This window comes from Kribbella sp. CCNWLW201, assembly GCF_037203805.1.
Taxonomy (GTDB): domain Bacteria; phylum Actinomycetota; class Actinomycetes; order Propionibacteriales; family Kribbellaceae; genus Kribbella.
Window position 1 is genome coordinate 1 of the sequence record NZ_JBBCBQ010000004.1, and the last position, 114658, is coordinate 114658.

General features: G+C 68.5%; 107 protein-coding genes and 1 riboswitch (1 of these 108 cut by a window edge). Of the genes, 76 read left to right on the forward strand and 31 right to left on the reverse strand.

The window, feature by feature from the left end:
* Positions 1 to 170 precede the first annotated feature (170 nt).
* Complete coding sequence (locus V9K99_RS18545; protein WP_337009029.1) at positions 171 to 1034, reverse strand: phytanoyl-CoA dioxygenase family protein; 864 nt, start codon at positions 1032 to 1034, stop codon at positions 171 to 173.
* Positions 1035 to 1157: 123 nt separating this feature from the next.
* On the opposite strand from V9K99_RS18545, the gene V9K99_RS18550 reads away from it, so the two are divergent.
* Together V9K99_RS18550 and V9K99_RS18555 are read left to right on the forward strand one after the other, a co-directional pair.
* Complete coding sequence (locus tag V9K99_RS18550; RefSeq protein WP_337009032.1) at positions 1158 to 2036, forward strand: AraC family transcriptional regulator; 879 nt, start codon at positions 1158 to 1160, stop codon at positions 2034 to 2036.
* A gap of 116 nt (positions 2037 to 2152) precedes the next feature.
* Positions 2153 to 3088 (forward strand): hypothetical protein, encoded by a 936-nt coding sequence (locus tag V9K99_RS18555; protein ID WP_337009034.1) that lies wholly within the window; start codon positions 2153 to 2155, stop codon positions 3086 to 3088.
* Between the two features lie 59 nt (positions 3089 to 3147).
* Here V9K99_RS18555 and V9K99_RS18560 read toward each other — a convergent pair whose 3' ends face one another.
* Positions 3148 to 4260, reverse strand: coding sequence for a citrate synthase 2 (locus V9K99_RS18560; RefSeq protein WP_337009036.1), 1113 nt, complete (start codon positions 4258 to 4260; stop codon positions 3148 to 3150).
* Between the two features lie 216 nt (positions 4261 to 4476).
* Here V9K99_RS18560 and V9K99_RS18565 point away from each other — a divergent pair, with 216 nt between their 5' ends.
* Genes V9K99_RS18565 through pdxH form a run of 3 tightly spaced genes read left to right on the forward strand, consistent with a single transcriptional unit; the run spans position 4477 to position 7900 of the window.
* A complete protein-coding gene (locus V9K99_RS18565; RefSeq protein ID WP_337009038.1) occupies positions 4477 to 5199 on the forward strand; it encodes a hypothetical protein in 723 nt (240 codons plus the stop codon).
* Positions 5200 to 5230: 31 nt separating this feature from the next.
* Positions 5231 to 7240 (forward strand): hypothetical protein, encoded by a 2010-nt coding sequence (locus V9K99_RS18570; RefSeq protein WP_337009040.1) that lies wholly within the window; start codon positions 5231 to 5233, stop codon positions 7238 to 7240.
* 24 nt (positions 7241 to 7264) lie between these two features.
* The gene (pdxH, locus tag V9K99_RS18575; protein WP_337009042.1) at positions 7265 to 7900 is read left to right on the forward strand and encodes a pyridoxamine 5'-phosphate oxidase; all 636 of its coding nucleotides are present in this window, start codon (positions 7265 to 7267) and stop codon (positions 7898 to 7900) included.
* Here the strand turns inward: pdxH and V9K99_RS18580 are convergent.
* Positions 7840 to 10029, reverse strand: coding sequence for an MMPL family transporter (locus tag V9K99_RS18580; RefSeq protein WP_337009044.1), 2190 nt, complete (start codon positions 10027 to 10029; stop codon positions 7840 to 7842). The two genes, pdxH and V9K99_RS18580, sit on opposite strands and share 61 nt — an antisense overlap.
* 110 nt (positions 10030 to 10139) lie before the next feature.
* Between V9K99_RS18580 and V9K99_RS18585 the strand changes: the two genes are divergently transcribed.
* The 4 genes from V9K99_RS18585 to V9K99_RS18600 all read left to right on the forward strand — a co-directional run bounded on the left by V9K99_RS18585 (position 10140) and on the right by V9K99_RS18600 (position 13039).
* The gene (locus V9K99_RS18585; RefSeq protein WP_337009046.1) at positions 10140 to 10850 is read left to right on the forward strand and encodes a TetR/AcrR family transcriptional regulator; all 711 of its coding nucleotides are present in this window, start codon (positions 10140 to 10142) and stop codon (positions 10848 to 10850) included.
* 276 nt (positions 10851 to 11126) lie between these two features.
* The gene (locus tag V9K99_RS18590) at positions 11127 to 11417 is read left to right on the forward strand and encodes a hypothetical protein (RefSeq protein WP_337009048.1); all 291 of its coding nucleotides are present in this window, start codon (positions 11127 to 11129) and stop codon (positions 11415 to 11417) included.
* A complete protein-coding gene (locus V9K99_RS18595) occupies positions 11417 to 12412 on the forward strand; it encodes an SPFH domain-containing protein (protein ID WP_337009050.1) in 996 nt (331 codons plus the stop codon). The genes V9K99_RS18590 and V9K99_RS18595 overlap by 1 nt, the downstream gene beginning before the upstream one ends.
* A gap of 15 nt (positions 12413 to 12427) precedes the next feature.
* Positions 12428 to 13039: a CGNR zinc finger domain-containing protein gene (locus V9K99_RS18600; protein WP_337009052.1), complete on the forward strand. Its 612-nt coding sequence runs from the start codon at positions 12428 to 12430 to the stop codon at positions 13037 to 13039.
* Here the strand turns inward: V9K99_RS18600 and V9K99_RS18605 are convergent.
* On the reverse strand, positions 13036 to 13773 hold the full coding sequence (locus V9K99_RS18605; protein WP_337009054.1) for a hypothetical protein: 738 nt from the start codon (positions 13771 to 13773) through the stop codon (positions 13036 to 13038). The genes V9K99_RS18600 and V9K99_RS18605 overlap by 4 nt on opposite strands.
* A 303-nt stretch (positions 13774 to 14076) precedes the next feature.
* On the opposite strand from V9K99_RS18605, the gene V9K99_RS18610 reads away from it, so the two are divergent.
* The 5 genes from V9K99_RS18610 (at position 14077) to V9K99_RS18630 (ending at position 18673) form a co-directional block, all read left to right on the forward strand.
* Positions 14077 to 14703 carry a TetR/AcrR family transcriptional regulator gene (locus V9K99_RS18610; protein ID WP_337009056.1) on the forward strand — a complete coding sequence of 209 codons (627 nt, stop codon included), beginning with the start codon at positions 14077 to 14079 and terminating at the stop codon, positions 14701 to 14703.
* A gap of 145 nt (positions 14704 to 14848) precedes the next feature.
* Entirely contained in the window at positions 14849 to 15796 is a 948-nt protein-coding gene (locus V9K99_RS18615; protein WP_337009059.1) for an ROK family protein, read from the forward strand.
* Entirely contained in the window at positions 15793 to 16923 is a 1131-nt protein-coding gene (nagA, locus tag V9K99_RS18620; protein WP_337009061.1) for an N-acetylglucosamine-6-phosphate deacetylase, read from the forward strand. The genes V9K99_RS18615 and nagA overlap by 4 nt, the downstream gene beginning before the upstream one ends.
* The gene (locus V9K99_RS18625; protein WP_337009063.1) at positions 16911 to 17825 is read left to right on the forward strand and encodes a 1-phosphofructokinase family hexose kinase; all 915 of its coding nucleotides are present in this window, start codon (positions 16911 to 16913) and stop codon (positions 17823 to 17825) included. Before nagA ends, V9K99_RS18625 begins: the two co-directional genes overlap by 13 nt.
* Before the next feature lie 11 nt (positions 17826 to 17836).
* Complete coding sequence (locus V9K99_RS18630; RefSeq protein ID WP_337009065.1) at positions 17837 to 18673, forward strand: class II fructose-bisphosphate aldolase; 837 nt, start codon at positions 17837 to 17839, stop codon at positions 18671 to 18673.
* A gap of 16 nt (positions 18674 to 18689) precedes the next feature.
* Here the strand turns inward: V9K99_RS18630 and V9K99_RS18635 are convergent, their stop codons facing one another.
* Complete coding sequence (locus V9K99_RS18635) at positions 18690 to 18944, reverse strand: hypothetical protein (RefSeq protein WP_337009067.1); 255 nt, start codon at positions 18942 to 18944, stop codon at positions 18690 to 18692.
* Between the two features lie 80 nt (positions 18945 to 19024).
* On the opposite strand from V9K99_RS18635, the gene V9K99_RS18640 reads away from it, so the two are divergent.
* The 3 genes from V9K99_RS18640 to V9K99_RS18650 all read left to right on the forward strand — a co-directional run bounded on the left by V9K99_RS18640 (position 19025) and on the right by V9K99_RS18650 (position 21437).
* Positions 19025 to 19576 (forward strand): TetR/AcrR family transcriptional regulator, encoded by a 552-nt coding sequence (locus tag V9K99_RS18640; RefSeq protein ID WP_337009069.1) that lies wholly within the window; start codon positions 19025 to 19027, stop codon positions 19574 to 19576.
* Between the two features lie 72 nt (positions 19577 to 19648).
* Positions 19649 to 20173, forward strand: coding sequence for a hypothetical protein (locus V9K99_RS18645; RefSeq protein WP_337009071.1), 525 nt, complete (start codon positions 19649 to 19651; stop codon positions 20171 to 20173).
* Position 20174: 1 nt separating this feature from the next.
* Positions 20175 to 21437, forward strand: a complete 1263-nt coding sequence (locus V9K99_RS18650; protein ID WP_337009073.1) for an APC family permease — start codon at positions 20175 to 20177, stop codon at positions 21435 to 21437.
* Here V9K99_RS18650 and V9K99_RS18655 read toward each other — a convergent pair.
* Positions 21403 to 22446: an ABC transporter permease subunit gene (locus tag V9K99_RS18655; protein ID WP_337009075.1), complete on the reverse strand. Its 1044-nt coding sequence runs from the start codon at positions 22444 to 22446 to the stop codon at positions 21403 to 21405. The two genes, V9K99_RS18650 and V9K99_RS18655, sit on opposite strands and share 35 nt — an antisense overlap.
* On the reverse strand, positions 22443 to 23327 hold the full coding sequence (locus V9K99_RS18660) for an ABC transporter ATP-binding protein (RefSeq protein ID WP_337009077.1): 885 nt from the start codon (positions 23325 to 23327) through the stop codon (positions 22443 to 22445). The genes V9K99_RS18655 and V9K99_RS18660 overlap by 4 nt, the downstream gene beginning before the upstream one ends.
* Positions 23328 to 23425: 98 nt before the next feature.
* Here V9K99_RS18660 and V9K99_RS18665 point away from each other — a divergent pair, with 98 nt between their 5' ends.
* Positions 23426 to 24607, forward strand: a complete 1182-nt coding sequence (locus V9K99_RS18665; protein WP_337009078.1) for an RNA-guided endonuclease InsQ/TnpB family protein — start codon at positions 23426 to 23428, stop codon at positions 24605 to 24607.
* A gap of 37 nt (positions 24608 to 24644) precedes the next feature.
* On the opposite strand, the gene V9K99_RS18670 is transcribed toward V9K99_RS18665, so the two are convergent.
* A complete protein-coding gene (locus V9K99_RS18670; RefSeq protein ID WP_337009080.1) occupies positions 24645 to 25034 on the reverse strand; it encodes a GntR family transcriptional regulator in 390 nt (129 codons plus the stop codon).
* A 104-nt stretch (positions 25035 to 25138) separates the two neighbouring features.
* Here V9K99_RS18670 and V9K99_RS18675 point away from each other — a divergent pair, with 104 nt between their 5' ends.
* From V9K99_RS18675 to V9K99_RS18720, 10 genes are all read left to right on the forward strand, one after another.
* Positions 25139 to 25852 (forward strand): metal-dependent transcriptional regulator, encoded by a 714-nt coding sequence (locus tag V9K99_RS18675; RefSeq protein ID WP_442914761.1) that lies wholly within the window; start codon positions 25139 to 25141, stop codon positions 25850 to 25852.
* 90 nt (positions 25853 to 25942) lie between these two features.
* Positions 25943 to 26722, forward strand: a complete 780-nt coding sequence (locus V9K99_RS18680) for a class I SAM-dependent methyltransferase (protein ID WP_337009084.1) — start codon at positions 25943 to 25945, stop codon at positions 26720 to 26722.
* A 42-nt stretch (positions 26723 to 26764) separates the two neighbouring features.
* Positions 26765 to 28141, forward strand: coding sequence for an aminodeoxychorismate synthase component I (pabB, locus tag V9K99_RS18685; protein ID WP_337009087.1), 1377 nt, complete (start codon positions 26765 to 26767; stop codon positions 28139 to 28141).
* On the forward strand, positions 28138 to 28830 hold the full coding sequence (locus tag V9K99_RS18690; RefSeq protein WP_337009089.1) for an aminotransferase class IV: 693 nt from the start codon (positions 28138 to 28140) through the stop codon (positions 28828 to 28830). The genes pabB and V9K99_RS18690 overlap by 4 nt, the downstream gene beginning before the upstream one ends.
* 90 nt (positions 28831 to 28920) lie before the next feature.
* The gene (locus tag V9K99_RS18695; protein WP_337009091.1) at positions 28921 to 29832 is read left to right on the forward strand and encodes an SPFH domain-containing protein; all 912 of its coding nucleotides are present in this window, start codon (positions 28921 to 28923) and stop codon (positions 29830 to 29832) included.
* A 9-nt stretch (positions 29833 to 29841) separates the two neighbouring features.
* On the forward strand, positions 29842 to 30051 hold the full coding sequence (locus tag V9K99_RS18700; protein WP_337009093.1) for a hypothetical protein: 210 nt from the start codon (positions 29842 to 29844) through the stop codon (positions 30049 to 30051).
* On the forward strand, positions 30044 to 30799 hold the full coding sequence (locus tag V9K99_RS18705) for a GOLPH3/VPS74 family protein (protein ID WP_337009095.1): 756 nt from the start codon (positions 30044 to 30046) through the stop codon (positions 30797 to 30799). Before V9K99_RS18700 ends, V9K99_RS18705 begins: the two co-directional genes overlap by 8 nt.
* A gap of 88 nt (positions 30800 to 30887) precedes the next feature.
* A complete protein-coding gene (locus tag V9K99_RS18710; protein WP_337009097.1) occupies positions 30888 to 31313 on the forward strand; it encodes a GntR family transcriptional regulator in 426 nt (141 codons plus the stop codon).
* A 100-nt stretch (positions 31314 to 31413) separates the two neighbouring features.
* Positions 31414 to 32373, forward strand: coding sequence for an ABC transporter ATP-binding protein (locus tag V9K99_RS18715; protein WP_337009099.1), 960 nt, complete (start codon positions 31414 to 31416; stop codon positions 32371 to 32373).
* Positions 32370 to 33131, forward strand: a complete 762-nt coding sequence (locus V9K99_RS18720) for a hypothetical protein (RefSeq protein WP_337009101.1) — start codon at positions 32370 to 32372, stop codon at positions 33129 to 33131. Before V9K99_RS18715 ends, V9K99_RS18720 begins: the two co-directional genes overlap by 4 nt.
* A 451-nt stretch (positions 33132 to 33582) precedes the next feature.
* Here V9K99_RS18720 and V9K99_RS18725 read toward each other — a convergent pair whose 3' ends face one another.
* The 5 genes from V9K99_RS18725 to V9K99_RS18745 all read right to left on the reverse strand — a co-directional run bounded on the left by V9K99_RS18725 (position 33583) and on the right by V9K99_RS18745 (position 40837).
* Positions 33583 to 36225, reverse strand: coding sequence for a glycogen debranching protein (locus V9K99_RS18725; protein ID WP_337009103.1), 2643 nt, complete (start codon positions 36223 to 36225; stop codon positions 33583 to 33585).
* 37 nt (positions 36226 to 36262) lie between these two features.
* Complete coding sequence (locus tag V9K99_RS18730; protein WP_337009105.1) at positions 36263 to 37267, reverse strand: LacI family DNA-binding transcriptional regulator; 1005 nt, start codon at positions 37265 to 37267, stop codon at positions 36263 to 36265.
* A gap of 65 nt (positions 37268 to 37332) precedes the next feature.
* Positions 37333 to 38103, reverse strand: a complete 771-nt coding sequence (locus V9K99_RS18735; protein WP_337009107.1) for an LLM class flavin-dependent oxidoreductase — start codon at positions 38101 to 38103, stop codon at positions 37333 to 37335.
* A gap of 31 nt (positions 38104 to 38134) precedes the next feature.
* Positions 38135 to 39667: an L-piperidine-6-carboxylate dehydrogenase gene (amaB, locus tag V9K99_RS18740; protein ID WP_337009109.1), complete on the reverse strand. Its 1533-nt coding sequence runs from the start codon at positions 39665 to 39667 to the stop codon at positions 38135 to 38137.
* Positions 39668 to 39679: 12 nt separating this feature from the next.
* Positions 39680 to 40837 carry an NAD(P)/FAD-dependent oxidoreductase gene (locus tag V9K99_RS18745; RefSeq protein WP_337009112.1) on the reverse strand — a complete coding sequence of 386 codons (1158 nt, stop codon included), beginning with the start codon at positions 40835 to 40837 and terminating at the stop codon, positions 39680 to 39682.
* A gap of 126 nt (positions 40838 to 40963) precedes the next feature.
* On the opposite strand from V9K99_RS18745, the gene V9K99_RS18750 reads away from it, so the two are divergent.
* A complete protein-coding gene (locus V9K99_RS18750) occupies positions 40964 to 41872 on the forward strand; it encodes a LysR family transcriptional regulator (protein ID WP_337009114.1) in 909 nt (302 codons plus the stop codon).
* Positions 41873 to 41879: 7 nt separating this feature from the next.
* Here V9K99_RS18750 and V9K99_RS18755 read toward each other — a convergent pair whose 3' ends face one another.
* Positions 41880 to 42620 (reverse strand): SDR family NAD(P)-dependent oxidoreductase, encoded by a 741-nt coding sequence (locus V9K99_RS18755; RefSeq protein WP_337009116.1) that lies wholly within the window; start codon positions 42618 to 42620, stop codon positions 41880 to 41882.
* A 135-nt stretch (positions 42621 to 42755) separates the two neighbouring features.
* On the opposite strand from V9K99_RS18755, the gene V9K99_RS18760 reads away from it, so the two are divergent.
* The 4 genes from V9K99_RS18760 to V9K99_RS18775 are packed head-to-tail and all read left to right on the forward strand — an operon-like array spanning position 42756 to position 45876.
* Entirely contained in the window at positions 42756 to 44228 is a 1473-nt protein-coding gene (locus V9K99_RS18760; protein ID WP_337009118.1) for an AlkA N-terminal domain-containing protein, read from the forward strand.
* A gap of 2 nt (positions 44229 to 44230) precedes the next feature.
* The gene (locus tag V9K99_RS18765; protein ID WP_337009120.1) at positions 44231 to 44785 is read left to right on the forward strand and encodes a GNAT family N-acetyltransferase; all 555 of its coding nucleotides are present in this window, start codon (positions 44231 to 44233) and stop codon (positions 44783 to 44785) included.
* A complete protein-coding gene (locus V9K99_RS18770; protein WP_337009122.1) occupies positions 44782 to 45264 on the forward strand; it encodes a methylated-DNA--[protein]-cysteine S-methyltransferase in 483 nt (160 codons plus the stop codon). The genes V9K99_RS18765 and V9K99_RS18770 overlap by 4 nt, the downstream gene beginning before the upstream one ends.
* A gap of 45 nt (positions 45265 to 45309) precedes the next feature.
* Entirely contained in the window at positions 45310 to 45876 is a 567-nt protein-coding gene (locus V9K99_RS18775) for a YdeI/OmpD-associated family protein (protein ID WP_337009124.1), read from the forward strand.
* A 123-nt stretch (positions 45877 to 45999) separates the two neighbouring features.
* Here V9K99_RS18775 and V9K99_RS18780 read toward each other — a convergent pair whose 3' ends face one another.
* Both V9K99_RS18780 and V9K99_RS18785 read right to left on the reverse strand, forming a co-directional pair.
* Entirely contained in the window at positions 46000 to 47217 is a 1218-nt protein-coding gene (locus V9K99_RS18780) for a cation:proton antiporter (protein WP_337009126.1), read from the reverse strand.
* Position 47218: 1 nt separating this feature from the next.
* A complete protein-coding gene (locus tag V9K99_RS18785; RefSeq protein ID WP_337009127.1) occupies positions 47219 to 47704 on the reverse strand; it encodes a cation:proton antiporter regulatory subunit in 486 nt (161 codons plus the stop codon).
* A gap of 123 nt (positions 47705 to 47827) precedes the next feature.
* Between V9K99_RS18785 and V9K99_RS18790 the strand changes: the two genes are divergently transcribed.
* The 5 genes from V9K99_RS18790 to V9K99_RS18810 all read left to right on the forward strand — a co-directional run bounded on the left by V9K99_RS18790 (position 47828) and on the right by V9K99_RS18810 (position 54340).
* Positions 47828 to 48370 (forward strand): PadR family transcriptional regulator, encoded by a 543-nt coding sequence (locus V9K99_RS18790; protein ID WP_337009128.1) that lies wholly within the window; start codon positions 47828 to 47830, stop codon positions 48368 to 48370.
* A complete protein-coding gene (locus V9K99_RS18795; protein WP_337009130.1) occupies positions 48367 to 50388 on the forward strand; it encodes an NADPH-dependent 2,4-dienoyl-CoA reductase in 2022 nt (673 codons plus the stop codon). Before V9K99_RS18790 ends, V9K99_RS18795 begins: the two co-directional genes overlap by 4 nt.
* A 62-nt stretch (positions 50389 to 50450) precedes the next feature.
* Positions 50451 to 51266 carry an ABC transporter ATP-binding protein gene (locus V9K99_RS18800; RefSeq protein WP_337009132.1) on the forward strand — a complete coding sequence of 272 codons (816 nt, stop codon included), beginning with the start codon at positions 50451 to 50453 and terminating at the stop codon, positions 51264 to 51266.
* 9 nt (positions 51267 to 51275) lie between these two features.
* A complete protein-coding gene (locus V9K99_RS18805; protein ID WP_337009134.1) occupies positions 51276 to 52247 on the forward strand; it encodes an ABC transporter substrate-binding protein in 972 nt (323 codons plus the stop codon).
* A 5-nt stretch (positions 52248 to 52252) separates the two neighbouring features.
* Positions 52253 to 54340 carry an iron ABC transporter permease gene (locus V9K99_RS18810; RefSeq protein WP_337009323.1) on the forward strand — a complete coding sequence of 696 codons (2088 nt, stop codon included), beginning with the start codon at positions 52253 to 52255 and terminating at the stop codon, positions 54338 to 54340.
* Here V9K99_RS18810 and V9K99_RS18815 read toward each other — a convergent pair whose 3' ends face one another.
* Positions 54341 to 54907, reverse strand: coding sequence for an HhH-GPD-type base excision DNA repair protein (locus V9K99_RS18815; RefSeq protein WP_337009136.1), 567 nt, complete (start codon positions 54905 to 54907; stop codon positions 54341 to 54343).
* 120 nt (positions 54908 to 55027) lie between these two features.
* Here V9K99_RS18815 and V9K99_RS18820 point away from each other — a divergent pair, with 120 nt between their 5' ends.
* Complete coding sequence (locus V9K99_RS18820) at positions 55028 to 55618, forward strand: TIGR03086 family metal-binding protein (RefSeq protein WP_337009138.1); 591 nt, start codon at positions 55028 to 55030, stop codon at positions 55616 to 55618.
* Here the strand turns inward: V9K99_RS18820 and V9K99_RS18825 are convergent.
* Positions 55568 to 56806, reverse strand: a complete 1239-nt coding sequence (locus tag V9K99_RS18825; protein ID WP_337009140.1) for an FAD-dependent monooxygenase — start codon at positions 56804 to 56806, stop codon at positions 55568 to 55570. The genes V9K99_RS18820 and V9K99_RS18825 overlap by 51 nt on opposite strands.
* 111 nt (positions 56807 to 56917) lie before the next feature.
* Here V9K99_RS18825 and V9K99_RS18830 point away from each other — a divergent pair, with 111 nt between their 5' ends.
* Both V9K99_RS18830 and V9K99_RS18835 read left to right on the forward strand, forming a co-directional pair.
* Positions 56918 to 57820, forward strand: coding sequence for a GntR family transcriptional regulator (locus V9K99_RS18830; RefSeq protein WP_337009142.1), 903 nt, complete (start codon positions 56918 to 56920; stop codon positions 57818 to 57820).
* Positions 57821 to 57852: 32 nt separating this feature from the next.
* Positions 57853 to 58728 (forward strand): hypothetical protein, encoded by an 876-nt coding sequence (locus tag V9K99_RS18835; RefSeq protein ID WP_337009144.1) that lies wholly within the window; start codon positions 57853 to 57855, stop codon positions 58726 to 58728.
* Here V9K99_RS18835 and V9K99_RS18840 read toward each other — a convergent pair.
* Positions 58711 to 59658 carry an NAD-dependent epimerase/dehydratase family protein gene (locus V9K99_RS18840; RefSeq protein ID WP_337009146.1) on the reverse strand — a complete coding sequence of 316 codons (948 nt, stop codon included), beginning with the start codon at positions 59656 to 59658 and terminating at the stop codon, positions 58711 to 58713. The two genes, V9K99_RS18835 and V9K99_RS18840, sit on opposite strands and share 18 nt — an antisense overlap.
* Positions 59659 to 59713: 55 nt before the next feature.
* Here V9K99_RS18840 and V9K99_RS18845 point away from each other — a divergent pair, with 55 nt between their 5' ends.
* The 5 genes from V9K99_RS18845 (at position 59714) to V9K99_RS18865 (ending at position 64486) form a co-directional block, all read left to right on the forward strand.
* Positions 59714 to 60388 (forward strand): SDR family NAD(P)-dependent oxidoreductase, encoded by a 675-nt coding sequence (locus V9K99_RS18845; protein ID WP_337009148.1) that lies wholly within the window; start codon positions 59714 to 59716, stop codon positions 60386 to 60388.
* A gap of 133 nt (positions 60389 to 60521) precedes the next feature.
* A complete protein-coding gene (locus V9K99_RS18850) occupies positions 60522 to 62021 on the forward strand; it encodes an LCP family protein (RefSeq protein WP_337009150.1) in 1500 nt (499 codons plus the stop codon).
* Between the two features lie 199 nt (positions 62022 to 62220).
* On the forward strand, positions 62221 to 62598 hold the full coding sequence (locus tag V9K99_RS18855) for a YciI family protein (protein WP_337009152.1): 378 nt from the start codon (positions 62221 to 62223) through the stop codon (positions 62596 to 62598).
* Between the two features lie 219 nt (positions 62599 to 62817).
* Positions 62818 to 63630 (forward strand): alpha/beta fold hydrolase, encoded by an 813-nt coding sequence (locus V9K99_RS18860; protein ID WP_337009154.1) that lies wholly within the window; start codon positions 62818 to 62820, stop codon positions 63628 to 63630.
* Positions 63631 to 63862: 232 nt separating this feature from the next.
* Positions 63863 to 64486 (forward strand): superoxide dismutase, encoded by a 624-nt coding sequence (locus tag V9K99_RS18865; protein ID WP_337009156.1) that lies wholly within the window; start codon positions 63863 to 63865, stop codon positions 64484 to 64486.
* 57 nt (positions 64487 to 64543) lie between these two features.
* Here the strand turns inward: V9K99_RS18865 and V9K99_RS18870 are convergent, their stop codons facing one another.
* Both V9K99_RS18870 and V9K99_RS18875 read right to left on the reverse strand, forming a co-directional pair.
* Positions 64544 to 65329: an alpha/beta fold hydrolase gene (locus tag V9K99_RS18870; protein WP_337009158.1), complete on the reverse strand. Its 786-nt coding sequence runs from the start codon at positions 65327 to 65329 to the stop codon at positions 64544 to 64546.
* A 92-nt stretch (positions 65330 to 65421) separates the two neighbouring features.
* A complete protein-coding gene (locus V9K99_RS18875) occupies positions 65422 to 66681 on the reverse strand; it encodes an RNA polymerase sigma factor (protein WP_337009160.1) in 1260 nt (419 codons plus the stop codon).
* Positions 66682 to 66834: 153 nt separating this feature from the next.
* Between V9K99_RS18875 and V9K99_RS18880 the strand changes: the two genes are divergently transcribed.
* Entirely contained in the window at positions 66835 to 69822 is a 2988-nt protein-coding gene (locus V9K99_RS18880) for a glycine--tRNA ligase (RefSeq protein ID WP_337009326.1), read from the forward strand.
* 40 nt (positions 69823 to 69862) lie between these two features.
* On the opposite strand, the gene V9K99_RS18885 is transcribed toward V9K99_RS18880, so the two are convergent.
* Together V9K99_RS18885 and V9K99_RS18890 are read right to left on the reverse strand one after the other, a co-directional pair.
* Complete coding sequence (locus V9K99_RS18885; protein WP_337009162.1) at positions 69863 to 70858, reverse strand: GDSL-type esterase/lipase family protein; 996 nt, start codon at positions 70856 to 70858, stop codon at positions 69863 to 69865.
* Positions 70855 to 71568, reverse strand: a complete 714-nt coding sequence (locus tag V9K99_RS18890; protein WP_337009163.1) for a GntR family transcriptional regulator — start codon at positions 71566 to 71568, stop codon at positions 70855 to 70857. Before V9K99_RS18890 ends, V9K99_RS18885 begins: the two co-directional genes overlap by 4 nt.
* Before the next feature lie 115 nt (positions 71569 to 71683).
* Between V9K99_RS18890 and V9K99_RS18895 the strand changes: the two genes are divergently transcribed.
* The 5 genes from V9K99_RS18895 (at position 71684) to V9K99_RS18915 (ending at position 78465) form a co-directional block, all read left to right on the forward strand.
* On the forward strand, positions 71684 to 72754 hold the full coding sequence (locus V9K99_RS18895; RefSeq protein ID WP_337009166.1) for an isocitrate/isopropylmalate dehydrogenase family protein: 1071 nt from the start codon (positions 71684 to 71686) through the stop codon (positions 72752 to 72754).
* Positions 72751 to 75258, forward strand: a complete 2508-nt coding sequence (acnA, locus tag V9K99_RS18900; protein ID WP_337009168.1) for an aconitate hydratase AcnA — start codon at positions 72751 to 72753, stop codon at positions 75256 to 75258. The genes V9K99_RS18895 and acnA overlap by 4 nt, the downstream gene beginning before the upstream one ends.
* 75 nt (positions 75259 to 75333) lie before the next feature.
* Positions 75334 to 76056: a VIT1/CCC1 transporter family protein gene (locus V9K99_RS18905; RefSeq protein ID WP_337009171.1), complete on the forward strand. Its 723-nt coding sequence runs from the start codon at positions 75334 to 75336 to the stop codon at positions 76054 to 76056.
* Positions 76053 to 77870 (forward strand): FAD-binding protein, encoded by a 1818-nt coding sequence (locus V9K99_RS18910; protein WP_337009172.1) that lies wholly within the window; start codon positions 76053 to 76055, stop codon positions 77868 to 77870. The genes V9K99_RS18905 and V9K99_RS18910 overlap by 4 nt, the downstream gene beginning before the upstream one ends.
* A gap of 10 nt (positions 77871 to 77880) precedes the next feature.
* Positions 77881 to 78465, forward strand: coding sequence for a Chromate resistance protein ChrB (locus V9K99_RS18915; protein ID WP_337009174.1), 585 nt, complete (start codon positions 77881 to 77883; stop codon positions 78463 to 78465).
* Here V9K99_RS18915 and V9K99_RS18920 read toward each other — a convergent pair.
* A complete protein-coding gene (locus V9K99_RS18920; protein ID WP_337009175.1) occupies positions 78462 to 79388 on the reverse strand; it encodes a MurR/RpiR family transcriptional regulator in 927 nt (308 codons plus the stop codon). The two genes, V9K99_RS18915 and V9K99_RS18920, sit on opposite strands and share 4 nt — an antisense overlap.
* A gap of 126 nt (positions 79389 to 79514) precedes the next feature.
* Here V9K99_RS18920 and V9K99_RS18925 point away from each other — a divergent pair, with 126 nt between their 5' ends.
* From V9K99_RS18925 to V9K99_RS18985, 13 genes are all read left to right on the forward strand, one after another.
* Complete coding sequence (locus tag V9K99_RS18925) at positions 79515 to 80678, forward strand: C45 family peptidase (protein WP_337009177.1); 1164 nt, start codon at positions 79515 to 79517, stop codon at positions 80676 to 80678.
* Between the two features lie 28 nt (positions 80679 to 80706).
* Complete coding sequence (locus V9K99_RS18930) at positions 80707 to 81729, forward strand: ABC transporter substrate-binding protein (protein WP_337009179.1); 1023 nt, start codon at positions 80707 to 80709, stop codon at positions 81727 to 81729.
* 1 nt (position 81730) lies between these two features.
* Complete coding sequence (locus V9K99_RS18935) at positions 81731 to 82792, forward strand: FecCD family ABC transporter permease (RefSeq protein WP_337322862.1); 1062 nt, start codon at positions 81731 to 81733, stop codon at positions 82790 to 82792.
* Positions 82789 to 83817 (forward strand): FecCD family ABC transporter permease, encoded by a 1029-nt coding sequence (locus tag V9K99_RS18940; protein WP_337009184.1) that lies wholly within the window; start codon positions 82789 to 82791, stop codon positions 83815 to 83817. The genes V9K99_RS18935 and V9K99_RS18940 overlap by 4 nt, the downstream gene beginning before the upstream one ends.
* Before the next feature lie 10 nt (positions 83818 to 83827).
* The gene (locus tag V9K99_RS18945) at positions 83828 to 84637 is read left to right on the forward strand and encodes an ABC transporter ATP-binding protein (protein ID WP_337009186.1); all 810 of its coding nucleotides are present in this window, start codon (positions 83828 to 83830) and stop codon (positions 84635 to 84637) included.
* A gap of 9 nt (positions 84638 to 84646) precedes the next feature.
* Positions 84647 to 85621, forward strand: coding sequence for a threonine/serine dehydratase (locus V9K99_RS18950; protein WP_337009188.1), 975 nt, complete (start codon positions 84647 to 84649; stop codon positions 85619 to 85621).
* 146 nt (positions 85622 to 85767) lie between these two features.
* Entirely contained in the window at positions 85768 to 86568 is an 801-nt protein-coding gene (locus V9K99_RS18955; protein WP_337009190.1) for a COG4280 domain-containing protein, read from the forward strand.
* Positions 86565 to 86783 (forward strand): hypothetical protein, encoded by a 219-nt coding sequence (locus V9K99_RS18960; protein WP_337009192.1) that lies wholly within the window; start codon positions 86565 to 86567, stop codon positions 86781 to 86783. The genes V9K99_RS18955 and V9K99_RS18960 overlap by 4 nt, the downstream gene beginning before the upstream one ends.
* Positions 86784 to 86942: 159 nt before the next feature.
* Positions 86943 to 88412, forward strand: a complete 1470-nt coding sequence (locus V9K99_RS18965; protein ID WP_337009194.1) for a TldD/PmbA family protein — start codon at positions 86943 to 86945, stop codon at positions 88410 to 88412.
* A complete protein-coding gene (locus V9K99_RS18970; protein WP_337009196.1) occupies positions 88409 to 89740 on the forward strand; it encodes a TldD/PmbA family protein in 1332 nt (443 codons plus the stop codon). The genes V9K99_RS18965 and V9K99_RS18970 overlap by 4 nt, the downstream gene beginning before the upstream one ends.
* Positions 89741 to 89813: 73 nt before the next feature.
* Positions 89814 to 90056, forward strand: coding sequence for a hypothetical protein (locus V9K99_RS18975; protein ID WP_337009197.1), 243 nt, complete (start codon positions 89814 to 89816; stop codon positions 90054 to 90056).
* Between the two features lie 23 nt (positions 90057 to 90079).
* Positions 90080 to 92320: an aminotransferase class III-fold pyridoxal phosphate-dependent enzyme gene (locus V9K99_RS18980; RefSeq protein ID WP_337009328.1), complete on the forward strand. Its 2241-nt coding sequence runs from the start codon at positions 90080 to 90082 to the stop codon at positions 92318 to 92320.
* Between the two features lie 13 nt (positions 92321 to 92333).
* On the forward strand, positions 92334 to 93242 hold the full coding sequence (locus V9K99_RS18985; RefSeq protein WP_337009199.1) for a ribonuclease Z: 909 nt from the start codon (positions 92334 to 92336) through the stop codon (positions 93240 to 93242).
* Between the two features lie 111 nt (positions 93243 to 93353).
* On the opposite strand, the gene V9K99_RS18990 is transcribed toward V9K99_RS18985, so the two are convergent.
* Positions 93354 to 94496: an epoxide hydrolase family protein gene (locus tag V9K99_RS18990; protein ID WP_337009201.1), complete on the reverse strand. Its 1143-nt coding sequence runs from the start codon at positions 94494 to 94496 to the stop codon at positions 93354 to 93356.
* Between the two features lie 61 nt (positions 94497 to 94557).
* On the opposite strand from V9K99_RS18990, the gene V9K99_RS18995 reads away from it, so the two are divergent.
* Both V9K99_RS18995 and V9K99_RS19000 read left to right on the forward strand, forming a co-directional pair.
* Positions 94558 to 95505: a helix-turn-helix transcriptional regulator gene (locus V9K99_RS18995; protein WP_337009203.1), complete on the forward strand. Its 948-nt coding sequence runs from the start codon at positions 94558 to 94560 to the stop codon at positions 95503 to 95505.
* A gap of 9 nt (positions 95506 to 95514) precedes the next feature.
* Positions 95515 to 96351, forward strand: coding sequence for an alpha/beta fold hydrolase (locus V9K99_RS19000; RefSeq protein WP_337009205.1), 837 nt, complete (start codon positions 95515 to 95517; stop codon positions 96349 to 96351).
* On the opposite strand, the gene V9K99_RS19005 is transcribed toward V9K99_RS19000, so the two are convergent.
* Entirely contained in the window at positions 96339 to 97172 is an 834-nt protein-coding gene (locus V9K99_RS19005; protein WP_337009207.1) for an oxidoreductase, read from the reverse strand. The genes V9K99_RS19000 and V9K99_RS19005 overlap by 13 nt on opposite strands.
* 84 nt (positions 97173 to 97256) lie before the next feature.
* Between V9K99_RS19005 and V9K99_RS19010 the strand changes: the two genes are divergently transcribed.
* The 3 genes from V9K99_RS19010 to V9K99_RS19020 all read left to right on the forward strand — a co-directional run bounded on the left by V9K99_RS19010 (position 97257) and on the right by V9K99_RS19020 (position 100930).
* The gene (locus tag V9K99_RS19010; protein ID WP_337009209.1) at positions 97257 to 97814 is read left to right on the forward strand and encodes a TetR family transcriptional regulator; all 558 of its coding nucleotides are present in this window, start codon (positions 97257 to 97259) and stop codon (positions 97812 to 97814) included.
* Positions 97815 to 97931: 117 nt separating this feature from the next.
* On the forward strand, positions 97932 to 99524 hold the full coding sequence (locus V9K99_RS19015) for a S1C family serine protease (RefSeq protein WP_337009211.1): 1593 nt from the start codon (positions 97932 to 97934) through the stop codon (positions 99522 to 99524).
* 152 nt (positions 99525 to 99676) lie between these two features.
* On the forward strand, positions 99677 to 100930 hold the full coding sequence (locus V9K99_RS19020; protein WP_337009213.1) for an MFS transporter: 1254 nt from the start codon (positions 99677 to 99679) through the stop codon (positions 100928 to 100930).
* A 349-nt stretch (positions 100931 to 101279) separates the two neighbouring features.
* Here V9K99_RS19020 and V9K99_RS19025 read toward each other — a convergent pair whose 3' ends face one another.
* From V9K99_RS19025 to V9K99_RS19035, 3 genes are all read right to left on the reverse strand, one after another.
* Positions 101280 to 103502, reverse strand: a complete 2223-nt coding sequence (locus V9K99_RS19025; protein WP_337009215.1) for an HNH endonuclease signature motif containing protein — start codon at positions 103500 to 103502, stop codon at positions 101280 to 101282.
* A gap of 153 nt (positions 103503 to 103655) precedes the next feature.
* Positions 103656 to 104588 carry a hypothetical protein gene (locus V9K99_RS19030; protein WP_337009217.1) on the reverse strand — a complete coding sequence of 311 codons (933 nt, stop codon included), beginning with the start codon at positions 104586 to 104588 and terminating at the stop codon, positions 103656 to 103658.
* Positions 104589 to 104718: 130 nt separating this feature from the next.
* The gene (locus tag V9K99_RS19035; RefSeq protein WP_337009219.1) at positions 104719 to 105591 is read right to left on the reverse strand and encodes an NAD-dependent epimerase/dehydratase family protein; all 873 of its coding nucleotides are present in this window, start codon (positions 105589 to 105591) and stop codon (positions 104719 to 104721) included.
* 132 nt (positions 105592 to 105723) lie between these two features.
* On the opposite strand from V9K99_RS19035, the gene V9K99_RS19040 reads away from it, so the two are divergent.
* The 4 genes from V9K99_RS19040 to V9K99_RS19055 all read left to right on the forward strand — a co-directional run bounded on the left by V9K99_RS19040 (position 105724) and on the right by V9K99_RS19055 (position 111962).
* Positions 105724 to 107151, forward strand: coding sequence for an MFS transporter (locus tag V9K99_RS19040; protein ID WP_337009221.1), 1428 nt, complete (start codon positions 105724 to 105726; stop codon positions 107149 to 107151).
* Positions 107148 to 107681, forward strand: coding sequence for a TetR/AcrR family transcriptional regulator (locus V9K99_RS19045; protein WP_337009223.1), 534 nt, complete (start codon positions 107148 to 107150; stop codon positions 107679 to 107681). The genes V9K99_RS19040 and V9K99_RS19045 overlap by 4 nt, the downstream gene beginning before the upstream one ends.
* Positions 107682 to 107751: 70 nt before the next feature.
* Positions 107752 to 107831: riboswitch (S-adenosyl-L-homocysteine riboswitch) on the forward strand.
* Positions 107832 to 107851: 20 nt separating this feature from the next.
* Complete coding sequence (gene metH, locus V9K99_RS19050) at positions 107852 to 111469, forward strand: methionine synthase (RefSeq protein WP_337009225.1); 3618 nt, start codon at positions 107852 to 107854, stop codon at positions 111467 to 111469.
* Between the two features lie 16 nt (positions 111470 to 111485).
* A complete protein-coding gene (locus V9K99_RS19055; RefSeq protein ID WP_337009227.1) occupies positions 111486 to 111962 on the forward strand; it encodes a GNAT family N-acetyltransferase in 477 nt (158 codons plus the stop codon).
* A 6-nt stretch (positions 111963 to 111968) separates the two neighbouring features.
* Here V9K99_RS19055 and V9K99_RS19060 read toward each other — a convergent pair whose 3' ends face one another.
* Together V9K99_RS19060 and V9K99_RS19065 are read right to left on the reverse strand one after the other, a co-directional pair.
* Positions 111969 to 112808 (reverse strand): HAD family acid phosphatase, encoded by an 840-nt coding sequence (locus V9K99_RS19060; protein ID WP_337009229.1) that lies wholly within the window; start codon positions 112806 to 112808, stop codon positions 111969 to 111971.
* A gap of 99 nt (positions 112809 to 112907) precedes the next feature.
* Positions 112908 to 113567 carry a TetR/AcrR family transcriptional regulator gene (locus tag V9K99_RS19065; protein WP_337009231.1) on the reverse strand — a complete coding sequence of 220 codons (660 nt, stop codon included), beginning with the start codon at positions 113565 to 113567 and terminating at the stop codon, positions 112908 to 112910.
* Between the two features lie 94 nt (positions 113568 to 113661).
* On the opposite strand from V9K99_RS19065, the gene V9K99_RS19070 reads away from it, so the two are divergent.
* Both V9K99_RS19070 and V9K99_RS19075 read left to right on the forward strand, forming a co-directional pair.
* Entirely contained in the window at positions 113662 to 114597 is a 936-nt protein-coding gene (locus V9K99_RS19070; protein WP_337009330.1) for an SDR family oxidoreductase, read from the forward strand.
* Positions 114598 to 114612: 15 nt separating this feature from the next.
* A protein-coding gene (locus V9K99_RS19075) for a class I SAM-dependent methyltransferase (RefSeq protein ID WP_337009233.1) crosses the window boundary here: on the forward strand, positions 114613 to 114658 show its beginning. It continues 722 nt past the right edge of the window; the window shows 46 of its 768 coding nt (coding positions 1-46); the start codon lies at positions 114613 to 114615; its stop codon lies off the right edge, out of view.

The window sequence follows — 114658 nt, forward strand, 5'->3', positions numbered from 1 at the left end:
CCGGCAAAACCCAACTCCGCCTAGGCACCGACGGCCTCTGGTATCGCTTCGACCAACACTTCAACGACTGGACCCTGGGCCCCCCCCCCCCCCCCCCCCCCCCCCCCCCCCCCCCCCCCCCGCGGGGGGGGGGGGGGGGGGGGGCCCCCCCCACGGCGCGCTTCAGGTGGCTACTCGTGTTTGCGGGTGATGGTTTGGGTGCCGGTCAGCAGGGCGACCGGGCCGTCCGGGGTGTCGGTCCATTCGCCGCAGGCGCCGCCGCCCTCGGCGACCTCCAGCTCCAGCGGGCTGCCGTCCATCCGCAGGGCTGGGTGGTAGTACTGGGCGACCCGCTCCGCCTCGCCCTCGATGTAGTGGCCGATCAGCGCCCGGCGGAACCGGTCGGTGGTCACGTTCGGCGCACTGCCGTGGACGAGAGCGCCGTGGAAGAACAGCACGTCCCCGGGTTCCATCTCGATCGGTACGGCGGCATCCGGCTCCGGCAGCGGGACGGTCACGTCGGTGAAGCTGACCTTGGTGTCCGCCTTCTCGGTGCACAGGATCGGCCAGCGGTGACTGCCGGGGACGACTTCCAGGCAGCCGTTCGCCTGGTCGACGCGGTCGAGCGCCATCCAGGCGGCGATGCAGGTCCCCGGCTCGGCCTTCAGGTAGAAGTTGTCCTGGTGCAGCGCCTGCCCGCGGGAGCCGGGCGGCTTGAAGTACAGCATCGTTTGGACCGCGTACGGCGACCTGCCGAGCAGCGCGATCATCACCTCGTCGATGCGCGCGTCGATCAGCCAGCGCAGCGAGACGTCGTCCCAGCGGTGCATCTGCGCCATCCGCGGGTACCGGCGCAGGGGATCTCGGCTGTCGGTCTTGAGGCCGGCGAAATCGTGTGGGTCCGCTCCACGCTGCCGCAGTTCCATGTAGTGGTCCCGCAGCCGATCGACCTCGTCCGCGCCGAACAGCCCGCGCACCAGCGTGTACCCGCTGCTGTCGAACTCTTCCTTGTACGCCGCGGCCTGCCGCTCCTCGACCTTGTACGAAACGCTCATCCACAACTCCCGCAGTAGATTCGGCTCCAGTGTCTGGAAGCGCCTACTCTTGTTCCTGACACAGCAATTCTCCGATCCGTGGCGAGCCAGAACTACAGACGATTCACGCAAGGACTTGCACTATTGACGCATCCTCTGGCCACTGGCCGACCGTTGACCCTGCGGCTGCTGTCCGCGCCCACCTTCTGGCGCTGCGAAGCGAGCTGGTCCTGGGTGTCCCGGCCGTTGCCGGATCACCTGTTGTGGTGCGTGTTGGACGGGCGCGGCAGGTTGGAGCTGGACGGGGCCGAGCAGGAGTTGCATCCGGGCGTTTGTGCGGTCTTCGCGCCAGGGGACGCGCCGACGGCAGGCCATGATCCGAAGCGGCGGTTGCTGGTCTTCGGCATGCATTTCGACGTCAAAGGAGCAAGCGTCGAAGGATCAGGCGTCGAAAGATCCGACGTCGAAAGATCCGACGTCGAAGGATCCGAGGTCGAAGGCATCGAGGGCGGTGATGGCGAGGGAACTGGCATAGTGCCGGAACCCCGCTGGGGCGAGGTGATGGATCGAGAGACTCTCGGCGTTCTGGCCCGCGCCAGCGATGTGTCGTATCGCAAAGGAGATCCACTCGGCCTCCGGCAGGCCGAGCTCTGCCTGGAGCATCTGCTCGGTCTGATCTGGGACGCCGTACACAATCCTGGCCGCAGTGCGACCGACAGTGCCGTCGACGACGTCGCGCGGCTGATCCGGCAGGATCCAGGGCGGGAGTGGGGCGTCGCCGAGCTGGCTGCGCAGGCGACGCTGTCCCGAGCCCAGTTCACCCGGCGGTTCGTGGCACGGCTCGGTATGTCACCGGCGCAGTACGTGATCCAGGCACGGGTCGACCGCGCCCACCAGTTGCTCACCGAGACCGGCATGACCGTCACCCAGATCGCGGCCGCTCTGGGCTACACCGACGTCGCGTACTTCAGCCGCCAGTACAAGCAACGCACCGGACAGTCACCTCGCACGACCCGGCTCTGATCGGCGCGATTCTCCAGCCCAGGCAGGCGATTCCACGGCCCTGCGCGGGGTACCGAGGGCGGAGTCGATGCTCCTGGGGGTTCCCGCACCGACGGCCTTTCGAGTGAGGAGTCGTCATGAAGCGATGGGTCGTTGCCGCTGGACTCGTCTCCGCAGTGCTGCTCGCAACGCTCGGCGTGGTGGCGCCGGCACAGGCAGCACAAGCGGCGCCCGGCGAGGCGAACGCGACGTACACCAAGACCGTCCGATACGGTCCCTTCAACATCCCTGGTGGTACGGCGACCGACCCCGAGATGATCCACAATCGCTTGCTGCTCTTCGTCCAGAAGGTGTGCACGGACTGCTACATCACGTCGTTCCGGCCGGATCTGGTCTATGCCGACGGCAGCAAGGCGACGCTGGCCACCGGGCCGATGCTGCATCACGCCGTCTGGTCGAGCCAGTTCCAATCCGATGCGACGTGTTCGGGCACCTGGCTCGGACTGGCCGGGGAGAGGTTCTTCGCGTCCGGCAACGAGCGGACCGCGATCGGGTTCCCGGCCGGATACGGGTACCGCGTGCGCTGGTACGACTCGTGGAATCTGCTCGTGGATCTGATGAACCACAGCACCACGGCGAAGACGGTCTATGTCCAGCTCACCGTGACCTACCGACCCTCCTGGGAGTCGGTGCAGCGCCTGAAGCCGCTCTGGTTGGACATCGACCAGTGCGGTGACTCGGAGTACCCGATCCCGGCCGGCTACTCCGACACCCATCGCGACTGGCGTGTCACGCTGCCAGGCAAGGTGATTGCGATGCTCGGGCACGTCCACGGACACGGCATCGCGGTGGAGGTGACCAACCAGAGCCGCGGCGGGGCGTCCATCTGCCGGTCGCTCTCGACCTTGGACCCGAACGACGTGCACAGCGTGCTGGAGATGTCGACGTGCACGGGTAATCCGCTCGCGACGATCGCGTACGGCGACATCCTGCGGCTGCACAGTGAGTACAACAGCACCCACGCCGCGAGCGACGTCATGGGCATCATGCTCGGCTACGTCAGGCCCGCGTAGGGGCCGGAGCCGGCTGGTGCGGAACAGTCGGATGGTTCCGCACCAGCCGAGCGGGCAGGTCAGGCCCAGGCCGGGTTCCAGCCTTCGATCGAGGTGGCGGCGCGGGTGCCGGGTCCCGAGTAGATCGCGGACGGGCGGATCAGCCGGCCGGTGCGCTTCTGCTCCAGCACGTGCGCGCTCCACCCTGCCGTCCGGGCACAGGTGAACATGGAGGTGAACATCGGCGGCGGGACCTCGGCGAAGTCCAGCACGATCGCTGCCCAGAACTCCACGTTCGTCTCCAGCACCCGGTCCGGGCGGCGCTCGCGCAGTTCGGTGAGTGCGGCTTGCTCCAGTGCTTCCGCTACCTCGTAACGCGGTGCGGCGAGTTCACGCGCCGTACGACGAAGCACGCGGGCGCGTGGGTCTTCCGCCCGGTAGACGCGGTGTCCGAAGCCCATCAGCCGCTCGCCCGCGTCCAGTAGACCTTTGACGTAGGCACGGGCGTCACCACTGCGTTCGACGCCCTCGATCATCGTCAGGACACGTGCGGGCGCTCCGCCGTGCAGCGGGCCGGACATGGCGCCGACCGCACCGGACAGTGCTGCGGCGACGTCGGCGCCGGTGGAGGCGATCACGCGGGCGGTGAACGTGGACGCGTTCATGCCGTGCTCGGCTGCGGAGGTCCAGTACGCGTCGACAGCCTTCACGTGCTTCGGGTCGGGCTCGCCGCGCCAGCGGATCATGAACCGCTCGGTGATCGTCTTCGCCTTGTCCACCTCGCGTTGCGGCACCATCGGTTGCCCTATGCCACGAGCGGCCTGGGCGACGTACGAAAGCGCCATCACCGCGGCGCGGGAGAGGTCCTCACGAGCCTGTACGTCGTCGACGTCGTAGAGCGGTCGCAGACCCCAGGCGGGTGCGAGCATCGCCAGTGCGGACTGTACGTCGACCCGCACGTCACCGGTGTGGACCGGCAGTGGGAACGGCTCGGCCGGCGGCAGACCGGGAGTGAAGGCACCGTCGACCAGGAGGCCCCAGACGTTCTCGAACGGGACCCGGCCGACCAGGTCCTCGATGTCCACGCCGCGATAGCGCAGCGCCGAACCTTCCTTGTCCGGCTCGGCGATCTGCGTGTCGAAGGCGACCACGCCTTCCAGGCCGTGCTGCACCTCGGTCCTCGGATCTGACATGCGACTCCCTCGTCCTCGTCGTCAGCACACCAGCCCACCAGTGGCGGGCGCACTGCTAGGCGCCCAGGCAGCATAGTTCTCCCCGCCGACCCCCGGACAGATCTGTGACGCGCTCGGCACGTCGCCCCCGGTCGGCCAAAGCGTCTTGTGACCGGCTGGCGAGATGCGAGGATGGAAGAGCGGGTGGCTGACCGGTTGGAGGTCTAGTCTCTCGGCATGCCCGCCAAGCCCATTCCTGGCCTCGGACTCGTTCTTGGGGTCATCGTCGGATACATCGGTATCGTCGGCGCCTCGTACGCCACGACCAAGCTCGCCATGGGGCGCACCGTCGCGCTCGACGGCAGCCTCGGCCGGAGCGTGCCGTGGGTCGCTCTGCTGCTGGTCGTTGCCCTTGTGCTCGGTGTCCTGATGATGATCCCGGCGATCGGTGCCGGCGTCATGACCGGTACTGGCGCACTGCTGACGATCGTCGGACTCGTCTTCCTGCTCGCGCCGCTGCGGCAGGTGTTCGACCTGAGCAAGGTCTTCTCGGTGCCTGGAAACCGGCTGCCACCGTCCTACATGCTCTTCGACGGATCCTTCGTCCTGCTCGGGATCATCCTGCTCCTCGTCGGTGCACGGCGCTGGGCCTCGGATGCGAAGGTCTATCGGTTGCTGTCTGCCCAGGGGCAGGCGCAGGACAGGGCGTATCGTCCGACCTTCCCGGCGCAGGCAGGTCAGCAGCCGCAGCAGTGGGGCGGCTACCCGGGCCAGCAGCCTCAGCACGGTCAGCAGCCGCACCCCGGCCAGCAGCCGCAGCAGCCGCAGCAGCCGCAGTACGGCGGGTACCCGGGGCAGCAGCAGAGCCACCCCGGCCAGCAGCCGGGCGGGTATCCGGGCCAACAGCAACAACAGGACTACCCTCAGCAACACCCGGGTCAGCAGCAGCCGCCGCGATAACTTTCCCCGCAGGGCCTGCATCTGGCTCTGCATGGAGACACTGGTCGCCTACGCCTTCCACCGTGACGGCGTGGCAAGAGCTGCCGCGGGTACGGCGCGCGTCGAGGCGTACTACGGCCGCCTGTGGGACCAGAAGGCCAAGCACAAGGGCTACGACGGCACCACGGTCGGGCTGCACGTCTGGGACAGGGACGACACCAGTTGCGTCTGGCCGTCCTGGCACGACACCGGTGAACTGCGGGTGGCCAGTCTCCACGCAGCCCTCGGCTACCAGCGTGTCATCGGCGATGTCCCGCCGTACGACGCTCCTGGTCGGTTGGCACACGCGGTACGACGTACTCCGGTCAGCTTCCTGGAGTTGGCGCCACCGTTCACGATGGTGGTGCTCGAGCCGCAACAGGAGCGTTTAGACCTCTTCACCGACTCCATCGGGGTCGGCAGGCTCTTCCAGTTGCGGCTGGCCGATGGCTGGGTGTGGAGCAATCGACCGGTCGCGGCGTTGCTGTTCGCGGGGGTGGCAGCCGCGGCGGCTCCACGGGGCTGGAGCTTTGCCGCGGCGTGCGGGTGGTTCATGGACGACAGCACGCCGTACGACGGTGTGCTTGCCGTACCCGGGGCTACACACATCGTTGCCGACGGCAGTCACAGGAGGCAGACGGTCAGTCGCATCGAGACCACCAGTGTCTGGTCGACCGATAGTTCGGACACTGTGGAGGAGACTGCCGAGGCACTGCAGGATGTCGCCAAGTCGGTGGCCCGCTTGTGGCCTGGCAGGCCTACTGTCGACCTCAGTGGTGGTCGTGACTCCAGAGTGGTGGCGGCTGCGTTCCTCAAAGCCGGTGTGGATCTGAAGCTCAACAGCTACGACGCTGTGCCGGGTGAGCTGGAGGTGGCTGAGTCACTCGTCGAGGCCCTGCCCTTCGAGGTCGAACACGCCACCACCGGTCGTAAGTCACCAGCGCAGCCGACCAGGCCCGCGGCGAATCCACAGCCGGTCACACCGCCCCCGCTCGTCGATCGTGCGCTTCGCTGGCACAGGTACGCGGAAGGGCTTCGCCCGGCCAGCTACCTCTTCCACGCCCCGCCGGCCACGCTCGCGAACGTTGTCCACCTGGCTATCGGTGGCGCCGGTGGAGAGGTTGCCCACGGCCACTTCTATCCGGCCGACGTACTGCAGCTCGACGCGCTTCCCTTGCACGACAAGCTGAATGCGTTCGGCAGCCGTCTGCAGGCCAGGTTGACGCCGACCGCGGGTCCGGCCGGGCCGGCGCGTGCCGCGGTCGCGGAGCAGATCGATCGCGTCCTGCGGACTGCGGTGCACGGCGGGATCGAGGACGCGACCATGCTCGATTACTTCTACGTCGTCGAACGGCTCCGCCGCTGGGGTACGACGGGGGAGCGCGGTGGGGTCGTGTCGCCGCTGCTGATCCCTTCGTTCGTCCGGGCCGCGTTCGCGCTCAGCCCTGCGCAGCGTGTCGGCAACACCCTCCACCGTGAGCTTGTCCGCCGGCTGATCCCGGAGTGGGCCGACATCCCGTTCTTCACACCGCCCCGGCCGGCTCCACGCAGTACCCCGACCCGGATCCGCTGCCTCGCCGACGCCCCCGACCGCGACCTGATCCGGGAACTGCTCCAAGGCATTCACGGCTTCGACCCGCAGGCACTCCAAACCCTCTGGGCAGCCTCCGCCGCCGGCGCCAGTTCAGCCGCCGCCGAGGCCACCCTCAACCAGGCACTCTGGCGGGCGACGTTCGACCAGCACCTCGCCGAGGTCAATCACCACCTCCCGCAAGCCACTCGAGTGGCGGGAGGAGGGAGCGAAGCAGGTGTGCCCAAGGCGGGCGCACCAGCGGCCGCGGCGGAGGGGCACGAGGCGGGTGGGTTGAAGGCGGCGGGCGACGCGACAGGGCGAAGGGCCGAGTCGAAGAAGGTACGGCGGGTTGTTCGGTGGCCGGTTGTTCGGTGGTTGGCGGGCAATCGCCTGTGGAAGGCGTTCCGTCGGACCCGCCTCGGTCGGTCTTGGAGGAGTCTGAGTCAGTAGGCTCGGAGCGTGGATCTTGCGGAGATGCGACGTATCTATGGGCTCGGCGAGCTGCTCGAGACCCAGGTCGACAAGGACCCGATCGTCCAGTTCGGCATCTGGCTGAAGCAGGCGACCGAAGCCGGCCTGCCGGAGCCGAACGCGATGGTGCTCGCCACCGCCGACACCGACGGCCGCCCGTCCGCGCGGACGGTACTCCTCAAAGGCCTGGACGCCCGAGGCTTCGTCTTCTACACCAACCAGCAGTCCCGCAAAGCCGACGACCTCGCCGCGAACCCGCACTGCGCGCTCGTCTTCCCGTGGCACGCGATGGAGCGGCAGGTCCGCGTCGAAGGCATCGTGAGCAAGCTCCCCACCGACGAGGTCGACGCGTACTTCGCCAGCCGTCCGCGCGAGTCACAACTCGGCGCCTGGGCCTCGCAGCAGAGCCAGCCGGTCGAGTCGCGCGAGGAGCTCGACCTGCAGTACGCGTCGTACGAGCGCCAATGGCCGGAGGGCACCGAGATCGCCACGCCGTACTTCTGGGGCGGCTACCTCGTTCAACCGCACGCGTTCGAGTTCTGGCAGGGCCGCGTCGGTCGCCTCCACGACCGCCTGGCCTACCGCCGAACCAGCTCCGGCGAAGGTGAATCCTGGGAGCTGGTCCGGCTCCAACCCTGAGGCTCCTCGCGGAACCCATGCCGCTCCCACCACCGCACCAGCGGTTTCGGCGCCCACCAGTTCACCCGGCCGAGCAGCCGCATCGTCGCCGGCACCAGCAACGCCCGCACGATCGTCGCGTCCAGCGCGATCGCGATCACCAGCCCGACCCCGATCATCTTCACGAACACGATGCCCGAGGTGGAGAACGCGGCCACCACGATGATCAGCAGCAACGCCGCGCTGGTGATGATCCCGCCGGTCCGCTGCAGCCCGAGCGCGACCGCCTGCGTGTTGTCCCCGGTCCGGTCGTACTCCTCCCGGATCCGGCTCAGCAGGAACACCTCGTAGTCCATCGACAGCCCGAACAGTACGGCGAACAGCAGCACCGGGTTGGTCGCGTCGAGGAACCCGGCCGGGGTGAAGTCGAGCAGCCCGGACAGGTTGCCGTCCTGGAAGATCCACACCATCGCCCCGAACGCGGCCGACAGCGACAGCACGTTCATCAGCAGCGCCTTGGCCGGCAGCACGAAGGAGCCGAAGGCAACGAACAGCAGGACGAACGTGACCAGCACGATGAACCCGGCCATCCACGGCGCCCGCTCGGCCAGGACGTCGAGCAGATCGATCACGGACGCTGTCTCCCCACCGACCTCGACGGAAGTCCCGTCCGGCGGAGCCACTGCCCGCACATCGTGTACGACGTCACGCGCGGGCAACTCCTGCCCGGTGAAGTGCGTGCGCACGACGACCGAGGCGACACCGTCCTTGTAGCCGCCGAGCCGCACGCCATCCACATCGTCAATCTGCCCCAAGGTGCCCACATACCCAGCCAATGCCGCAGACGGATCGGCGGGTGGCGAGTTGAACCGCACCGCCACGAAGATGTCCGAACCTCCGGCACCGGCGAAGTCCCGCTGCAGGGTCTCCGTCACCGTCCGGGATGTCGCACCCGAAGGCAACGCCCGGTGATCCACCCCACCCAACTGCGCTTGCAGGAAAGGAATCCCCAGCACCAGCAGCAGCGGAATCAGCACGACCACATACCGCACCGGCCGCTTCATCACGCTGTGCGCCAGCCGATACCAGGCGCCGTGCTCCACGGCTCCAGCCTTGCGCCCTCGCCCAAAAGGTAGCCGCAGATTGTTCACCCGGTGCCCCAGTACGGCGAGCAACGCGGGCAGCGCCGTCAACGCCGCCACCATCGCGACCGCCACCGCCGCGGCGCCGCCGTACGCCATCGAGCGCAGGAACATGACCGGGAACAGCACCAGACTGCTGATCGCGACGCCCACGGTGATCCCGGAGAACGCGACCGTCCGGCCGGCCGTCGACATCGTCGCCGCCAGCGCCGTCTCCACGTCATTGCCCTTGGCAAGCTCTTCGCGGAACCGGGTGACGATGAACAGCGCGTAGTCGATCGCCAGCCCGAGTCCGATCATGGTGACGATGTTGATCGAGAAGATCGACACGTCGGTCACCGCGGACAAGCCTCTGAGCAGCACGAACGCGCCCAGGATCGCCAGCGCGCCGACGAACAGCGGCAGACTGGCCGCGACCAGGCCGCCGAACACCACCACCAGGAGCACCAGCACGATCGGCATCGAGATGGTCTCCGCCCGCACGATGTCGTGCTCGGTCTGGGTGTTCACCTCGTCGAAGACCGCGACCTCGCCGCCGACCTTCACGTCCAGCCCGGCCGGTGCCGCACGCAACTGATCGGCGATCTTGTGGAACGTCTCCAGCCGTGCTTCCGGATCCGCGCCGGCCAGCGTCAGTACGGCGTACGTGCTGTGCTGATCCTTGGACACGAACGCGGGGGAGCGGGTGCTCCAGTACGTCTGCGTGCCGGTCACATCCGCCCGCGGCAGCCCGGACAAATGGCTCTCCACGGACTGCCGGAAGGCCGGATCGGCGACCGTGTCCGACGAGCGGTACAGCACGATGACGTCCGTCCCGGTCCGGCCGACGGTCTTCTCGATCGTTGCGACCGCGCTGGCCGCCTCGGTGTTCGGTGCGTCGAAGCCGCCGTTGGCCAGCGAGCCGAACACACCGGTTCCCCACGCGAGGCCGACGGCGACGAAGACTCCGGTCAGGGCGAGCACCAGGCGGCGGCGCCGGTACGTGAAACGGCCGAGCGTCTCGAACACGAAACTCTCCCCAGGGCGTAGATTTGAGCGGATGCCGCAGAGTGAACAGCGTTAACTGTTAACGGTGTTAACTCTAGACACCGGGTACGCACGCATGTCAAGGGAGAACTGTGGAACCGAGCCGACGGGACAGGCGGGCCGCGACGCTGGCCGAGATCAAGTCGGCCGCTCGGCGGCTGCTGGTCGGCGGTGGCGTGGCCGCGGTCGGCCTGCGCGCGGTCGCCCGCGAACTCGGCCTCACCCCGCCCGCGCTGTACCGGTACTTCCCCAGCCACGAGGCGCTCATCGGCGCCCTGATCGTGGACCTGTACGACGAATTGACCGCGGCGCTACTCGCGTTGCAGGACAACGACGCCGACCCGGATCTGGGTGCGCGGCTGTACCTGCTCGCGAACGGCCTCCGCGACTGGGCGCTGGCGCATCCGGCCGAGTTCAGCCTGTTGTTCGGTACGCCGATCCCGGACCCGGACGCGGACGGGCACGAGGACCTGCCCGGCCATCAGGCGGCGATGCGGTTCGCGGCGGTGTTCAAGGCGCTGGTCGCCCAGGTCTGGCACCAGAAGCCGTTCCCGCACCCGTCCGAGGACGACCTCGGCCCGGTGCTGGTGGCTCAGCTGGCCCGGAAGTCGGAGTACTTCGACGGGATGCCGCCTGGTGCGATCTACCTGGCGCTGAACTACTGGACCAGGTTGTACGGCCTGATCTGCATGGAGGTGTTCGGCCAACTGCACTGGGCGCTCGAGGACGCCGGCGCCTACTTCGAGGCGCAGCTGTTCGAGATCGGCGAAGCGTTGGGCCTGGACTGCCCGGTACCTGAGTGAATGAAGAAGCCCGCGGACGCTTCCAGGCGGACGACCGGGTGGCCGAACTCTGGGTCAGGCGGACTGACCTGACTGCCCGCGGGCCCGGTGGCGGCGTTGGATTGGCCGACCACTTGTCCCACTAACTAGTGGTTGGCGGTCAACCCGCCGCCACCTCACGAGTCCGATAGCAATTCATGCGTTGGACCACCTCCCTTCGCGTGTACTGCGAACCTACGCCGCCATTGGTCCCCCGTTCAACCGTTTTTCGACCGAAGCCGTGATCCCATAGACGCCATGAGATTCGGACTCCCGGTGTTCATCGTCCTGCTGGTCGGAACCGCCTGGTTCGCGTGGGCGTCGTACCGCCGGGCCGCCCAGGCTGAGCGGGCGCTGGCCGAGCTGCACGCCGAGAACAGGGCGCTGCTGCACGAGGCCAGGGCGCTGGAACGGGCGGTCGCGGCTGCCGAGCAGGGCTTGCGTACGCTCAGCTCGCATCCGTCGGTGCCGCGCGATGTAGCGCTCACCGCAGACCTGACCCTCGCCGACGTACGGCGACTGGTAGAACGCAAGGAGCTCGACGACTGATGGCAAAGCTGGGGAACGCTGCCGCGGCGGTGAAGGTCAAGGGGAGCGGTGGCGTCAAGGCGAAGGTGATCGGCGGCATCGTGGCGGGCGTGATCGCCCTCATCGTGCTGTTCAACATCTTCAACTTCGCCGACACCGACGCGAACAAGATCGGTCTGCACTACGGCGGCGGTGTGGTCGAGGACAAGACCTTCAAGTCGATCATCCCGCCGGGCTCGACGAACAAGCTGATCGGCCCGGGTGACACGGTCTACGCCTACCCGATCGACCAGCGCTCGTACATCATCGGCGGCGAGGGCGCGGACAGCGGCAACGCCGACGAGGTCACCGTGGTCAGCAAGGACAACGTCCGGCTCGGCGTCCGCGTGCAGGTCTACTTCACCCTGAACCGGACCGAGGAGACGCTGAAGTCGTTCCACGAGCGGATCGGCCTGAAGACCGACGCGTACGAGGAGACCGGCTGGAGCGACATGTTGCAGAGCTACTTCCGGCCGCAGATCGACCGGGCGCTGTCCGCCGTCGCGACCAACTACAACTGGGCCGAGCTCTACAACAACGAGAAGAAGAAGTCCGAGTTCCAGACCGCCGCGGCCAAGGAGTTCACCCGGCTGCTGCCGGCCGCCGTCGGCGGTGACTACTTCTGCGGCCCGTCGTACACCGGGAACAACGCGTGTGGCGAGCTGTCGTTCACCATCCAGAAGCCGACGCCGCTGGACAAGGGCATCATCGACGGCCTCGAGGCCAAGCAGCGGGCCGAGCTGGCCAAGGCCACGCAGGAGCAGAAGAACCAGCAGGTCAACGTCGAGCTGCAGTCGGTCAAGCAGCAGGTGGCGATGCTCGGGGCGCAGGGCTACCTGCTGAAGACGGCGATCGAGTCGGGCAAGATCCAGTTCATGGTGATCCCGCAGAACGGCAACGTCAGCATCCCGGTGCCGACCACCGCCCAGACCACCCAGCCGAACCAGCCCAGCCAGCAGGCCCAGCCGAACCGCTGAACGAGAAGAGCATCTGTGTCCGCGCTGCCGTCTCACCTCGAGCTTGTGCAGGGTGTCGTCCTGCCCAAGCCGGTCGGCGCGGACCCGGTGCTCGACTTCGTCAACACCCGGTCCGACTGGACCACCCCCGGCCCGGCCCGGACCGAGTGGCTGACGTCGTACGAGGCCTTCCTGATCTGGAACTCGTACGTCGGCCTGTTGCCGCCGGCGACCGTGTTCCGCCTGATCGAGCAGGCCAGCGGCAAGCCCACCGAGGCGGCCCGCCGGCTGCACACGGCACTGGAGTTCAGAGCCGACCTGTACGACGTCCTGACCGGCCAAGCGACCGGTGGATCGTTCGAGGCGGCCGCCCGGGTGATCGAGAAGGCATCCGGGCGGCGGCAGCTCGTGCGGACGGACGACGGCGCGTCCTGGGAGCTGCCGGAGGACCTGGCTCAGCCGCTCGACCAGGTCGCGCTGCTCGCGGGTGAGCTGCTGACCGGGCCGTCACGCGCACACGTCCGGATCTGCCCGGGGGAGTCGTGCGGCTGGCTGTTTCTCGATCAGCGCGGCCGCCGCCGTTGGTGCTCGATGGCGACCTGCGGCAACCGCGCGAAGGTCCGGGCCCACGCCGCCCGCACGCGTTAGTTGAACAAGGCCGGATCGACGGTGATCCACGTGTGCCGGGCGCGGGCGAGCACCCGGCCGTCGGCGTCGTACAGGGTGCTGGCGGTGAACGTCTTCCGGCCGTCCTCACCGAGGTAGCGGCCGAGCGCCACGCAGGCCTCACCGACCTGTGGTCGCGCGTCGATGCAGGCCGTGAGCTGGCCGAGCACCGATGGCCGTCCCTCCAGGTCGATCGCCCACCCACCCGGGCAGTCGAGCGCCGCCCAGAGGAACACTGCGTCAACCAGTCCGTCGTCGCCGGACGCGAGGTCGGCGGCCGGCTTCCAGGTGCACGCCGTACGTCCGTCACCCAGCGGACCGGGCTTGAGTCCCAGCCCGCCTTCGTTGGCCGGCCCGCACACGAAGCACGTCGGGAACGGGTGGTTCGTCAGCCCGCGGTACGACGCCTCGGCCGCGCGAGCCTCCTCCGGCAACACCGGATCGACAGTCGCATCAGCCAGGAAGCCGGAGTCGACCGGTACGGCGCTCGCGACCAAGGACTCACCGTCGAGCACTCGCGCACCCTTTGGGTCGGCGACGAGCTCCAGCTCCCGCTCCAGCGGCGGCGGCATCCGCAAGGTCACCTGCGGCACCAGCCCGTCGTCGATCACCCCGGCCAGGGCGGTCCCCAGCAGGCCGGCGACGTACCCACCGTTACCGGATCGCTCCGGTCCCTGGAATCGCCGGGCGATCCACACCGCTTCCCGATCACTCATGGACCTCGACCCTAGTCGTTCACGTACGGTGCCTCGCTTTGCCACACACAGTGATCATTTCCGCGCCTCGGACAGCCCCGGAGCACCTGACAGGGGGATCGGGGCAACGAGTCAAATAACAGAGGTGTGAGTAGTGATCTCGGCGGGAAAGAAGGAGGTTCAGAGAAATCTGAGGAATTCTCGGAGATAACTGAGCTGAGTACTCCTGTTCAAACGACCGTTTGAACTATGCTGACTGCAGGCTACGGCGAGTGAGCAGGTGGGGTGCCTGAGCAAGCGGTGGCCGGGGGGAAGGAGAACTCTGTGGAAACGCCGGTCGAGTCGACCCGGGAGAGGCTGCTCAACGTTGCTGAGCAACGGTTTGGCGAGGGGGGTTACGAAGGAACATCGCTGCGGGCCATCACGGTCGCGGCAGCCGCGAACATCGCGGCGGTCAACTATCACTTCGGCTCGAAGGAAGCGCTGCTGCGTGCCGCGGTGGCGCGGGCCATGGCGCCGGTCAACGCCGAGCGCCGGCGCCGGCTGGACCAGTTGGAGGCCTCCGGTCAGCCGGAGCCGGAACAACTGATCCGGGCGTTCATCGAGCCCGGACTGGACCTGGTACTGCGCCGTGGTGAACGCGGTGCCGTGGTCGCACGGTTCATCGGCCGGATCGCGTTCGATCCGAGCCAGCGGATCCGGGAGCTGTACGCGGCCGAGTCCGATCCGATCGAGGCGCGGTACCTGTCCGCGCTGCAGACCGCACTGCCACAGGCGACGCCGGATTCGGTCGCCTTCGGCTACGTCAACATGCTCGGTCTGCTCGCCCTGCATCAGTCGCAGGCGCTGTCGAGGGCACCAGGGCTGGGGGACGAGGAGGATCCCGGCAAACTGGCCGAGAACCTGATCGCGTTCCTGGTGGCCGCGTTCGACCGGGGCCTGCGCTCCTGATCCGGTGGCGGCCGAATACCCGCGGCGCCCTGCCCGCGGATCTTCGGACGCAACTGAACCAGCGTCGCAGGTGGTCTGGTCGGTGTTGTCCAAAGACTGCTCACGGATGTTCGGACTGCCGGGTAACGCTGCATAATGGCGCTCCGTGGACCCCTGTGAAGTCGTGGTTGCCGTCGATCTCGGTGGAACCCGGATGAAGTGCGGCCTGGTCGCCGCCGACGGTGCTGTGCTGCACCGCGAGACCAGGCCTACTCCCCGGGACGCTGGGGGCCGCGCCGTACTCGACGCCCTGCTGGAAACCGTCGTCGAACTCGGCCAGAAGGCGACCGCTGACGGCCACCGGGTGCGTGCCATCGGCGTGGTCGTCCCCGGCGTCATCGATGCCGCGACCGGCACCGTCAGCGCCGAGAACCTGGCCTGGGTCGGTACGCCTGTGCTCGCCGAGCTGACCGCCGCGGTCGGCGAGGGCGTACCGGTCGTGCTCGCCCACGACGTCCGGGCAGGTGGGTACGCCGAGCTTCGCCATGGCGCCCTGGTCGGCACGACGAACTCGATGTTCCTCCCGCTCGGCACCGGGATCGCCGCCGCGATGGTGGTCGACGGCTCACTGGTCAGCGGCGACGGGTACGCCGGCGAACTCGGCCACACCCGCTTCGTCCACGGCGACGCCGCCGAGCAGTGTGCTTGCGGTCAGTGGGGCTGCCTGGAGACCGTCGCCTCCGCCGCGGCCCTGGCCCGGAGGTACGGCGCTCGCACCGGGCGGACCGTGGACGGCGCCCGCGAGGTGCTCGAGCTGCTCGCGGCTGGTGACCCCGACGCCGCTCAGGTCTGGGACGACGCCCTGACCGTCCTGGTCGACGCACTCGTCCTCTACACCACCCTGGTCGCGCCGACGCGGATCGCGATCGGTGGTGGACTGGTGGGAGCGGGCGAGACGCTGCTGCAGCCGCTCCGCGACGGCATCCACGCGCGGCTGACGTTCCAGCGCGAGCCGGAGATCGTCGCCGCCGTCCTGGGTGAGGAGGCGGGCTGCCTCGGCGCCGCGCTGATGGCCTGGGACCGGATCACGGAGGAGAGTGAAGGGGCGGAATGACGACCTATCGGGTGGGCCGGCTCGTCACGCCGGACGACGTCCTGGAGAACGCCTGGATCCAGGTGGTCGACGAGGACATCCTCGCCTTCGGCCGCCGGTCCGAGGGGATGCCGGCCGACGGCAAGCGGCCGGAGGAGCTCGGCGACGTCACGGTCGTGCCGGGCTTCGTCGACATCCACACCCATGGCGGCGGCGGATCGACGTACTCGACCACCGACCCGGAAGAGGCGCGCAAGGTCGCGGCCTTCCATGCCAAGCACGGTACGACGACCACGCTGGCCAGCCTGGTCACGTCACCGCTCGACGACCTGGTCTCGCAGACCGCCTGTCTCGCGGATCTCGTCGCCGACGGTGTGATCGCGGGCGTCCACCTGGAAGGACCGTTCCTGTCCGAGGCGCGGTGTGGTGCGCACGAGCCGTCGCTGCTGCGTGACCCGGTCGCGGACGATGTGGCGAAGGTGCTGAGTGATGTCGTCCGGATGGTGACGATCGCGCCGGAGCTCGAGCACGGGCTGGACGCGATCCGGCAGGTGGTCGACGCCGGTGCCGTCGCCGCGCTCGGGCACACGGACGCGACGTACGAGCAGATGATCGCCGGCGCCGACGCCGGGGCGACGGTGGCGACGCACCTGTTCAACGGGATGCGGCCGTTCCACCACCGCGACCCCGGTCCGGTCGGTGCCGCGATCAACGACGAACGGCTGCTGCTCGAGGTGATCAACGACGGGCTGCACGTGGATCCGCAGGTCGTCCGGGTCGCCCTGGCGGCCGCGGGCGTGAACCGGATTGCGCTGATCACCGACGCGATGGAGGCGACCGGGATGCCGGAGGGCCGGTACAAGCTCGGCAACCTCGAGGTCGACGTGAAGGACGGGCTGGTGACCCTGGCCCACGGCACGCATTCGATCGCCGGCAGCACCCTGACGATGGATGTCGCCTACGCGAACGCGGTCAAGGCCGGGGTGTCCCTGGTCGACGCGTCCCGGATGGCGTCGACCACGCCGGCGCAGACCTTCGGCTGGTACGACGTCGGCGCGATCGAGACCGGTAAGCGGGCCGACCTGGTGCTCCTGGACGCGGAGTACGCCGTCCAGAAGGTGATGCGGGCCGGGTCGTGGCTGGACTGATCGGAACCGTCACTCTCAACCTCGCGCTGGACGTCACCTACGAGGTCGACGAGCTCGTCGTCGGTGGCAGTCACCGTGTCGGTGCGGTCCGGCAGCGGGCCGGCGGCAAGGGCGTGAACGTCGCGCGGGTGGCGTCGACACTCGGTCACCAGGTGCTCGTGCTCGGGTTCGTCGGTGGTGTCACCGGTGAGCTCGTCGCCGAGGAACTCTTCGACGCCGGGTTGACCGCGCTGCTCACCCCGATCGCCGGCGAGACCCGCCGTACCGTGGCCATCGTCAACGGGGTCGACGGGGACGCGACGATCTTCAACGAGGCCGGTCCGTCGGTGAGCGCCGACGAATGGCGAGCGTTCCTCGACCGGATGCCATGGGGGCGTTTGGGGGTGCTGGCATGCTCGGGCAGCCTGCCGCCGGGGTTGCCGGCCGACGCGTACGCCGAACTCGCGGTCCGGGCCCGGCATCACGACGTACTGACGGTGATCGACGCCGGTGGTGACGCGTTGACCGCGGCCGCGAAGGCCGGTGCGGTAGTGCGGTCGAACGCGGCCGAGTTGCGGGATGCGCTCGGCGACACGACGGTCGAAGAGGGCGCTCGGCAACTGGTTCAGCTCGGTGCGACCGCGGCCGTGATCACCGACGGTTCGCGCGGGATGGTTGCCGCCAGCCACAAAGATGTCTGGCGGGCGCTGCCGGTCGAGAAAGTGTCCGGGAACCCAACGGGTGCGGGCGATGCGTGTACGGCGGTCGTCGCCGCGGCCGTCGCGGAGTCGCCCCAGCCGGACTGGTCCGTCGTACTGAAGTCTGCCGTCGCCGCATCCGCTGCTGCCGTACTCACGCCGGTTGCCGGGGACATCGATCTGGGCGCGTACCGGCGTTGGCAACCTCAGGTTGCCGTCAACTAGGAGGAGTTTTCATGCCGTTGGTTTCCGGGGCCGAGGTCGTACTGGCCGCTGCCAAGGCCGGTCGCGGGGTCGGCGCGTTCAACGTGATCCAGCTGGAGCACGCGACCGCACTGATCGCCGGTGCCGAGCAGGCCGGCGCGCCGGTCATCCTGCAGATCAGTGAGAACGCGGTGAAGTACCACGGCGCGCTCAAGCCGATCGGTGTCGCCACCCTGGCTGCCGCGGCCGCCGCGTCGGTCCCGGTCGTCGTCCACCTCGATCACGCGATGGACCGCGACCTCGTCACCGAGGCGGTCTCCCTCGGCTTCGCCTCGGTCATGTACGACGCCTCGAAGCTGGAGTACGCCGACAACGTCGCGGCGACCAGCGAGGTGACGAAGTTCTGCCACGACCACGGCGTCTTCGTCGAGGCCGAGATCGGTGAGGTCGGCGGCAAGGACGGCGTCCACGCGCCCGGCGCCCGCACCCGTCCCGACGAGGCCGTCGCCTTCGCCGAGGCCACCGGCGTCGACGCCCTCGCGGTCGCCGTCGGCTCTTCCCACGCGATGACCGAGCGCACCGCCACCCTCGACTTCGACCTGATCACCGAGCTGCACGCCGCGGTCGCCGTACCGCTCGTCCTGCACGGCTCCTCGGGTGTCGCCGACCCGGACCTCACCCGCGCCGTCGAGGCCGGCATGACCAAGGTCAACATCGCCACCCACCTCAACAACGTCTTCACCGGAGCCGTTCGCCAGGTGCTGGCCGACAACCCGGCAATGGTCGACACCCGGAAGTACCTCGGCCCGGCCCGCGACGCGGTCGCCGCCGAGGTGGCCCGGCTGCTCGGCGTGCTGAAGGCGGTCTAGGGGTTCTGCAAGAGGTCTAGAGGGTGGCGCTGCCGCGGACCCAGTGAGCGCGCAACTCGTCACGCGCGACCTGCACCTCCTGGCGGGCCTTCGGATCCGGTACCTCGAAGTCCTCGATCAACCGGGTCAGAGCCAACTCCAGGGCCGCAACGACGGCGTCCTCCTCGGAGAGCTCGGACTCGGCCACGCCGCGAAGGCCGGCGGCGAGGGCGGTCACCCCGGCCCGTTCGTGCTCGGTCAGCCGGAGCGTGACCTCGGTTCTGCTGTCCACGTGTCTCCTCCTGGGCTTGGTACAGTCATGGTGCCGTGCAACGACCATGTTGCACAACACTCTCGGGTGAGGAGCCCATCGTGGGAATCGATGAGACCTTGCGGGAGGCGACCATCGCCGTGCTCGCCGAGCACGGCTGGTCCGGGGTGACGCTGGAGCGGGTGGCCGAGAAGGTCGGTCGTTCGCGGGTCACCCTGTGGCGCCAGGGTCTGACCGTCGAGGTGCTGCTGAACTCGTTGCTCGACGCGCTGGCCGAGGACTACCGGGACACGATGTGGCCGGTGCTGGCCGGCTCCGGGACCGGCCGGGAAGGCCTGATCAGGACGCTGGAAGCGCTGTTCGACGTGATCGACCGGCATCTTCCGCTGCTGTTGTCGTCGGATCTGGTCTTCCATCAGGAGCAGGCGCGCAGCGGGCCGGTGTCGTTCATCGACCCCTTCGAGCGGTTCCTGCGCGAGGGTGAGGCGGACGGCACGCTGCATCCGCACGGCCGGATCAGTGACGTGGCCGAGGTGCTGATGGTGTCCGCGACCTTCACCTACGTGCACATGCGCGGTCGCCACCACTGGTCCCGCGCCCGGGTCCGCCGGCTGACCCTTGATCTGGTGCTGCGCGGCGTCGTCGCCTTCTGATGCAACATAGTTGTTGCATTTCCTGCAACAGTCATGTTTCACTGGCGGAAATCACGTTCGAGGAGGACCGCCATGACCCTTCCCTACGCCGAACCGCTGACCCGGCTCGAGCCGCAGCCGCGAGTGATCCCCGAGCCGCCACGAGTCGGTGAGCCCGGCGGCGACCCGTGCGGCCTGTGCGACTGGCTGGCGAACTACGAGCAGTCCGAGCACCAGCCGCCGCTCTGGGTGAACGAGGACTGGGCGCTGATCCGCGCGACCGGGGTCACCATCCCCGGGGTGGTCTGGCTGGCCAGCCGGGGTCATCACGACTCCTTCGCCGACCTGCCTGACCGAGTCGCGGCGAGCTACGGGCCGGTCGTCGCCCGGGTCGAGCGAGCGATCCTAGGGCTGGGCGACATCGCCCGGGTGCATGTCTATCGTTGGGGCGACGGTTCGGCCCACTTCCACGTGTGGTTCTTCCCCCGGCCGCTCGGCATGCTCGAGGCCCGGCGGGAGATGCTGCCGCTGTGGGCGGACCTACTGCCCGAAGCACCCAAGGAGGTCGTGGCCGATGCCGAGCGAAAGATCGCAGCGGCGATGGCGGCGGGAGATTGACGTGACCTCGACCCAGCCCGGTCTGGCGCGGCGGCTCGGCCTTGCCGACGCCGTCGTCATCGGTGTCGGGTCGATGGTCGGGGCCGGGGTGTTCGCGGTCTGGGCGCCGGCCGCTCAGGCGGCCGGGTCCGGGTTGCTGATCGGGCTGGTCATCGCCGCGGTGGTTGCCTATTGCAACGCGGCGTCGTCGGCCCAGCTCGCGGCGGTCTATCCGGTGTCGGGCGGCACCTATGTCTATGGGCGTGAGCGGCTAGGGGAGTGGTGGGGCTTCGCGGCCGGCTGGTGCTTCGTCATCGGCAAGACCGCCTCGTGTGCGGCGATGGCGTTGACGTTCGCGACGTACGCCGTACCAGAAGGTGGGTGGGCGCGGAGACTGGTGGCGTTGGCGGCGGTTGTCATGCTTGCCGCGGTCAACTATCGCGGCGTGACCAGGACGGCGCGACTGACGCGGATCCTGGTCGGCTGCACTCTGCTCGTGCTGTGCACGGTGCTGATCATCCTGTTCGCCGGTTCCCCGCACCGCAACCTTACGTCCGTCACCGGCACCTCGCTGTACGGCGTTCTGCAGGCCGCCGGACTGCTGTTCTTCGCGTTCGCCGGCTATGCGCGGATCGCGACCATGGGCGAGGAGGTCCGGGAACCCGCCCGGACCATCCCGCGCGCCATCACCATCGCACTGCTCATTGCCATTGGCATCTACTTGCTCGTCGGCGTCGCACTCTTGCGGACGATCGATCCGGCGATCACCACCGCTCCACTGGCCGCAGCGGTCGACGCGGCCGGTGCGGCCTGGGCAGTTCCGGTCGTCCGGATCGGCGCTGCCCTGGCCAGTCTCGGTGCGCTGCTCGCATTGATCGCCGGCGTCGGCCGGACCTCCCTGGCGATGGCTCGCAACCACGATCTGCCGACCTGGCTGGCCGCCGTCCATCCGCGGTTCAAGGTCCCGCACCACGCCGAGATCGCGCTCGCCGTGGTCGTCGGCATCCTGGTCCTCACGACCGATCTGCGTGGCGTGATCGGGTTCTCGTCGTTCGGCGTACTGCTGTACTACGCGATCGCCAACGCCTCGGCGTTCACCCAACCGGCCGATCAGCGTCGATGGCCTCGCGCCGTCAACGTGATCGGCCTGGTCGGCTGCGTCGTACTCGCCGTCACCCTGCCGTGGACCTCGGCAGTGGTGGCCGCCGCACTGCTCGGTCTTGCCCTGCTCGTACGGCGGCTGCGAACACCTAGGACAGATCCCGGCGGATCCGCCAGAAGCTGAACCCGGTCAACCCCAGAGCGAGCAGCATGAACAGTCCGAACTCCCGCCACTGCAGACTCCAGAAGGCGTCCGCGGTGAAGTACCGGACGTGCTGCCGATAGCCCTCGTCGGCCAGCCGCTCGAAGCAGGCCGCGCGCTCCGGCTGGCGGTTGCTCGGGCCTTCGGTCACTCCCGGCGGGACCGGGGCGCACTTCATCACCCAGTCGGGCAGTGTGCTCAGCGTTTTCCCGGACTTGTCGACCGTGTCATCGGACAGCTTCCACGCACCGACGGCGCCGGTGGCGACCTCGATCTCTTTGACGTGGCCTCCTGGACCGCTGAGCATGAAGCCGCGGATGTTGTCGTCGGTGGCGATGATGCTCCGATCCGTCGGCGCCATCAGATGCGGCCGGACGAACGTCGGCGTCAGGATCTGCACCAGGATCACCACGGCGAGCGTGACCGCCAGGGCGACGAGAGTACGGCGGACGACGAGACCGATCGCGACCCCGAAGGCGAACGCGAAGGCGGCATACCCGATCGGGACCAGGCCGCGGGCGCCGAAGACCGGCGGGAACATCCGGGGCAGGTAGGTGTTCGACTCCTGGCCCGCGTTGATCGCGTCGTCGATCGGGTCGGACCACCAGGTGACGGCGAGGCTGAGCAGGCCGGTGATCGCGATCGCACTCAGGCCGGTGACTCCGACCTTGGTCGCGAGCCAGCGCCGCCGGCCGATGCTCTGGCTCCAGGCCAGCCGGTGTGTCCCGGTTTCCAACTCGCGCGAGATCAGCGGTGCGCCCCAGAACGCTCCGATCACCGGCGGTACGGCGTACAGGAGCACCTGACCGACCACATACAGAGTCGGGTTGAGGCGCTGGAATCCGAGGTTCTGGATGAACGCGGTGGTGAGCCGCTGATAGTCGTCCGCGAGCCCTGGTCCGGTGACGGCCAGGAAGATCGCCGCCGCGACGATCACCGAGGTGACCACCAGGAACTGGACGCGAAACTGCCGCCAGGTCAGCCAGATCATCGCTGCACCTCCAGCAGTGGGCGTTCCGGTTGGGTCGGGGCGGTGCGGCCCATGTAGGCCAGCACCAGGTCTTCGAGGGTGAGCTGACTGACGTTCCAGGCCGGGTCGAGGATCGGCTGCTCGGTGCGGATCAGGAACGTCGACTGCCGGTCGGTGTGGCTCTCGGTCACCACGTGCTGGTTCTGTGGCAGGTCCTTGGCGTCACGCCGCGGCCCGGTCAACCGGAAGTGCGTCGCGAGCAGGGTGTCGATCTCCCCACTCACCTGGACGCGCGAGTCGACCAGCACGATCAGGAAGTCGCAGGCGCGCTCCACATCGGAGACGAGGTGCGAGGACAGGACGACGCTCAACTCCTGCTCGGCGACCGCCTCCATCAGATCCTGCAGGAACTCACGCCGGGCCAGCGGATCGAGCGCGGCGACGGGCTCGTCGAGGATCAGCAGCTCGGGCCGCTTCGCCAGGCCGAGGGTCAATGCGAGCTGGGCCCGCTGGCCGCCGGACAGCTTGCCGGCCCGCTGCTTCGGGTCGAGGCGGAGGTGCTGGATCCGTTGCTGGGCAAGGGAATCGTCCCACCCGGGGTTGAGCCGGGCGCCGAGTTTCAGGTGATCGGCGATGCTCAGGCGGCTGTAGGTCGGGGTGTCCTGAGCGACGTACCCGACCTTGGCCTGCTGCGCGCCGGCCGCCGTACCGAGAACCTCGACGGTCCCGGCGGTCGGGGTGAGCATGCCGACGGCCAGGTTCAGCAGCGTGCTCTTGCCCGCCCCGTTCGGCCCGACGAGCCCAACCACATGCCCAGCCGGAACCTCGAGATCGCAATCGGTCAGCGCCCAGCGGCGGCCGTATCTCTTGCCCAACCCATGGGCCTGAAGAACTGCGGTCATCGGAATGATGGCGTATACGCTCCGTCGCTCACGGCGGGGAGGACACGCCATCTCCCTCCCTTCGGGAAGTGTCGGTGTGGGCTGGTTGGATTCTGTGTGTGTCCCGCTACCGTCTTGTTCCGACGCCTGCTCAGGATGCGGCGTTGCTGCAGCAGTGTGCGCACGCCAGGTTCGTTTGGAACCTGGCGCTTGAGCAGTGGTCGATGTGGCGACCAGGTCGCCGCTCGTCCGCGCCGCGGTTCGTGGAGCAGGCACGCCAACTCACCGAGGCTCGTGCCGACAACGGTTGGTTGCGCGCGGGATCGCAGATGGTGCAGCAGCAGGCGTTGCGGGACTTCAACCAGGCTGTGACCCAGTTCTTCGCCGGCACCCATCGACGCGCGACCTGGCGTAAGGCCGGTCAGCACGAGGGCTTCCGAGTCGTCGGCCCACAAGCATCCCGAACGGAGAAGTTGTCGCGGAAATGGGGACGAGTCCTCGTGCCGAAGGTCGGCTGGATCAAGTTCCGGCTGTCCCGCCGGTTGCCGGAGGCGAAGTCGTACCGGGTGACCCGCGACGCCGCCGGTAGGTGGCACATCGCGTTCGCGGTGGCCCCGGAGCCGATCCCGGCACCCGGCACCGGGGACGTTGTCGGCGTGGACCGCGGCGTGATCGTATCGGCAGCGCTGTCGACCGGGGAACTCCTGTCCTGCCCCGGACTCACGCGGGGCGAGAAGACCCGGCTCCTTCGGTTGCAGCGCCGTTTCGCGCGTGCTCACCGTGGGTCGAACCGGCGCGCCAAGACCAAGACGGCGATCGCCAGGCTGAAGGCTCGAGAAACGGATCGGCGGAAGAATTGGATCGAGCAGACTTCCACCGACCTGGCGCGTCGCTTCGACGTCATCCGAGTAGAAAACCTGCGCATCCGGAACATGACCCGCTCGGCCAAAGGAACGGTCGCCGTGCCGGGCAAGAATGTTCGGCAGAAGGCCGCCCTCAACCGTGGCATCCTCGCCAACGGTTGGGGACAACTTGTCGAGCGACTCGAAAACAAAGCCGCCGGTCGGGTCGAGAAGGTCGCGGCCGCCGCTACGTCGCAGACGTGTTCGCGCTGCGGGACTACGGACAAGAAGGCGCGCGAGAGCCAAGCCGCCTTCCGGTGCCGGTCCTGCGGCTACGCCGCGAACGCCGATGTGAACGCAGCTATCAACATCGCGGCAGGACGTGCCGTGACAGCGCGTGGAGCCGATGCAGTTCTGTCGGCTATGAAGCGTGAACCTCAACTCGCTACCTCCGCGTAGATGAGTGGAATCCCCGTCCTTCAAGGCGGGGAGGACGTCAAGCTATGTCCTCGTGAGCGGTCCGAAAGGTTGTCAGGAACAACGCCTCGATGCTCTCGTCGTCGAGGCCGGCCTTGCGCGCCTTCGCCAGCCAGCGGCGCAGGTCCTGCCGGAGCGGGCCGTGGGCGGCGAGGGTGTTGTCGGTCAGGGTGCGGGTCACGAAGGTGCCGCGTCCGGGCCGGGCCTGGACCAGGCCTTCGTGCTCGAGTTCGCGGTAGGCCTTGAGCACCGTGTTCGGGTTGATCGCCAGCGTCGCGACCACGTCCTTGACGGTCGGCAACTGGTCTCCCTCCCGCAGCAGTCCGAGGCGCAGCGCGTTCCGGACCTGCTGAACGATCTGCTGGTACGGCGAGACCCCCGACCGGCCGTCCAGATGGAACTCGATCATCTACAACCCCATTCATCTAGGTAACTAGCACTATAGGGGTATGGCTCAAGCAGGCGTCAAGTGCACACCACCAGATTGGGTAAGGGTTGCCTGCATAGGCGAGAATGGTTTTCGTGAGCGAGCTGATCGATACCACCGAGATGTACCTGCGGACCGTCTACGAGCTGGAAGAAGAGGGCATCCTGCCGCTGCGCGCGCGGATCGCCGAGCGACTGCACCAGTCCGGTCCGACGGTCAGCCAGACGGTGGCGCGGATGGAGCGCGACGGCCTCGTCACGGTCGAGGGCGATCGCCACCTCGAGCTCACCGACGTCGGCCGGAAGCAGGCGGTCCGGGTGATGCGCAAGCACCGCCTGGCCGAGCGGCTGCTGGTCGACGTGATCGGGCTGGAGTGGGAGGACGTGCACGCGGAGGCCTGCCGCTGGGAGCACGTGATGAGCGACGCGGTCGAGCTGCGGCTGCTCAAGATCCTGAACAACCCGACCGAGTCGCCGTACGGCAACCCGATCCCGGGTCTGGAAGAGCTGATGAAGGACGGCCAGGCGAGCGGGATCGAGGAGTTCCGGATCGGCGTGGAGCCGCTGGACAAGGTGCTCGACCAGGCCACCGGTGACAGCGTCCGGGTGCTGGTCCGCCGGATCGCCGAGCCGGTCCAGACCGACGACGGCGCGATGGCGGTGCTGCGCAAGGCGGGTGCGCTGCCCGGCCGCGAGGTCGACTCCACTCTCGACGCCGAGGGTGTCCTCGTCGGCAGCCGGGAAGCCGGTGGCGTGATCAGCGACGAGACGGCCGGGCACATCTTCGTCAGCCGGGTCTGAGAGTTCGGTACTTCAACAATGCATTAAGACCATCCACGCTGAGCGCTCGATGCTGTACAGCGGGTGGTCACGAGGTAGCCTCTGTCCGCGATGCCTGAGAACGAGATCGACTGGCCGGAGTATCTGCGGGAGTTCCACACCGCGGCTCCAGGCAGCACCGAAGCCCTGCTGTCCCGGGCGGTAGCAGGCGACCACACGCCGTACCGCTGGCTGGTTCGTGCTGTCTCCGGCGAGGCGCGCCGGGTGCTCGACCTCGCGTGCGGGAACGGCCCGGTCGCGCGCGAGCTGTACGGGCGGTGGGTCGTCGGTGTCGACAACAACCCGGCCCAGCTCGCCGGTGCGCCGGGTCCGAAGGTTCAGGCGGACGCGGTGCACCTGCCGTTCGCGAACGAGGTCTTCGACGTGGTCACGTGTTCGATGGGCCTGGCGGTCCTGCAGCCGCTGCCCGCCGTACTGGCCGAGGCGGCCCGGGTACTGCGGCGTGGCGGCGTACTGGCCGCGATCGTGCCGGCTGTGCGACCGCTCCGGCGTGGTGACATCCGGACGCTGAGCGGGTTGACCACGCGGCTGCGGTCGACCCCGCAGTTCCCGGCCGGTGGTGAGATCACCGAGCTCAAGGACAAGTTGCATCACGCCGGGTTCGACGTGATGGAGAGCCAGCGCGAGCGGTACGTGTACATGATCCGCACCCGCGACGACGCCCAGCGCCTCGTCAACGCGCTCTACCTTCCCGGTACGCCGGACGTCCGCCGCGACACCGCGGCGGGCTGGCTCGCCGACCGCGCCGAGTCGAAGGACGGCCTCGAGGTAGCGATCCCGATCCGCCGCATCACCGCGATGCGCACCAAGCTGGCACTGACCGGGTCCTGAGCGCGGCAACTCGGAGAGTCCCGCTGTAGGTACCGTGTCCGTGTGAGTGCGTTGCGCTGGGCGGTCCGGACGGTCGACCGGGCGCTCGACGGTGAGACGGTCTACCGCGAGCTGCTGGCCGGTGGACCCGTCGCGTTCTGGCTCGACGGGAGTCTGACCGACCGGGCGGTACGACGCGTCTCGGTGCTCGGTACGACGCTCGGCGCCGAGGCGGAGGTCGTCGTACGGGATGTTGCCGACGGTGACGTGTTCGCCGAGTTGCAGGGGCTGATCGCGGCCAAGGGTGCGCGGCTGGACGACGTACCGGATGAGCTGACCGGGCTGTTCAACGGTGGGTACGTCGGGTACTTCGGGTACGAGCTGAAGGCATTGACCGGGGGAGCGGCGGCACACGAGTCGCCGACGCCGGACGCGCTGTGGATCTGGGCGAACCGGTTCGTGGTGATCGACCACGACCGCGAGGTCAGCTACCTGGTCAGTGTGGACGAATCCGACGACGGCTGGCTGGATCGGGCCTTGCGGAAGGCGGCCTATTGGTCGATGTCGGAGGTCGACGCGCCGGCGATCGCGCGACTCGATCTCGAGGCGCATCTGGAGCAGGACCGGGCGACGTACCTGGCCGGGATCGGCAAGTGCATGGCCGCGCTCGAGGCGGGCGAGACGTACGAGGTCTGCCTGACGAACCGCGTCCGGCTGCCGGCCGTGCCGGATCCGTTCGAGTTCTTCCTCTGGCAGCGGGCGCAGAATCCGGCGCCGTACGCCGCCTTCCTCCGGTACGGCGATCTCGCGGTGGCCAGCTCGTCGCCCGAACGGTTCCTGACCGTGGACGCGGACGGGTGGGCCGAGTGCCGGCCGATCAAGGGGACCTCGCCGCGCGACCCGGACCCGGCGCAGGACGAGCTGGCCGCCAAGGCGCTCGCCGAGGACGAGAAAACCCGGGCCGAGAACCTGATGATCGTCGACCTGATCCGCAACGACCTCGGCCGGGTCAGCGAACCGGGCACGGTGCACGTACCGCAGCTGATGCAGGTCGAGAGCTACCGGACTGTCCACCAGCTCGTCACCACCGTGCGCGGCCGGCTCCGGTCCGGGGTGTCCGCGGTCGATGCCGTCCGGGCGTGCTTCCCGCCGGGGTCGATGACCGGGGCGCCGAAGATCCGGACGATGGAGATCCTCGACGAGCTCGAGTCGAGTGCTCGCGGGGTGTATTCGGGGGTGCTCGGCTACCTGACCGTGGACGGGCGGGTGGACCTGAGCGTGGTGATCCGGACGGCGGTGCTGACGCCGTCCGGGACCGTGGTCGGTGCGGGCGGGGCGATCGTGCTCGACTCGGACCCGGTCGCGGAGTACGACGAAATGGTGCTGAAGGCAACGGCAGCCGTGGGTGGGAACGCCGCGGCCGAAGGGTGGGGGAGATGACCGAGTTGCAGGTGGCGGATTCGTTTCTGGTGGCCAATGGCAAGGTCCGGGGGATCGAGCTGCACCGGGAACGGTTCGTCGGGTCGTGTGCGGCGGCCGGTGTCGAGGCTTCGGCCTTCTGGAACGAGCAGATCGGCCGGCTGCCGGGATTCGGTCGCTGGTTCCCTCGGTTCGAGCTCCGCGCGTCGGGTGAGCTGGCGGTCCAGCTCCGGCCAGCGCCACCGATCGGGGGTCGCGTCCGGGTCGTCGTACACGAAGGTCCGGACCCGCGTACGGCGCCGCGGGTGAAAGGGCCCGATCTGGAGCTCCTCGGGAAACTCAAGGAGGCCGCGTCGCACAAGGCCGACGAGATCCTGCTGCTGGATCAGGACGGCACGGTCCTGGAGGCGGCGTACTCCGCCATCGCCTGGTGGGACGACGACACCCTCTGCTTCCCGCCGTCCGACCGACCGCTGCTCCCCTCGGTCACCGCCGCGCTCCTCCGCCAGCTCGCGACCGCTCAAGGCACCGAGGTTGTCGAACGAGCCTGCGCACCGGCCGACCTCCAGTCCTACGAGGTCTGGCTGCTCAACGCACTCCACGGCATCCGCCCCGTCCACGCCTGGGCCGACTCCGCCATCGACCCCCTCCCCAACTCCCAGTCCACCAGCTGGCAAGACCGCCTGACCGCCCTCGCCCGCCCCCTCTGAAGCCGCAGTGACCCGGCCTCTGAGCGATCCCCGTTGCAAAAAGTGATATCACAATGCTATCTTCTAGATATTCGAGACGAGGAGCTTGTGATGGCGGAGCTGGATGTCGCGGTGGAGATGCCGACGCCGAAGGTGACCGAGCGCGGGGCCCGGGAGATCAACGGGTGGCCGATGGCCGGGCTGGCGTTCGTGCTGGTGGTGCTCGGGGTGGTGCTGTTCGTCGTGGGCCTTGCGAACGAGCAGGGCGCGGTGGTCGTGATCTCGATCCTGGTGTTCCTGGCCGGGGTGATCGTGGCCGGCGGGTTGACGCCGGTGGCGCCGGGCCGGGCCCGGGTGCTGCAGATCCTGGGGCGGTACAGCGGGACGATCCGCACCGACGGGCTGCGCTGGGTGAATCCGATCGCCACCCGCAAGCAGGTCTCCACCCGGATCCGCAACCACGAGACGGCCGTTGCCAAGGTCAACGATGCCGACGGCAACCCGATCGAGATCGCCGCGGTGGTGGTCTGGCAGGTCGAGGACACCGCGCAGGCGACGTTCGAGGTGGACGACTTTGTCGAGTTCGTCGCGATCCAGACCGAGACCGCGGTCCGGCACATCGCGAACAGCTATCCGTACGACGTGCACACCGAGGACGGCGGCTTGTCGCTGCGGGACAGCACCGACGAGATCACCGAGAAGCTGTCGACCGAGATCGGCGCCCGGGTGCAGGCCGCCGGGGTCAGGGTGATCGAGTCGCGTATCACCCACCTCGCGTATGCGCCGGAGATCGCCCAGGCGATGCTGCGACGCCAGCAGGCCAGTGCGATCGTGGCCGCCCGGCAGCGGATCGTCGAGGGAGCTGTCGGCATGGTCGAGCTCGCCCTGGCTCGGCTGTCCGAGCATGAAGTCGTCGAGCTGGACGAGGAACGCAAGGCCACCATGGTCAGCAACCTGCTGGTGGTGCTCTGTGGCGACCGGGATGCCCAGCCGGTGGTCAACACCGGCACGCTCTACCAGTGAGGGCCGGCCGTGGCCGTCGAACGCAAGAAGATCCTGCTCCGGCTGGATCCCGTGGTGCATGACGCGCTGGCCCGCTGGGCAGCCGACGACCTGCGCAGCACCAACGCCCAGATCGAGTACCTGCTCCGCCGGGCGCTCGACGACGCCGGCCGGCTCCCGTCCGGGGTCGGCAAGATGCGCCGTCCGGGCCGCCCGTCCAAGGAGGAAGACGATGCGTAGAAGCGTCAGTACCGTCGCCTCAGGCAACCACCTCAGCCTGGTGCATGGCACTCGCGGGACACTGCCGCGGCGACCACCCGCCCGGCGCCGTCAGGTTGTTGCCCTGGGCAGGGTCAAGGCGCCGGACGCCTTGGCTGCAAGGCTTTTCCTGCTCGCGTACGACCCGCAGACCGGTCGCCTGACTAGTCGGTGGACGAAGCTGGGACGGATCCTCCGGGCCGCCGCGCTCGTTGATCTCCAGCTCCGCGGAAACCTTGCCGACGACAACGGCCGGGCCCGGCTGACCAAGGCGGCCGATCCGGTCGACCCGGTCCTGGCCGGTGTGCTCAAGGACATCCGCCGGGTCGGCCCGCGGAAGTGGCGGACCTGGATCGACCGGCGCCACGGCGCGATCGTCCGGGAGGTGCGCGACGAACTCGAGCGCGCCCGCCTGATCAAGGTCGAGCACTACCGCATCCTCGGTCTGATCCCGGCCGACCGCATCACGCTGCGGCATCCATTGGTACGACGCCAGTTGCTGCGGAACGCGACCGACACGCTCCGGCCTGCTCGGCTCGTCACGCGCATCGACCTCCGCGACGCGGCGGTCGTCACATTGGCCGCGACCGGTGACCTGCGCACCGTGCTGTCCAAGGACCAGCGTGTTCGGCACAAGAGTCGCTTGGACCAACTCGCCGTACGGGTCGGTCCGGTGGTGCCGGCGCTGAAGAAGGCGCTGCAGCAAGCGCAGGCGTCGGCCGCGGCATAACCGGTCTTGACCGGTGAACCCCGCCCGGTGCTATGGTTCGTTACTCAAGTAATGAACCTACGAACCTCGAACGCGAGAGGAGGCCGTGATGTTCGATGACCGGAGCCCGATCTATCTGCAGATCGCCGAGCAGATCAAGAACGACATCGTCACCGGCGCCCTCGCCGAGGACGAGCAGGTGATGTCGACCAACCAGTACGCCGCGTTCTACCGGATCAACCCGGCCACCGCGGCCAAGGGGTTCGCGCAGTTGGTCGACGAGGGGGTGCTCTACAAGAAGCGCGGGATCGGGATGTTCGTCAGCCCGAACGCGCGCGAGCTGCTCCGCACCGGCCGGCGCGACTCGTTCTTCGCCGACGTGGTCGACCCGATGATCCGGGAAGCCAAGGCGATCGGCGTACCCCTGAAAGACGTCGTCCAGCACATCCGCACTCAGATCGTGTCTGGTGATCCCGCGCCTACTGCGCGGCACTCGGCACGGCACCTCGCCGCACTGGAGCAAAGGCCACGATGAAACCCGCATCGAGACCTTCGCTCCAGCACGCCGATGCACCGCACCGAGCACCTGCTCGCGACGGCGCGGGATCACCAGACACGATCTACGGGGACGCGTGATGACCAACCGCACCTTGGAAGCCACCGACCTCGTTGCCGACGAGGTGGCCGCGCCTGCGCTGGCGGCGCGGACGGAGAACCTGTCGGTCCGGTTCGCCGGTGTGCCCGCGCTGGACCGGCTCGACCTGCGCCTGGCGCCGGGCAAGATCCACGGCCTGCTGGGCCGCAACGGCTCCGGCAAGAGCACGCTCGCCGCGACCCTGGCCGGCTTCCGCCGGCCTGACGAGGGCCGCGTCCTGATCGAGGGCGGCGACCTCGGTACGGCGGCCGAGCCGTACGAGAACGCGGTCGTCATCAGCCGGATCTGCCTGATCCGCGAGTCGGGCGACCTGGTCGCCTCGGCGGCGGTGAAGCATGTGCTCGGTCTCGCCGCGAGCCTGCGCCCGTACTGGGACAGCGACCTCGCCGGTGACCTCCTCGACCGGTTCGAGGTGCCGACGAACAAGAAGGTGCACAAGCTGTCCCGCGGCAAGAAGTCCGCGCTCGGGGTCGTGCTCGGGCTGGCCAGTCGCGCGCCGCTGACCATCTTCGACGAGACCTACCTGGGGATGGACGTGCCGTCGCGCAACCTGTTCTACGACGCGCTGCTCGCCGACTACGCCGAGGTGCCGCGCACGATCGTGCTCTCCACCCATCTGGTCAGCGAGGTCAGCCCGATGCTCGAGGAGGTCGTCATCCTCGACAACGGCCGGCTCGTCACGCAGTCCCCGGTCGATGCGCTGCGCGGCCGCGGGGCCTCGATCGTCGGACCGACAGCGGTGGTGGACGACTTCACCGCCGGGTTCACCGTGCTCGCGGAGGAGAGGCTCGGCGGGACCAAGTCCGCCACGGTGCTGGGCGACCTTGATCCTGACCTGCTCGCTCAGGCAGGTGCGGCCGGTCTCGAGATCGGTCCGGTCGGCCTCCAGGACCTCTTCGTCCATTTGACCGCCACGAGCAGCAAGGGGGACCGCCCGTGAGTATCACCATCGACCGAGCCTTGCCGCGAGGTGTCACCCCGACCAACCGGTTGCGGCAGGTGTTGCTGGCGATGGTGGCCGGCAGCCGGCCGGCAGTGGTCGGCTACTGGGTCGTGATGCTGGTCTCGTTCACCGCGATCGGGATCGGGTTCAGGCTCGTCACCGGTGGCATCGACCACAGCATGTGGGACTACGGGACCCAGTCGCCGAAGTACTTCTCGATGGCGATGGGCATCACTCTCCCGGTCGCGTACTTCAACGTGATCATCGCCCAGGGCACCACCCGGCGGATGTTTTCCGTTGCCGCCAGCATCTACTTGCTCGGCGCCGCGTCGGCGACCGCGGCGTTGTGGGTGCTGGTGTACCAGGCCGAGCACTTGATCTTCAGCTCCCAGGGGTGGTCGCAGGCGCTGGAGAATCCGCACCTGTTCACCGACACCTCGCAGCGCGGGCTGATCTTCGCCGAGTTCTTCCTGCTCATCCTGGCGCACGAGGCGGCCGGTTGGTTGCTCGGCATCACGTTCTACCGGTTCGGCTTCTGGCGCGGTGTGGTGCTGCTGCCGTTCGCGCTGATCCCGGCCGCCGCGGCCGAGTTCCTGTTGATCGCTCAATGGCTCGCCGATGCGCTCGACAGCCTCGGTTATCAGCGTCCACCACTCGCTGTCGCCGTACCGTCCATCCTGGTGGTCAGTGCTGTTGGGTTGTACGTCGGCTACCTTCTGCTGCGGCCGATGGCACTGAAGCCGGCCAAAGGGTGACCCTGGTTATGCACAGGGGGTGTGTATAAGTCAGCCGATTTCTGTGGATGGTTGCGCGATCGCTGTGGACGACACGCGGCAGGTCGCGAATTGACGAAATCTCTTGGCTGGAAAGGGTTGTGCGGCCCTGGGCAGCGGCGGTACAAATGTCGACACGCCGCTTCTGATCTGAGCGGTGGGTCGAACGGAAACCGAGGACCCTAGCGGTGGGGATCCCCACCGAGGTAGACCGGTGACGGGGTCTGCCGGCCTCTACGGACCCGTTCGGGAGGCTGGAGACGTCACCTTCCTTCAGCTAGTGCGGGCCCCTCCGACTCATACTCGGAGGGGCCCGCCTCTTGTCTTCTGATCGGCACTCAGCAGTGCCGTAAATGACAAAGGCCGGCCGGCGCACAGGACGGTGTGCGCCGGCCGGCGATCGGGACCCACCGGGTCGAGGGCCCCGAATCAATCAGTTGAGTGTGATGCTGAGCGCCGAGGAAGACCCGCCGGCCGCTACCTGCACCTCCACTCCGCGCGTCGTGGTGACGAGCTGGTACGACGCCGAACGGCCGTCCAGCGTGACACTCTTCACCGTCGCTCCGGTCGGGAGTACGGCGCCGATCGTGAACCTCGCCGGGACATCGTTGACCTTCACCTCGGTCCGCAATTCCTTTCCTGCAAGGCGTGCGGAGACATCGACCGAGCCGCGACCGAGCCGGATGTTGCTACCGGCCACCTTCTGCTGGCCCTCCGGCAACTGCGGGATGACCGCGAGCTTGCCATTCCCGAGATCCGGGTCCACGCCGAGCTGCTGGTGCACGACCGGCCAGAGGATGCCGTACGCGCCCCACGCCTGGAGTGACATCGAGCGGTCGTAGAACGGCCGGCCGATGTTGGCGGGTGCGTCGGGTGACGGTGCGATCTCCGGCATCGCGCCCGGCGTCTCCCACACTGTCGGGTCGAGCTGGATCCGGGCGTTGCCGGTCGTGTAGACCTGCTGCTGGTTCTTGCCCAGGCGACCGTAGTTGCCCTCAGCAACCGCCATGATCGACGTGTTCAGGCCGAACATGGCCCGCTCGCTCTTCACCTGCGAGACGACCGGGTCACACGACGGGCCGGGGTTGCCGGCCGGGTCGGAGGTCGGGCCGGTGCCGGTGTGGTAGAGGCCGAATTCTCCTGTGTAGCAAGGCTTCTCGCGCTGGTCGAGCGCGATCGCCGCATGCTCCGTCGACGACAGCGGGGAGTCCGGCTGGCCCGGACGGACCAAGACAGCCTCCATCGGTGTCACACCGGTCCAGTGCCGCTGGAAGATCGGCGTGTTGTCGTTCGCGGGATCAGTCGGGCTGTCGATCGAGTCGGCGTACCCCATCGCCTCGGGGACCCACCACTGCGCCTCGAAGCGTGTCTCGAGGTCGGTTGCGCGGGTCGTCGCCCACTGCTGGATCGTGGTGTCGTGCTTGGATGCGGCCAGGTCGGCGAGGTCGCGCAGACCGCGCGCGAGGTAGACGGTGCTGTCGAGCTTCTCGACCCCCATGCCCCCGCGCTCGACATTCGCGAGGCCTTCCAGCCAGCCGTCGTTGTCCTTGTCCAGTTCGCGGTAGACGTACTGCAGGTTGCGGACGGTGAAGTCGTACATCTCGTCCCGGAACCTGTCGTCACCGGTCCACCGCCACAGCGTCGCGACCGCGCTCGGGAACTTCGTGGTCTCGTCGGTGTTGCCCGCGCTCTGGTTGGAACCGAAGTACACGTCCCCGGTCGGGACCACCTCGTGGGCGACCTTGCCGCTGCGGTTGTTGAGCAGATCGCTGACGTCCCGCAGCGCGCGGAGGTGCTCCTTGGTCGTGTCGAACTGACCGGCCGCGACCGCGGCGTACGCGGTGTACTCACCGTCGGTCCCGAACAGCCACGGGTAGTCCGGGAAGCCTGCCCCGAACCAGCGTGCGCTGTTGATCGTGCCGACCGGTGCCGGGTAGTCCTTGCCCTCGTTGACGTCGCGGATGCGCAGGTTGCGTGCCTCCTGCACCGAGTCCGCGAGGTTCTGCTTGCTCCACTCGACGCTCTGCTGCAGTAGCCGGTCACCAGGCAGGTCCACTGCAGACATGCTGTCGATCTCCTGCCGGTCCCGCGTCTTTGCCTTCAGCAACGCTTCCGGGCTGGTCAGGGCACGGCGGTACTCACGTTGCGCGGCGGATACACCGTCGTCCGAGCCGGCTACAGCGAACCAGATCGTCTTCGACGCACCGGGCGCGAGGCTGACGTCGTACGTGAGCCGCCCGCCGGTGCCCTTGCCGATCAGTGAGTCGTCGCAGCGTGCGGGCGTCGTACCGTCGGCCGGGCAGATCACCGCCGGGTCCTGGGGGCCGCGGTTGTTCGCGCTGAGGGCGTGGCTCGTCGGACGCAGGGACGATCCGACGAACGCGGCGTAGTTGTGCTCGGTCGCGTTCGGGAACGACGGTGTGCCCTGCTCGCGGAATCGCAGCGAGCCGTCGGCGTAGGCGCCGGTGTCCGGGAGATTGGCGGCGGCCGCATTCGGCGTCGTCCAGCCCCAGGGGTACGACGCCATCAGCTCGGAGTGCGCGTCCACGTCGAGCTTGACTGTCTTCGCCGTACTGGACTCCAGCGTCAGGCCGACGAGGGTTGCGCGGATGCCGTCGGGGACGAAGTCGGTACGGCGTACCCGCACGTCACCGGAGTAGTCGATCCTGCTGTAGCCGTGGCCGCTGGTGTACTTCTGCGCGGCCACGTCCTTGCCGAGCCACGCGCCGTCGAGGCCGAACCACAGGCCGTCGAGGAGCTTGATCGGCTGAGTCCAGAAGCCACCCATCTCACCGCGGATGTGCCACCCGGACGCCGGGTAGAGGCCGGTCTCGTCGCCCATCGCGTAGGCACGATCGCCGACGACGAGCGATCGCCGGTCGGCAAGCCGGGTTGTTTCCGAGAGCTCTGACGGTACGGCGGTCGGCCCGGCCGCCGTGGTCCGGGGAGTGGAGCCGGCGGTCGCGGAGGCGGTGCCGGCCAGGATGGTCGCTGCGGCGAGCAGCGCGATGCCGGCCGTACGTTTGGCCCGGCGTGGTGGGGCGGTGCTGCGTCTGACGGTTGGGCGGAGAGTCATGGCGGTGTCCTCCTTCTTGCGGTGCGCGTGCACCGCATCAGCCAGGGGCTGAGCTGCCCCTGATCACCAGTTCGGGTTGCAGCAGGCGTTCGGTCGGTACGTCGGTCGTCGTGCCGGTGAGGATGTCGATCAACTCGGACGCGATCTGGTCCATTGGTTGCCGGAGGCTCGTGAGGCCGGGGGAGACGACCGACGCGAGCGGTGAGTCGTCGAAGCCGGTGACGCCGACGTCGACGCCGGGAGTGAGGCCGCGGCGGCCGAGCTCGCGGAGTGCGCCGAGGGCGAGAATGTCGCTCAGGGCAACGATCCCGTCCGGCGGCTGGTCGCTGTCGAGCAGTTCGGCGGTGGCCAAGGAGCCTTCTTCGATGTCGTCCTCGGCGCAACGCACGGCCAGTCCGCCGGTGGGAAGGCCGAGTTCCTTGCAGCGACCACGCCAGCCGGCGAGCCGGTCCTCGGCCAGGCCGGACGACTTCGGCCAGCTGAGGAAGGCGATTCGCCGGCGGCCGGTGTCGTACAGGTGCTGCACCGCCATCGCGGAGCCGGCGGCGCCGTCGACGTCGACCCACGGGCCGGGTTGGGTGGTCTGTTTCCACACCCGGCCGAAGGACACGAACGGGATCTGCTTGTCCTTCAGCCAGCCGTGCCGCGGGTCGTGTGTCTCCGTCTGCGAGAGGACGAACCCGTCGACCAGGCGGCGCGCGTGCAGATCGTCGTACGTCGGCATGCCCTCGACGGCGGCCGGGGCGGTGAACAGCAGGATGTGCCGGCCGGTTCGTTCCGCGGCGGCGCAGAGTTCGTGCAGGAACTGGTCCATCACCAGATGGGTCTGGTTCGGCCAGCTGGGGACGCAGTACCCGATCAGTTCGACCGCGCTGGTGCGCAGGCTGCGGGCGTTACGATTGGGCCGGTAGTTGAGGAGCTCGATCGATCGGTTCACCCGCTCGAGCGTGTCCGGACGCAGGCGATGCGGTGCGTTCAACGCGTTCGACACCGTCTGCACCGACACCTCGGCGTGGGCGGCGACCTGCTTCAACGTAGCCACCGCGACCTCCCACGGACGTTTGAACGTTAAAAACATCCGCAGTCTCCCGCGCGACTCCCGCCGTGTCAACGCCTCGGGGGTCCCTGCCGGATGATCGACAGAGTGTGTTCCGGTGCGGCGGGGGCGATCCAGCGGCCCCACCAGGTGGCACCCGCGGCGGCGAACTCAGCCGGATCGCCACCGCTGACCTTCACGTCGAACGGTTCGCCGCGCTCGGCCAGCAGTGCCCGTACGTCGTCGGGCGTGATCTGCTGTGGTGCGTCGGTCGAACCCTTGTAGGCGCAACTCCCATCCCATCGAAGGATGCGACGTCGTACGGCGGGAACCAGCATGTTTCCACCGACCCAGATCGGGATCCGCGGTCGCTGCACCGGGCGAGCAGTGAGCTGAACCCGATCGAGTTGATAGTGCTTCCCCGCGAAGCTGAACGGTTCACCGGTCCACAGTCCGTCGATCACCTCGAGGCCCTCGTCCAGCATCTTGGGGCTTCCCGGGCCGATGAACGGATCGCCAGGGTCGCCGATGCCCACACCCAGCACGAATCGTCCGTCTGACAGGTGATCCAGAGCCACAGCCTCGGCCGCCACCTTCCATGGCCGTCGCCGGGGTAGTGGTGTCACCGTCGTACCGATCCTGATCCGCGAGGTGGCCGTCGCCATCGCGGCCAGGCAGATCCACGGGTCGTACGTCGGCTGCGTCGCGTCACCCTGATAGACGAGGTAGTCCTCCAGGAACATCGCGTCCCAGCCGGAGTCCTCGGCGACCCGCGCGAGCTCGGCGAGCCCGCGCGGATCTCGTCCGGGCCCTACCGCCCCAACCGTGACCGAGAAGCGCATGCCGACGACCTTAGCCACCGGCACCGACAGTTCAGACGGTGAAGTTCACTCCCTGGGCCAGCGGGAGCTCGCCCGAGTAGTTGATGGTGTTGGTCGCGCGACGCATGTAGGCCTGCCATGCGTCGGAGCCGGACTCGCGGCCGCCGCCGGTCTCCTTCTCACCGCCGAAGGCGCCACCGATCTCCGCCCCCGAGGTGCCGATGTTGACGTTGACGATGCCGCAGTCGGATCCCTCGGCGGACAGGAACTTCTCGGCCTCGGCCTGATCGCTGGTGAAGATGCTGGACGAGAGGCCTTGCGGTACGCCGTTGTTCAGCGCGATCGCTTCCTCGAGCGTCTCGTAGGGAAGGACGTAGAGCAGCGGCGCAAAGGTCTCCTGCTGGACGACGGGGGTTTGGGAGTCGATCCGCACGATGGCCGGGTTGACGTAGTAGGCATCCGGCGCGACGTCCGCGAGCGCACGGTTGCCTCCGGCAACCAGCTTGCCGTCTTCCGTGGCAGCCTGAGTGATGGCCTTCTGCATCGCGTCGTACGCACCACCGTGGATGAGCGGGCCCACCAGCGTTCCCGCGGTCATCGGGTTGCCGATCGGGAGCCGGGAGTACGCCGAGACGAGCCGGTCGGTCAGGTCGTCGACGACGGAGGTGTGGGCGATGACCCGGCGCATGGTCGTGCACCGTTGACCGGCGGTTCCGGCCGCGGAGAACACGATGCCCCTGACGGTCAGATCGAGATTCGCGGTCGGGCTGACGATGGCCGCGTTGTTGCCACCGAGCTCGAGCAGCGAACGGCCGAAGCGGTCCGCGACCCGCGGCCCGACGGCCTTGCCCATCCGCGTGGACCCGGTCGCTGAGAGGAGCGCGACGCCGGGGTGGTCGACCAGCGCCTGACCGACGTCCGAGCCGCCGATCAGGACCTGTGACAGGTCGGCCGGCGCACCGACCTCGGCGATCGCCTGCGCGAGGATGGCGTTGCTGGCCAGGGCCGTCAGCGGCGCGAGCTCGGAAGGCTTCCAGATGACGGGGTCGCCACAGACCAGTGCGATCGCGGTGTTCCAGGACCAGACCGCGGCGGGGAAGTTGAACGCGGAGATGACGCCGACGACGCCGAGCGGGTGCCAGGTCTCCATCAGCCGGTGCCCGGGGCGCTCGGAGACCATCGTCTTGCCGTAGAGCTGCCGCGACAGCCCGACGGCGAACTCGCAGATGTCGATCATCTCCTGGACCTCACCCAGCGCCTCGGAGGTGATCTTGCCGACCTCCAGGCTGATCAGGGTGCCCAGGTCTTCCTTGTGGTCGGCGAGCAGCTCGCCGAGGCGCTTGACGAGCGCGCCGCGGGCGGGCGCCGGCACGGTGCGCCAAGCCAGGAAGGCTGTCTGGGCGCGAGCCACGGCCTCGTCGACCGCGTCGCCGTCGACCCAGCGCACTGAGGACAGCGGCCCTCCGTTGATCGGAGACCTGGTGACGTTGTCGCCGGCGATCGCGTCCAGGTCGACACCGCAACGGCGTGCGGTGTCCTGGGCGAGACCAGCCAGTGCCTCGCTGTCAGGGATCTGCTGGGTCATAAGGATGCTCCTTCATACGATGTTCAGCTCTGGTCTCATCGCCATCATGGCGAACCGGTCGCCGTGCAGGCTCGAGACGTCCACGACCGGGGTCCGGCCCAGGTAGAGATCCCGCATCACCTCGCCGATCGCCGGTCCCATCAGGAATCCGTGGCCGGAGAAGCCGGTGGCGTACAGGAACCGGTTGACCCCGGGCGCCTCTCCGATCAGGGCATTGTGGTCGGGTGTCATCTCGTACAGGCCGGCCCAACCCGCACCCACGCCTGTCTCGGCAATCGCAGGGACGCGGCGTTCGATCGCGTCGGCGAGGCGAGGCAGCCAGTCGTCCGACTGCGTCAGCTTGAAACCAGGGATCTCGTCCGGGTCGGACATCCCCAGCAGGAGTCCTTGGCCTTCGCCGTGGAAGTACAGGCTGGTGGAGAAGTCGATGGTGAACGGTGTCTTCGGGTCCAACCCGGGGATCGGCTCGGTGGTCAGGATCTGACGACGCAGTGGTACGACGGGAAGGTCGACGCCGACCAGATCGCCGATCGCCTTCGACCAGGCGCCGGCAGTACAGATGACCGTGTCGGTCGTGATGGTCCCGCGGTCGGTCTCGACGCCGGTGATGACGCCGTCGGTCGAGGTGATGCCGGTGACGGCGCACCCGCGGATCAGTCGTGCACCGGCGCGGCGCGCCGCTCCGCCGTACCCGAGGACGACCGATTCGGGCGTGCAGTGTCCGTCCGTCGGGGACCAGGCGGCCGCGAGGAGTCCGTCGGTGCTGATCAGCGGCGAGAGCCTCTTGGCCTCCGCGACGTCGATCATCCGGCTCGGTACGCCGAGCTCGTTCTGCAGGGCGACGTTGTGCTCGAAGGCGGCGACATGGTCGGGACGGTCGAGCAGGAACAGGTAGCCGACCTGGTGCAGGTCGATCTCCTGACCGAAGGTCTCCTTGAAGGTCTCGAACACCTTGAGGCTCCGCAGCCCGAGCTCGATGTTGACGCGGTCGGAGAACTGCGCGCGGACGCCACCGGCCGCCTTGCACGTCGAACCGGAGCCGAGCTCGTCCTTCTCGACGAGGACGACGTCGGTGACGCCGGCCCGGGCGAGGTGGTAGGCCGTGGACAAGCCCATGACGCCGCCGCCGATGACGACCACGGATGCGTGGCTCGGTAACTCAGTGGCCATCTGTTCGGCCTCGATTCGCCGGGGTTCTCGCCTCATGGTCGCCGAATCGATGCTTTACGACAATCGAAGGTCTCTGCGCTTCTTCCTTTAGAATCCTTGAAGTCAGGTCGCAGCCGGAGGGCGCCCGTGAGCACGTCGTCGAGGTTGAACCTCACCCAGGTCGCCACCCTTCGGGAGTTCGTCCGCCGGGGGACTCTGGCCGCGGCCGCCGAGCATCTCGGGTACACCGCGGGTGCGGTCTCCCAGCACGTCGCCGCCTTGGAACAGGCGCTGGAGGTTCCGCTTCTGCAGCGCTCTGGACGGCAGCTCGTCCTGACAGATGCGGGACGCATCATGGCCGACTACGCGAACCGGCTCCTCGCGTTGGAGGCGGAGGCGATCGCGGTCACGAGGTCGTCGTACGGCAAGGCTGCCGGGCCCCTGCTCGTGGGCACCTGGGGGAGTACGGCGGTAGGGCTACTCGCACCGATCGTTGAGCGGATGGAGGCCGACCATCCCGAGGTGATGGTGGCCTCCCGCGAGGTGGATGTGGACGAGGCCGCCGCATCCGTGCGTCACGGCGATGTAGACATCGCGTTCGGGCTGGACTACGCCGACGCCCCGATGCCGCACGACGCCGGCCTCACCGTCGTCGAACTGCACAGCGAGACCTTCGTGGTCGCGATCGCGGCAACCGACCCGCCGCGTGCGGAGGTGGCGCTGGCCGAGCTGGACTGGATTCTGCCGCCGGAGACCAGCCAGTTCGGGCGGGCGGTACGCGCCGGCCTCCGCCGTCACGGGTTCGAGCCTCGCGTTCTCCATGAGGTCACGGACACCGGCGCGTCCCTGCAACTGGCGGCTGCGGGGCTGGGAGCGACCGTCATGACGGACCTGATGCGGCGGCTCAATCCCACCCTCGACCTGGTCGGCCTGCAGTTGGCCGATCCGTTCAGCCGCAAGATCGTGCTCATCACTCGTGGCGGGATCACGCCGAGGGAGTCCGTCCGGGTCTTCATCGAGGTGGCTCAACACCTCGTCGCAGAGATGCTCGAGTAGAGATTCCTTATGCGGTGTGGCCGCCGTCGATGGTCAGTTCGGTGCCGGTGAGGTAGGCGGCGTTCGGGCCGGCCAGGTAGGTGACGGCTGCGGCGACCTCGGTCGTGGTGCCGAAGCGGTCGAGGGCCAGGTCGGCGATCTGGCCGGCTGCGAACGGGCCGTCCGCCGGGTTCATGTCGGTGTCGATCGGGCCGGGCTGTACGACGTTCGACGTGATGCCGCGCGCTCCGAGTTCACGGGCCAGGCCCTTGCTGAGGCCGATCAGTGCGGACTTGCTCATCGCGTACAGCGTCATGCCCGGGCTCGTGACCCGGCCTGCGGCACAACTGCCGAGGTGGATCAGCCGACCGCCGTCGGACAGCCTCGGTACGGCGGCCTGCGCTGCCGCGTAGACGCCACGGACGTTGACCGCGAGCACCCGGTCCACATCGTCCACCGTGAAGTCGCCGATCGGGCCGATCGCGCCGACACCCGCGTTGTTGACCAGGATGTCGAGCCCGCCGAGCTGATCCGCCGCTCGGGCGACGCCGTCCGCCACGGCGACCGCGTCGGCCGCATCGACCTCGAGTGCGTACGCCGTACGTCCGAGGGCCTCGATCTCCTTCACCACCTTTGCCGCGGCATCCGGGGAACTGTTGTAGGTCAGCGCGACATCGGCTCCGCGCTCGGCCAGCGCGATTGCCGTCGCCGCACCGATCCCGCGGCTGCCACCGGTCACCAACGCCTTCTTGCCAAGTAGTTCGTTCATGCTCTCCAGTTCAGGGCATGAGCCCGCCGCGTTCTGGCGGAAATCGGACACCGGATCCTGGCGTCGCATTCTCGCGATACCTCCATGTCGCAAAACCGCTAGAGACTGTCGGTGGGGGCGGGGATGCTGGGGGACGTGTATGAATGCAGAGAGCGGTGCATCCGCGCGGTCCAGTCGAAGGACGCGCGGTTCGACGGGTGGTTCTTCACGGCTGTGCTGACGACGAAGATCTATTGCCGGCCGAGTTGCCCGGTGGCGCCGCCGAAGGTGGAGAACATGCGGTTCTACCCGAGCGCCGCCGCCGCTCAGCAGGCCGGGTTCCGCGCCTGCAAACGGTGCCGCCCGGACGCCAGCCCGGGGTCGCCGGAGTGGAACCACCGTGCCGATCTGGTCGCCCGCGCGATGCGGCTGATCGCGGACGGCATCGTCGACCGGGACGGCGTACCGGGTCTTGCCACCCAGCTCGGGTACAGCGTCCGTCAGGTGCAACGCCAACTGCAGGCTGAGCTCGGCGCCGGCCCACTCGCGCTCGCGCGGGCCCAGCGTGCCCAGACCGCTCGCCTGCTGATCGAGACCAGCGACTTGCAGATGGCCGACGTCGCGTTCGCGGCCGGGTTCTCCAGCGTGCGAACGTTCAACGAGACGGTGCAGGAGGTGTTCGCCCTCGCGCCGACCGAGCTGCGCAGCCGGGCAAGAAGGGGTACGACGACCTCCGCGCCGGGCACGATCTCGCTCCGACTGCCGTTCCGCGCACCGCTGACTCCGGACAACCTGTTCGGCCACCTGATCGCGACCGGCGTACCGGGGGTGGAGGAGTGGCGCGACGGGCACTACCGCCGCACGCTCCGGCTCCCGCACGGCCACGGTGTGGTCGCGTTGAAGCCGATGCCCGACCACATCGCGTGCCAACTGTCCCTCACCGACCAGCGTGACCTGGCGATCGCGATCAGCCGGTGCCGCCGGATGCTCGACCTCGACGCCGACCCGGTTGCGGTCGACGATCTGCTGAGCACTGACCCGATGCTCGCGCCGCTGATCGCGAAGGCGCCGGGTCGCAGGGTTCCGCATACGGTCGACGGCGAGGAGTTCGCCGTACGGGCTGTGCTCGGGCAGCAGGTGTCGACGGCGGCCGCGCGAACGCATGCGCATCGCCTTGTCCTGCAGCACGGTGAGCCGATCGAGGACGCGGCCGGCGGGCTCACCCATCTGTTCCCGACCATGCAGGCCCTCGCCGGGCTCGATCCGGAAACCCTTGCGTTTCCGAAGTCCCGCCGTACGACGCTCATGACGCTGACCGAGACCCTTGCCGCCGGTGAGATCGACCTCGGTGCGGGCAGCGACTGGGACAAGGCGCGGGAGCAACTGACCGCGCTGCCGGGGATCGGGCCGTGGACGGTCGAGTCGATCGCGATGCGTGCGCTGGGTGACCCGGACGCCTTTGTGGCCAGTGATTTGGGTATCCGGTACGCGGCTCGTGATCTAGGCTTGCCCGAGGCCCCTAAACCTTTGACCGACCACGCGCGTGCGTGGCGGCCTTGGCGTGCGTACGCGGTGCAGTACCTCTGGGCTACCGGCGACCACGCCATCAACAAGATCCCCGCGGAGTGAGCATGACCGAACTGACCACCGACCGCCTGCTGATGCGCCAGTGGCGCGAGTCCGACCGCGAACCGTTCGCCGCGCTGAACGCGGACCCGGCGGTGATGGAGCACTTCCCGGCGACGCAGACGCGGGAGCAGAGCGACGCGCTGATCGATCGGAACATCCCCGCGATCGACGAACGCGGCTGGGGCTTGTGGGCCGTCGAAGTGCGCGAGACCGGCCGGTTCATCGGTTTCACCGGGTTGTCGGTGCCGAGCTTCGAGGCCCACTTCATGCCGGCGGTCGAGATCGGCTGGCGGCTCGCGAAAGAGGCCTGGGGCAACGGTTATGCGAGCGAGGCGGCCCGGGCGGCGCTGGCGCACGGGTTCGGCCCGGCCGGGCTGGAGGAGATCGTCTCGTTCACCGCGACCACCAATCTGCCGTCCCAGCGGGTGATGCAGCGGATCGGGATGACGCACGACGAGGCCGGCGACTTCGACCACCCTCGGTTGGAGGCCGGCCACCGGCTCCAGCGTCATGTCTTCTACCGGATCGACCGCGCCCAGTGGGAGGCGACGCGGTGACCTATGCCGTGATGGACAGCCCGGTCGGTCCGCTCACCCTGGTCGAGAGCGGAGACAGACTGGCCGGCGTCTACATGGAGCAGCACCGCCACCGCCCGCCGATCGAGACCTTCGGCGTCCGCGACGACTCGGTCCTGCCGGCGGTCGCCGAGCAACTGACCGAGTACTTCGAGCACGGCCGGACGACGTTCGACGTACCACTGCACCTGGCCGGGACGCCGTTCCAGCAGCGGGTGTGGACGGCCCTGCAGGACATCCCGTACGGCGAGACGACGACGTACGGCGAACTCGCGCGGACCCTCGGTCTCGTGCCGGGCGCATCGCGGGCGGTGGGCCTCGCCAACGGCAAGAACCCGATCAGCATCATCGTTCCGTGCCACCGCGTGGTCGGCTCGACCGGCAACCTGACCGGGTACGGCGGTGGCCTCGACCGCAAGCAGGCCCTGCTGGACCACGAGCGCGGCGACGCACTTTTCTAGATAAGTGCTCATTCGGTGAGCACTTATCGGGCGCATGCTCTTCGTATGAGCACACTGACCGATGACGAAGCGCTGGCCTGTTCGACCGCGGCGAAGTGGCGTGCGTGGCTGGCGGCGAACGGGCGGACCGAGCGGTCGGTCTGGCTGATCGTCCACCGCGATGCGGTCGGCGTCGGCCTCGCCGACGCGGTCGAGCAGGCGTTGTGCTTCGGCTGGATCGACAGCAAGACCGTGAAGCGCGACGACAAGACGACGTACCAGTGCTTCACGCCGCGGAACCCGCGCAGCACCTGGAGCAAGGTCAACCGCGACCGGGTCGAGCGCCTGACCGAGGCGGGCCTGATGGCCGCGCCCGGTCAGGAGCTCATCGATCTGGCGAAACGCACCGGCACCTGGGATCTCCTTGCCGACGCCCAGAATCTGATCGTCCCCGCCGACCTGGCCGCCGCCCTCGCCCAGAATCCCTTGGCGGACCAGCACTTCCAGGCCTTCCCGCCGTCCGCACGCCGAGCGATCCTCGAGTGGATCACCCTCGCCAAACGGCCCGAGACCCGAGCGAGCCGCATCGAGCAAACCGTCGAGCAGGCAGCACAGAACGTGCGCGCCCGCTGACCACCGCACAACTCCGGGCCCTTGGCCCCTCTCGTGGGTCAGCCAGCCAGAGGGTGGGTTCGCCCACCGGAATGCGGGGTGCTAACCCACCTTCTGATGGGTTAGCCAACCAGAGGGGAGCGGTCAGGTCACTGTGTTCGATGGGTCGTCGAGACGTTCTGCGGCGGGTGGGCCGGTGGGAGTTTGCTTGCGGGTGGTGAGGCGGCGCGCGATGGGCTCGGTGTAGCGGGCGGCGATGGGGCCGAGGATGACCAGGATCAGGACGTACGCCGTCGCCAGCGGACCGAGTCTGGGTTCGACGCCGACCGCGAGGCCCGCGATGACGATGGAGAACTCACCGCGCGCGACCAGGGTGCCGCCGGCTCGCCAGCGTCCGGCCGTACCCACGCCGGCCCGGCGGGCGGCGTACCAACCTGTCGCGACCTTCGTCAGTGCGGTGAGCAGTGCGAGCCCGAGCGCGATCGCGAGCACCGGCGGGATCTCGGCGGGGTCCGTGCTCAGTCCGAAGAACACGAAGAACACCGCGGCGAACAGGTCCCGCAACGGACTCAGCAGGTTGCGCGCACCATGCGCGACCTCACCCGACAACGCGATCCCGACCAGGAACGCGCCGACCGCCGCCGACACCTGCAACTGCTGCGCAATGCCCGCGACCAGCAACGTCAACCCGAGTACGACGAGCAGGAGCATCTCGGGATTGTCGGACGACACCGCCCGGCTGATCACCCGTCCGTAGCGCAGGGCAACGAACAGTACGACGCTCACAGTGCCGAGCGAGATCAGCAACGTGATGCTTCCACCCGCGAACCCGACACCTGCGAGCAACGCGGTCAGGATCGGCAGGTACACCGCCATCGACAGATCCTCGAGCACCAGGATCCCCAGCACCACAGGCGTTTCCCGGTTACCGAGCCGGCCGAGATCGCCGACCACTTTGGCGATCACACCCGAGGACGAGATCCAGGTGACGCCGCCCAGTGCGACCGCGGCGACCGGTCCCCACCCGAGCAGCAACGCGACGGCCGCACCTGGCAGGGCGTTGAGCAGGAAGTCCACGGCACCAGAGACGTACTGCGTCTTGAGGGTGCCGACCAGATCAGAAGCGGTGTACTCGAGGCCGAGTAGCAAGAGCAGCAGGATGACGCCGATCTCGGCGCCGGTGGCAACGAATTCCTCACTGGCTGCCAACGGCAACAAGCCGCCGTGGCCGAAGGCCAGTCCGGCGAGCAGGTAGAGCGGAATCGGCGAGAAACCGAACCGGCCGGCGATCCGGCCGAGGACGCCGAGGGCAAGGATGACCGCGCCCAGCTCGATCAGCAGGGCCGTGGTGTTCTCGTGCACGTCACCCTCCCGCGATCAGGTCGTGCACCGCGTCGACGCCCTCGCGGGTGCCGACGACGACCAGCGTGTCCCCGGTCGCGAACCGGAAGTCCGGGGTCGGGGACGGGGTCGCACCGGTCCGGCGCAGCACGGCGACGATGGACGCACCGGTCCGGCTGCGGGCCTGGGTGTCACCCAGCGTGCGACCCGAGTACGGCGACTTGGCCGTGATCGGGATGTGTTCGGTGACGAGGTCGATCTCGATCTCGCCGCGGACCGGGTCGAGCGACTCCGGGATCAGTAACCGGGCGAGGGCGGCCGCCTCGCCGGGATCCAGCGGGACCGAGTCCTTGCAGTTGTCGTCGTCCTCGGGATCGTGGAAGCCCAGGAACCGCCGTCCGTCGTTGTGGACCACCACCGACACGTGCTTGCCGCCCTCGGTGATCAAGTCGTACCGGGTGCCGATCCCGGGCAACGTCGTCCTGGTCGGGTGGGCCTGCTGGTCCATGATTCCTCGATCCCATATAGATGGCGTCTGCAACCATTCTCTCAGTTCAACCACGGCTGCCCCGGTGTGATTCCGATTGCACCCAGGTGCAGTGCAACCAGTTGCATAGGTACAGTGCTCGACATGGCCCTGGAGCACGCGATTCTCGTCTCGCTGACCGAGCGGGCCGGGTCCGGTTACGAGCTGGCCCGGCGGTTCGACCGGTCGATCGGGTACTTCTGGCCGGCCACGCACCAGCAGATCTACCGGGTGCTGCGCCGGATGGACGAGGCCGGCTGGGTCCGGCACACCGAGATCGCCCAGGACGGGCGGCCGGACAAGAAGGTGTACCGGGTGTCCGCGGCCGGGAAGGCGGAGCTGACCCGGTGGCTGGCCGAGCCGGAGGACCCCGCCGTACTGCGGGACGGCCTCGGGGTGAAGTTGCGTGGTGCGTCACTCGGCGATCCGGGCGTCGTACTCGCCGAGATCGAGCGGCACCGGGCCGAGCACGCCGCCCGGCTCGAGGTCTATCGCGGGATCCAGCAACGAGACTTCCCGAAGCCGGCCAAGCTGCACGGCCGGGACCTGCACCAGTACCTCGTTCTCCGCGGCGGCATCCGCGCCGAGGAGTCGTTCGTCGACTGGTGCGACGAAGTGATCGAGGCCCTCCGGAAGGACAAGTCATGAGTGCGTATCCGCATCTGCTCGAGCCGCTGGACCTCGGTCATGTCGTGCTGCCCAATCGGGTGATCATGGGCTCGATGCACACCGGTCTCGAGGACCGGTTGAAGGACCTGCCGAAGCTGGCCGCGTACTTCGCCGAGCGCGCCCGCGGCGGCGTCGGCCTGATGGTCACCGGCGGCTACGCACCGAACCGGACCGGCTGGCTCACCCCCTTCGGCTCCAAGCTGACCAGTCGCCGGCAAGCCCGCAAGCACCGGATCCTCACCGACGCGGTGCACGCCGAGGGTGGCCGGATCGCGCTCCAGATCCTGCACGCCGGCCGCTACTCCTATCACCCGTTCAGCGTGTCGGCATCAGCTGTGAAGGCCCCGATCAACCCGTTCAAACCACGTGCCTTGACCGACCGCGGCGTACTCAAACAGATCAAGGCGTACGTCGATTGCGCGGCGCTCGCTCGTGAAGCCGGGTACGACGGCATCGAGATCATGGGGTCCGAGGGCTACTTCATCAACCAGTTCCTGTCCGAGCGCACCAACCAGCGGACCGACCGGTGGGGTGGCAGCCCGGAGAACCGGCGCCGGATCGCGGTCGAGATCGTCCGACGGACCCGCGAACGCGTCGGTGCCGACTTCATCATCATCTACCGGCTGTCGATGGCCGATCTGGTCGAGGGTGGCCAGACCTGGGACGAGGTCGTTGCGCTGGGCAAAGAGATCGAGAAGGCCGGCGCGTCGATCATCAACACCGGCATCGGCTGGCACGAGGCGCGCGTCCCGACCATCGTGACCTCGGTACCGCGGGCGGCCTTCACCAGCGTCACCGCCGCGTTCAAGCCGCACGTGAGCATCCCGGTCGTCACCTCGAACCGGATCAACCTTCCCCAGGTCGCCGAGGAGGTGCTGGCCCGCGGCGATGCCGACCTGATCAGCATGGCCCGGCCGTTCCTGGCCGACCCGGACTGGGTGCTCAAGGCAACCACCGATCGGGCCGACGAGATCAACGTCTGCATCGCCTGCAACCAGGCCTGTCTGGACCATGTCTTCGTCAAACAGAAGGCGAGCTGCATGGTCAACCCAAGGGCGGCCCGGGAGACCGAGCTTCAATTGCTGCCAACTCGTCGTACCAAGAACGTCGCGGTTGTCGGGGCCGGGCCGGCCGGGCTGGCCGCGGCGGTGACGGCGGCTGAGCGCGGTCACTCGGTGGAACTGTTCGAGGCAGCTGACGAGATCGGCGGTCAGTTCGGGATCGCGCAGCGGATCCCCGGCAAGGAGGAGTTCGCCGAGACGATCCGGTACTACCGGCGCCGGCTCGAGCTGACCGGCGTGAAACTGCACCTCGGCCGCCGCGCGACCGTCGAGGACCTGGCCGGTTTCGACGAGATCGTGCTGGCCACCGGCGTCGTCCCGCGGGTCCCGGCCATCCCCGGCATCGACCACCCGAAGGTCCTCTCGTACGTCGAGGTCGTTCGCGACCGCAAGCCCGTCGGCAGCACCGTCGCCGTGATCGGAGCGGGTGGGATCGGCGTGGATGTCAGCGAGTTCCTGACCACCGAGTCGTCGCCCACGCTGGACCTGGAAGCGTGGAAGGCCGAGTGGGGTGTGACCGATCCGACAATCGCGCCCGGCGCACTCACCAAGCCGCGCCCGGAGCCGTCACCGCGACAGGTCTACCTGTTGCAGCGCAAGGCCGGGAAGATCGGTGCCGGCCTCGGCAAGACCACCGGCTGGGTCCACCGCGCGGCCCTGAAGAACAAGCAGGTCGAGCAGCTCCGCAGCGTCAACTACGAACGCATCGACGACAGCGGCCTGCACCTGACCTTCGGCCCGAAGCGGGAGGATCCGCGAGTCCTGGACGTCGAGACCATCGTCGTCTGCGCCGGCCAGGAACCGGTCCGCGACCTCGCCGACGCGCTGCGGGAGACCGGCCGGCCGGTCCACCTGATCGGCGGCGCCGACGTCGCCGCCGAGCTCGACGCCAAGCGAGCGATCGACCAGGCCACCCGGCTCGCGCTCACTCTCTGAGCCGGTCCACGGACAGAGAGCGAAGCTGACATGTCAGCTTAGGTAAGGCTATCCTCTGCGGCATGTCGGAAACCGTGGGGCTGGCGGGGATCGACCTGCGACTTGGCTATCACGGGAAGCAGGTGGTGGACGGGGCGTCGCTGCGGATCGAGGCGGCCAGTGTCACCGCGCTGGTCGGACCGAACGGGAGCGGCAAGTCGACGCTGCTGCGTGCCCTGGCCCGGCTTCATCACCCTGACGGTGGCCAGATCACCTTCCCGGACGGCGTGAACGCACTCGACCTGTCCGCGAAGGAGTTCGCCCGCAAGGTCACCTTGCTGTCGCAGTCGCGGCCGACTCCCAACGGTGTGAGTGTGCGCGATGTCGTCGAGTACGGCCGGCATCCGCATCGCGGGCGCTGGCGGGCCGACGACCCGGACGGCAAGCGAGCGATCGACCACGCGATGGCTGTCACCGGGGTGACCGCGATGGCCGGGCGCGCGGTCGACGAGCTGTCCGGCGGCGAGCTGCAGCGCGTGTGGCTCGCGACCTGTCTGGCACAGGACACCGGCGCCCTGCTGCTCGACGAACCGACCACGTTCCTCGACCTGCGCTACCAGATCGAGATCCTCGACCTGATGCGCGAGCTCGCCGATGAGCACGGGGTCGCGGTCGGCGTCGTACTGCATGACCTGAACCAGGCCGCCGCCGTCGCGGACCGGATCGCACTGCTCGATCAGGGGCGAGTTCGTTCGACCGGAACGCCGGAAGAGGTGCTCGAGGCGGATGCGCTGACCGAGACCTACGGCATCCGCATCGAGGTCGGCACCGACCCGGCCACCGGCTTCGTCACCACCCGCCCGGTCGGCACCCACTTGAGCCGCGTCGCAACTATCTGAGGTCAACTGATGAAGAGAATCACCGCCCTGCTCGCTGCTGCCGCGTTCGTGCTGACGGCGTGCGGGACGAGCGAGCCCGCCACCACCGATGCTGCTGCGCAGACCACCGCTCAGCCGGTTTCGGTCACCGACGCGCGGGGCAAGAAGATCGACCTCAAGGCACCCGCCACCAAGGTGGTCGGGCTGGAGTGGGGCGCGATCGAGAACCTGATCACCCTCGGCGTGATGCCGGTCGGGGTGGCCGACGTGAAGGGCTACACGAACTGGGTCACCGCGGCCAAGCTGGACACCACGGTCAAGGACGTCGGCACCCGGGGTGAGTCCAGTGTCGACGCGATCGCCGCGCTCAGCCCCGACCTGATCATCACCACCACCGACGAGTCGGCGAACTCGATCGCCCAGTTCGAGAAGATCGCACCGGTACTGGTGATCCGCGGCGCGGACGCGGCGAACGCGATCCCGCAGATGAAGACCAACCTGGAGCTGATCGGCAGCGCGATCGGCAAGGCGGACCAGGCCAAGCAGGTCAACGCCGACTTCGACAAGAAGGTTGCTGAGGGCAAGCAGAAGATCGCCGACGCGGGCAAGGCCGGCGAGAACTTCACCATGTCGGACGGCTACAAGCAGGGCAGCACGATCTCGATCCGGATGTACACCACCGGCTCGCTGCTCGGCGCCGTACTGACCGAGATGGGCCTGAAGAACGGCTGGACCGGTGCGGGGGACAAGGACTACGGCCTGGCCCAGACCGACCTCGAGGGCCTGACCAAGGTTCCCAACGGCAACTTCCTCTACATCGCCAACAACGCCGACGGCGGTGACGTGTTCGGCGGCGACCTGGCCAAGAACGCGATCTGGAAGAACCTGCCGTTCGTGAAGGCGAACGACGTGCACCGACTGCAGGACGGCATCTGGATGTTCGGCGGTCCGAAGTCCACCGAGCAGTTCATCGACGCGGCAGTCCAGGCAGTTACCTCTTGACCCAGGTGACCGCCCCGGGGCCTGACATCCAGGTCCCCGACGCTCTGCAGCCGGTACGGCGGCTCCGGGTGGCGAGTGTGTTCGTCATCGCCACCGTGGCCGTCGTACTGCTGGCTGCTGTTCACCTCACCCAGGGCGCGTCGTCGGTGAACGCCGGTGACCTGCTCCGGCTGCTGGTCGGGCAGGGCACGGACAACTCGGCCAATGTGCTGATCGCGTCCCGGCTGCCGCGGCTGCTGGCCGGCGTACTGGTCGGGGTCGCGCTCGGTTTCGCCGGCGCGGGGTTGCAGTCGCTGGCCCGGAACCCACTCGCCTCGCCGGACACGTTGGGGGTCAACGCCGGGGCATATCTCGCGGTCGTGGTCGTGGCCGCGTTCGGGGTTTCGTTGCCGGTGTTGCCCGCCGGGGGAGTCGCCTTCCTCGGCGGGCTGGCGGCCGCCGTGCTGGTGCTCGCCTTGTCGGCGGGCGGCTCGTCCGGGCCGACCCGGCTGATCCTGGCCGGCTCGGCCGTCGCGATGGCGCTGGCGGGGGTGACCACGTTGCTCCTGCTGCTCTATCGCGAGGAGACGGTCGGGACGTTCGCGTGGGGAGCGGGCACGCTGGTCCAGACGGACCTGACGGCGGTCACCCAGATGGCGCCGGTCGTTGCCGTCGGCATCATCGGATCGTTGCTGCTGGCGCCGAAGCTCGACATCCTTGCCCTCGGCGACGACACGGCGTCGGTGCTGGGAGTTCACGTACGGCGGGTGCGCGTACTGATCACCCTGCTGACGGTGCTGTTGTCGGCCGCCGCGGTCACCGTGGCCGGACCGGTCGGCTTCGTCGGTCTGGTCGCGCCGGTGCTGGTGCGGTTGATCGCGCCGCTGGTACCAGGATTGTTGCGGCATCGCGTACTGCTTCCGATGAGCGGGCTGGCCGGCGTACTGGTCGTTCTCTGTGCGGACGTCGTACTCCGGGCTGTGCTCGGCGGTCAGGCCGGGGTGGAGATCCCGACCGGTGTGATGACGATGATGGTCGGCGCCGTCGTGCTGGTGTGGCTGGCGCGGCGGTACCGAGATTCGGGGCCGAGCCGGACGCCGGGTGGTGCGTCGTCGGGGCTGCGGAGCCGGCGGACGTTCTGGATGGTCACGGGGGTGCTCGTCGTACTGCTGGTCGTCGCCGGTGTACTCGCGATGCTGGCGGGTGATGCGTTCCTGCGTACCGGCGACATTGTGAACTGGATCAATGGGCGGTCGGGCCGGGCGATCACTTATGTGCTCGACCAGCGGTTCCCCCGGGTGGTGTCCGCCGTCCTGTGTGGCGCGGCCCTCGCGATCGCGGGTACGACGGTCCAGGCGGTGTGCCGGAATCCGTTGGCGGAGCCGGGAATTCTCGGCATCACCGGTGGGGCCGGTGTCGGTGCCGTGATCACGCTCGTGCTGTTGCCGTCCGCAAGTATCTGGCTGTTGTCGGGTGTCGCCGCGGTGGCTGCGCTGGCCACGTTCTCGCTGGTTTATCTGGTGTCCTGGCGGGGTGGACTGAGCTCGGATCGACTGGTCCTGATCGGGGTCGGAGTGTCGTCGGGGGCGACGGCGATCATCACGTTGCTGATCGTCGCCACCGATCCGTGGAACGTCAGCATGGCGATGACGTGGCTGTCCGGCAGCACCTACGGGCGGACGTTGCCGCAGGTCGCGCCGGTCGCGATCGCGCTGGTGATCCTCACCCCGGTGATCGTCCACGCCCGGCGCGAACTCGACCTGCTGGCGCTGGATGACGACGTACCGCGGATTCTCGGCGTACGGCTCGAGCGCACTCGGCTGACCGCACTGCTGTGTGCCGCGTTGCTGACGGCGGCGGCCGTGTCCGCGATCGGAGTGGTCGGCTTCGTCGGGCTGGTGGCGCCGCATGCCGCCCGGGCGCTGGTCGGTGGGCGGCACAACCGGATCCTGCTGGTCGCCGCGCTGCTCGGCGCGATCCTGGTCAGCGTCGCGGACAGCCTCGGCCGGACGCTGCTGGCTCCGGCGCAGATCCCGGCGGGTCTGCTCACCGCGCTGATCGGAGCGCCGTACTTCGTCTACCTGCTGTGGCGGACGAGGGTCCCGAACCGCTGATCAGCCGGCAGCCTTCGCGGCCGCCTTCTTCGCCTGCTTGAACTCGCGGACCTTCAGCAGCGAGTCCGCGTCCACGACATCCGCGACCGACCGGTAGCCGTCGAGGGCATAGTCCCCGGCGACCGCCTCCCAGCCCTCGGGCCGGACACCGAGCTGCTTGGCCAGCAGCGCCACGAAGATCTGAGCCTTCTGCTTGCCGAAGCCGGGAAGCTCCTGCACGCGCTTGAACAGCTCCTTACCGGTGGTCGGCTCCGTCCACAGCCGCGTCACGTCGCCGTCGTACCTGGACTCGACCAACGCGGCCAACTCCTGCAGGCGGGCGGACATCGAGCCGGGGAACCGATGGATCGCCGGGGGCTGGGAACACAGCTCCTTGAAGGCCTCCGGGTCGGCGGCCGCGATCGCCGCCGGATCGAGAGTGCCGAACCGGCTGAGCACCTTCCAGCCGCCGCGGAACGCGTGCTCCATCCCGTACTGCTGGTCCAGCATCATCCCGAGGACGACGGCGAACGGGTACTCGTCGAGGACCTTGTCGGCATCAGCCAGGTTGGCAATCTGGAAGCCCATCACCGCATCATCTCACGGGGCCTGGTGCGGGTTGTCCCTTGTGCTCGGGAAGGTCTGTGCCGAAACACCGCGAACCGGCCTATGCTCAGCGAGGGCACGCACCCGACGGGAGGAGCACGGATGGACATCCGGGATCTGGATCGTAGGGCCGGTGCGGTACTCGGGGAGGTGGTGATGCAGGTGCGCCCCGAGCACCTGTGGTTCCCGACCCCCTGCCCGGACTGGACCGTCCGCGGTCTGCTCCGCCACATCGTCAGCGAGAACGAGGGGTTCGCCGCCGCGGCCCTGAACGGGACGGCCGGGGCGCAGGCCTGGAACAGTGGCCGGCTCGGGGACAACCCGGCCGGCGCGTACCGGCGGTCCAATGTGGCGGTCGCGGACGCGTTCGCCGACGGCGGGGCGCTGGACCGGCTGATGGAGGTCCGCGAGTACGGCTCGTTCCCGCGCCGGATCGCGCTGACCTTCCACCACCTCGACTGCGTCATCCACGCCTGGGACCTGTCCCGCGCCATCGACCTCCCGTACGAACCACCGCCCGACCTGGTCGAGCAGGCGTTCGCGCTGGCCCGCAAGATCCCGGACACCGACGCGGCCCGGGGACCCGGCGCCGCGTTCGAGCGCAGCGTCAAGGTCCGCGGCGACGCGTCCGACTTCGACCAGCTACTCGGCCTCCTCGGCCGTAACCCCGATTGGGTTTCTCCGCTCGACTGAGTAGTCCTTCAGTTCGATCTTGTCCGGTACGGCGGCCGCCATCTTCGCGAGCAGTCCGGCGAACGGACGCGACATCATCACCCGGGTCGAGGTGTTCCGGAACCAGATCCCCAGCGACGTCATCGGCATCGCCATCTTGATCCCGCCCGGCGGCAGTTCCATCCGCTGGTCGACGTACGCCTGCATTTGAGCCTGGTACGACGGGAACGCCCGGACGTGATCGCCATCCGCGGCGGCCAACTCACCGGCGAGGACGTACGCACCGACGAGGGACAACGCCGTCCCGTGTCCGGCCAGCGGCGAACCGCAGTACCCGGCATCACCGACGAGGACGACCCGCCCGCGGGACCACTCCGGTACGACGACGCGGCTCGTGCTGTCGAAGTAGAAGTCGTCCGCGTCACGCAGAGCGGCGAGGATGTGGTCGGTGTGCCAGCCGAGACCCTTGAAGCGCTGCGCGAGCAACTCCTTCTGGGCGTCGACGTCGCGCCGGTCGTAGCTGAGCCCGGGGGAGCGGAAGCTCAGCAGCGCCTTGGCGTACCGCGGATCGTGGTCCGGCCGCAGTCCGACCCAGCGACCGCCGGGTGCGGAGTAAATCTTCATCCAGTGGTTCAGCGGTTCGGGCGTCTCGACCGTGAAGAACGACGAGTAGCCGCCGAGGTGCTGGACGAACTGCTCCTCCGGTCCGAACGCCAGCCGCCGTACCCGCGAGTGGACCCCATCCGCCCCGACGACCAGGTCGAACCGTCGCTGCGTGCCGGTCGCGAAGGTGACCAGCACGCCGGCCGTGTCCTCGTCGAGCGCGGTGATCGAGTCGCCGTACAGGTACTCGATGTCGCCGACGTTCGCGTCGTGCAGGATGCCGGCCAGGTCACCGCGGAGGATCTCGATGTCGGCGACCGGACCGGCGCCGTCGAGCAACTCGGCCGGCATCGCGACGCCGGTGCGGCCGTTTTCCCGGACGTACTCGAGGCCGCGTTCGTGCAGTTGGGCCTGCTTGATCGCCGGCATCAGGCCCATCCGCTCGACCACCACCTTGGAGATCCCGCGGATGTCGATGGTCTGCCCGCCGGGCCGTGGTGCCGGCGCGATCTCGACGATCGTCGGGGTGAACCCGTGCCGGTGCAGCCAGTAGGCCAGGGCCGGTCCCGCGATCCCGCCGCCGGAGATCAGCACGCTCTTCGTCATGGTGGTTCCCTTCGTTGGGGTAGTGCGCTGTACGGTGTACGCGTACACCGTGGCGTGCACTGTCACCCCTCGTCCAGATGGAGGTGAAGCGCACTAGTACAGGAGGGCTTGATGGCTGAAGCGCCGTACCGGGTGATCGCGGCTGAGCTCCGGCGCCGGATCGAGGCGGGTGAGCTGGGTCCGGGGGACCGGGTGCCCTCCACCCGGGCGTTGGTCCGGGAGTTCGGTGTCGCGATGGCAACAGCGACCAAGGCGCTTCAGGTGCTTCAACAGGAGGACCTCGTCGAAGCGCTACCCGGAGTCGGCACGGTCGTCGGGTCCCGGACCGTTCGCGCGCGTTCGACCCAGTCGCCGCGTGAGCTCAACCGGGAAGAGGTGGTCCGGATCGCGATCGCGATCGCGGATGCCGAGGGGCTCGCGGCGTTGTCGATGCGGCGGATCGCGGCCGACCTCGGCGTCTCGACGATGGCCCTGTACCGGTACGTCGGCGGCAAGGAAGCCCTCGTGTTGCGGATGGTCGACACCGCGATCGGCGAGTTCCCCGTGCAGCCGGTGGAGAGCTGGCGGGCGGGGATCGAGTCCGTGGCTCGGCTGCAGTGGGCGGCGTACCGGCGGCATCTCTGGCTGGCGAGCGCGGTCAGCCTGAGCCGTCCACAGGCCCTGCCGAACCTGCTGCCGCACACCGACGCCGTACTGCGTGCGCTCGGCCCGTTCGGGCTCGACGGCAGTACGGCGCTCTACACCGCGATCAGCGTGTTCGCGTACGTGCGTGGGGTCGCGCTGGCGATGGAGGCCGAGGTGCAGGCCGAACAGGACACCGGGATGACCGCCGACGAGTGGGCCGACCACCACATCGAACCGATCGCCACGATGATCAGCCTGGCGGACCTGGCCGGCTTCCGCGCAGTCTTTCAGCCCGGTTTCGAATTCGACTACGACCTGGACCAACTGTTCGAGTTCGGTCTCGAACTGGTCCTCGACGGTCTCGAAGTGAAGCTGTCCCGGCTACGCTGAGTGCCGACAGTGTCGACATCCGTGGAGGGCCGATGGAGCCGGTGTTCGCACCTGACGTTCCGGACGGCGTACGGCGGTTGTACGAGCGCAGACCCGAGTTGTTCGTACCGGCCGGGCAGCCGAAGCCGAAGCGGGAGACGTCCTGGTCGGTCGCGCCGGGGAACACCTTCGGCACCCTGCTGGTGTGGATCGCGGTCTGCGTCGGCGGCTGGATCCTGGCCCTGATCATCCTGGCCGGGTTGCTGCCGACCGAGGTCGCCGCCTGGTCCGCGGTGGCGCTGGCCGGGATCGCGGCGGTCGCCACCGTCGGGGTCGTGATCAAGTCCGGGGTCGAGGATCGCGGCCACAAGGCGGTCCGCCTGCAGCACGGGAACTACCTGCTCCCGGACGACTTCGACGAACCGGCCGGCCAGTTGCTGGGCCGGGCCCAGCGCGCGGTGAAAACGGTGCTCGAGGCAACGGTCACCCGGCGCGGGCTGCTGGACGACGTGAAGAACGACCTGGTCCTGCCCGAACAGCTCTGGGACATCGCCCAGGTGCTACGCGAGCAGACGATCCTGCGGGCCCGTCAGCGCGAGGTCGCGCGCGGGATGGCGACGGCCGAGCTGGAGGCCGTGCTCGGACCGCAACGCCGCGCACTCGACCTCTCGGTGCAGGCGATCAAACGCAAGGTCGACCTCCTCGACCGGTACGCCGAGCGCGTCCGCTCGGCCGATGCCGCCCTCCGGGCCGAGGCCGCGCTCGAGGACGGCGACCGCTACATCGAGCTCCTGGCCCGCACCGAGCCGGCCGGCGACACCTCGGTCGTCCAAGGTTTCGCCGACGAGGCGAGCGCCCTGCGCGACACCCTCACTCGCAGCATCAACGCGGCCCGCGACGCCGGCCGGACGCTAGCGCTCCCGGAGTAGACGCTCCTCGTCGTCGGGCGACATGCCGAAACCAAGGTCGGGTTCGCCTCGCTCCTGGTCCCAGGCGATGAGGTCGGTGAGGGTTTGGCGCAGTGGGGTGACCGGCATGCCGGCGGCCCGGGCCTTCGCCGGGTTGCGGCGGCGCTCGCCCCATTCGGCCTCGGGGTCGACCAGCGGGAAGCGCGGCGGTACGGCGTCGGTCGGGACCTGCATCAACTCGACCGTGCTGCCGGATAGCTCGGCCGAGGTCTCGATCAGTTCGGCGATCGTGCTGAACGGGCCGACCGCGTTGAACGCACCGGACCGATCGTCGGTGATCAACTGCACCATGAGCCGGCCGAGGTCGCGGCTGTCCGTCAGTTGCAGCGGTTGCTCCGGCTTCGTCGGCAACGCCACCCGGCCGCCGCGGGCACCGCGCCGTACCCAGTAGAGGACTGTGCTTGCCGTGTCGCCGGGACCGGTGACCCGCCCCGGCCGGACGATCGTCGCGCGGTCGCCGTACCTGGCGATGACGTCGTCCTCGCAGGCGACCTTGCACGGGCCGTAGGTGTCGTTCGTGAGGACGTCAGCCGCGCGCAGCGGCGGTCGGCGGGCCGCAGTCTCGTCGGTGCCGGCCGGGAGGTCGCGGACGTAGACGGCGTGGCTCGAGACGAACACGTACCGTCCGACCCGGTCGCCGAGCACGTCCATCGCCTCGTCGACCTGCTTGCTCTGGTAGCCGCTCAGGTCGACGACCGCGTCCCACTCGCCGGTCCGCAGCGCCGCGTAGTCGCCGGTGTCGCGATCCCCGATCAGCTGGGTCACCTCCGGCGGGAGGTCGGTACCGCTCTTGCCCCGGCTGAAGGACGCCACCTCGGCGCCGTGGTCGAGCGCGTCCGCGATGACCGCGCGCCCGACGAACCCGTTCCCGCCCAGCATCAGAATCCGCACAACCGCCGACGCTAGCCCGTGCCGTGACCCACCGCGACCGGATTAGGCTTCCGGCATGACCAACACGGTGGTGGTTGCCGGAGGCACCGGGGTGCTGGGGTCCGCGGTGACGGCGGAGTTCCTGCGGTCCGGCTGGCGGGTCGTCGTACCAGGACGGACCGAGGAGTCACTGGCCCGGCTCGGCGCCGATCCGGCCCTGAACCCGGTGGTCGCCGACCCGTTCGACCCGGCCGGTACGGCGGACGTCGTCGCGCTCGCCACGTCGGACGAGACCGCACCACTGGCCGCACTCGTCAACCTCGTCGGCGGGTTCGCATCCGGTGGGCGGGTGCACGAGACGCCGGTCGATGAGTTCGAGAAACAGCTCCGGCTCAACCTGCGACCGACGTACCTGATGACACAGGCCGTGGTCCCGCACCTGCTCGCCGGCGGTGGCGGAGCAATCGTTTGTACCTCGAGCGGGTCGGCGTTGCGGCCGTTCTCAGGAGCAGCCGGGTACATCACCTCGAAGGCCGGCGTGATCGCGTTCGCCGATGCGCTGCACGCGGAGTACGCGCGTGATGGCATCCGGGTGAACACGATCATCCCCGGCACCATCGACACCCCGGCCAACCGGGCCGCGCGGCCCAACGCCGACACCAGTACCTGGAGCCCGCCGGAGCGGATCGCCGCGGTCGTCCGCACCATCGTCGAGACCGAGGGCTTTTCGGGCAGTCATGTGCCCGTGTGACAACCGATCGAGCCTGTAACACGTCTGAAGAGGTGCAGGTGTGGGTACTTGACGCACACTGGTTTCTGGGGACGGCGACAGGGGAGCCATGGGGAGACGCTCGCGGGCGGCAAGCGCCACGGGAAGTTCTGAGTTGCCTGACGCCGAACCGACCCAGCGCCGGCCGCTGTCGGTGCCGAAGCTCCTCGGGCTGACCGTGCTCGGCGCTCTGCTCCCTGGGCTCGGCCTGATCGCCGGCGGCCGACGCCGGACCGGCGCCTTCATCCTCACCCTGACGCTCGGGCTGATCGGGCTCGGTGTGTACGTCGGCCTGACCCGGCGCGAGGAGGTTCTCGCGGCATCCGTCGTACCGAGCCGGCTGCTGCTGGCCTCGGTGGCGCTCGGGGTGCTCGCGTTCCTCTGGATCGTGGTCATCGTCGCCTCACACCGTTCGTTGCGGCCGGCAACAGGTGGGGCCGGCGGCCGGGCAATCGGTGCGCTGCTGGTCGGCGTCCTGTGCTTCGCGATCGCGGCGCCGGCGGCAATCGGCGTCCAGAGTGCACTGGCGCAGCGGGACCTGGTCCAGGACGTGTTCGTCGCGCAGGGCGAGAGCAAGAGCGCGACCCGTCCGTCGGTGGTCAACACCAAGGACCCGTGGGAGGACAAGCCGCGGCTCAACCTGCTACTGCTCGGCGGCGACGACGCGCCGAGCCGGCCCGGGGTCCGGACCGACACGGTGATCGTGGCGAGCATCGACACCAAGACCGGCGACACCGCGCTGGTCTCGATGCCGCGGCAGCTGACGTTCATGCCGTTCCCGAAGGACTCGCCGCTGCACAAGATCTACCCGGACGGCTATGGCAAGGAAGGGCTCAGCCTGGAGGGCCGGCTGGAGTGGATGCTGACCGCGATGTACCAGAACATCCCGGACGCGCACCCCGGCATCCTCGGGCCGTCCGACAACGAGGGCGCCGACGTCCTCAAGCAGTCCGTCGGTGAGGCGATCGGGCTGAAACTCGACTACTACCTCCAGGTCAACCTGAAGGGCTTCGCCGAACTCGTCGACGCGCTCGGCGGGATCACCGTCAACGTCAACGAGCGGGTCGCGATGGGCGGCGTCAGCAGTTCGCACATCCCGCCGAGCGAGTGGATCGAGCCGGGGCCGAAGCAGCATCTCGACGGCCGGCACGCGCTGTGGTTCGCCCGCGGCCGGTACGGTGCCGACGACGACCAGCGCCAGGTCCGCCAGCGCTGCGCGATCAAGGGCATCGTCGACGCGGCGGACCCGCAGACCCTGGTGACCAAGTACAAGGCGATCGCCAAAGCCGGCCAGCAACTGCTCCGCACCGACATCCCGCAGGAGCTGCTGCCCGCGTTGGTCCAGCTCGCGCTCAGGGTGAAGTCGGGCACGGTCTCCAACGTCACCCTCGACGCCAGCAAGCTGCGGCTGAAGTACCTGCACCCGGACTACGACGCCCTGCGCGAAACAGTCGAGGCAGCTCTCGAACAACCGGCCCCTGCGGCCACCCCCACCCCAACCACGCCCGCCGCCCCCAAGGCAACCCGGAAGCCGGCCACATCAGCGCCCCCAGCTCCCACCCAAGACCTCGAGGACGCCTGCGCCTACCACCCCAACGGCGACCAGCCGAACTAGATGGACGGGTGCGGATCGACAGGAGGTGTTCGGCGTGTCGACCGGAGGTTGCGGTGCGCTCAGGCGTGCGGCGGGCTGTGTGTAGAGGGATACGTCCTGTCGATCTGCAGGTTTCTGATCTGACCGTGTGTCGATCTGGTGGTGGACCGCTCGACGTGAGAGTAAGAGATCGACCGACACGATGAGGGGAACCACTGCTATGCGCTACATGATCATCAACAAGGCGGACGCGGACAGCGAGGCCGGCATCTTCCCGTCCGACGACGTGGCCGCGGCGGTCGGGCAGGCCACCGAGGACATGATGAAGGCCGGCGTCCTGCTGTTCGCCGAAGGTGTCCACCGCAGCAAGCACGGCGCCCGGGTGAAGGTCGAGGGTGGCAAGCGCACCGTCACCGACGGCCCGTTCGCCGAGACCAAGGAACTGATCGGCGGCGTCATCGTCGTCGAGGTGCGCAACCGCGACGAGGCCGTCGAATGGGCCGCCCGCCTCGCCGAAGCCCTCGGCAGCGAGGTCGAGGTCCGCCGCGTGGTCGAGGAAGCCGACTTCGACCCCGACTCAGACCTCTACAAGGACTGAGCCCAGTCCAACTCCTTCCCCGCGAGTGAAGCCACCGTGCCGAGTGTGAGAAGCGTGCCGTCAGCAAGCGCTTGCTGACGACCGACTGCCTTCACTCGGCACAGTGGCTTCACTCGGCGGCGGCGGTTTGGCTCCGCGCCGCGGCTTCAGTTGGCGTTGATGTCCATTTCGGCGGGTGCCGTTCGTGGTAGCGGCAAGAACCCGTCGAAGGAGGACACCATGATCAGCAACACGACCGCCGGCACCACCTTGCGCGTCCCGGATGCGGAGCTCTACTACGAGGTCCGCGGGAAGGGGCCGCTGGTGGTTCTGGTGGGAGCGCCGATGGATGCGGACTCGTTCGCGCCGCTCGCCCACGTGCTGGCGACCGATCACACCGTGCTCACCACGGATCCGCGCGGCGTCAAACGCAGTCGGTTGGATGGGGTGGGGTCGACGCCTGAGGAGCGGGCTGATGACCTTGCCCGACTGATCAGGTACGTCGACGCCGGGCCGGCGACCGTGTTCGGGTCGAGTGGGGGTGCGGTGACTGCGCTGGCGCTGGCTCAGGCGCATCCGGAGCTGGTGAGCACGGTGATCGCGCATGAGCCGCCGCTGGATCGGCTGGTCGAGGACGGTGACGAGTTGCTGGCGGCGTCCGAGCGGATGATCGCCGACTACCTGGCCGGGGACGTGATCGGCGCGTGGAAGCAGTTCTTCACGTTGGCGAACATCCAGGTGCCGGACGGCATGATCGAGGGGATGTTCGGCGGCGAGCGGGACCCGCAGGTGGTCGCCGACGAGCGGTTCTGGTTCGAGTACGAGCTGCGGGCGTCGGTCAGCTGGTTGCCGGATGCCGACGTACTGCGGGATGGCGGTGTGCGGATCGTGGTCGGGATCGGCGAAGAGTCGGGTGGGCAGCTGTGCGAGCGGACGTCGACCGCGCTGGCGGCCCGCCTCGGGATCGAGCCGACCCGGTTTCCCGGGGACCACATCGGGTTCGTGGAGCAGCCGGAGCCGTTCGCCGCCGTACTGCGGGCGTGTCATAGGTGAGACTCGCCCGTGGCTCCGCGGGTGGAGTATGTGAAGCTGGGGGTGACCGGTGCGGGCCTGTGTGAACGAGCCCGGACCGGGCACTGGTCGGAGGTGCCAGCCGGGCGCCGTGATCTGCGACACCGGCCCGCGTGGCGCCTTGACCTCAACCGTGGTTGAAGTTTCAAGCTGGTGCCGCTGACTTAGGACATCGGAGATATCGGCCCCCGCGGGCCCCGACGAAGGAGCAGAGTTGACCACGTACACGCTTCCCGACCTCCCCTACGACTACGGCGCACTGGCGCCGAGCATCGCCGGTGAGATCATGGAGCTGCACCACTCCAAGCACCACCAGACCTACGTGAACGGCCTGAACGACACCCTCGAGAAGCTGGCCGCGGCGCGCGAGAAGGGTGACTTCGGCGCCATCGTCGGGCTGGAGAAGTCGCTCGCCTTCAACCTCGGCGGGCACGTCAACCACTCGATCTTCTGGAAGAACCTCTCTCCGGACGGCGGCGACAAGCCGGACGGCGAGCTGGGTGCCGCCGTAGACGAGTTCTTCGGCTCGTTCGACGGCTTCCAGGCCCACTTCACCGCGGCGGCGACCACCATCCAGGGGTCCGGCTGGGCGATCCTCGGCTGGGACGCGCTGGCCGGCCGGCTGCTCGTCCACCAGCTGTACGACCAGCAGGGCAACCTGCCGGCCGGGCAGATCCCGATCGTGATGCTGGACATGTGGGAGCACGCCTTCTACCTGCAGTACAAGAACGTGAAGCCGGACTACGTCAAGGCCTGGTGGAACGTGGTGAACTGGGGCGACGCCCAGGCCCGCTTCGACGCGGCCCGCGCCGGCGCTTCCGGTCTCATCAACGGCTGACCTGCACCAGCACGGCTCGAGGGGCGCCCCCATCCCGGGGGCGCCCCTCGCGTTCTGTCAGCGCAGGAAACCTGAGATCACCGGTGCGATCGCGGAAGCCTTGATCATGTGGTTCTGACCAGGCACCTCTTCGTGCTTCGCGCCCGGTACGGCGCCCGCGAGCTCCTTCACCGAGGTCCGCATCCAGCCCGGGCTCTTCCCGCCGTTGACGACCAGCGCCGGCGCCTCGATCGTTGCCCACTGCTCCGGGTCGAGCGGCCGGCCGAAACAGTTGTTGCCGAGCAACAGGGCGTCGTACGGAAGGGTGTGTGCGACCGCCTTCATGCCCTTCCAGGCCGGCATCAGCTTCATCATCCCGACCACGAATCCCGGCAGCCCGATGCCCTTGGTCATGAAGTACTTGACCGCGTCCCCCGGCTCGAGTGCGCGCAGGTCCGCGACCCAGGTCGACGGGATCTGCTTGCGGCTCTGATCGACGACGTACGGCGGCTCGAACGCGACCAGTTTCGTGATCGGCAACCCGGCCGCCGCGGCTCGCAGTGTCAGTGCCGCACCTGACGAGGTGCCGTAGACGTATGCAGAACCACCTGCCGCCTCGATCACCGCGGCCAGATCCTCGATCTCGCGCTCAATCGCGTACTCCGCCGCGTCGCCGCTGTCGCCGCGACCACGCCGGTCGTAGTTGTAGACCGTGAACTCAGCCGCCAGCACTTCGGCGAGCTCCGGCATCGGGCCCTGCGCCCGGCTGCACAGGGCGCCGTCGACCAGCACCAGAGCCGGCCCGCTGCCACGCTTGTCGTACGCGATCGTCGTACCGTCTGTGGAAATCACCGTGTCGGTCATGCGAAAAGCCTCCTGCGTCCAGTGGGCCAATCGGCTGGCCTCGTCACTGCGTCGAATACCGATCCCGGAAATCGACACGTCGGGAGGGAAACCTACTGACAGGCCGCGGCGCGCTCGAGGAGCAGCGTGCGTTCCCGCTCGTTGCGGGTCAGGCCGGCCGCCTTCTCGAACTCGGCCCGGGCCTCGTCGAGCCGGCCGAGCTTGAACAGCAGGTCGCCGCGGACACTCGGCAGCAGGTGATAGTCCTTCAGCGTCGGCTCGTCCGCGAGCGCGTCGACGGCCGCGAGTCCGCGTTCCGGGCCGAACGCCATCGAGATCGCGACCGCCTGGTTGAGCTCGACCACCGGCGACGGGGTGACTTGCGCGAGTACGGCGTACAGGCCGGCGATCCGGGCCCAGTCGGTGTCGTCGGGGTCGGCGGCGCGGGCATGGCAGGCGGCGATGGCGGCCTGGATGAGGTACGGGCCGGGCGGTTTGTCGAGTGCCCAGGCGCGGTCGAGTCCTTCGAGGCCGCGGCGGATCAGCAGCCGGTCCCAGCGGCGGCGGTCCTGGTCGAGCAGCAGGACGGGCTCGCCCTCGGGGCCGATGCGGGCGTTGGCGCGAGATGCCTGGAGCTCCATCAGCGAGAGCAGGCCGGCGACCTCCGGCTCGTCGGGCATCAGTTCGGCCAGCAGGCGGCCGAGGCGCATCGCCTCGTTGCAGAGCGCCGGGCGCATCCAGTCGTCGCCGGCGGTCGCGGAGTAGCCCTCGTTGTAGATCAGGTAGACGACCTCGAGTACGGACGAGAGCCGCTCCAGCAGGTCCTCGCCGGCCGGCACCTCGAACTCGACGCCGGCCTTGGCGAGGTTCCGCTTGGCCCGGACGATCCGCTGGGCGATCGTCGACTCCGGGGCCAGGAACGCGCGGGCGATCTCGTCGGTCTTCAGGCCGCCGAGCAGCTTCAGCGTCAGCGTCACCCGCGCGTCCATCGTCAGCACCGGGTGACACGCGGTGAACACCAGCCGGAGCAGGTCGTCCTCGATGTGGTCCTCGAGAATCGCCTCGACGTCGTCCTCGACACTTTCGCCGTCGATCTCCAGGTCGTGGCCGAGCTCGGCGAGCTTGCGCTGGTACGTCTCCTTGCGCCGGATCAGGTCGATTGCGCGCCGCTTGGCGATCGCCATCAGCCAGGCGCCCGGATTCTTCGGTACGCCGGACTCCGGCCACTGCTCCAACGCCGCCACCAGCGCGTCCTGCGCCAGCTCCTCGGCCAGCCCGACATCCCGCACGATCCGGGCCACACCGGCGATGATCCGGGCCGACTCGATCCGCCAGACCGCGTCAACCGCCCCGTGCGCCTCAATAACCGTCACCCGCTCACTGTAGACAGACTGGGGGATTCAAACGATTGCTGGTGGTTGGGTGGGTACAGACAGTGGCCGGGGAGCGGGGCATCGGGTTGGGGCGAATAGACTTCGTCTGCTGAAACCCCCTCCGAAGATGGCTCGAGGTTTGTTGTGCTCACCATGCAGGACGCGCTGCTGGCGCTGACGAAGTACTGGACCGACCGCGGGTGCATGGTCGTGCAGCCGTTCAACACCGAGGTCGGCGCCGGAACGCTGAACCCGGCCACCATCCTGCGGGTGCTCGGTCCCGAGCCGTGGCGGGTCGCGTACGTCGAGCCGAGTGTCCGGCCCGACGACAGCCGGTACGGCGAGAACCCGAACCGGCTGCAGACGCACACCCAGTTCCAGGTGGTGCTCAAGCCGGACCCGGGCAATCCGCAGGAGCTGTTCCTGGACAGCCTGACCGCGCTCGGGATCGACATCCACGCCCATGACGTCCGGTTCGTCGAGGACAACTGGGCCAACCCGGCGACCGGTTCCTGGGGTCTCGGCTGGGAGGTCTGGCTGGACGGCCTGGAGATCACCCAGTTCACCTACTTCCAGCAGGCCGGCGGGATGACGCTGGACCCGGTGTCGGTGGAGATCACCTACGGCATCGAGCGGATCATGATGGCGCTGCAGGGTGTCTCGCACTTCAAGGACATCGCCTACGCGCCCGGCATCTCGTACGGCGAGGCGTTCGGCCAGGCCGAGTACGAGATGAGCCGCTACTACCTCGACGACGCCGACGTGGAAAGCCAGAAGCGGCTGTTCGAGGAGTATGCGAACGAGGCCCGCCGGATGCTCGACGCGCGTCTCCCGGTCCCGGCGCACGTCTACGTGCTGCGTTGCTCGCACACCTTCAACGTGCTCGACTCCCGTGGTGCGGTCAGTACGACGGAACGCGCCAAGGCCTTCGGGCGGATGCGGTCGCTGGCCCGCGAGGTGGCTCAGCTGTGGGCCGAGCGCCGTACCGAGCTCGAGCACCCGCTGGGAATCGCCGAGCTGCCCGCGGCGGCGCCGGAGCCGACCGAGTTCCCGGCCATCACCGGGACCAGGCAGCTCACGTTCGAGATCGGCACCGAGGAGATGCCCCCGTCGGAGGTGACCAAGACCGCTGACGCCGTCCGGTCCGCGCTGACCGAGAAGCTGGCCGCGACCCGCCTCGGCCACGGCGACATCACCGTGTACGCCACGCCCCGGCGAGCCGTCGCGTTCGTGGCCGGCGTCCAGGCGGGAGAGCCGGACGCCGAGCGGGTGGTGCGTGGTCCGCGGAAGTCGGCCGCGTACGACGCCGACGGCAACGTCACCAAGGCCGCCGCCGGGTTCGCCCGCGGTCAGGGTGTCGACACCGCCGAGCTGCACGACCTCGATGTCGACGGTGTCGAGTACGTCGCAGTGACCAAGCCCGACCCGGGTCGAGGTGCGGCCGAGGTGCTGAGCGGCGTACTGAGTGAGATCGTCAGCGGGCTGCGGTCGGACAAGAACATGCGCTGGAACGACGCCAAGCTGTCGTTCACCCGGCCGGTTCGCTGGCTGGTCGCGCTGCTCGGCGACCAGGTCGTGCCGGTGTCGGTGTCGTCCTTGGCCGCCGGCCGTACGACTCGGGTGCTTCGGACCGCTGCTCAGCCGCAGGTGGAGATTGCCGCGGCCGAGGGGTACCTGGACCTGCTCCGGATCCACGGCATCGAGGCCGACCCGGCTCGTCGCCGCGAGCAGATCCTGTCGGCTGCAGGCGAGCTTGCGGCGGGCGTCGGCGGCACGATCGACGTCGAGGGTGAGTCCGCGCTGGTCGATCAGATCGTCAACCTGGTCGAGGAGCCGACTGCGATCCTCGGTGGGTTCTCCGCCGACTACCTGACGCTGCCGGGCGAGATCCTCACCACCGTGATGCGCAAGCACCAGCGGTACCTGCCGGTCCGCGATGCCGACGGCAACCTGCTCCCGCACTTCGTTGCCGTGGCCAACGGTTCCGTCGACGAGGACGTGGTCCGCGGTGGCAACGAAGGCGTCCTGCGGGCGCGCTACGAGGACGCCGCGTTCTTCTGGCGGGCCGACCTGGAGACGCCGCTCGAGACCATGAAGAGCGAGCTGGAGAAGCTGGCCTTCGAGGAGAAGCTCGGCTCGATGGCCGACCGGGCGGCGCGAATCGGCCGGATCGCCACCTCGCTCGCCGCTGTGGTGGGGCTGGATGGCGATGACCTGACCACGCTGCGGCGGGCGGCCGAGCTGGCGAAGTTCGACCTCGGATCGCAGATGGTCGTCGAGCTGACCAGCCTGGCCGGCACGATGGCCCGCGAGTACGCACGGCGTGCCGGTGAGACCGAGGCCGTCGCTCAGGCGCTCTACGACATGGAGCTGCCGCGGTCCGCCGGCGACCCGGTGCCGTCGACCACGCCGGGTGCGCTGCTGGCGCTGGCCGACCGGTTCGACCTGCTGGCCGGCCTGTTCGGTATCGGTGCCAAGCCGACCGGTAGCTCCGACCCGTTCGCACTGCGTCGCGCGGCCGCCGGTGTGGTCGCGATCCTGCGCGAGCACCCGTCGTTGAAGGCGATCACCCTGGAGACCGGTCTGAAGGCTGCGGCTGACGAGATCGGTGCCCAGGGCATCGACGTACCGGCGGAATCGCTGGAGGAAGTCGCCGAGTTCACCGTACGGCGGTACGAGCAGCAGCTGATCGATCGCGGTGACGACCACCACCAGGTCGCTGCGGTATTGCCGTTGGCAACGTCTCCGGCGGTCGCGGACGAGACGCTGGCGTCCCTGCAGGAGCTGGTCGGCAGCGGCGACTTCGCCGACCTGGTCGCGGTTCTGCAGCGGGTACGGCGGATCGTGCCGGAGGGGACCGAGGCGTCGTACGACGCGGGCAAGCTGACCGAGCCGGCCGAGGTCGTCCTGCACGAGGCGGTCCAGAAGGTCGGTCAGGCCCCGACGGCGCTGGGCGACTTCGTCACCGCCGCGTCGGTCCTGGTCGAGCCGGTCACCACCTTCTTCGACGAGATCCTGGTGATGGCCGAGGACGCGGACCTGCGGGCCGCCCGTTTGGGGCTGCTGGCAACCATCAGCGCCCTCGCCGCGCCGGTCCTCGACTGGCAGGCCCTCGGCACCAGCCTCAGCCCGGCTGAGTAAGCAGCGACTCAGCGGCCGGTGAAGCGGTCCTTCTACCGCTTCACCGGCCGTCCAGCGTGAGCAGTGCGCCGAGACGCTCGCCGAGTAGGCGGTAGCCGTCGGGGCCTGGGTGTACGTCGTCGACGTACAGGGTCAGCGCTTCGTCCGGCGTGAGGATCGTGCGTCCGTCGATGATCTCGACCTTGGGATCCGTCCGGGCGCCGAGTTCCACACACGTGCGTACGTCGTCCAGCGTGAGGCCGACCGCGTTCGGTTTGCCTTCGAGGTGTGGGGCGACGAGTGGAGTGATCACGACGAGCGGGGTCTGCGGATGGCCTTCGCGGACGGTCGACACGAACGCCTCGACCTGCCCCGGCAGGGTGCGGCCGCTGTACGTCTCACCGCCGTAGATGTTGATGCCGAGACACATCGAGATCAGCCGTGCGGGCAGATCCCGGATCGTGCGTGCTGCGACCGGATCGAGATGGCACTCGCCGGCGAACCCGAGCGAGACCAGGTCCCACCCATGGCTCCGCGCGACCAAGGCCGGCCACGTCTCCGATGGCCCGTAGGAGCCCGTGCACTGCGTGATCGAACTGCCGTAGGCGATCCAGCGCGGCCCGGCCGGTGCCAGCGGTTCGGCCTCGCCGTCGAACGAGAGCCCGCGGACCCCGATCACTCCCGAGTGCGGTAGCCAGATCTCGACGTCGACCGGACGTCCAGGCAGCTCGACCACGAGTCGCTGCTCACCGTCGCGGACCACGCATCGCTCGTACAGCTCGCCGTCGACGAGCAGGTCCATCGGCGCGATCATCGTGTAGATGCCAAGGCTCGCGCGGATCTCCAGGCTCACCGACGATGCCGCCGTACGCCAGGCTGCTCGAACGCCCGCGGGTGTCGCGGCGCGCTCCCACAACCGGTGGCCCTGGCGTTCCGGGTCCCCGATCCAGTCGATCAGGTGGAAGTCGTGGCCACGCGGATCCATCCGCCAGTACGTCGTCCACCCGTCGGCGTCCGTCTCACGATGCCGAAAACCGGTCCACAGGGCTTCACTCATACGCGTGCTCCTCGGATGCCTCGGAGTGACCGGGCGACGGGTTGTGCGGCGGCGGACGTGAGGCGGGCGACCGCGCGCGCACCGAGGCTGGCGTCGACATGGGCGAGCATGACCGCGGCGGCCGTCTCGGAGTCTCCGGCCGCGATCGCGTCCACCAATGCGAGGTGCTCGGCGTGCGTCCGGTCCAGATCCTCCTCGGTCCGGCCGTCCTCGAGAGCAAGCCTGCGGTACCGGTCCGCCTTGTCCCACAGACCGTCCAAGGTCTGGACCAGCATCTGGTTGTGCGACGCGGTGTAGATCGCGACGTGGAAGCGCCGATGTGTCGACAACTCGGCCGGCCCGGGGTCGGTCCGCAACGGCAGCAACTCGTCCGCCGTCGCCCGGATCAGTGCAAGGTCCTCCCTGGTACGACGCTCTGCCGCCAACCCGGCCGCCAGCGGATCGAGCGACCGCCGGATCTCGACCAGATCGCGGGCCTCCTCGGCGGTGAGCCGGGTGACCCGGGCGTCCCGGTGGGCGTCCAGCTCCACTAGTCCGTCACTCATCAACCGTCGCAGCGCTTCGCGGAGGGGCGTCGTACTGATCCCCAGTTGTCGTGCCAGGGCCGCCTGCTGGATGACCGACCCGGGCACGAGGTCGCCGCCCAGCACCAGCTCGCGGACGAGGTCGTACGCGACCTCGGCCTTGGTCGGCACCTTGGTCTCCGTCACGCCTGTCCTCCGAGGTTATAACGACAGTGGAGAGAGAATACCTTGAGATCAAGCCTTGAGACGACAGCTGCCCGGATATTGACGTAGAAGGTTATAACGACTGACACTCGTGGCCATGGCAGACAACTACAGGCTGGGTGTACTGGCCGGCGACGGCATCGGGCCCGAGATCGTGCCCGCGGCCGTGCAGGTCCTCGACGCGGCGGTGGCTGCTGCCGGTGGTGCGCCGATCGAGTGGGTTCCACTCCCGGTCGGGGCCGAGGCGATCGAGACGCACGGCAGTGCGCTCCCGCCGATCACGCTGGAGACGCTCGAGCAGCTCGACGGCTGGCTCCTCGGTCCGCACGACAGTGCGTCGTACCCGGAAGAGCATCGAGTGCAGCTGAACCCGAGCGGGTTCCTCCGCAAGCACTTCGACCTGTTCGCGAACATCCGGCCGGCGAAGGCCTTCGAGGGGACGCCCGCGCTGGTGCCCGGCCTCGACCTGGTCGTCGTCCGGGAGAACACCGAGGGCTTCTACGCCGACCGCAGTACGTATCGCGGCACCGGCGAGTACATGCCGACCCCCGATGTGGCGATCGCGATGGGTATTTTTACCCGGCCCGCGATCGAGCGGATCGCGCGGCAGGCGTTCGAGTTGGCGATGCGGCGTCGCAAGCACCTGACCGTCGTACACAAGGCCAACGTGCTTCGTCTGACCACGGGATTCTTCCGGGACATCTGCCGCGAGATCGCTGTCGAGTATCCGGACGTGCGGGTTGATGACTTCCACATCGACGCGATGACCGTTCACCTGGTCCGGCACGGTGCCGACTTCGACGTCCTGGTCACTGAGAACATGTTCGGCGACATCCTGTCCGACCTGGCCGGCGAACTGGCCGGATCGCTCGGCATCGCGCCATCCATCAACGCCTCGCGCGACCACGCGATGGCTCAGGCCGCCCATGGCTCGGCACCGGATATCGCCGGCCGCAACCTGGCCAACCCGACCGCGATGATCGCGTCCGGCGCGATGCTGCTCGACTGGCTCGGCACCCGGCACGACGATCTGGTTGCCCGGCAGGCCGCCGTACTGGTCGAAGAAGGGCTGCGGGCAACAGTTGCTGGAGGCATCCGTACGGCGGACCTCGGCGGAACGGCCGGTACGGCGGAGTTCGCCGCAGCCGTGGCCGATGGTCTGAAATGAGCACCCTGACCATCGGGGACCGCTCTTACTCCTTCCACTCGTTACGCGGCATCGCGCCGGATCATCTGCCGCGCACGCTGCGGATCCTGCTGGAGAACGCGGTCCGGCACCAGACATCGAGCGGAGTGCTCAGGGTGTGGGAGCCCGGCGTGGTCGGTGAGTTGGAGGTGCATCCGTCGCGGGTGTTCCTGCACGACACCAACGGCGTACCGGTGCTTGCGGATCTGGCCGCCATGCGTGACGCGATGGTGGCCCAGGGCAAGGATCCGGCGCTGGTCGATCCACTGATCCCGGCCGAGCTGGTGGTGGATCACTCGGTGATCGCGGACGTCTTCGGCCGGCCGGATGCGATGCAGCTGAATGTCGCGTTGGAGTACGAGCGGAACGCCGAGCGGTTCCGGTTCCTGCGCTGGGGTCAGCAGACGTTCAAACAGTTGAAGGTCGTCCCGCCGGGTGCGGGGATCATGCACCAGATCAACCTGGAGCACCTTGCCCGGGTGGTCGAGGAACGCGACGGTGAACTCTTCCCGGATCTCTGCCTAGGTACGGATTCGCACACCACGATGGTCAACGGGCTGGGGGTGCTCGGCTGGGGAATCGGCGGGATCGAGGCCGAGGCGGCGATGCTCGGGCAGTCGGTGTCGATGGTGCTGCCAAAGGTGGTCGGCGTACGACTGACCGGCTCGTTGCCGATCGGAACGACGGCGACCGATCTCGTGCTGACAATCACGGAGACGCTGCGGGCGCACGGCGTGGTCGGCACGCTGGTCGAGTTCGGCGGACCGGCGCTGGCCGATTTGCCGGTGCCGGACCGGGCGACGATCGCGAACATGAGCCCGGAGTTCGGCTCGACCGTGGCGTACTTCCCGATCGACCAGCGCACGCTGGACTACCTGCTCTTCACCGGGCGTTCCCAAGAGAAGGTCGCGGTCGTCGAGGCGTACGCGCGTGCACAAGGGCTGTGGCACGACCCTGAGGCGGAGCTTCGGTACGACGAGTACGTCGACATCGACCTGAGCAGTGTCGTCCCGTCGATCGCGGGTCCGCGTCGGCCACAGCAACGTACGTCACTCACCGAGGCTCGCCCTGCCGTTGAGGCGGAGCTGCCACCGGGTCCGCGTACGGCCGAGGCGCCCGGGCATGGTGCCGTGGTCGTCGCGGCGATCACCTCCTGCACGAACACCTCGAATCCCGCGGTGATGGTGGCCGCCGGTTTGCTCGCCCGGAACGCGGTCGAGCGCGGTCTCACCAGCAAGCCGTGGGTGAAGACGACACTCTCGCCCGGATCGCGCGTGGTGATGGACTACCTCGGCGATGCGGGACTCACGCCGTACCTGGAGAAGCTCGGCTTCCATCTGGTCGGCTTCGGCTGTATGACGTGCATCGGGGCGTCGGGCGCGCTGATCGACTCGGTGGGTCAGGCGGTCCGTTCGCAGGATCTGACCGTGGCCGCCGTACTGTCCGGCAATCGCAACTTCGAGGGGCGGATCCAGCCTGACGTGCGGCTCAACTACCTCGCGTCGCCGCCGCTGGTGATCGCCTATGCCCTCGCGGGCCGGATGGACATCGACCTCCTCAACGAGCCCCTCGGTGTCGACGCAAGCGGTGACTCGGTCTACCTCGCCGACCTCTGGCCGCAGCCGACCGACATCGACGCGGTGATCAGTCGCACGCTGAAGCCTGAGCTCTTCAACAGCGCGTACGACGATGTCTTCGTCGGGGACGACCGTTGGCAGCGGCTCGAGGTGCCCGAGGGCGAGACCTTCGCCTGGGGTGATTCGACGTACCTGCAGCGACCGCCGTACTTCGATCAGCCGGCGGCGCCCGGAGAACTGATCGGCGCACGGGCGCTGGTGCGGCTCGGTGACTCGGTCACCACGGACCACATCTCGCCTGCGGGAGCGATTCCGGTCGACAGCGTAGCCGGCCGCTATCTGCTGGATCGCGGAGTCACCCAGTTGAACACCTATGCGTCGCGACGAGGCAACCATCTGGTGATGATGCGGGGTGCCTTCGGCAACGTCCGGCTGCGCAATCAGCTTGCCCAGGGCATCGAAGGTCCGACGACACCAGGGCCGGACGGCGTACTGACCTCGATCGTCGACGCTGCCGAGGCCTATCGCGCGGCCGGCGTACCGATCGTGGTTGTCGCGGGCAAAGAATACGGGACGGGGTCGTCCCGGGATTGGGCCGCGAAGGGTCCGGCGTTGCTCGGCGTACAGGCGGTACTGGCGCAGTCGTTCGAGCGCATCCACCGGTCGAACCTGGTCGGTCTCGGCATCCTGCCGCTGGAGTTCCTACCTGGTGAGGGTGACGAGCTGACCGGTGAAGACCCGATCGACATCCACCTCGGTGAGGACGGGTTCGCCACCGCGCAGTCTGCGGGAAAGCAGTACCGCTTGAAGATTCGCCTCGACACCCCACGCGAAGTCGACTACTACCACCACGGCGGCGTCCTGCCCTACGTCCTGAACCGCCTGACCGTTGCGAGGTCAGGAAAGTAGCAGGTAGACTGATGTAACAGGTGATGCAATTTAACTAAGGTTACGCTCACCTACCCCGCGGAAAGGGTTCCTGAAATGACCGCGCATGTAGCGGAAGTGCCGACTCCCGAGATTCACCACTCCCACCGCGACGTCACCGGAGGCTGGCTGCGGCCCGCGACCTTCGGCGTGATGGACGGCCTGGTGTCGAACTTCGCCCTGGTCGCCGGCGTGGTCGGCGGTGGCGCGACCGGCAAGGTCGTGATCATCACAGGACTGGCCGGCCTGGTTGCCGGTGCCTGCTCGATGGCGTCCGGCGAGTTCACCTCGGTCTCGTCGCAGACCGAACTGATGCAGTCCGAGATCGAGGTCGAGCGGCGCGAGTTGCAGATCCATCCGGAGGAAGAAGAGCGCGAACTCGCCATGATGTACGAGGCGAAGGGCCTGCGTCCCGAGCTCGCCGCGCAGGTTGCCCGCGAGCTGACCTCCGACCCGGATGTCGCGCTCGATGTGCACGTGCGCGAGGAGCTTGGTGTCGACCCCAACGACCTGCCTTCGCCCTGGGTGGCGGCCGGGTCGTCGTTCGTCGCGTTTGCCTTCGGCGCCGTGATTCCGCTGATCCCGTTCATCTTCGGCGCCATGAGTGTGTGGCCGGCGCTGTTGCTGAGTGCGCTCGGTCTGGTCGTGACCGGCGGCATCGTCGGCAAGATCACCGCACGGCCCTTCTGGTACGGCGGTGGGCGGCAACTGCTCCTGGGCGGGATCTCGGCCGCTGTCACGTTCGTGATCGGTCTGGCCGTAGGCACCGGGTTGTCATGACAGATGCAGGGCGGCCGTTGCGTGTCACGGCTCTGATCAAGCAGGTGCCGAAGGGTGACCACAGCGGACGGCTGGACGCCGACGGGCGGCTGGAGCGGGCCGGCGCTGTCACGGAGATGAACCCGTGGTGCCGCCGAGCCGTCGCTCAGGCCGTCCGGCTGGCGGGGGAGTCCGGTGGTCGCAGTACGGCGATCACCATGGGTCCTCCGGTGGCGGCCGACGTACTGCGTGAAGCGCTCGCGTGGGGTGTGGACGACGCGCTGCATCTGACGGATCCGGCGCTGGCCGGGTCGGACTGCTTGGTCACCGCTCGCGCGCTGGCCGCCACGATCGCGGTGCTCGACGACCGACCGGACCTGATCCTGGTCGGCGCCAGCTCCGTCGACGGCAGCACCGGCGCGGTCGGCGCCATGCTCGCCGAACTCCTCGGCCTCCCCTTCACCGGCCCGGTCCTCACCCTCGAGCCCTCCGGCACTTACCTCCGGACCACCGTCCAACACGACACCGGCACCGAGGCCGTCGACGTACAGCTCCCCGCGGTAGTGGCCGTAGCCGAACGCTCCTGCCCACCGGCCAAGGTTCCTGTGGACTCGTGGCCACCCGCCGACGGAATCCGCCGAGTAACGACCGCCGACCTGACGCCTGCTCGCTGGGGCCTGTCCGGCAGCCCAACAAGAGTATCGAGCGTCCACCCAGCACCCCTGACCCGCGACCCGGTGATCTTCCGCGGCCGCCCCGAAACCCAGGTGTCACGCGCTCTGGCCGAGCTGGTTGCCCGAGGCTGCTTCGAGCTCCAGCAAGCCGACATCCATGAGCTGGTGCCCAACGGCCCGGCTCCCGCCCCGGCCCCAGTCGGTGGGGCTCCTCTCCTCCTCGCCGGGGCTGAGGTGGTGGTGTTGGTGGGGTCTGGGCCGGCGGCAGGCACTCAAGCGCTGCTTGGTGCGGCTGCGGCGCTTGCTGCTGAGGTTGGTGGGTGTGTGACCGCAGTAAGAACTGTGGCGAGTACAGGAGATCTTGCGCGGTGGGGTGCGGATGCTGTTGTCACGTTGAGTGGGGATGAACCGCGACCAGCAGCCGAGAGTCTCGTGAAGTGGATGGCTGAGCGGGAGCCTTGGGCTGTGCTTGGGGCGGCGTTGCCGTGGGATCGGGAGGTGTTGGCGCGGCTCGCGGTGGCGACTGGCGCTGGGTTGATGAGCGACCTGGTCAGCCTGAGTGTTGACGGCAACCGTCTGGCCGGCTTGAAGCCGTCCGGCGGCGGCACTTTGGCCGAGATCGTCAGCCATGGGTCGCCGCAGATCGCGACCATCCGGACCGGCCTCCTCCCACTGCGCACTCCGCGCCCCGACCGCCCCCTCGACGACCACCTCCTGCACGTAGCAGCAGATCCAGCAGTACGTCGGGCAGAGCGTCGTACCGGAAGCGAAGGCGACGCCCTGGACCGCGCCGACGTGGTGATCGGAGTCGGCCGCGGCGTGGCACCTGAGAGCTACGCGGAGCTCGAGCCGATGCGCGTGCTCCTCGGCGCGGAGTTCGCCGCGACTCGCAAGGTCACCGACGAAGGCTGGCTGCCACACGGCCGCCAGGTCGGGATCACCGGCCGGAACGTCGCGCCGCGGATGTACTTCGCGGTCGGCCTGTCCGGCAACCTGAACCACCTGGCCGGCGCGAGCCGGGCCGGGACCGTCCTGGCCATCAACACCGACCCGGCCGCGGAGATCTTCGCGCACTGTGACGTCGGGCTGGTCGCGGACTGGCGGGAGGTGATGCCCCACCTGGTGGAGCGACTACGCGTCCACGTGCGGCCCGGGGGATAACCTGTGCGGCATGGCGACGACCCGACAGAAGAAGGCTGCGGTGACCACCCCTGACACCGAGGCCTGGCTGCTGCTGATCTACAAGGTGCCCAGCGACTCGTCGCGGGCGCGGGTGGCGGTCTGGCGGGAGCTGAAGCGGCTCGGCGGTTTCTACGTCCAGCAGGCGGTGTGTGTGCTGCCGGACCGCGACGACCTGCGGGCCGGGCTGGAGAAGGTGCGGGAGCGGGTCTCGGAGCTCGGCGGCTCGAGCGTGTTCCTCACCCTCACCGACGTCGACGACGATGCCCGGGATCAGTTCGTGGAGGGCTTCCGGAGCCAGTCCGCGAAGGAGTACGCCGAGATCGTCGAGGAGTGCGACACCAAGTTCGTCAAGGAGATCGAGTTCGAGCGGTTCCGGGAGAACTACACGTTCGAGGAGGCCGAGGAGATTCGCCAGGACCTGGAGAAGCTCCGCCGCTGGCTGGCCAAGGTCGAGGGCCGCGACTGGATGGGTGCCGACGGCAAAGAGCTGGCCCGGTCCAAGGTGGCCGACTGCGAACGCCTGCTGGAAGAGTTCGAGGCCGACGTCTACGAACGCACCGAAGGCAAGGTCTAGCCGCGCCGCTGGGGTTTCGGCCTGGTGGTGCCGAGGATCGTCTCGTCCGCGAGTGGGTAGCCGTTGAGCTGTTCGCGGAGCTGGTTCATCCGGACCGTGTTGCTCAGCGCGCTCTCGCGGTCGTTCGCGGCGACGGCGATGACGAGTGCCTCCAGCAGGATCAGGACCATCACCTGGCTGGTGTACGTCCCGGGGCGGCTCATCCGGGTGGACAGTACGACGGCCACCTCGTCCCGCAGCGCCTCGCCGAGCGTGTCGGTCACCAGGATCACCGGTATGCCGGCCTCCGTGCAGGTGTCCAGGATGATCCGCGACTCGCGGTTCAGCCGGTTGTGCGCCATCAGGATGACGACGTCCTCGGCTCCGAGCAGCAGGAGCCGGTCCGCCAGCCGGTAACCGGTGTCGGTCGCGACCCGGGCCCGGTGCCCGATCCGGGTCAGGTGGGTGGCGATGTACTCCGAGACGCCGTCCAGGCCGGCCAATCCGCAGACCACGGTCTCGCGGGCGCCGTCGATGAGCTCGACCGCGCGCCGGAACTCGGCCGGATCGATGGTCTGCTCGGCCATGGTCAGGTGCTCGATGTGGTCGCGCAGGGTGGCCCGCAGCACCGCCTCGGGGCCGTCGCCGACCGACTGGAGGCTGGCGCTCAGCCGGTTGGCCGGCGTGAGCAGGGTCTGCAGATGGCCCTGTAGTGAACGCTTCAGCCCGGGCAGGCCGTCGTACCCGAGCGCCTTGGCGGTCCGCACGACGCTCGCGTCGCTGGTGCCGGTCGCGCGCCCGAGCTCCTCGGCGGACGAGAACGCGGCCTCCTGCGGATGCGCGGACAGGTACTCCGCGACCTTCCGCTCGGTCGCGGTGAGGTCGGCGAGGCGTGTCGCCACCCGCTCCTGCAAGGTCGGCGGCTTGGTCTCCGCAGTGGTCACGACGACTCCTCCCTAGGGGTCGCTCTCATCATTTCATTCGCGAACACGTTGACAGGGATTGTAGCAATCACTACCGTCAAACGAATATTCGTAGCGAACGCAACGATCCAGCGTCAGGGAGCACCCGTGATCGATACGATCGACATCTCCGCAGCGGACCCGCGGGAACGCGGTCGCCAGTACGGCGAAGCGGCTCGCGACCGGATTGCCGCCTCGGTGGCCTTCTACGCCGAGTCCGTGGCCCGCAAGACGGGGCTGTCCTGGCCCGAGGTGCAGGACCGGGCCGGTGCCTGGGTGCCGATCATCGAGGGCTACCTACCGGGCATCGTGCCCGAGTTGCGCGGTATCGCGGACGGTTCCGGCCGCACCTTCGAGGAGATCGTCGCCCTCAACAGCCGCGGCGAGCTCACCCGGGGCAACCCGTTCGAACCCGAGGACGAGGGCTGCACGTCGTTCGCGATCCTGCCCGCGGCCAACCCGCTCGGGCACGTGTGGGCCGGGCAGAACTGGGACCTGTGGGCCGGAGTCGCCGACACGATCGTCGCCGTACGGATCGCGCAGCCCGGCAAGCCCACGATCATCTGTCATGTCGAGGCCGGCCAGGTCGGCCGGCACGGGGCGAACTCGGCCGGCATCGCGCTGAACGCCAACGGCCTCGGCGCCGGCTTCGGCACCGGACTCGGCGTTCCCGGCGCCTTCGTACGACGCAAAGTCTTGGAGAGCTGGGACTTCCACGAGGCACTGAAGGCGGTCTTCGACGCCCGCCAGACCTTGTCCAGCAATCTGCTGCTCACCCATCGGGACGGTTTCGCCATCGACGTCGAGACCACCCCGGGACGGAACGCCTGGATGTACCCGACCGACGGGTTGCTGGTGCACGGCAACCACTTCCAGACCTTCGTTCCACCCCAGATCGAGGACAGCTACACGCCGTTCTCGGTGGATTCGCTCTACCGGGTGCCCCGCGTCGAGGAGGGCCTCAACCGGCTCCGCCGCGACGGCATCACCGAAGAAGCAAGCGCCACCATCGTGCAGACCACGATGAGCGACCACTTCGGTCACCCCGACGCCGTCTGCCAGCACGTCGATCCGCGCCGGCACGAGCTCGACCGCTACGCCACCATCGTGTCCAGCCTGGTCGATCTGACCGCCGGCACGTATCGCCTCACCCCGGGCCTGCCATGCAGCAACAGCTACCAGTTGGCGCCCTGGAATCTGTACGACGGTCCCGGTCCGGACGACCGTCCCGACGTCCCCGGTCCGGCGCATGCACTCGCCGGTACCCGATGACCCAGCTTCAGCCTGAGGAGCAAGTGCCATGTTCTACTCCGCCACGAAGGCACGGCGTACTGTCGCCGTCCTAGCCCTGACCGTCGCCGCAGCCGCCCTGACCGGCTGCGGCGGCTCCTCGGCCTCGCCCGCCACCGGCGCGGCGCCGAACGCCGACCGCGCCGCGGCCGCCGAAGGCGTCAGCCCGGACGTCAACCTGGAGCAGTGCGGGAAACCGACCCGCACCGTCAAGCACGACCTCGGCAGCACCACGATCACCGGCAACCCGACCAAGGTGGTGGCGCTGGAGTACTCCTTCGTCGACGCCCTGGTCGCGGTCGGGATGTCGCCGATCGGTGTCGCCGACGACGATCAGCCGAAGAGGATCATCCCGGCCCTGCGCGACAAGGTCGGCGATTACAAGTCGGTCGGCCTGCGGGCGACGCCGAACATCCAGGTGATCACCGCGCTCAAGCCGGACCTGATCGTGGCCGACAGCGGCCGGCACAAGGCGATCTACGCCCAGCTGTCCAAGATCGCGCCGACCATCGCCTACGCCAGCCTCAACGGCAACTACCAGCAGGTGCTGGACAGTGAGATGTCGACCGCCATCGCACTGAACAAGTGCGACGAGATGAAGACCCGGCTGGCCGAGCACGCCAAGACGATGGCCGAGCTGAAGGCCGCGGCACCCGCGGGCGAGAGCCGCAAGGCGCTCTTCGTGCGCGCCTCGGACAAGGGCTTCACCGGGTTCCCGCCGAAGGCCTACACACCGGGTGTCCTGGCCGTCATCGGGATCCAGTCGCCGCTGCCGGACGACTCCGGGGAGGCGTCGGTCTCGCTCACGCTGGAGACGCTGGTCGCCACCAAGCCGGACGTCATGTTCATCGCCCCCAACGACGGACCCACGCTGCGGGACACCTGGGCGAAGAGCCCGCTGTGGAAGGAACTCCCGGCGGTGAAGAACAACGCGACCTTCGACGTCAACCCGAACGAGTGGTCCCGGTCCCGCGGTCTGATCGCCTCCGAGGTGGTCGCCAAGGAAGCCGTCAAGCTCCTGTACGGGAAGTGACATGGCCATGTCCGTGAGCACCGCACCCAAACCGGCCGAGGACGCCGTCCACAAGCGACCGAGGATCGTGACCAGCAAGCAGCGGGTCACCTGGGTGACGCTGGCGCTCCTGGCGGTGGTCGTGGCGGGTGTGGTGTGGGGCCTGTCGATCGGGAGCCAGCACATCTCGCTGGCGCGGTTGCCCGGGGCGATCTTCGGGGGTGACCAGCCCGATCAATTGATCATCCAGTCGATCCGGCTGCCGCGGGTGGTGCTGGCGCTCTGCGTCGGCGCCGCCCTGGCGGTCGCCGGTGCCCTGATGCAGGCGGTCGCCGCGAACCCGCTCGCGGCACCGGAGATCATGGGTGTCAACGCCGGCGCGGTGTTCGTCGTCGTACTCGGGATCACTGTGGTGCCGTCGCTGTCGGGTGCGCCGACGATTCTGCTGGCGTTCGGCGGTGCGGCCGCGGCGGGTGTGTCGGTGATGCTGCTGGCCGGTTCGGGCCGCGGTCGGGTCAGTCCGATCCGGCTCGCGTTGGCCGGTGTGACGGCGAGCAGTCTGTTGATCTCGCTGACGCAGGTGCTGATCATCTTCGACGAGAACTCCGCCGACAGTGTGTTGTTCTGGCTGGTCGGCGGCGTCAACTTCGCGGGCTGGAGCGACATCCGCAACCTGCTGCCGTGGTTGGTGGCGGGATTGCTCGGTGCGTTCGCGATGGCCCGGCCGCTGAATCTGCTTGCCCTCGGCGACGACATGGCTCGCGGCTTGGGCCAGAACGTGGAGCGGACGCGGCTCTTCGGTTCGGTGCTGGTGATCGTGCTCTGCGGCTCGGCGGTGTCGGTGGCCGGTCCGGTCGCGTTCATCGGGCTGATCGTGCCGCACATCATGCGCCGCCTGGTCGGTTCCAGCTACGCGGTGCTGCTGCCGCTGTGTGCGGTGGGCGGCGGTGTCCTGGTGCTGTACGCCGACATCTCGTCCCGGTACGTCAAGCCGCCGTTCGAGGTGCCCGCCGGTGTGGTCACCGCACTGATCGGTGCACCGATCTTCGTCTACCTGGCTCGTCGACAGAAGGTGACTTCATGACCAGTACGGCGATTGTCGCGCAAGGTGTGCGGCGGACTTCGTTGGCGCAGCGGCATCCGGCGGTCCTGATGGGATCGCTCGGAGTGCTGGCGGTGGTGCTGAGTTTCTACAGTCTCAGCGTCGGCGCGACGGACGTGTCGATGGGCGATGTGTTCAACGCGGTGATCGGCAACACCAGCGATCAGGCGGCGCAGATCGTCATGCAGTTCCAGCTGCCGCGGGTCCTGCTGGCGTGGCTGGTCGGGATCGCGCTGGCGGTGTCCGGCGCGGTGATGCAGGGTGTGATCCGCAACCCGCTCGCCGCACCTGACGTGGTCGGGGTGACCAAGGGTGCCGGGTTCGCAGGCATGCTGTTGCTGCTCGCGATCCCCGGTATGCCGGTGGTGGCCGTCGTACCGGCGGCCTTCATCGGCGGTCTCGCGGCCGCCGGCCTGGTGTACATGCTGGCCTATCGACGCGGTTCCACGCCGGTGCGGATCGCGCTCGTCGGGATCGCGGTCAGCGCGGCCTTCGAGGCGGGTATCCGGTTCCTGCTGGTGCGCAACCCGCTCGATGTGAGTGCGGCGCTGATCTGGTTGACCGGCAGCCTGTTCGGCCGGTCGATGAAGTCGGTGCTCGAGATCCTGCCCTGGGTACTCGTCCTGGTGCCGCTGATCGTGATCTGGAGCCGCAAACTCGACGTACTCGGGCTCGGCGACGATCTCGCCGCCGGACTCGGTGAGTCGGTCGAGCGGACCCGGCGGACGCTGCTCCTGTTCGCGGTCGCACTGGCCGCCGCCGCGGTCGCGGTGTCCGGCACGATCGGCTTCGTCGGGTTGATCGCGCCGCACATGGCCCGCCGCGTGTTCGGCGGCAAGCACATCGCATCGATCCCGGCCGCCGCACTGTTCGGCGTGCTGCTGATGATCTTCGCCGACATGTTCGGCCGTGGTCTCGCCCCACCGCTCGAGATCCCCGCCGGCCTGGTGACAGCGGTCGTCGGCGGCCCGTACTTCCTCTACCTGCTCGTGAAGACCGGAAAGTAGGAGAACCGCCATGCGTCTGCAGGCACAGGGCGTCCAGCTCGCCTATGACCAGCGTGTCATCGCCAAGGACCTGACCCTGACCATCCCGGACGGGAAGGTCAGCGTGCTGATCGGTCCCAACGGCTCGGGCAAGAGCACCGCGCTGCGGGCATTGGCCCGGTTGCTGCCCCCGCAGAAGGGAAGTGTGATCCTGGACGGGAAGTCGATCCAGGAGACACCGACGAAGGAGGTGGCCCGGCTGCTCGCGATCCTGCCGCAGGTCCTGGTCACCCCCGAGTCGATCTCGGTCGAGGACCTGGTCTGGTTCGGCCGCCATCCGCACCGCGCGTCCCTCAAGGTGCCCAGCCCGGCCGACAAGGAGGCCGTCGAGTGGGCGATGGACGTGACCAGTACGGCGGAACTGCGCCATCAGCACGTGGATCAGCTGTCCGGCGGTCAACGGCAGCGGGTGTGGATCGCGTTGTGCCTGGCCCAGGGCACGGACCTGATCCTGCTCGACGAACCGACGACGTACCTGGATGTCGCCTATCAACTCGAGGTGCTCGACCTGCTGCACCAGCTCAACCAGGAACAGGGCAAGACGGTCGCGATGGTGTTGCACGACTTCAACATGGCCGCGGAGTACGCCGATCACGTGTTCGTGATGAAAGACGGCAGCCTGGTCACCCAGGGACCGCCGGAGGACGTGTTCACCTGCGACATCATCCGCGACGTGTTCGGGGTGGAGTCGAAGGTCGTCCCACACCCGGTCAGTGGCAAGCCGATGTGTATCCCACTCAGAGCAGGGCTCCGGACCCAGCTCTCAGTGGCAACCGGATAGGAGTAATGCATGACGTTGAGCCCCGCGGAAGTCGCCGAGCGGTCGGAGCGGGTCGCGCCGAAGTTGCGTGAGCATTTGCCGCCGACGCCGTTCGTGCGGTTCGGTGCGTTCAGTGACGAGCTCGGGGCGGAGGTGCTGGTGAAGTGCGAGCACCTCCAGCGCACCGGCTCGTTCAAGGCGCGTGGGTCGATGGCGAAGATCCTGACGCTGACCGACGAGCAGCGGGAACGCGGTGTGGTCACGGCCTCGACCGGCAATCACGGTCTCGGGGTCGGGAACGCGCTGGCGACACTCGGTGGTCGCGGTCTGGTGTACCTGCCGGAGAACGCGTCGCCGAGCAAGGTGGCCGCGCTGCGCCGGCTCGGGCTCGATCTCCATGCCGAGGGCAACGATTCCGGCGTACTAGAACCCAAGGCGCGGGCGTACGCCGCCGAACACGACCTCACCTATGTGCCGCCGTACAACGACCCGGACATCATCGCCGGGCAGGGCACGGTCGCGGTGGAGGTCCTCGAGCAGTTGGCCGGCTCGAGGTTGGACGCGGTGGTCGTCGCGGTCGGTGGCGGCGGGCTGGTCAGCGGGGTCGCGGCGGTGCTCAAGAAGCACCTGCCGGGGATTCGGGTGTACGGCGCCTCGCCGGTGCGCGACGATGCGATGGCTGCGTCGGTGCGGGCCGGGGAGATCGTCCAGATCGACGCGCAGGAGACGTTGTCGGACGGTACGGCGGGCAGCGTCGAGCCCGGAAGCATCACGTTCGACCTGTGTCGTGAGCTGGTCGACGACTGGGTGCTGGTCAGTGAGGACGCGATCAGCGCCGCGTTGCGGACGGTGATCGACACCGAACACCAGTTGATCGAAGGGTCCGCCGCGATGGCGTTCGCTGCCGTGCGCGAACGTCGTACCGAACTCGAAGGACAGCGGGTCGCCGTCGTGTCGTGCGGCGGCAACATCTCCGCGAGCACGTTGGTGGCCGCACTGGCCTGACCGCCGCGCCGAAGCACCCGAGGCAACCACCTCGGGTGCTTTGGCATGCCTTCATTCCGGGGCCTCAGCCCTCTGTTGACACCCTCGCAACAACGTAACTATCGTTTCGTGCAGCATATGTTTCATCTGAGAAGAGGAAGTGGCTGATGGACGCGGCAACGTGGGGGTTGATCATCGCGACGTTCGTCGCGTGTTTCGTGGAGATGGTGGAAGCCACCACGATCGTGATGGCGATGGGGTACACCCGGAGCTGGCGGTCGGCGCTGGCCGGCACCTTCGCGGCGCTCGGCGCGCTCGCGGTGGTCACCCTGGCGGCCGGGTACGCACTGGCGAACTGGCTGCCGGAGTCGGCGCTGCAACTCGCGATCGGCACGCTGCTGCTGATCTTCGGCCTGCAGTGGTTGCGCAAGGCAATCCTCAGATCGTCCGGCCGCAAGGCGATCCACGACGAGGATGCGATCTATCGAGAAGAGGTCGCGGCGGCCAAGGCGGCCGGTGAGAGCAGGAAGGGCCTGGACCTGTTCGCCTTCATGGTCGCCTTCAAGGGTGTCTTCCTCGAAGGCATGGAGGTCGTCTTCATCGTGCTGACCTTCGGCCTGAATGCGGGCAACATCCCGGCTGCCAGCCTCGGCGCGATCGCCGCCGTGGTGATCGTGCTCGGTGTCGCGGTCGCACTGCGCCGCCCGCTGTCGATGATCAACGAGAACCTGCTCAAGTACGGCGTGGGCCTGCTGCTCGCGTCCTTCGGAACGTACTGGGCGGTCGAGGGTCTCGGCATCTTCCGGGGCGACCGGGAGAGTCTCGACTGGCCCGGTCACGACCTGATGATCCTGGTCCTGCTGGCTGCCTGGCTCCTGCTCAGCCGGATCTTCGTCGCCGTACTGCGGACACCGGCGGCACCGACGCCGGTCGCTGCTGCTGACATCGCCGTGGAGGTGAAGAAGTGAAGTTTCTCAAGGCCTTCGGGCAGTTCTGGTACGACTTCATCATCGGAGACGACTGGAAGATCGCTGTCGCCGTCGTGCTCGCCCTCGTGGTCACGCTGGTAGCGATGGCTACAGGACTCCTTGGTGACGCCGGCCTGACCGTGCTGGGCGGAGTCGCGGTCATGGTCGCGTTCGCCGTCAGCCTGGCCATCGACGTACGACCGAAACGGCGCTGACTCTCCTTACCTGCTTGACCTCCGGCCCCGCCCGCGTGTGCGGGGCCGGATTTTTTGTCGTGATTGTAGTGCTCATGACGTCTTCTCAAGATCTCGTAGCGTCTGCTACAGTGCTGACCGAGGCGCCCGTTTCCGTCCTTTTGCATCGGAGGTCCCGAAGTGTCTGATTCATCGGTACTGCGCGATACCGCCGAGGCGGTGCTCGGGCTGCTTCCCGCGGAAGTGCAGTACGGCGACGTGCGCGTCGTACGGCGGACGCACGAGCAGGTGCTGGTCGAGCTCGAAGGTCCCGGCGAGGTCGGGTACGACGACTCGACCGGGCTCGGTCTCCGGGTGGTGATCGGTGGCCAATGGGGTTTCGCCGCCACCCACCGGCTTGATCGGCACGGGCTCGACGCGGTCGTCGCCCAGGCGGTCGGCCAGGCTCGTGCGGCCGGCGGTGGTGGCCGGGTGTCACTCGGGTCGCCGGTGACGACCCGGGACACGTGGTGCTCGCCGATGCACGTGGACCCGTTCACGGTGCCGCTGTCCAGCAAGCTCGACCTGCTCGCCGCGACGGTGAAGGAGGCCGCGACCGCCGGTCCGCTGGTCCAGCAGATCGAGGCGTCGATGGACTTCTACCGCGACCACAAGGTGTTTGCGAACACCGAGGGCGCGTTGATCGAGCAGACCCTGACCGAGAGCGGCGGCGGCCTGATGGTCAACGCCAGTGACGGCGACGATCTGCAGCGACGATCGTTCCCACAAGGCGTACCGCGGCAGATCCGCGGCCAGCGCGGCGACTTCGCCACCGCCGGCTACGAGCACGTGATCTCCCTCGGCCTGGACCGCGAGGCGGCCCGGATCGCCTCCGAGGCGGTCGCCTTGCTGTCCGCGCCGCAGTGCCCGGACGAGATCACCACGCTCATTGCCGGGAGCAACCAACTCGCGATGGTCCTGCACGAGTGCGCCGGTCACCCGATGGAGGCCGACCGCGCGCTCGGCACCGAAGTGAGCCTGGCCGGCGGCACCTACGCCACTCCCGAACGCCGCGGCACCTTCCGGTGGGGTTCACCGATCGTGTCGGCGTACGCCGATGCCACTATTCCCGGCGCACTCGGTTCCTTCGGGTACGACGACGAAGGCGTGCCGGCGCAGCGGACCCAGCTGGTGAAGGACGGCATCTTCCTCGGTTACATGTCCGGTCGCGAGTCGGCCGGTGCTCTGGGCGGGGAGTCGACCGGGCAAGCACGAGCCGATGGGTGGCAGCGGTTGCCGCTGGTGCGGATGACGAACATCTGCCTGGAACCGGGGGAGTCGTCGCTGGACGAGATGATCGCCGGCACCAAGCGCGGCATCCTGGTCGACACCAATCGCGGCTTCTCGATCGACGACCAGCGGATGAACTTCCGGTTCGGTACCGAGGTCGGCTGGGAGATCCGCGACGGGAAGGTCGGCCGGCTGCTGAAGAACTGCACGTACCAGAGCGTCACGCCACAGTTCTGGGCCAGCCTCGACGCGTTGGGTGGACCGGACGAGTGGAAGGTGCACGGCGTTCCGTCCTGCAACAAGGGCGAACCGCTGCAGGTCGCACACGTCGGTCACGGCACAGTCCCCGGTCGCTTCCAGAATGTGCAGGTGGGTCGATGAGCATCGAACAGAACCAGGTCGAGCAGGCGCTGGAGATCCTCGGCGAGGGCACCCGGCTCGACGTCCTCGGCGAGCACGCGGACCTGCTCCGCTTCGCCGAGTCCCAAGTCACCGCCCAACACAGCGAACGCCGCCTCCGAGTCCGAGTCCGCACCACCCGCAACGGCCGCTCCGCCGCAGGTTCTCTCGAGACGCTGGCCCCGGCGGCGGTCGAGGTTCTCGCCGACCGGCTCGACGCGGCCCTTGCCGACCTGCCCCCGGGGCCTGAGGCAACTACTCCCGTCGCGGCACCCGTAGATCACTCCGCGGAAACACCGCATGTCCCCGCAGCCACCTCTGTTCTCCAGGCTGACCCCGAAGACAGGCACCGCTGGTTCTTAACCGTGCGAGACGGGCTTGACTCGTCGACGACGCTTGGTGGGGCGATCCGGTATGACGTGCTCGATCGGGTGGTGGCTGACTCGGAGGGGTTGTTCCGGGCGGAGACGTTGACCAAGGCGGCCATTCAGGCGATTGCCAAGAAGGGCGACAACTCGGTCAGCGTTCGGTACATGCACCGCGACGCGGACCGGATCCCGGTGGACGAGATCCCGGCGAAGTTGCGTACGGCGCTGACCCCGCTGCCGACCCGTGAAGCCCATCATGGCCCGTGCCGCGTGCTGCTGAAACCACAGGCCGTCATCACACTGATGGCGACGTACGGACACTTCGTTCTCGGTGCGACCGGATACGCGACCGGCCGCTCGGCGGTCGCCGGCCGGCTGGGGGAGCGGGTGGTGAGCGATCTGATCAACCTGGTCGACGACGGTGCCGACGCGGACGGCCTGCCCAGCGGCTTCGATGCCGAGGGCAACGTACGACGCCGCACCAGGCTAATCGATCACGGCGTACTGACCGGTGTCGTCTCCGACCGTCGTCGCGCGGCCGTCACCGGCGGCGTCCCCACCGGTCACGCTGTACCCGACGGCTGGCGATTCGGTGGCGACCCAAGTCCGTCGAACCTGCTGCTCGCTCCCGGCGAGGCGACTGACGAGAAGATGCTCGCCGACTGCGGCAGCGGACTCGTCGTCAACCGGCTGGACTACCTGCGCTCGCTCCATCCGAAGCAGACCCTGGTCACCGGCACGACCCGTGACGGCACGTACTGGGCGGAAGACGGCGAACTCGTCGCCTGGCACCCGCAGGTGCGTTTCACCTTCCGGATGGACGACGTACTCAACGCGGTCCTTGCCGTTGGCAACACCCGCGAGTGCGGCGACACCACGTTCATGGACAGCGTCGTCGTACCGTCCCTGCTGATCGACGCCGGTCCGCTCGTCTTCCCCTGATCCAGCAGTGCCCTGCGTGAGGCGTGCTCATAAGTCCGCGGGGCACTGCTGCACCACTTCGTTCGGAGACCGCATGCCCTCGGTTGCGCCCTTGCTCAACGGCTTCCACCCCACCGAGCTGCGCAACCTGGCCAACCCACCGTCGACCGACTTCGGGACGCCACGGTGGGCGAAGGCGGCGATGGACGGCCTCGACTTTCGCGAGGTCAGTGAGGGAGACCTGTGTCCGGTGCACGACCGGACGATTCGGCGCGACGCCGGCGGTAGCTTCGACTACAGCGGACCTGCCGTGCCGTTGGAGTTTCGGGTCCCGTGAGCGAAGGAGTTGCCGTGGACACCATGCCCGAGCGGACCCCGAGCATGCTCGAGGATCCGCCGCAGGTCGACCTGACCGCGGCGGCCCGGTTACTGCAAGTGGAGTACGGCGTCGACGCCGAAGTCTCCGACCTGCGCAGTGAGCGGGACCGCAACTTCCTCGCTCTCGCCGAGGACGGCCGGCGCCTGGTGATCAAGGTGTCGAACTCGGGCGACGACCCGGACCAGCTCGCGATGGAAAACGCCGCGATGCATCACGTCGAGCTGGTCGACCCAGACCTCCCGATCCCGCGCGTACTGACCAGCCTCGACGGTCGTTCCGTGGTGACGGTCGGGGCCGCCGACGGCCGAACGCATCGGGTTCGCGTGATGACGGTCATGCCTGGCGACGTGGCCGACCTGACCGCACTGCCGGGGTGGTTCGCGGCCGACTTCGGGTCGGTGAGTGCGCGGTTGACGCGCGCCTTGCAGGGGTTCGGGCATCCGGCGGCGTACCGGCGGCTCGACTGGGATCCGCGGATCGTGACCACCTTGCGTCCGTACGCCGACAGCCTGCCGGACGAGCGTCGTCGCGCCCCGATGCATCGGCTGCTCGAACGCTTCGAAGGCCTCGACGCGGCGACGCGTGAACTGCCCGGATTCGTGCTGCACGGTGACGTGACGTTGAGCAACGTGCTGCTGAAGGACGGCGGCATCACCGGGGTGATCGACTTCGGCGACATGCACCACACGGCCCGCGTCGCCGAGCTGGCGATCAGCCTGACGTCGCTGCTGCGTGAGTCCGACGATGTCTGGGGCGACGCCGGCCGGTTCCTCGACGGGTACCAGCGAGTGCTGCCGCTCGAGCCCGCCGAGGTTGCGCTGATCGGTGAGCTCGTCCTGGCCCGATCCGCCGCGAGTGTGCTGATCTCGGCCTGGCGCGCGCCGCTCTACCCGGACAACGAGGAGTACCTGACCAGCCTGGTCGCCGGCAGTTGGCGCATCCTCGACCTTCTCGCCGACATGTCGACATTCGACCTCGCCGACCGCTTCCACCACCTCTGCGGCACCTCGCGCGTCACCTCAACGCAGAAGGCTGATCCGACCTTGCTGGTACGACGGCAGTCCGCGCTCGGAGGTGAGCTGTCGCCACTGTTCTACCGATCCCCGTTGCAGGTCGTACGAGGCGAAGGACCCTGGATCCACACTGCGGACGGTCGTCGCTATCTCGATGCCTACAACAACGTTCCGGTCGTCGGGCACGCGCATCCGGCCGTTGTCCAGGCGATCTCGCGACAGGCCGCCGTACTCAATTTGAACTCGCGCTACCTGCACCCGAACGTGGTCGAGTTGGCCGAGCGGCTGACGGCGTCGATGCCGGACGGGCTGGACACGTGCGTGTTCGCCAACTCCGGGAGTGAGGCCAACGATCTGGCGTGGCGGATGGCCCGCGTGGTCACCGGCCGGGGTGGTGCGGTGGTTGCCGACCTCGCCTATCACGGGGTGAGCGAGGCGACCGCGGCGTTCTCGACCAACACGTATCCGGCGGCGGCGCGACCTCCACATGTCGCCGTCTTCGAGGTGCCTCGGGGTGCCGATGGCAACGGTACTGCGGCGGTGCAGCGAGCGCGGGCGGAGTTGCAGCGGGCCGGGCATGATCTGGCGCTGCTCGCGGTCGACAGTGTGTTCAGCAGCGCGGGGATCCTGACACCGACCGACTCGTTCGTGCGTGGGTTGCAGGATGAGGCGCGGGCGGCCGGTGGGTTGTTCCTGGCGGACGAGGTGCAGGCCGGGTTCGGGCGGGGTGGGCGGAACCTGTGGCGGTTCCAGGACTTCGGGCTGACGCCGGACTTCGTCACGCTCGGCAAGCCGATGGGCAACGGGCATCCGGTCGCGGCGCTGATCACGCGACGGGAGATCGCGGAGGCGTTCGTCGAGGTGGACGAGTACTTCAGCACCTTCGGCGGCAACCCGGTCTCGTGCGTCGCCGCGCTCACCGTGCTGGACGTGATCGAGCAAATGAGCCTGGTCGAGCGGTCCGGTCAGGTCGGTGCCGAGTTGCGTGCTGGTTTGGAAGCCCTGGTGCCGGAGGTTCGCGGACAGGGGTTGATGGTCGGAGTCGAGATGCCCGACGCGGCAGACTTCGCCGAGCGGTTGCGGGAGTACGGCGTACTCGTCGGAACGACCGGGCCCGGTGGGGGAGTGCTGAAGATCCGGCCGCCGCTGATCTGGGAGACGGCCGAAGTCGAGCAGTTCTTAATCGCGTTCCAAGAAGCGATGCGTTAGCTACTGTTGGCGCGTGCGCGAACTGGTTGTGCTGGGCACCGGAAGCCAGGTTCCGTCGCGCGAGCGCACGCAGAACGGCTACTTCCTGCGCTGGGACAACGAGGGATTCCTGTTCGATCCGGGCGAGGGAACGCAGCGTCAGATGCTGTACGCCGGAGTCGCGGCCGGCGCGATCACCCGGCTCTGCGTCACCCACTTCCACGGCGACCACTGCCTCGGCGTACCGGGAATCGTGCAGCGGCTGTCGCTGGACGACGTACCGCACCCGGTCCGGGCGCACTATCCGGCGTCGGGACAGACGTACTTCACCCGGCTGCGGTACGCCGCTTCGTTCTATGAGCGAGCCGAGTTGCTCGAGGAACCGGTCGACGAAGACGGCCTGCTGTCGGTCGGATCGTTCGGGCAACTCTGGGCCCGGCGCCTCGAGCACCCGATCGAGTCCTTCGGCTACCAGTTGATCGAGCCGGACGGCCGGCGGATGCTTCCGGACCAGCTCGCTGCGCATGGTGTGGTGGGCCCTGCGATCGGGAGGTTGCAACAGGCCGGCTCGATCGAGGTCGACGGGCGCACGGTCACGATCGAGCAGGTCAGCGAGCCGCGACCCGGGCAACGGTTCGCGTTCGTGATGGACACTCGCCTGTGCGACAACGTCCTCCAACTCGCCGACCGCGCCGACCTGCTCGTGATCGAGTCCACCTACCTGTCCACCGAATCAACGCTGGCCCGCCGCTTCGGTCACCTCACCGCCCGCCAGGCCGCCCGGGTGGCCCAGGAATGCGGGGTCCGCAAACTGGTCCTCACCCACTTCTCCCAGCGCTACCTGGACCCGCAGGCCTTCCACAACGAAGCCGCCGAGGAGTTCACCGGCGAGATCGTCGTCGCCGCCGACCTGACCCGCACCCGCGTCCCGCCCCGCCACTAGCGCCGCACGGTGCAGTTCGACAGGAGGTGTCCGGCGATCGAGCCGGATTCCTGGTGGGCTCAGGCGGGGAGTGGCTGGCAGTGGGCGTATACGTCCTGTCGATCTGCAGTTCTAGCGCAACGTGCGGAAGAACTCGCGGACGTCGGTGATCAGCAGGTCGGGGACTTCGAGGGCGGCGAAGTGGCCGCCGTGGTCGACGTCGGTCCAGCGGGTGATGTTGTTGTCCTGCTCGGAGTAGCGGCGGATCGCGACGTCGTGGGCGAGCACCAGCGCAGCCGTCGGCACGCCCGAGTTCTCCAACGACGCGCCCCATTGGGACGCCTGCGCGTAGCCGACGTACGCGGCCGATCCCGCCGTACCGGTGAGCCAGTAGATCATCACGTTGGTGAGCAGCCGGTCCCGGCCGATGATCTCCTCGGGCAGGGTCTCCATCGGGTACGTCCAGGCGCGGAACTTGTCCATGATCCAGGCGAGCTGCCCGACCGGCGAGTCCGTCAGCCCGTACGCGAGGGCCTGCGGCCGGGTCGACTGGATGGCGATGTAGCCGAACTCCTTCTGCATGAACTCCGCGATCCGGCGCATCCGGTCCTGCTCGACCGGGGTGAGGCTCTTGAGCTCCTCGTCGCTCACCGGGAACGTCGGCAGGTTGGGCCCGCCGTTGGTGTGGACGCCGACGACCTTGTCCTTCGCCGCGCGCGCCACCTCAGGTGAGACAGCCCCGCCGATGTCACCGCCCTGGACGCCGTACCGGTCGTAACCGAGCTGTTCCATCAGCACGGCCCAGGCCTGCCCGATTCGCGCCCGCGTCCAGCCGGCTTCGCTGACCGGTCCGGAGAAGCCGAATCCGGGCAGTGAGGGGATGACGAGATGGAACGCGTCCGCGGCCTCGCCGCCGTGCGCGACCGGGTCGGTCAGCGGGCCGATCAGGTCGAGGAACTCCACGATCGAGCCCGGCCAGCCGTGCGTCAGGACCAGGGGGAGTGCGTCGGGCTCGGGCGACTTCACGTGCAGGAAGTGGATCTGCTGGCCGTAGATCTCGGTGGTGAACTGCGGGTACTGGTTGAGCTCCGCCTCCGCCTTGCGCCAGTCGTACTGGTCGCGCCAGTAGTCGACCAGGTCGCTCAGCCAGGAGACGGGGACGCCGGTGTCCCAGTCGTCGCCGGGGAGCGGGGCCGGGAGCCGGGTGTTCGCCAACCGGCTCGCCAGGTCGTCGAGCGTGCTCTGCGGGATGTCGATGCTGAATGGCTTGATCATGGTTCCACTGTTTCACCCGGTTAGGACAGCTTCTGTCCTAGCTGACTGGCAAACTTGGGGCATGCTCGAAACGTCTGCTCGGCTGCTCAAGTTGCTCTCCTTGCTGCAGTTGCCCCGGGAATGGAGTGGGGCTGCGCTCGCCTCCGAGCTCGGGGTCGGGGTGCGGACAGTTCGCCGCGATGTCGACAAGTTGCGTAACCTCGGCTACCCGGTGGACGCCGTACCAGGGGTGGCCGGGTACCGCCTCGGCGCGGGTACGGCGCTGCCGCCGTTGCTCCTGGACGACGAGGAGGCGGTCGCGGTCGCGATCGGATTGCGAGCCGCCGCGACCGGGAGTGTGGCGGGGATCGAAGAGTCGTCGATCCGGGCGCTGACCAAGCTCGAACAGGTCCTGCCGTCCCGGATCCGGCATCGGATCACGTTGCTCCAGGCAGTCGATGTCACGCCGTCCGGCGCCGCCGCAGTGCAGCCGGATGTCCTGCTGGCGGTCGCCGCAGCCTCTCGCGATCGGCAGCGATTGCGGTTCGACTACCGCAGTCACGACGGTACGACGACCATCCGTACGACGGAGCCGCATCGCCTGGTGCACACCGGACGGCGTTGGTACCTGGTCGCGTGGGACGTCGACCGCGCGGACTGGCGTACCTTCCGCCTCGATCGTCTCGAGCCACGCATCCCGACCGGGCCGCGCTTCACGCCCCGCGAGGTCCCCGACCTGGACACCACGGCCCGCGGCGTCGCCTCCGGCGGCTACCACTACCAGGCCCGGTTCCTCATCCACGCCCCCGCTGATCAGCTGACCGACCGCCTGGCCCCCAGCGTCGCAACAGTGACTCCGCTGACCGCCGAGACAACCCAGGTCGACACCGGCGCCAACTCCCTCGACGAACTGCTGCTCTACATGGCCATCCTCGGCCACCGCTTCGAGGTCCTCTCACCTCCCGAGCTGGTGGCCCAGGTGAGCGTCCTCGCCGCACGCCTGACCGCAGCGATCCCGAAGAGCGGGTAGCGTGCCGACATGTCTCTCGCCGGTTTGCAGGATCGGTACGTCGACACAGTGCTGGGCCGGATCCGCTTGCGGATCGGCGGATCGGGGCTGGCGATGCTCTTCTGGCCGAGCCTGTTGATGGACGGGACACTGTGGTCCCGCCAGGCCGCGCACTTCGCCGACCGCTTCCAGGTGATCCTGGTCGATCCGCCCGGCCATGGTGACAGCACACCGCTGAACGGGCCGTTCACCTTCGAGCAGTGCGCTCAGGTGATCACCGAGATCCTCGACGACCTCGGCGTCGACAAGGCCCACCACATCGGCAACAGCTGGGGCGGCATGATCGGCGGCACGTTCGCCGCCCTCCACCCGGACCGGATCGGGATCGCCGTACTGATGAACGCGACCGCCTCCCCGGCCGGCCTCCGGCAGAAGGTCGAGTACGGCGTCCTGACGCGATCCGCCCAACTCCTCGGTGCGATCCGCGGACCGCTCGTCCGGCCGGTGATCGACGCGTTCCTCGGTCCGACCGCGAAGGAGGAGAAGCCGCAGGTCGTTGCCACGGTCAACGAATCGGTCCGCCGGGTGAACATCGCGTCCGGCCGTCACGCGGTCACGAGTGTGGTCCCGCGCCGCCCGGATCAGCGCGAGCTGTTCGGCCGGATCCGCACGCCCGTCCTGGTCGTGGCCGGCGCCGAGGACGCCACCTTCCCGGTCACCGAAACCGAGGAGATGGCCGACTCGATCCCCGGTGCGCGGTTCGTCGTACTGGAACAGTCCGCGCATCTCGCCGCACTGGAGTCCCCGACCGAGGTCAACGCGCTGATCGACGACTTCCTCGCGGACAACCCAGGTCAGTCGTCGTAGTCCGTCGAGGTGGTGAGATGGGCCCAGGCGGCGGCTTCTTCGGCGCGGGAGCGGGAGGCCTGGTCGGCATGGGTGAGGGCGTCCTTGCCGAGCAGCAGGCGGAGCGGTGGGTTGTCGAGGGCAACGACTTCGAGGATCGCGCGGGCAGCCTTGGCCGGGTCACCTGGTTGCTTGCCGTCGGTTTCCTGCCGGTAGCGGTTCATCGCGCCGACGGTGGCGTCGTAGTCGGGATCGACCGGCGCGAGCGTCATCGACGTACCGCCCCAATCGGTCCGGAACGCACCCGGCTCGATGATCGTCACCTTCACCCCGAACGGCGCCACCTCGTTGCTCAGGACCTGCGAGAACCCTTCGACGGCGTACTTCGCGGTCTGGTACGCACCCATCCCCGGTGTACCGCCGGCCCGTCCGCCGATCGACGAGAACTGCAGGAAGTGCCCGCCGCGCTGCTGACGGAAGACGGGTAGCGCGGCCTTCGTGACGTTGACGAGGCCGAACAGGTTCGTCTCGAGCTGCGCTCGGAAGTCCGCGTCGGTGGTGTGCTCGATCGCGGCACTGTTCGCGTAGCCGGCGTTGTTCGCGACCACATCGAGACCGCCGAACTCGTCGAGAGCGGTCTGTACGGCGGACCGCGCTGCGGCCGCGTCAGTGACGTCCAGGGCGATCGCGCGGATCCGGTCGCCGTACCGGTCGACCAGATCGTCGAGTTGCTCAGGTTTGCGGGCGGTGGCGACGACCCGGTCACCGGCGGCCAGGACCGCTTCGGTGAGGGCACGGCCGAGACCGCGGGAGCTACCTGTAATCAGCCAAGTTCTACTCATGACCGTCCTAACTAACCAACTGGTTGGATGTATTCCCTGATGATGACACAGCTAACCAACCGGATGGTTGCTAGGGTGGGGCGCATGCAGAGGAATGCCGACCGGACCAGGACGCGGATCCTGGCGGCCGCCACCGAGGAGTTCGCGGCCCGGGGGATCGCCGGGGCGCGGGTGAACCGGATCGCCGAGGTGGCCGGCTGCAACAAGGCGATGCTGTACGCCTACTTCGGCAGCAAGGACGGACTGTTCGACGCCGTGTACACGGCCGCCGTCGATGCCTACCTGGCCGATGTCGGCTTCGACACCGGCGACCTGCCCGGGTACGCCGGCCGGGTCTTCGACTACTTCGAGGACCATCCCGAGCATCAGCGGCTGAACATCTGGTACCGCCTCGAGCGCCCCGAAGGCAGCGGGCTGGAGGCGATCGTTGCCGTCAACAAGAGCCGGCTCGGCGACCTCGACCAGGCCCAGCGATCCGGCGTCGTACCGGCGAATTTCACCCCGGCCGAGCTCCTCGCACTGCTGCAGGCCATCGCCATCAGTTGGTCGTCGATGAACCCCGAGTACGGCGCTCGTGCCCCGAGCAAAGCATCCCGCCGCGCGGCGGTCGTCGACGCGGTCCGGCGGCTTCTGGCGTCGTAGTGGTGTGGCGCAGGCCACTGTGGATTCTCAGCCAACTCATTGGTTCGCCCGATGGAGTTCTCAGTCTCGCGAGCTCTACTCGAAGGCAGAAGGAACTGGCCGAGGAGGGCACCGGGAATGAACGACAACGCGGGACGGCAGGGAGCTGGACAGGGCGGCGCGGGGCAGCAGGGCGCCGGTCAGGGCGGCGCGGGGCAGCAGGGCGCCGGTCAGCAAGGTTTCGGGAACCAGGGTCCCGGTCCACAGCAGCACGGTCCGCAGAACCCCGGTCCACAGCAGCAAGGTCCGCTGAATCCCGGTCCGCAGGGGCCCTGGCAGCAGCCGGGGTACTGGCACCCGGCCGGTCCTTACCAAGGCGGGCCGCAGTACCCCGGACAGCAGGCGCCATACGCGGGGATGCCGTTCCCCGGCTACCCGGCGTACGGCGTACCGCAGCAGCAGAAGCCGCCGAAGCGCGGCCGGCGGTTGCTCGGCGCCGGCGCGCTGGGGCTCGCGGTCGCGCTGGTCGCCGGATCGGTTGCCTGGGGCATCGACCAGCACGCGGGCAGCGGTTCGCAGCTCTCGCAGCAGCAGCTGGATCCGGCGGCGGTGGCGGCGAAGGTCTCGCCCGGCCTGGTGAACGTGAACACCGTGCTCGGGTACGAGAACGCGAGGGCGGCCGGGACCGGGATCGTGCTGACCTCCGACGGTGAGGTGCTGACGAACCACCACGTGGTCGAGGGTGCCACCTCGATCTCGGTGGTTGACGTCGGCAACGGGAAGACGTACGCCGCGAGTGTGGTCGGGTACGACGAGGACCACGACATCGCCGTACTGAAGTTGAAGGACGCGTCCGGGCTGCAGACGGCCAAGATCGGCGACTCGGACAAGGTCGCGGTCGGCGACCAGGTGGTCGGGATCGGCAACGCGGGCGGCGCCGGCGGTACGCCGAGCTACGCGGCCGGCACAGTGACCGGGCTGAACCAGTCGATCACCGCGACCGACGAGAACGGCCAGGACCCGGAGAACCTGACCGGCCTGATCCAGACCAACGCCAACATCCAGGCCGGCGACTCCGGCGGACCGCTGGCGAACGCCTCCGGCGAGGTGATCGGCGTCGACACGGCCGGCTCGGGCGGCAACAACGGCGGCAGCGGACGACCGGGCCAGGCGGCCGCGTCCACGGCCACCGCCGCGACCGCGACGCTGGCAGCCACCACCGGTACGGCGACCACGACCGCGGACGGGAACGGCCCCGGCTTCGGACCTGGATTCGGCGACGGCAACGGGTTCGGCGACGGCTCCGGTGACGGCTCGGGCAACGGCCAGGGGCAGGGCAACGGCCAGGGGCAGGGGCAGACCACGACGCAGGGCTACGCGATCCCGATCAACGAGGCGATGCAGATCGCCGATCAGATCGAGGACGGCAAGGCGTCGGACACCGTGCACATCGGCGAGTCGGCGATGCTCGGAGTCTCGGTCCTGTCGAACGCGGACACGACCGGCGCGGTGGTCGGCGACGTACTCGCGAACGGCAAGGCGGACGAGGCCGGCATCGAGGCCGGAGACGTGATCACCACCTTCGCCGGCAAAACGGTCGAGTCGCCCGACACCCTGTCGACCCTGCTGAACCAGCACCACCCCGGCGACAAGGTCGAGGTCGGCTGGGTCGACCAGGTCGGTCAGCAGCACAAGGCAACCATCGAACTCATCACTGGCCCGGTCCGCTGACACAGCGCTACTCCCCCCGCTGAAGCGGACCGAAACCGATCGGGCCCGGCGCCTCTCACCCCCTCCGGGGCGTCCGGGCCCGATCGCTGTGTTGTGCGGACAGGTCAGGAATGAAGAAGCCTCCGCGGGTACGGCGCACTTAGCGTGAGTCCATGGTGATTCGACGCCTCGTGCCCGCCGCGTACCGGCCGGTGCTCGCCAACCGGGTGCTCCGGCGGTTGATCCTCGGCTTCGCGGTCTCGTACCTCGGGGACGGGATGAGCTTCGTCGCGGTGGCGTGGCTCGCCATCGAACTCGCACCGGAGGCGACCGCGGGTCTGTGGGTCGGCGGCGCGGTGGCGGCGTACACCTTGCCTGGCGTGGTCGGCGCGTTGGTGTTCGGTCGCCAGCTGCGCAAGCTCCCGCCTCGGCGCATTCTGCTGGCCGACAACATCGTGCGCGGAGTCTTCCTGGGCGCCGTACCGCTGGCCTGGTTCGCCGGATTCCTGACGCCTGCGTTGTACGTCGTACTGCTCGCGGTCTCGTCATTGCTGCATGCCTGGGGCAGTGCTGCCATGTACACGCTGATGGCCGAGCTGTTGCCCGAGGAACAGCGACTGGCCGCGAACACGCTCGTCAGCTCGCTCAACTTCGCTGCCACGATTGCCGGTCCTGCCATCGCCGGTGTGCTGGTGACGTACGTCAGCCCTGCGCTGGTGATCGGACTTGATGCTCTTAGCTGGTTGTTCCTCGCGGCGATTGTCGTCAGTACGCGACTGCCGGAATCACGACCCGTTGTGGCCGCGGATGAGCCGGCTGCGCGCGGTGGGTTCGCGTTCCTGCGTTCGCATCCCGAGCTGATCGGGCTGCTGGCGCTGACCTGGTTCTTCAACTTTCTCTACGGCCCGGTCGAGGTCGCGCTGCCGCTGCACGTGACCAACGATCTGGACGCACCGGGCACGCTGCTGGGCCTCTACTGGATGCTGTTCGGCATCGGCGCAGTCCTCGGCGGCCTCACGATCGGTGCCCTGCGCCAGCTCCCACTCTGGCCCGTGACGTTAGCCATCGTCGTCCTCTGGGGCCTCCTGCTCCTGCCGTTCGGCTTCGACGTCCCGATCGCCGTCACCGTCATCTGCTTCATGCTCGGCGGAGCAATCTACGGCCCCTTCGTCCCGCTCTCGATCACCCTCGTCCAGGCGAAGTCCCCACCACAACACCTGGCCGCAGTCCTCGCCGCCCGCAGCTCAGTCCTTCTGACGGCGTCGCCCCTCGGCACAGCCCTAGGCGGCCCGCTGACCACAGCCCTAGGCCCAAGAGCAACGCTCGGCGCCTCAGGTCTCGCCACCGTAGCCCTTGGCGCCATCGCCTGCGCTCTATTGCTAGCCCGAAAGTCGGTGCATGAGTTGGCCAAGGAAGTCGGTGACTAGCAGGCGGGTGCTGCCCTATCACCCCGGCAGTGCCGCAAACGGCGGCGCACATCGCGGTAGGCCGCAGACTGCAGACGGGCGGGGCGGGGGGTGAGCAGTGCGCAGCATGCAACGCGCACTGGCGTGATTCTCGGGCGACTTCAAACTGTTGCTTGCCGTGGGCACCGGTGAGGCGGGTGGGCGAGGCAGTCGGCGCAATGTGTGGCGGGCAGCCGTCAGTTGCTCGGGAACGGGCAGCGGGCGCGGCGGCGGGGGGCGAGGTGGTCAGGGAGCAGTGATGCCGGGGGGCGGGACAGCGCGCGGTGCCAGGGTGGGTCTGGCCAGGAGACCGGCGGCGCAGTGGCGGTGGTCAGAAGGGTGGTGGGTCGTCAGCGACTACGCGCCGGGGCACGTGGTCGGGGCCGACGTCGGTGATGCGGTGTTCGTGGCTGCCTGGGTAGTTGTGGCTTGGGATGGGGCTGGGGCTGGTGCCAGGTTGTTGGGTGATGGGTCCGCGGGCGGGTGGGACGGTGGTGTAGCGGTGGCCGGTGGGGGTGGTCAGCGTGATGGAGCCGTCGGGGTGGCTGGTGGTCGTCCAGCCCCAGGTGGGGGTGTCTTTGATGACGTGGTGGTACTCGCAGTACGGCGCGAGCCCGGTGAGGCTTGTGGTTCGGGACTGTTTGAAGGGGGTGGTGTGGTCGCGGTCGCAGTCGCGGGAGGTGCGGTTGCAGCCGGGCCAGGCGCAGACGGGATGGCGGGCGAGCAGGGTTTCGGTGATCAGGGTGCCGGGGTCGTGGCGGGTGGTGGAGGCCTCGAGAACCGTGCCGTTGACCGGGTCGGTCAACAGTCGCCGCCAGGTGCCGTTCGTCGCGATGCGGCGGGCCATCTCGGCCGGGATGGGACCGTAGCCGGTGAGTTCGGCGGGGTCGTCGTCGAGGCCGAGCAGGGTGGTGGCGGGGATGATGACTTCGATGTGGGGGCGTCGGCGGTGTTGGTCGGGGAGTCGGCGGGCGAGCCAGTCCAGGCCATTGCGGAGGATGTGTTCGAACAGGTCGGCGGTGACGTCGGCGCGGCGCTGTCCGGCGGACCGGGCGTCCTTGACCGGTTCGGTGGTGACGTCGATACCGGGAGCGGTGGCCGCCGCGGCGGTGTCCGCGGTCGAGTCCGTGCCATCCGCGGCGCTTCGGGCCTCGGGAGTGGTGGAGGTGGCGGGTGTGGGAGTCGGGTTCGCGGTGGGCGGGGTGGCGCCGGCCGTGCGCGCAGATGCGGTGTCGGTAGGCGTCGTAGCGGTGGGTGCCGCACCGTGCGGCGTCGTACGAGCGGGCGTCGCACCGTCCGGCGTCGTACCAGCGGGCGCCGTAGCGGTGGGTGTCGTGCTGGTGGGAGTCGCAGTGGCAGCGGCTGCCGTGTCGGCAGACGTCGTGTCAGTGGGCTCCGTGTCGGTGGGTGCCTGTTTGGTGGTGGTGCCGCGTTTGGCGAGGGTGGCCATGGCCTGGATGGTGACCCACATTTGCTGGATCTTGTCGGCGGTGTGGACGATCCACAGCCCGGCCATGCCGTTGGCGAGCGGGACGATCTTGCAGGTGCGGTCGGCGACCGCGGCCCGGTGGTCGTCGGCGTCCTCGGTTGCGCGGTGTTTGGCGACCTGGCGGCGCAGGGATTCGAGCAGGTTCTTGTGGGTCTGGGCCGCGGCCCGTTTCAGCACGTGGGCCTCGACGGCTTGGGCGGCCTGGTCGGGCAGGTCGGCGGTGGCCTCGGCGATGGCCAGGGCCTTGCCCCAGGTGAGGGCGCCGCACTTCAGCGCGGTCTGGGTTGCCCGCAGCGTCGACGTGAGGCGCAGCGCGGTGGTGACCTTGCGGGCGACAGTCTGTTCGGATAGACCGAGGGCGAGGGCGATCTCGGCGTACCAGGAGCGTTCGGGGTCGATCGGGCGGCCCTTGGTGTCGTACTGGGTCGGGCGCGGGGAGGTGGCGTGTTCGGCTTGGCGTTGCCGGTAGAACGAGGCCATCGCCTCCACCTTGACCGCCTCGATCCACCCCGACTCCCGGGTGCAGGCCTTCAGCAGCTCGATCAACGGCACCGGCGACATCGCCTGCGGCCGGGTCTGTTCCACCGCGACCGCCAGCGCGCCGCCGGGCGGCAGGTCCACCCACGCCGGGGCGTCGCGGCGCAGCATCGTCCGCTCCGCGTCGTCTTGGTCGACGCCGTTCCACTCCTCCCACTCGCGGGCGTCGACGGCCGAGAACCGGTCCCGGCCCAGTAGCTCGTCGAGCTCGGCGTCCCACTGGTCCTGCTCGCTGACGAACCTCGGGCCGCCCGGCATATCGAGGTCCTCCGCAAGGAAGAGATCATCCGGCACGCAGACCTCGCCGAGCGGGATCGAAGAGCAGGTCTGGCTGGGTGCGAAAGGCACGCCGGTGTGGTCGGGCGGGACGGCGGCGGCGCGGCCGGACGGGATAGGGATGGTCTGGCCGGGTGGGAGGGGAGCGCGGGAGTGGTCGGGCGAAGAGACGACGCGGGATGCGGTACGCGTGACGGCCTCGGCGAGGACCGGATGGTCGCCGCCGAGGCCGATGATGAGCGTCTCTCTCATGGATCCATATTAGAACATCTGTTCCCTTACGCTCAACCATCCTCGATGGAGTTGTGACCGGACGTCTGTTTGTGGATGGTGTCCGTCATGCATGGCAGCGCTGTTCTCGGGCAGGCCGCCCAGGCAAGTTCAGTGACACCCTTCGACGTTGTGTCAGTCGCCGTTGAGCGGGTCGAACTCGCCCCGCCACCGAAAGTCGACCGGGTCGGGGAAAGTGCCCTGGACCTTCCCGAGGCCCTGGATCACTGTTGAGAGCCCGTTCGCGTTACCGACGGCGTACAGGTAACCGGACTGGGAGCCCTTGTCGATCCCGAGCAGAAGTGTGCCGTACAGCCCACACTTCACGGCGAGCAGCTTCTCGAACACGTGCCAGGTCGTGGTTCGCACCCGCTCGACGTAGAAGGTCGCCGGTACGGCAGTACTGATCCGGATCGTGTAGAGCGCACCACCACGGGTGTTCGCCAGGAACGTGTCGTACGTCGCGGTCTTGCTGATCAGAGTCATCGTCTTGACGGCCTCGAACCCGACCCCACCGGCGTTCCGCCGCCAGACCCCGTTGATGTTCTGCCACCGGACCAGCAGGCCGTCGTTTCTCAGTCCGTACTCGTAGTTCCGGAGAACTCCCCCGTGCTCGACCGGGCCATACTCCGCTTCCTCGACCAGCTTGAAATCCGTCCACCCGCCACCGACCCGGCTTAGGAACGGCGGGTCCGTCAGCCGTCCGACGGAATCCAGCGTGTAGCTGCTGCGGTACAGAGCATCCCCCTGCACGACCCAGCCCCCGATGTGCGACAAACCGACATCGGGCTGGTTGACGAAGGTGGTGCTGAGTCGCACCGCACCCGGCGGGTAGATCGCGGCGCCGGCCCGGTTGGCGACTGGGGTGACAGTCGGCGGCGCGCCGGCCATGACGCGCCGGTAGGTATGGCCCCCTGCCGCGGTCACCGATCCGACATCCATGGTGCAGGTGGCGGCCATACCCTCCGCGGTCCCCACTCGGGCCTGCGCAGGCGGCAGGAATGCCGTCGTGAGAAGAATCGCCGCGCCGGCCACGAGGCCGGCACGCATGGTGCTTGGTTGGGACATCTGCCCTCCCCCTCTCTCCCCATTAAGCACGATGGGGCCGAGCGCGGGAAAGGTTATGCCGTGGATTCGCTCGGGCCGGTCGGATTGTTGCGCACCTGCGGCTGGACGACGGGGGCGGTTGTTCGGCACATCAACTGGCGAACCCGGTGCGCCAAGTGGGATAGATGGGGGTCCATGCGAGGCGGGTCCGAGCGAGGGTGTTGGACGCGCCACGGGCCCAGGTCGGTTGGCTGACGTGGGTGAGCGGCGTGGGTTCTGTGGGTCGGCTGGTCGCGGCAATCGGTGGAGCAGTCGCACCGACGGACGCGGCGAAGGCGGGGGACCAGGCGGAGGCTGGGGCCGGGTCGTTGTCGACGATGTTGACGGCTCCGGTCGGCCAGTCGAGGGCTTGTACGGCGGCGATCGCGGCGTCCTCGACGTGAAGGAAGCTCGTGATGTCGGAGCCGGTGGGGAGTCTCCCGGTGTCGGCCATGAGGCCGCCCTTCGTGTACCAAGTGCCGGGGCCGTAGAGCATGCCGTAACGCAGCACCACCCACTCGGGAGCCTCGGCGGTGATGTTCTCGAGTTCGGCCACCGCCTCGACCATCCCGCGGCGAGCCTCGTCCGGTGCGGCGAGATCCAGCGATGTCGACTCGACAGCCGGGCCGTCGCCGCCCTCGTACGCCCACGAGATGCTTTGAGAGATCACCCGTCGCGCACCCGCGGCCAATGCGGCGTCGACGAGGTTGCGGGTACCGACCCGCCGGATCCGCCCGTTCGCCACGAAGTCGCGCGATCCCAGGTCGGTCAGTTGGTGCATGACCACGTCCGGCCGGGCCGCCGCGACCACCTCGCGCAACGACTCAGCGTCGTACACATCCCCGACGACAGCCGTCACGCCCTGCCTGCGGAGCGACGACGGGTCGCGTCTGGTCAGGGCGGTGACGTCGTGGCCGTCGGCGAGCAGGATCGGCACCAGCAGACGCCCGATCGCGCCCGTTGCGCCGGCGAGAAAGATCCTCATGGGCTGCACGCTAAGCGATTGCCGCGACCTGTCGAGTGGTCCAGTTCACGCGTAATTCGGTGGGCCACTTCCGGTCAGGCCGTTTAAGCTGAAGTGAAAGTAAACAGCTGTTCACCACTGCGAGGGGGTCGCGTGACCGTCCGCCCAGCTCGTCCGCGTCTCGTCCTGACTGCGCTGGCCTCCTGCGGTGTTCTCGTCTCGATCAGCCAGACGATCGTCGTACCGCTGCTGCCCGAGTTGCCTCGGATCACGCACCGCGGGCCGGCCGACGTGAGCTGGCTGATCACGGTCACGCTGCTCGCCGGTGCGGTGTTCACGCCGCTGCTCGGCCGGGCCGGTGACATGTACGGCAAGCGCCGGGTGCTGCTGATCGCGCTCGGATCGATGGTGATCGGATCGTTGCTCTGCGCAAGTAGTTCAGAGCTGGCCGTGCTGATCGTGGGGCGTGCGTTCCAGGGTGCCGCGGTGGCCGTGGTCCCGCTCGGGATCAGCATCCTGCGAGACGAACTCGAGCCGCGCCGGGTGCTCCCGTCGATCGCGATGATGAGCTCGACCCTGGGCGTCGGCGCGGCGTTCGGCATCCCGGCCGCGACGCTGGTGGTGGAGTACTCGAACTGGCACACGATGTTCTGGATCTGCGCAGGCATCGGTGTGCTCGACTTCGCCCTGGTCTTGCTGATCGTGCCCGAGTCGGCGGTGCGGACGCGCGGCCGGTTCGACGTACTGGGCGCACTCGGCATGAGCGCGTTGCTCGTCTGCCTGTTGCTGGCTGTGTCGAAGGGCAGCACCTGGAGCACGACGGCAACCATCGGGCTGTACGTCGGAGCCGCGGCGATCGTGCCGTTGTGGGGATGGTTCGAGTTCAGGACGACCAGTCCGCTCGTGGACCTGCGGGTGTCCGCGCGTCCCGCCGTACTGTTCACCAATCTCGCCGCGCTGCTGATCGGGTTCTCGTTCTACGCGAACTCGCTGACGACCGCGCAACTCGTGCAGGAGCCGACATGGACCGGCTACGGGCTGGGTGAGTCGATCTTCATCAGCGGTTTGTGCCTGCTGCCCGGCGGTCTCGCGATGGTGTTGCTGTCGCCCGTGTCCGCCCGGATCTCGACCGCGCGCGGTCCGCGGTTCACCCTGGTGATCGCGTCGATCCTGATGGCGGCCGGGTACGTCGTCCGATTGTTCACCAGCGGCAACGTCGCCGGGATCGTGGCCGGTGCGACGGTGGTCTCGGCCGGGACGGCGGTCGCGTACTCGGCATTTCCGGCCCTGATCATGCATGCTGTGCCCGTGACCGAAACGGCCGCGGCGAACAGCCTGAACACACTGATGCGCACGGTCGGGGCTGCGATCTGCAGCACGATCGTGGTGACCGTGCTGACCAGCGTGACGATCACCAAGACCAACCAGGTCGCGCCCGCGCTGTCGGCGTACCTGATCGTCTTCGTGATCGCCGGGGTGGCGGCGGTGGTCGCGGCCGGGCTCGTCCTGCTGATTCCGGTACGGCGACCAGTCGCAGAGCCGATGGTGGTCACGGAACCCGCGCGGGAGGGTACGACGTGACGGACGCCGGGCGGATCGCGATCCTCCGAGCGGCGCGGCGGGCGTTCGCACTCCAGCCGTACAACGTGGTCACCCTGCGTGGGATCGCCGCGGACGCGAACGTGAGCGCGGCCCTGATCGTCAAGCATTTCGGCAGCAAGGAATCCCTGTTCGACAAGGTCGCGGACTTCAGTGAGGCGGCGGAGCTACTGCTCGATGCGCCCGACGAGGATCTCGGCCGGCACGCTGTGCTGACGCTGGTGAACTATCGCCGCGAGAACGGGCTCGACCTGCTGGTCAGGGTGATCTTCTCGGCCGGCAGCGGCGACGAGCGAGCCCTGATCCGTGAGCACTTCCGCGACCAGGTCACACGTGCGTTTGCGGCCCGCCTGACCGGAGACGATGCCGACCTGCGGGCCGAGCTGATCACCGCCCAACTGCTCGGCATCGGCGCCACCATGTCGATCGACAAGACCGGCCCGACCGCGACCGCGGACGCCGAACTCATCGCCGATCTCTACGCGCCCGGCATCCAGGCGCTCATCCACTGATTGAACAGCGGTCTCACCAAGTGGGCATGGGCCCTGTAATCCCTGTGTGACGCCGCTAACATGGTGCGGCCAGGTCGAGAGGCGCTGCAACGGGTCGCTCAGGTCCGCCACGCTCGGCCCGGGTTCTGTTTGCAAGGGCGCCTCCGGAGATTTTCTGGAGGTGACGGCAGATGAGTGAAACCGCTCTGCGGGAGCTGCTGGAGCAGCGGGTCGTGGTGCTCGACGGCGCCTGGGGCACGATGCTGCAGTCCGCGAAGCTGACCACCGCCGACTTTCAGGGCGATCGCTTCGGTGACCACACCCATGACGTCACCGGTGATCCCGACCTGCTCAACCTCACCCGGCCGGACCTCATCCTCGACGTCCACCGGCAGTACCTGGCGGCCGGCGCGGACATCACCACCACGAACACGTTCACCGCGACGAGCATCGGCCAGGCCGACTACGGCATGCAGGCGTACGTCCGGGAGATGAACGTCGCCGCTGCCCGGCTGGCCCGGCAGGCGGCGGATGAATTCGGAAACCGGTCCAGCCGTAGATTCGTGGCCGGTTCGGTCGGCCCGCTCAACGTGACGCTGTCGCTGTCGCCGCGGGTGGAGGATCCGTCGTACCGGGCGGTGACGTTCGAGCAGGTGCGGGCCACGTACGCCGAGCAGATCGCGGCGCTGGCCGAGGGCGGCGTGGACCTGCTGCTGATCGAGACCATCTTCGACACCCTCAACGTGAAGGCCGCGATCATGGCGGCCCGCGAGGTCGCACCGCACCTGCCGCTGTGGATCTCGGTGACGATCGTCGACCTGAGCGGCCGGACCCTGTCGGGCCAGACGGTCGAGGCGTTCTGGGCGTCGGTCGAGCACGCCAAGCCGCTGGTCGTCGGCGTCAACTGCTCACTCGGTGCGGCCGAGTTGCGCCCGCACGTGGTCGACCTGGCCCGCTTCGCCGACACCTACGTCGCCTCGCACCCGAACGCCGGCCTCCCGAACGCCTTCGGCGGGTACGACGAGACGCCGGAACAGACCGCCGGGATGCTGCGGGAGTTCACCGAGTCCGGCCTGGTCAACATCGTCGGCGGCTGCTGCGGTACGACGCCCGCGCACATCGAGGAGATCGCGCGGAACGTGGCCGGCCTGCAGCCGCGGACCGTCGTACCGCCGAATGACACCACTCGCTTCTCCGGACTCGAGCCGTTCAAGATCGGGCCGGACACCGGGTTCGTGATGATCGGCGAGCGGACCAACGTGACCGGGTCGGCCCGGTTCCGGCGGCTGATCGAGGGCAACGACTACCAGGCCGCGGTCGACGTGGCGCTGGAGCAGGTGCGCGGCGGCGCCAACCTGCTGGACGTGAACATGGACGCCGACCTGCTCGACAGCGAGCAGGCGATGACCACGTTCCTGAACCTGATCGCGACCGAGCCCGAGGTGGCCCGGATCCCGATCATGATCGACAGCTCGAAGTGGTCGGTGCTTGAAGCCGGGCTGAAATGCGTGCAGGGCAAGGGCGTGGTCAACTCGATCAGCCTGAAGGAGGGCGAGGAGCAGTTCCTCTCCTACGCCCGGCGGATCCGCGACTACGGCGCCGGCGTGGTGGTGATGGCCTTCGACGAGCAGGGCCAGGCCGACACCGTCGAGCGCAAGGTGACGATCTGCGGCCGGGCGTACGACCTGCTGACGCAGAAGGTCGGGTTCCCGGCCGAGGACATCATCTTCGACCCGAACGTGCTCGCGGTCGCCACCGGCATGAGCGAGCACAACGGCTACGCCAAGGCCTTCATCGAGGCGTTGCCGTTGATCAAGGAACGCTGTCCGGGCGTCCACATCAGCGGCGGGATCTCGAACCTGTCGTTCTCGTTCCGCGGCAACGACGTGGTCCGGGAGGCGATGCACTCTTCGTTCCTGTATCACGCCGGCCAGGTCGGCCTGGACATGGGAATCGTCAACGCGGGCCAGCTCGCGGTCTACCAGGACATCCCGGCGGACCTGCTGGAACTCGTCGAGGACGTGATCTTCGACCGGCGCGACGACGCCACCGACCGGCTGGTCAGCTTCGCCGAGAACGTGAAGGGCAAGGGCACTCAGCGCGAGGTCGACCTGTCCTGGCGTGAGGGCACCGTCGAGGAGCGGCTGTCGCATGCGCTCGTCCACGGCATCGTCGACTACATCGAGGCCGACACCGAAGAGGCCAGGCAGCAGCTGCCGCGGCCGCTCCAGGTGATCGAAGGCCCGCTGATGGACGGGATGAAGATCGTCGGCGACCTGTTCGGCGCCGGCAAGATGTTCCTGCCGCAGGTGGTGAAGAGCGCCCGGGTGATGAAGCGCTCGGTCGCCTACCTGGAGCCGTTCATGGAGGCGGAGAAGGAGCAGGCGCGGCTGGAGGGACGCGCGGAAGCGGTCCGCGGCCAGGGCAAGGTCGTGATGGCCACGGTCAAGGGCGACGTGCACGACATCGGCAAGAACATCGTCGGCGTGGTGCTCGGCTGCAACAACTACGAGGTGATCGACCTCGGCGTGATGGTGCCGGCGGCAAAGATCCTGGACACGGCCGTTGCAGAGGGCGCCGATGCGATCGGCCTGTCCGGCCTGATCACGCCGTCGCTCGACGAGATGGTTGCCGTCGCCACCGAGATGCAGCGTCGCGGCCTCAAGCTCCCGCTGCTGATCGGCGGTGCGACAACGTCGAAGCAGCACACCGCCGTACGGATCGCGCCGGCCTACCACCACACGACTGTGCACGTGCTGGACGCGTCGCGCGTGGTGGGCGTCGTGTCGGACCTGCTCGACGACGAGCGTGCCGAGGAACTTGCCCGAAGCAACAGCATCGAGCAGGAGCGACTGCGTGAGCAGCACGCCAACAAGCAGCGCAGCCCGCTCCTCTCGCTGGCCGCGGCACGCGCCAATGCCGAGCCGGTTTCGTACGACGAAGTCCCTGTGCCCGCGTTCACCGGACTGCGCCGGGTGTCGCCGTCGATCGAGACACTGCGCGAGATGATCGACTGGCAGTTCCTCTTCCTGGCTTGGGAATTGAAGGGCAAGTACCCGGCGATCCTGGATCAGCCGGTGGCCCGCGAGCTCTTCGACGACGCGAACACGCTGCTCGACGAAATCATTGCCGACGGCTCCTTTACCGCCGAGGGCGCATACGGGTTCTGGCCGGCGCACAGCGAGGGTGACGACATCATCCTGGACGGTCAGGACGTGTCGTTCCCGATGCTGCGGCAGCAGACCGAGAAGCCGGCCGGGCGGCACAACCGGTGCCTGGCCGACTACGTCGCGCCTGCCGGTGACCACCTCGGTGGGTTCGGGGTAGCGATCCACGGTGCCGAGGCGCTCGCGGCGTCGTACGAGGCTCGGAACGACGACTACCGCGCGATCATGGTCAAGGCGTTGGCCGACCGGCTGGCCGAGGCGTTTGCCGAATGGATCCACCTGGAGGCGCGGCGGGCCTGGTTCGAGCCCGACGCGGAGCCGGTGCTGGAGGATCTGCATGCCGAGCGGTTCCGCGGGATCCGGCCGGCGCTCGGGTACCCGGCGAGCCCGGATCACAGCGAGAAGAAGGAGTTGTTCGAGCTGCTGGAGGCCTCGGAGATCGGCCTCGGGCTGACCGATTCGTACGCGATGACGCCGGCGGCCGCGGTCAGCGGTCTGATCTTCCAGAACCCGGCGTCGCGCTACTTCAGCGTCGGCCGGCTCGGCCGCGATCAGATCGAGGACTACGCCGTACGGCGTGGGTTGTCCGTCGACGAGGTGGAGCGCTGGCTCCGGCCGAACCTGGCCTACGACCCGGACTGAATGTCACCCTGACGGGATGACAGCTTCGATCCGTCCTGCCGAGCCCGCCGACGCCGATGCCGTCGCCGCCATCTGGTACTCCGGGTGGGGCGACGGGCACCTCGGTCACGTGCCGGACGAACTGGTCGCGATCCGGACCAAGGAGTCGTTCTGGACCCGGGCCGCCGACCGCGTCGCCGATACGACCGTCGCGGTCGTGGGCGACGAGGTCGCGGGTTTCGTGATGGTGGTCGGGGACGAGGTGGAGCAGGTGTACGTATCCGGCGACCACCGTGGCTCGGGCATTGCCGGCGTACTGCTCACCGAAGCCGAACGGCAGGTCAAGGCCAACGGGCACGCCGAGGCCTGGCTCGCGGTCGCGACCGGCAACGCACGCGCCCGCCGCTTCTACGAGCGCAGCGGCTGGACCGACGCCGGGGCCTTCGACTACCCGGCGTCGGTCGAGACCGGCACGCTTCCGGTGCCTTGCCACCGCTACATCAAGCAGGTCTGACGGGGCTTACGGCAGGTAGTAGTTGGGGTTGGGGAGCTTGAAGGTGCGGTCGGCGTACCCGCCCTTGAGGTCGCTGAACTGGTCGCCGAAGTTCGCGACGATGTCGTACCCGAGCGACTCGATGTGCGCGCGGGTCGCCGACTTGTAGTGGATCGTCGTACAGGAACCGTTCGGGTCGGCGGCACAGGCCGTCTTCAGGTAGTCCGGGTAGTCGGCGACGGCCGGCTTGGTGAACAGGCCGTCCTCGCCGTTCGGCAGCGTGGTCGGCTTCGGGAAGCCCGCGTCGACGCCGACGCCGTCCGCGGTCAGGTTGCCCAGCGTCGCCTGCTCCTGCGCGGCACCGCGCCCGGTCAGGAAGAAGACCGCGTAGCCTTCGCGCTCGGCCGTCTTCACCAGGTCGACCATTCCCGGTACGGCGGGGAATTTCTGGTCCAGCACGTACGTCGCGTTGGTCGCCGGGTTGTACGCCCAGTTGCTGGCGATCTCGTAGTTCCAGGTGGCCAGCGAGGTGTCGTCGACATCCAGCAGGATCGCCTTGGTCTTCTGGGTGTGATGGGGTGCGGAGATCCATCGCGTGCCCGCCGCGGCGACCGACCTGGCCTCCTTGGCGTAGTTGCTGTCGGCACCGAACGTCCCGGTGCCGAGCGGATCGCCGTAGTAGTTACGCAATTGCTGGCGCAGTACGTCGATGTTCGTGACCTGCCGCTCGGTCCGCGGTGTCGACGTCTGGATGGCCGGCTGCTGGGCCGCGACTCCGGCCGAGTACGCGACCCCGCCGACAACCGACGCGACCGCGACCGCCGCAATGCCGGTCAGAACCGGCCGCCGCCAGGAACGGATATGCATGGGTGGACCTCTCCACGAAGAAAAGCGTGCGCAAGCAAACTAACTCCATTCGCGACCAATGGAGTTCCCCATCCCCAACTCCAGGGGAAACCTGCACGCTCAGCGGGGGAGGACGCCGTGTAGGAGGGTGGTGAGGGCTTCGCGGAGGGCTGGTTCGAATTCTTGGCGGATGGCTGCGAGGGCAGGGTCGGCGTCGTAGGCGGCCAGGATGGCGGGGGTTGGGTGGGAGTGGGTCCAGATCGCGCCGGCCAGCATGCTCGCGTTGGCGATGAAGCGGGACGCGCCGTCCACGCCGATCTGCGGAACGGCTTCGACAACTACGGTCAACAGCCCCTCGAAGCCTCGGAGGGCCGCGCGTTTGAAGGTGAGTGCGACACCGGTCGAGATGTTCCGCTCCAGCACGGACGCCTGTGCACTGATCAGGTCGCAGAACACCGGCCGCGCGGACAGCGTCCGGACCACTGCGTCGACCAGTTGTTCGCCGCGCTCGGCCGGGCTGCCGGTGACGTCTCGCAGGGCCGTCCGCACGTCCTCGACCCACGACTCGAACTCGATGCCCCACAGCTCGAGCAGGACGGCCTCGCGGGACTCGAAGTACTTGAGCACGTTGGACTTGGCCAGGCCGACGCGGCGGCTCAGCTCGTTCAGGCTCAGGTCCGCGACCGGTAGCTCGGTCAGCATCGCCGCGGCCGTGTCGAGGATCGCCCGGCGCCGGACCTCCCGCTGCTCCGCGCTCCGGGCCCGCTGGAATGTCGTCACCCTCACAGTCTACAGACCGGCGGTCTGTTGTTAACGCACCGCCGGTCTGTTACTGTCTCCGTCATAACAGACCACCAGTCTTTTATGAGTGGAGATGCAGATGTACGTCGTACCTGATCAAACCGGCAGGCTCGCAGTCGTCACCGGCGCCAACAGCGGCACCGGCAAGGAAGCCACCAAGCGGCTGGCCGCGGCCGGCGCCCGGGTGGTGATGGCGGTCCGCACCGTCGCGAAGGGCGAGGCGGCCCGGGCCGAGATCCTCGCCGAGCACCCGCACGCCCAGCTCGAGGTACGGCGGATCGACCTCGCCGACCTCGCATCGGTCAAGGAGTTCGCCGACGCGCTGACCGCGGACGAGCCGCACCTCGACCTGCTGGTGAACAACGCCGGGGTGATGAGGCCGCCGACCCGGATGACCACCAAGGACGGGTTCGAGCTGCAGTTCGGCTCCAACTTCCTCGGCCCGTTCGCGCTCACCCTCCGGCTGCTGCCGCTGGTCCTGGCTGCTCCGAACCCGTGGATCACCACCATGAGCAGCGGTGCCGCGAACGTCGGCCGGATCCACTTCGACGATCTCCAGTGGGAGCGCAGGTATCGAAGGACGGCGGCGTACGCGCAGTCGAAGCTCGCCGACCTGATGTTCAGCAACCATCTCGCGCAACTCGCCGCGGACCACGGCTGGCCGCTGCTCAGCAACGCCGCGCACCCCGGGTTCACCCGCACCAACCTGCAGACCGCCGGTGCCAGCCTCGGCCGCGACAAGACGCCGCGTCACATCGAACTCGCGATGCGCTTCAACCCGCTCCCGAGCCAGGACGTGGAGCTCGGCACCGAGCCACTGTTGTTCGCGGCAACCAGTCCGGACGCCAAGCCGGGCGCGTACTACGGCCCGTCCGGCCGCTTCGGCTTGGTCGGCCCGACCAAGCTCGTCGATCCGCCGAAGCGATCACTCGACCGCGAAGCCAACGCTCGCCTCTGGCAGGCCGCCGAAGAGCTCACCGGCGTATCCCTCCCAACCCACGTCAAGTAGGCCTACTCTGCGGACATGAACGAGTGGTCGGCTGGAGACATCTACGAGTCCTACGTGGGCC

Coding starts and splice junctions, on each gene's coding strand:
- V9K99_RS18545 (WP_337009029.1), bottom strand. CDS start 1,034: ATGAGCGTTTCGTACAAGGTCGAGGAGCGGCAGGCCGCGGCGTACAAG.
- V9K99_RS18555 (WP_337009034.1), top strand. CDS start 2,153: ATGAAGCGATGGGTCGTTGCCGCTGGACTCGTCTCCGCAGTGCTGCTC.
- V9K99_RS18560 (WP_337009036.1), bottom strand. CDS start 4,260: ATGTCAGATCCGAGGACCGAGGTGCAGCACGGCCTGGAAGGCGTGGTC.
- V9K99_RS18565 (WP_337009038.1), top strand. CDS start 4,477: ATGCCCGCCAAGCCCATTCCTGGCCTCGGACTCGTTCTTGGGGTCATC.
- V9K99_RS18570 (WP_337009040.1), top strand. CDS start 5,231: ATGGAGACACTGGTCGCCTACGCCTTCCACCGTGACGGCGTGGCAAGA.
- pdxH (WP_337009042.1), top strand. CDS start 7,265: ATGCGACGTATCTATGGGCTCGGCGAGCTGCTCGAGACCCAGGTCGAC.
- V9K99_RS18590 (WP_337009048.1), top strand. CDS start 11,127: ATGAGATTCGGACTCCCGGTGTTCATCGTCCTGCTGGTCGGAACCGCC.
- V9K99_RS18595 (WP_337009050.1), top strand. CDS start 11,417: ATGGCAAAGCTGGGGAACGCTGCCGCGGCGGTGAAGGTCAAGGGGAGC.
- V9K99_RS18605 (WP_337009054.1), bottom strand. CDS start 13,773: ATGAGTGATCGGGAAGCGGTGTGGATCGCCCGGCGATTCCAGGGACCG.
- nagA (WP_337009061.1), top strand. CDS start 15,793: ATGACGACCTATCGGGTGGGCCGGCTCGTCACGCCGGACGACGTCCTG.
- V9K99_RS18630 (WP_337009065.1), top strand. CDS start 17,837: ATGCCGTTGGTTTCCGGGGCCGAGGTCGTACTGGCCGCTGCCAAGGCC.
- V9K99_RS18645 (WP_337009071.1), top strand. CDS start 19,649: ATGACCCTTCCCTACGCCGAACCGCTGACCCGGCTCGAGCCGCAGCCG.
- V9K99_RS18655 (WP_337009075.1), bottom strand. CDS start 22,446: ATGATCTGGCTGACCTGGCGGCAGTTTCGCGTCCAGTTCCTGGTGGTC.
- V9K99_RS18660 (WP_337009077.1), bottom strand. CDS start 23,327: ATGACCGCAGTTCTTCAGGCCCATGGGTTGGGCAAGAGATACGGCCGC.
- V9K99_RS18670 (WP_337009080.1), bottom strand. CDS start 25,034: ATGATCGAGTTCCATCTGGACGGCCGGTCGGGGGTCTCGCCGTACCAG.
- V9K99_RS18675 (WP_442914761.1), top strand. CDS start 25,139: ATGGTTTTCGTGAGCGAGCTGATCGATACCACCGAGATGTACCTGCGG.
- V9K99_RS18680 (WP_337009084.1), top strand. CDS start 25,943: ATGCCTGAGAACGAGATCGACTGGCCGGAGTATCTGCGGGAGTTCCAC.
- V9K99_RS18690 (WP_337009089.1), top strand. CDS start 28,138: ATGACCGAGTTGCAGGTGGCGGATTCGTTTCTGGTGGCCAATGGCAAG.
- V9K99_RS18695 (WP_337009091.1), top strand. CDS start 28,921: ATGGCGGAGCTGGATGTCGCGGTGGAGATGCCGACGCCGAAGGTGACC.
- V9K99_RS18705 (WP_337009095.1), top strand. CDS start 30,044: ATGCGTAGAAGCGTCAGTACCGTCGCCTCAGGCAACCACCTCAGCCTG.
- V9K99_RS18710 (WP_337009097.1), top strand. CDS start 30,888: ATGTTCGATGACCGGAGCCCGATCTATCTGCAGATCGCCGAGCAGATC.
- V9K99_RS18715 (WP_337009099.1), top strand. CDS start 31,414: ATGACCAACCGCACCTTGGAAGCCACCGACCTCGTTGCCGACGAGGTG.
- V9K99_RS18725 (WP_337009103.1), bottom strand. CDS start 36,225: ATGACTCTCCGCCCAACCGTCAGACGCAGCACCGCCCCACCACGCCGG.
- V9K99_RS18735 (WP_337009107.1), bottom strand. CDS start 38,103: ATGCGCTTCTCGGTCACGGTTGGGGCGGTAGGGCCCGGACGAGATCCG.
- amaB (WP_337009109.1), bottom strand. CDS start 39,667: ATGACCCAGCAGATCCCTGACAGCGAGGCACTGGCTGGTCTCGCCCAG.
- V9K99_RS18745 (WP_337009112.1), bottom strand. CDS start 40,837: ATGGCCACTGAGTTACCGAGCCACGCATCCGTGGTCGTCATCGGCGGC.
- V9K99_RS18755 (WP_337009116.1), bottom strand. CDS start 42,620: ATGAACGAACTACTTGGCAAGAAGGCGTTGGTGACCGGTGGCAGCCGC.
- V9K99_RS18765 (WP_337009120.1), top strand. CDS start 44,231: ATGACCGAACTGACCACCGACCGCCTGCTGATGCGCCAGTGGCGCGAG.
- V9K99_RS18775 (WP_337009124.1), top strand. CDS start 45,310: ATGAGCACACTGACCGATGACGAAGCGCTGGCCTGTTCGACCGCGGCG.
- V9K99_RS18785 (WP_337009127.1), bottom strand. CDS start 47,704: ATGGACCAGCAGGCCCACCCGACCAGGACGACGTTGCCCGGGATCGGC.
- V9K99_RS18790 (WP_337009128.1), top strand. CDS start 47,828: ATGGCCCTGGAGCACGCGATTCTCGTCTCGCTGACCGAGCGGGCCGGG.
- V9K99_RS18795 (WP_337009130.1), top strand. CDS start 48,367: ATGAGTGCGTATCCGCATCTGCTCGAGCCGCTGGACCTCGGTCATGTC.
- V9K99_RS18800 (WP_337009132.1), top strand. CDS start 50,451: ATGTCGGAAACCGTGGGGCTGGCGGGGATCGACCTGCGACTTGGCTAT.
- V9K99_RS18805 (WP_337009134.1), top strand. CDS start 51,276: ATGAAGAGAATCACCGCCCTGCTCGCTGCTGCCGCGTTCGTGCTGACG.
- V9K99_RS18815 (WP_337009136.1), bottom strand. CDS start 54,907: ATGGGCTTCCAGATTGCCAACCTGGCTGATGCCGACAAGGTCCTCGAC.
- V9K99_RS18820 (WP_337009138.1), top strand. CDS start 55,028: ATGGACATCCGGGATCTGGATCGTAGGGCCGGTGCGGTACTCGGGGAG.
- V9K99_RS18825 (WP_337009140.1), bottom strand. CDS start 56,806: ATGACGAAGAGCGTGCTGATCTCCGGCGGCGGGATCGCGGGACCGGCC.
- V9K99_RS18830 (WP_337009142.1), top strand. CDS start 56,918: ATGGCTGAAGCGCCGTACCGGGTGATCGCGGCTGAGCTCCGGCGCCGG.
- V9K99_RS18835 (WP_337009144.1), top strand. CDS start 57,853: ATGGAGCCGGTGTTCGCACCTGACGTTCCGGACGGCGTACGGCGGTTG.
- V9K99_RS18845 (WP_337009148.1), top strand. CDS start 59,714: ATGACCAACACGGTGGTGGTTGCCGGAGGCACCGGGGTGCTGGGGTCC.
- V9K99_RS18855 (WP_337009152.1), top strand. CDS start 62,221: ATGCGCTACATGATCATCAACAAGGCGGACGCGGACAGCGAGGCCGGC.
- V9K99_RS18860 (WP_337009154.1), top strand. CDS start 62,818: ATGATCAGCAACACGACCGCCGGCACCACCTTGCGCGTCCCGGATGCG.
- V9K99_RS18870 (WP_337009158.1), bottom strand. CDS start 65,329: ATGACCGACACGGTGATTTCCACAGACGGTACGACGATCGCGTACGAC.
- V9K99_RS18880 (WP_337009326.1), top strand. CDS start 66,835: ATGCAGGACGCGCTGCTGGCGCTGACGAAGTACTGGACCGACCGCGGG.
- V9K99_RS18885 (WP_337009162.1), bottom strand. CDS start 70,858: ATGAGTGAAGCCCTGTGGACCGGTTTTCGGCATCGTGAGACGGACGCC.
- V9K99_RS18895 (WP_337009166.1), top strand. CDS start 71,684: ATGGCAGACAACTACAGGCTGGGTGTACTGGCCGGCGACGGCATCGGG.
- acnA (WP_337009168.1), top strand. CDS start 72,751: ATGAGCACCCTGACCATCGGGGACCGCTCTTACTCCTTCCACTCGTTA.
- V9K99_RS18905 (WP_337009171.1), top strand. CDS start 75,334: ATGACCGCGCATGTAGCGGAAGTGCCGACTCCCGAGATTCACCACTCC.
- V9K99_RS18910 (WP_337009172.1), top strand. CDS start 76,053: ATGACAGATGCAGGGCGGCCGTTGCGTGTCACGGCTCTGATCAAGCAG.
- V9K99_RS18915 (WP_337009174.1), top strand. CDS start 77,881: ATGGCGACGACCCGACAGAAGAAGGCTGCGGTGACCACCCCTGACACC.
- V9K99_RS18930 (WP_337009179.1), top strand. CDS start 80,707: ATGTTCTACTCCGCCACGAAGGCACGGCGTACTGTCGCCGTCCTAGCC.
- V9K99_RS18935 (WP_337322862.1), top strand. CDS start 81,731: ATGGCCATGTCCGTGAGCACCGCACCCAAACCGGCCGAGGACGCCGTC.
- V9K99_RS18940 (WP_337009184.1), top strand. CDS start 82,789: ATGACCAGTACGGCGATTGTCGCGCAAGGTGTGCGGCGGACTTCGTTG.
- V9K99_RS18945 (WP_337009186.1), top strand. CDS start 83,828: ATGCGTCTGCAGGCACAGGGCGTCCAGCTCGCCTATGACCAGCGTGTC.
- V9K99_RS18950 (WP_337009188.1), top strand. CDS start 84,647: ATGACGTTGAGCCCCGCGGAAGTCGCCGAGCGGTCGGAGCGGGTCGCG.
- V9K99_RS18955 (WP_337009190.1), top strand. CDS start 85,768: ATGGACGCGGCAACGTGGGGGTTGATCATCGCGACGTTCGTCGCGTGT.
- V9K99_RS18970 (WP_337009196.1), top strand. CDS start 88,409: ATGAGCATCGAACAGAACCAGGTCGAGCAGGCGCTGGAGATCCTCGGC.
- V9K99_RS18975 (WP_337009197.1), top strand. CDS start 89,814: ATGCCCTCGGTTGCGCCCTTGCTCAACGGCTTCCACCCCACCGAGCTG.
- V9K99_RS18980 (WP_337009328.1), top strand. CDS start 90,080: ATGCCCGAGCGGACCCCGAGCATGCTCGAGGATCCGCCGCAGGTCGAC.
- V9K99_RS18990 (WP_337009201.1), bottom strand. CDS start 94,496: ATGATCAAGCCATTCAGCATCGACATCCCGCAGAGCACGCTCGACGAC.
- V9K99_RS18995 (WP_337009203.1), top strand. CDS start 94,558: ATGCTCGAAACGTCTGCTCGGCTGCTCAAGTTGCTCTCCTTGCTGCAG.
- V9K99_RS19000 (WP_337009205.1), top strand. CDS start 95,515: ATGTCTCTCGCCGGTTTGCAGGATCGGTACGTCGACACAGTGCTGGGC.
- V9K99_RS19005 (WP_337009207.1), bottom strand. CDS start 97,172: ATGAGTAGAACTTGGCTGATTACAGGTAGCTCCCGCGGTCTCGGCCGT.
- V9K99_RS19010 (WP_337009209.1), top strand. CDS start 97,257: ATGCAGAGGAATGCCGACCGGACCAGGACGCGGATCCTGGCGGCCGCC.
- V9K99_RS19015 (WP_337009211.1), top strand. CDS start 97,932: ATGAACGACAACGCGGGACGGCAGGGAGCTGGACAGGGCGGCGCGGGG.
- V9K99_RS19020 (WP_337009213.1), top strand. CDS start 99,677: ATGGTGATTCGACGCCTCGTGCCCGCCGCGTACCGGCCGGTGCTCGCC.
- V9K99_RS19025 (WP_337009215.1), bottom strand. CDS start 103,502: ATGAGAGAGACGCTCATCATCGGCCTCGGCGGCGACCATCCGGTCCTC.
- V9K99_RS19030 (WP_337009217.1), bottom strand. CDS start 104,588: ATGTCCCAACCAAGCACCATGCGTGCCGGCCTCGTGGCCGGCGCGGCG.
- V9K99_RS19035 (WP_337009219.1), bottom strand. CDS start 105,591: ATGAGGATCTTTCTCGCCGGCGCAACGGGCGCGATCGGGCGTCTGCTG.
- metH (WP_337009225.1), top strand. CDS start 107,852: ATGAGTGAAACCGCTCTGCGGGAGCTGCTGGAGCAGCGGGTCGTGGTG.
- V9K99_RS19055 (WP_337009227.1), top strand. CDS start 111,486: ATGACAGCTTCGATCCGTCCTGCCGAGCCCGCCGACGCCGATGCCGTC.
- V9K99_RS19060 (WP_337009229.1), bottom strand. CDS start 112,808: ATGCATATCCGTTCCTGGCGGCGGCCGGTTCTGACCGGCATTGCGGCG.
- V9K99_RS19070 (WP_337009330.1), top strand. CDS start 113,662: ATGCAGATGTACGTCGTACCTGATCAAACCGGCAGGCTCGCAGTCGTC.